The sequence below is a fragment of the Brucella thiophenivorans genome, from assembly GCF_002252445.1.
Classification (GTDB): Bacteria; Pseudomonadota; Alphaproteobacteria; order Rhizobiales; family Rhizobiaceae; genus Brucella; species Brucella thiophenivorans.
The window spans coordinates 459,143-574,485 of sequence record NZ_NNRJ01000015.1; the positions used below are offsets into that span (position 1 = coordinate 459,143).

Here is a 115,343-nt window from a genome sequence, read left to right on the forward strand (position 1 = left end):
CCGTACTGGTCTGAATGTAACAGCGCTTGGTCTTGGCACAGCCCCTTTGGGCGGGCTTTATGCCCCTGTTTCCCGCGCCGATGCAGACGCGTTGCTGGAAGCCGGATGGGACAACGGTATTCGTTATTTCGACAGTGCGCCAATGTATGGCTATGGCCGTTGCGAACATCTGCTCGGAGATCTGCTGCGCGAAAAGCCCGAGCGCGCCGTTGTCTCCACCAAGGTCGGACGCCTGATGACAAATGAGCGTGCTGGTCGCACGCTGCCGCCAGCGCCGCCAAAAAACCCGCTCGATTCAGGCTGGCGTAATGGCCTCAGCTTCCGTGAGGTCTTTGATTACAGCTATGACGGCGTCATGCGTAGCTTCGATGATAGCCAGCAACGTCTGGGCTTTCCCGAAATCGATTTGCTCTATGTGCATGACATTGGCCGCGTGACCCATGTTGACCGGCATGAGCTTCACTGGAGCGCGCTGACCAAAGGCGGCGGCTTCCGGGCGCTGACCGAATTGCGCGACGCAGGCAATATTAAAGGTTTTGGCCTTGGTGTGAACGAGTGGCAGATCATTCGCGATGCGCTGGAAGAGGCTGATCTTGACTGCTCGCTTTTGGCTGGGCGCTATTCGCTACTTGATCAGGTGTCGGAAAAGGAATTCCTGCCATTGGCGCAAAAGCGTGGCATGGCACTGGTGATTGCCGGTGTGTTCAATTCTGGCATTCTGGCCGCGCCACGCGGCGGCGAACAGAAGTTCGATTATGCCGATGCGCCTGCCGACATCATTGCTCGCACCAATCGCCTGCATGATATTTGCGATGAGTATCATGTGCCGTTGGCTGCTGCTGCCATGCAGTTTCCGTTGCGGCATGAGGCTGTCAGCTCCATTCTGATCGGCGTGCGTTCGCCAGAGCAGATCAGACAGAATGTCGTCTGGTTCGAGCAGTCGGTTCCGGATGAGTTCTGGGCGACGCTTCGTTCCGAAGGCCTTATTTCGTAATCATGACTTCCAAAATTCTCTGCGTCGGTGCCCTCACCATGGACACCATTCTTCGCCTTGATGCGCTCCCTCAAGCGGCAGGCAAATATCTGCCGCGTGAGGCCGTTGAGATAGCAGCCGGCATGGCTTCGAGTGCCGCCGCAGCCATTGCGCGGCTTGGCGGCGATGTGGCGCTGTGGGCTTCTGCCGGGATTGATCCGGTGGGTGATCGCGCTGTCGCAGAGCTTGAAGCCGAAGGCATTGATTGTTCGCATATAAGGCGACTGGAAGGCACACGCACGGCCTTTTCTTCGATCCTCGTTGATGCAAATGGCGAACGTATTATCGTACCGTTTTATGATCGCACGCTTGCAAGACCGGCTCAATCGGTGCCGCCAATTGCAGCAGGTGCTTATGCTGCCGTCATGACCGATGTGCGCTGGCCATGGGCTGCTGAAACAGCACTTCGTGCCGCGCGTGATGCCGGTATTCCGGCAATACTGGATGCTGATACCGCTCCCGTCGAATTGCTGGAAATCTTGCTGCCACTCGCAACCCATATTGTTGCGTCAGAACCAGCTGCAATCAGCGTGACAGGCACGACGGATTTGCGCGAATGCGTGCGTCTTCTTGCCGACCGCTATGATGTTTTCACGGCTGTGACCGGTGGTGCAGATGGCTGCTATTGGGCCGAAGGCGCTGGCAAACAGGTTTTCCATGTGCCCGGATTTAAGGTCGATGCGGTCGATACGCTGGCTGCAGGTGATGTGTTTCACGGCGCTTTCGCGCATGGTCTGGTGGAAGGCAAAGACATGACGCACATCATCCGCTTTGCCAATGCCGCCGCCGCCATCAAATGCGCACGCTTTGGCGGACGCGCCGGTTCGCCAAGCCAAAAGGAAGTTCTTTCCTTCATCGAAACGGGTATGGTTCCCGCACAATAATTAAAAGCCTCCCTCAAAATTGAACACCCAGGCTTCAACATCAAATTGACTATTTACTAACATGTTAGTATGTGCAAGCTTACAGTTCAATCTTGGGAGGAGCCAGTTTTGGCACATAATCATTCTGGACAGGAGCGCTTCGGCCTCTCTGCAGCACTCACGACCCCATTCGATGCTGATGGCAATATCGACGTCAGCCGTGCGCTGAAGCATGCACGCGCGCGCCTCGACAATGGCTGCTCAAGCGTCACTTTGTTTGGCACGACGGGCGAAGGCTCTTCCATTGGTGATGCTGAGCGCGCAGCCCTTCTTGATGCATTTATCGCGCAGGGCTTTGCTGCCTCCAACATCGTCGTTGGCGTGATGGAAAACTCGATTGCCGATGCCGTTGCACAGTCTGCTGATGCGCTGCGTCGCAGCTGCAAGGCCATTCTTCTCGCGCCACCGTCCTATTTCAAGAACCTCTCCGATGATGGTCTGTTCAACTGGTTCTCGGCGGTGTTGAAGGGTCTTGGCAGCGATGCGCGCAGCATCATCCTTTACAATATTCCGTCGGTGACGGCTGTTGAACTATCGGTCGATCTCATCACCCGTCTGCGTGCAGCTTTTGGTGACATCATCATCGGCGTGAAGGATTCTTCCGGCACCTGGGCCTATACGGAAAAGCTGCTTGCAGCCCACAAAGATATTGCGATTCTGATCGGCGACGAGCGTGATCTTGCTGCCGGTGTGCGTCTTGGCGGACAGGGTGCAATTTCCGGCATGGCAAACCTCTTCCCGGATCGTCTTCTGCGCATGATCAATGAGGGTCTGGATGACAATGAGCTGGTAGGTGCAGTGCGCCAGTTGCTCAACTATCCGGTCACTCCTGCGGTTAAGGCGATGGTTGCGCGTCATACGGGTGACAAGGAATGGCGTCGCGTGCGTGCACCGCTGATTTCGCTGAATGATGCGGATTTTGATGCAATTGGTAGTGTATTCGACCGTTTGCATATGGCAAAAGCAGCCTGACCACGGCATAAGCTCTAGTAGCAAAAAGGGAATGGCTTTGGCGGACGATCACAACGAACCAGTAAAATTGCGGGATAAAGCTTATCAGAGCTTCACCGAGCATTTGCTGGCGCGTGATTTTCATCCGGGCCAGTTCGTTTCCCAGCGCCAGCTTGTTACCATGACGGGCCTGCCGTTGGGTGCGATCCGCGAACTGATTCCGCGTCTCGAAACGGAAGGTCTGATTAAGACTGTGCCACAGCGCGGACTTCAGATCGCTCATATCGATCTCAACCTGATCCGCGAGGCATTTCAATTCCGCCTTTTCATCGAAAAGGAATCGGTTGCGATTTTCTGTCAGTCGGCTTCCGATACATTGCTGCGTTCGCTGCGTGCCGCGCACGAAGAAACGCTCAATCGCGCCATGAGCGAAGGCGAAACGCCGGAGCTTGAAGAGCAGGCGCAGAATATCGACTGGAGCCTGCATGATACGATTGTTGGCTCGCTCGATAATGAAATCATCTGGCGCAATTATCAGACCAATACGATCAAGATGCGCCTGATCAATCAGGAGCGTTTCCGTATCACGGGGCGCGTGATCCCGGTCATGCAGGAACATTTGTCGGTGCTCTCAGCAATCGAAACCCGCGATCCACAGACTGCCATGGATGCTATCGCCGTTCACATCAACAACGCACGGAAGCTGGCATTGCATATATGAGACTGAAGGTTTGGCGAGAGGAGTCGCCGAGCCAAACACACAACAGGGGAGGAGTAAGCAGTGAATATATTACGTCCAACACGTCGCCAGTTTTTGGCGGGAACAGCGGCCATTGCCGCCTCAGGTGTAACGGGCATCAGCCCATCTTTCGCCCAGTCGGGTGTCGACTGGAAGAAATATGCTGGCACCACGCTTGAAGTTAATCTCATCAAAAGCCCGCGCGGCGAACTCCTTCAGAAGCATCAGAAGGAATTCGAAGATCTGACCGGCATCAAGGTCAATTCTGAGCAGACGCCGGAACAGCAGCAGCGCCAGAAGGCGGTGATTGAGCTGACCTCGGGCCGTCCGAGCTTCGACGTCATTCACATCAGCTATCACGTTCAGAAGCGTCAGTTTGAAAAGGGCGGCTGGCTTGCCGATCTCAACCCGTTCCTTAAAGACCCGACGCTCACCGATGCGTCGCTCACAGAAGATGATTTCGCGAGCGCTGGTCTGACTTTCGCCAAGGATGCCAATGGTCGCTTCGGCGCGCTGCCATTCTCGGTTGATTACTGGATCATCTATTATAACAAGGACCTCTTTGCGGAGAAGGGCCTTGAATTCCCGAAGACCTTTGAAGAGCTGGTCACAACCGCCGAAGCTCTGACTGATCCATCAACCCGGACCTATGGTTTTGTTGCGCGTGGCATGAAGAATGCCAATGCGCCGGTCTATACCAGCCTTCTGCTCGGCTATGGCAAGCAATCGGTGGATGCCGATGGCAATGTTCAAACGGATTCACCTGAAGGCATTGAAGCAGCCAAGCTTTATCAGCGTCTGATGACCAAAGCCGCACCTCCCGGTGTTGCGGGCTTCAACTGGGCCGAATGCCAGTCGAATTTCTTGCAGGGCCGCGTTGGTATGTGGCTCGACGGTATCGGCTTTGCGCCGCCGCTTGAAGACCCGAACAAATCGCGTGTTGTTGGCAAGGTTGGCTATGGTGTCATGCCAGCAGGCCCGAATGCACAGGCCGCACCGACCACAGGTGACGGCATCGGCGTGACCGAAGCCTCGAAGAACAAGGAAGCTGCATATCTTTATTGCCAGTGGGCTATTTCCAAGGAAATGGGCGCTCGCTTGTTGCAGTCTGGATCGGGCGTTCCGTTCCGCAAGTCGATCATCGACGATGCAGAAGTCCGCAAGGGCGTCACCATGCCGGAAGGCTGGGTGGAAGCTCTCTCGAAATCTGCACCAATCAGCGAGCTCTGCCTGCCGGTCATCGTGCCTGTCACGGAATTCCGCGACATTATCGGTGTTGGCCTCACCAATCTCTTGAATGGTGCTGATGCAGAAACTGAAATGAAACGCGCGACGGAAGAATTCCGTCCGGTCCTCGCACGGAGCGAAGGAAAATGACATCTGCCGCCCCGATAGGTGCAAAAACAGGAGCAGCCTCTAAGGCTGTTCCTGCCACCAAGCCCGTCACAGGTCGCCTGCGGCCAAGTTACTGGCCGTTTGTTCTTCCAGCCTTGATTACCGTCGGGGCGGTGATCGTTTTTCCATGGGTTTTTACACTCTGGATGAGTGCCAACCAGTGGCAGCTCGGCGGTGAGCAGAGCTTTGTCGGCTTCGACAATTATCTGCGCCTTGCAACCGATATGCGCTTCTGGGAATCCATGTGGCACACGCTTGTCTATACGGTTCTCTCTGTCGTTGCCCCGATGATATTGGGCACGATTGCGGCACTTGTCTTTGACAGCAAACTGCCAATGCGCGGGCTGTTGCGCGGCATCTTCGTCATGCCGATGATGGCGACCCCGGTTGCGGTCGCCCTTGTCTGGACAATGATGTATCACCCGCAGCTTGGCGTTCTGAACTATCTTCTCTCGCTGATCGGCATTGCGCCACAGGAATGGATATTCAATCAGAGCACGGTTATCCCGTCGCTGGTGCTGGTTGAAACCTGGCAGTGGACGCCGCTGGTCATGCTGATCGTGCTGGGCGGCCTTGCTTCAATGCCACGCGATCCGTTTGAAAGTGCGGAAATCGATGGCGCCAATGGCTGGCAGAAGTTCCGCTATATCACGCTGCCGATGATCCTGCCGTTTATCATGGTTGCCGTCATCATCCGCTCGATTGATGCGCTCAAAAGCTTCGATATCATTTTTGCGATGACGCAGGGCGGTCCGGGTACAGCATCGGAAACCATCAATATCTATCTCTATAATGTGGCGTTTTCTTACTATGACATTGGCTATGGATCGGCGATTGCCGTCGTGTTCTTCGTTGTCATTATCGCCATGTCGATGGTTCTTCTGGCTCTGCGCCAGCGGACCAAATGGAACGCTTGAGGACCGATCATGGCACGCAAGTCAATTCTTTCAAAGCTTGGCACGGCACTCATGGTTTTCGTCATCGTGTCGCCCGCAATCTTCTTCTTCATCTGGATGCTGTCGCTTTCGTTGAAATATGAAATTGACAATGGTGCTTACCCGCCCATCCTGATCCCCGACCGCATAGCATGGTCGAACTATACCGGGATATTCGAGACCAACGACTTCCTGCTCTATTTCTGGAACAGTATTCTCGTAACCGGAACTGCGACCTTGCTGGCATTGATTGTCGGTGTTCCGGCAGGCTATGGCATCGCACGTCTGCGTGCCAACAAGTCGGCAATCGTCATCATGATTGCGCGTATGACACCGGGCCTGTCTTATTTGATCCCGCTATTTCTGCTGTTCCAGACGCTCGGTCTTCTCGGTACGCTTTGGCCGCAGATCATCATCCATCTGGTCGTCACCGTTCCAATCGTGATCTGGATCATGATCGGCTATTTCGAGACGACACCGATGGAGCTTGAAGAAGCAGCCATTATCGATGGTGCTTCCTCGTGGCAGGTGTTCATGAAGGTGGCACTCCCGATAGCCAAGCCCGGCGTAGTAGTGTCGCTCATCCTTGCGGTGATATTCTCATGGAATAATTTCGTTTTCGGCATCGTGCTCGCAAGCCGCGAGACACGTACCCTGCCGGTCGCTGTTTACAACATGCTGTCCTTTGAACAGGTCAGTTGGGGTCCGCTTGCCGCCGCAGCACTGGTGGTGACATTGCCGGTCTTGTTGCTAACCGTTTTCGCACAGCGCCAGATCGTTGCAGGTCTGACAGCAGGCGCGGTCAAATAAGAGTTGAGGTTTAAGATGGCATCTGTATCCATCCGAAATGCAATTAAGAAATATGGCAATGTCGGCGTTCTGCACGGCGTTTCCGTGGATATTCAGGACGGCGAATTTGTTGTGCTGGTCGGCCCATCGGGTTGTGGCAAGTCCACATTGCTCCGCATGATCGCAGGGCTTGAAGAAATCAGCGACGGCGAAATCGCCATCGGCCCGCGTGTGGTCAATGATCTGCGCGCCAAGGAACGCGATATCGCCATGGTGTTCCAGAATTATGCGCTTTATCCGCATATGACGGTTGCCGACAATATGGGCTTTGCGCTCATGCTGAAAAATGCGCCCAAGGCAGAACGTGACAGCCGTGTTAATCGTGCGGCGGAAATTCTCGGCCTTAACAAGCTGCTCGACCGCTTTCCGCGCCAGCTTTCCGGTGGTCAGCGCCAGCGTGTGGCGATGGGCCGTGCCATTGTGCGTGATCCGCAGGTGTTTTTGTTTGACGAACCGCTCTCCAATCTCGACGCCAAGCTGCGTGTGCAGATGCGCGGTGAGATCAAGGGGCTCCATCAGCGCTTGAAGACCACAACGATTTACGTGACCCACGATCAGATCGAAGCCATGACGATGGCAGACAAGATTGTCGTCATGCGTGATGGTCTGGTGGAGCAGATTGGTGCGCCGCTCGATCTTTATGATCGTCCGGCCAATATGTTTGTCGCGGGCTTCATCGGTTCGCCATCAATGAACTTCGTCAATGGCAAGATCGAAGAAGGCTCGTTTGTCGCTGATGGCGGCTTCCGCATGCAGCTTCCACAAGGTGATTATTCAAGCCTTTCGGGCAAAGCCGTTTACGGTATGCGGCCTGAGCATATGAAGATTGCCGAGCAGGGCGTACCGATCACGGTTGATATTGTTGAACCGACAGGCTCGGAAATCATGGTCATGGGCAAGCTAGGTGATCAGCCGATTACCTGCCTGTTTCGCGAACGCCTGACTGTGCGTCCGGGCGATGTGCTGACCATCGCGGTTGATCCGGCAAACAGCCATGTGTTCGAGCCAGAAAAAGGTATGCGCGTCAGCCGCTAAAAACTAAATATTACAAAGAAAACGCCGGGCAAAAACCCGGCGTTTTTGTTTTACTCAGCCGCTTCTTTGACAGCCATTGGATTGTTTGGATGGGTCGTCCAGTTGGCATATTTTTCCGGGATCGGCGCATTGGTGCGAGGATCAAAGTCGCTAATCTGTTCCATGGTGATGCAGTCTTCGACCGGGCAAACACTGACGCAGAGATTACACCCAACGCATTCCTCGTCGATCACCTCAAAGTGCCTTGCACCGTCGACTATCGCTGTAATCGCCTGATGAGACGTGTCTTCGCAGGCAATATGGCAACGACCGCACTTGATGCAGGAATCCTGATCAATCCGTGCCTTGGTGACATAATTGAGGTTGAGATACTGCCAGTCGCTCACATGTCCCACAGCCATGCCGCGGAAATCATCAATCGTCTGATAGCCTTTGCTGTCCATCCAGTCGGACAGGCCGTCAATCATTTCTTCAACGACCTTGAAACCATAAGTCATGGCTGCCGTACAGACCTGAACCGTGCCGCAACCAAGTGCGATGAACTCTGCCGCATCGCGCCATGTGGTAATGCCGCCAATGCCTGAAATTGGCAAACCATAGGTTTCAGGATCACGCGCAATTTCCGCCACCATGTTGAGCGCGATTGGCTTGACCGCTGGTCCGCAATAACCGCCATGGCTCCCGCGTCCGTCGATGGATGGCACCGGCGACATGCTGTCTAAATCAACCGAAACAATCGAGTTGATCGTGTTGATCAGCGATACGGCATCGGTGCCATTGGCCTTTGCGCCACGCGCAGGCTTGCGAATATCGGTGATGTTTGGCGTCAGCTTTGTGATCACCGGCATGCGGCTATATTGCTTGCACCATTTGACGACCATACCGACATATTCTGGCACCTGACCAACTGCCGCACCCATGCCGCGTTCGCTCATGCCGTGCGGACAACCGAAGTTCAGCTCAATACCGTCAGCGCCGGTTTCTTCTACCAGCGGCAGGATGGCTTTCCATGCTTCTTCTTCGCACGGCACCATGATCGAAGCGATCAATGCGCGGTCGGGCCAACGCATTTTTACTTCTTTCATTTCGCGCAGGTTCACTTCCAGCGGACGGTCGGTGATCAACTCGATATTGTTAAGACCCAGCAACCGCCGGTCAGCACCATGGATCGCGCCATAGCGTGGACCATTAACATTGACCACCGGCGGGCCTTCGGAACCCAGCGTTTTCCAGACCACACCACCCCAGCCAGCCTTGAAAGCGCGCTCGACATTGTAAGCTTTGTCAGTCGGCGGAGCCGAAGCCAGCCAGAACGGGTTTGGCGACTTGATGCCGAGGAAGTTCGTTGAAAGATCAGCCATGTTTACTCTCCTCAGCCTTGTTCCTGGCCCAAAGGCACACTGCGGTCGCGGTAAGTAGACGGGGCAGGCGCATGCAGTGCGCCGCCCGACAGAACCGCATCGGCAAAGCCATCAATTGCTTCGGGTCGTTTTGTCAGCGTCGCATGAATGGATTCGGCGGCAACCTTGCCGTCTTCCACCGATGCAACGGTCAAGTCCTGACCACCGGCAACACAGTCGCCCCCCGCCCATATTCCCTCAACGGATGTGCGACGTTCGTCGTCGACGCTGATGCGTCCTTTGGAAAGCCCGATGCCTGCGCCCGCAACGGGTTCCGGTTCAAACTTCTGGCCAATAGCCTTGAAGACCTGATCGGCTTCAAGAATGAGATATTCGCCGGTGCCGGAAAGCTTGCCGCTATCGGCATTGGTATATTCAAACACAATGGCGTTGACCGTGCCGTCTTCGCTCCGCTCAAGCGCGTGCGGCTGCAACCAGTGGCGGATCACCACGCCATGAATCTGCGCCAGTTCCTGCTCATAGGCGCTGGCATTCATGCTTTCCTGACCGCGACGATAAACGATGGTCACGTTTTCAGCGCCGAGCTTTTTCGTCTGAATGGCAACGTCTACTGCGGTCATGCCGCCACCGATAACCACAACATTGCGGCCAACGGGCAGGGACGAGAGGTCTTTTGCCTGACGTAGATTGGCGATGTAATCAACGGCATCGATCACATTGGGCGCGTCTTCGCCAACAAGTCCCAGATCATTCACGCCGGGCATACCCATGCCGAGGAACACCGCATCATAGCCCGCCTTCAGCGCTTCAATTGTGATGTCCTGACCGAGTGTCTGGTTATATTCGATGTTGATTGCGCCGATTTTCAGCACAAATTCCAGTTCGCGCTGGGCGAAATTATTGACCGTCTTATAGGCGGCAATACCATATTCATTAAGACCGCCGCCCTTTGGGCGCGCTTCAAAAATCGTCACCTGATGGCCATGCATCGCAAGGCGGTGCGCCGCAGAAAGACCCGCTGGACCCGCGCCTACAATGGCGATGTGCTTGCCGGTATCAGGTGCGCGCTTGAATGGGTGATTGCCGGTTTCCATCAGAACATCGGTGGCATAACGCTGCAATTCACCAATCTTGACTGGCTTACCTTCCGACGTTTCGCGAACACACACTTCTTCGCAAAGCGTTTCGGTCGGACAGACGCGGGCACACATGCCACCCAGAATGTTTTCTGAAAGAATGGTCTTTGCCGCACCAATGGCATTGCCGGTATTGATCTGGCGAATGAAACGCGGAATGTCGATGCTGGTAGGACATGCATTCATGCAAGGCGCATCATAGCAATAATAGCAGCGGTCGGATTCAACGAGGGCTTCATGCTTGTTGAGCGGCGGATGCAGATCATCGAAAACATGCGCATAGTCGGCCTTTTCCAGCCGCGAGCCATGGATATCAGGCCCGTTCGCGTGTCCCGGATTATCAATTGCATCAATAGGTGAATTCTCTGCTGATCTCATCGATCGCATCTCCCATTTTTGCTTGTTCAGGCGCGGGTTCCCTTTGCGCACCTTGAACTCTGTTCCGGGCTGCGATCTTTACCGTCGCGTGATGCCCGTTACTGACAGGATGACAGATTTTTACGGAAGGTCAAATTTTTTATCATCTGGTCAATTTATGACAAATCAGCGCATCCCGAAAAGTGGGAACCGGTTTTCGGAAAAAGATGCGCGTCAAAAAAAGCACACCAGAAATAGGCAAAGGCCCGGTTTTGAAAGCGCGGGCCTTTGAAACAGAACTGGAATGCGAAATCAGATTGTCTCTGATTTGATAATATTGCTATCAGATGTTTCTTCTGTCTTAGGAGCTGGGAAAGCTTCGGCTTCTTTTGGCAGCGATGGGCGTGAGCTTAGCACCAGTGCGCAGCCAGCGATGATGACGGCAGCGCCGACAAACTGGATGAGCGATAGCTGTTCTTTTAGGAACAATGCACCGACCAGAACTGCAATCACCGTGACTGCAAATTCGACGCTGATGGCTTTTGTTGGTCCGACATTTCCGACCAGTTTGAAATAAAGCACATAGGTAAGCGCACTCATCACACAGGCAGAAATCAGCAAATAGACAAAATCAACCAGTCCCGGAGTGGTTGGCACGGGAATGGCAAAGATCAGCGGCAAGGTCAGAATGCCGCCAAAGACGAATGCGCCGATGGTTGTTTCCCATGAGCCGGTGGTGGAAAGACGGCGGCTGGCATAATTGCTGCCAAAGGCTGCCGAAAAACATGAGAACATCACGGCTATACAGCCCATGATAAATTCAGGTGTTACGGCCACAGCAGGGAAACCAACGAGCAACACAATACCGGTTACACCGAGCAGCAGCCCTACAAGGCGGCGTGAAGTAATGCGCTCCAGCCCCCAGAGCTGGCTGATGACCATCGAGAAAAGCGGAATCGATGCAACGCAGATCGCGGCCATCGCCGTTCCGATCAGCGGCGTGCCATAGGAAAGGCCGATCAGCTGGCCCGCAACGGTGGTTGCACCAACAACGGCAAAGGGTTTCCAGCCAGCGTGAAAATCAAGCTTACGCCCGGAAAGTTTCGCAATCGCAAACAGTGTTCCTGCGGCAATGAAGGAGCGGAAGGCAACCGCACCAACCCAGCCAAAGGCTTCGACCACGCGCAGCACCACGAGGAACGATAGTCCCCATGCTATGGCCAGGAAAATATAGGTCGCGGTGTCTCTGGGTTTCATGCCGATAGGCCTTATTACGGTTATGCTTTACCGACTATCTCATAGGAGTGAAAAGCGAAACCTCTTTCGCGTCTCCTCCCATACCATCTTCGAATGAAATTATGCCGTTTTTGCAGCGGCATTATCGAGCGCTTTTTGTGCTGCTGCAGCACCGATATTCGCAAAGAAGCGATCTGCAATTTTGCGTGCCACCGAACCGAGAAGTTTCGACCCAAGTTGTGCGATCTTGCCACCGGCATCGCCACGGATCACATAGCTCAGGATCGTGTCATTACCATCTTCAGTCAGTGTTACGTCGGTGTCGCCATGGGCAAAGCCTGCAATCGAGCCTTCACCGCGCCCCGAAATCGTATAGGAGGATGGCGGGTTCATATTGGAAAGCTTGAGAATTCCGTGGAAGCGTACCTTGATAATACCGAGGCTAACTTTAAGCGCTGCACGAATTTCCGTGTCTGAAACTCTTTCCAGATCCTCGCATCCGGGAATGCAGTTTCTCAGTGTTTCAATGCTATTGAGTGCATCCCACACGGCCTGTCGGGGTGCACTAATTTTTTCTTCTCCGACGATGTCCATGTTTTGACTAAACTCCTGATCAACCTAAATTGATGCATATCTCTATATGGAACCACATCAAATGGAAAATTTTGTAATTTAACGGATGCAATTCTCTAATAAACTGCTTAATTATCGGCAATTAAATCGATTTGATTGACTGGGAGTACCATCATGGCAAGAGACACGGCGAAGCTTGAAGCAACGGTCGCAAAGCTGAAGAAACATTGGGCGGAAGCTGCACCAAAAGACATGCGTGCGGCATTCAAAGCCGATCCGGGCCGTTTTGAACGTTATTCGCTGTCGCTTGACGATCTGCTGTTTGACTGGTCGAAGGCCCGCGTCAATGATGAGACCGTTGCACTTCTGACCGAACTTGCAAAGGCTGCTGATGTTGAAGGTCGCCGCGCTGCCATGTTTGCAGGCGAGCACATCAACAACACCGAAGATCGCGCTGTGCTTCATGTGGCCCTTCGCGACACCACGTCGAAGGAAGTTCTGGTCGATGGCCACAACGTCCTGCCGGATGTGAAAGACGTGCTTGATCGTATGGCTGCTTTCTCCGATGGCATCCGTACTGGCGCAATTAAGGGCGCGACAGGCAAGAAGATCGCCGATATTGTCAATATCGGCATTGGCGGTTCCGATCTCGGTCCTGTTATGGCGACGATTGCGCTTTCGCCTTATCATGATGGCCCACGCGCCCATTATGTTTCGAACATCGATGGCGCGCATATTGCCGATACGTTGAATGTACTTGATCCGGCAACGACACTGATCATCGTCGCGTCCAAGACTTTCACCACGATTGAGACCATGACCAATGCGCAGACCGCGCGCAAATGGATCGCGGATGCGCTGGGCGAAGACGCTGTTGGCGCACATTTTGCGGCTGTTTCCACTGCACTCGACAAGGTTGCAGCATTCGGCATTGGCGAAGACCGCGTCTTTGGCTTCTGGGATTGGGTCGGCGGTCGCTATTCGGTCTGGTCGGCGATTGGTCTGCCTGTGATGATCGCGATCGGTGCCGACAATTTCCGCAAATTCCTCGCTGGCGCGCACTCGATGGACGTGCACTTCCGCGATGCACCGCTTGAAAACAACCTGCCAATCTGGCTTGGTTTGATTGGCTACTGGCATCGTGCGATCTGCGATTATTCCAGCCGTGCCGTGATCCCTTACGATCAGCGTCTCGCGCGTGTTCCGGCTTACCTCCAGCAGCTTGATATGGAATCGAACGGCAAGAGCGTGACTGTTGATGGCAAGCCTGTTTCCGGCCCAACTGGTCCGGTTGTGTGGGGCGAACCCGGCACCAACGGTCAGCACGCGTTCTTCCAGCTTCTGCATCAGGGCACTGACACCATTCCGCTCGAATTTATCGTTGCGGCAAAGGGCCATGAAAAGCACCTCGATCATCAGCATGAAATGCTGCTTGCCAACTGCCTTGCGCAGTCGGAAGCGCTGATGAAGGGCCGCACGCTGGATGAAGCCCGCGCACAGCTCCAGTCTAAGAAGCTGCCTGAGGCGGAAGTCGAACGCATTGCACCGCATCGCGTGTTCTCGGGCAACCGCCCATCGCTCACCCTTGTTCACGACAAGTTGGATCCATTTGCGTTCGGTCGCCTGATCGCTCTTTACGAACATCGCGTCTTCGTGGAAGCGCAGATTTTCGGCATCAATGCGTTTGACCAGTGGGGCGTGGAACTTGGCAAGGAACTCGCCACCGAGCTTCTTCCGGTTGTTTCGTGTGCCGAATCTGCTGAAGGCAAAGACGCTTCGACAGTGGGTCTCGTTGCCCATTTGCATGCACGCCGCAAAGCCTGATATTAAGGCAAATCAATAGGGCAAGCCGGGCGCTCTGCCCGGCTTTTTTTGTGCGCATTAATTGGGATGAGAAATGAAGACCGAGATTATCGAGTTTGCCGGCGATGTACCGGGTAACGCCATTGAACTGCGTGTGCTGCGCTTTGCAGGCAAAAACGGCGATGCGCCCACCGCCTATCTGCAATCCTCGCTGCATGGCGGAGAATTGCCGGGGCAGGCTGCTCTTCATTTCTTAGTTCCGATGTTAAAGAAAGCAGCCGAAGAAGGCCGCATTCTGGGTAATATTACGGTTGTCCCACAAGCCAATCCGATTGGCTCGAACCAGTGGCAGGCGCATCAGCACTTGGGCCGTTTCGAGTTTTTCTCGGCGGTTAATTTCAACCGTGCTTTCCCACTGTTGCCGGATTTCAACACGTCTGAATTGCCCGGCCCGGCTGCGCCGGTAGCGCTTGCACAGCGTTTGAAAGCAACGCTTTTGAAGATGGCTCTGGCAAACGACATCGTACTCGATCTTCATTGTGATGATGAAAGCGAAAACTATGTCTATATCGCCAAAGAATTTGTCGAAGACATGAAAGATCTGGCGGTCGCACTCGGCTCGACTGCTATTCTTGCATGGGACACGACGGCAGATGCAGCCTTTGAAGAAGCCTGCGCGCATCCGGTTCTGCAATTGCCAGCCGATAAGCGCAATATGAAGCGTCGCGCCGTTACGACAGTCGAATTCCGGGGCTTAAGCGATGTCTATGCCGATATGGGCAAAGGCGATGCCGAAGGTCTTTACAAGTTCCTCGTCCATCGTGGTGTGATTGTCGACGAAAGTGTGAAGCTCGATCTCGACTACAAGGGCCTCATCACGCCGCTTGAAAATGTGGAAATGCTGCGCGCGCCTGAAGGTGGCATGGTGCTTTATCATGTCGCTCCTGGTGATGTTGTTGAGGCCGGGGCAAAGCTTGTTACTGTTGTCACCAAGCCGGGCGAACCGGAAGGCGACATCACACTGACTGCACCACAGGCAGGGCGTATTCTCACGCGCCGCACGTTGCGCTATGTCCGCCGAGGTGATGATTTGCTGAAACTGCTTGCCGCTAAGCCATCGGCAGTCAAAAAGCGTTCTGGTGCTTTAGAGGCATGAGTTCATTGACTGCTCCTGAGAAATTAAAAACGATTCGTGCCATCCTGTTTGACAAGGATGGAACGCTGATCGATTTCGATAGCACATGGTTTACAGTGTCATGGAATCTGGCACAGCGCACCGCCAATGGCGACGAAAATCGCGCCCGCTCCTTGCTTGATGCTGGCGGCTATGATTGGCAAACCTCGCGCTTCCGCGCCAATTCGGTGATTGCAGCCGGTACGGTCGAAGACATTGTCGAACTCTGGCACCCCGATATTGATGAAGCGGGTTTTAAAGCCAAGGTTAGCGAATTCGATAGTTTTACTGTTGAAGAGGGCGCACGTTCCGCCGTTGCAATTGAAGGGCTACGTGAGACACTACAAACCCTTCGCGAGATGGGTTTTATCCTTGGCATTGCGACTAACGATTCAGAAGCAGGTGCCCATGCGACCGCCAAAGCATTGGGGATCGACCATCTGTTTGATGTCGTGATCGGCTATGACACGGCAGAGCGTCCAAAACCGTTTGCTGACCCACTGCTTTATTTTGCGGAAAAAGTGGGCCTTGAGCCGGGCGCAATCGCCATGGTGGGCGATAATCTGCACGATCTTGAAACGGCACATGCCGCCAAAGCTGGTCTTGCGGTAGGTGTTCTTTCCGGCAACAGTCCGCGCGAAGCGCTTGAGCCTCATGCCGATGTGGTGCTCGATTCCATTGCAGGCTTGCCTGATTTGTTCAGATAAAGCGAAGCGGCCCTCTCATGAAGAGGGCCGTCTTTATCTTAGTCTCTCAACTCACGCCGCAAAATCTTGCCGACATTGGTTTTCGGCAGGGCCTCTCGAAATTCCACTTCGCGCGGACGCTTATAATTGGTTAAGCGCTGTGCGCAGAAGGATTTGACATCCTCTTCCGTCAGGTTCGGATCACGACGCACCACATAAAGCTTCACAACTTCGCCTGAATGCTCATTTGCAACGCCCACGGCAGCAGATTCGACAATGCCGGGATGTTCGGCGGCGACTTCTTCGATTTCATTCGGATAGACATTGAAACCCGAGACGAGGATCATATCCTTCTTGCGGTCCACAATCTTGGTAAAACCGTTTTCATCCATGAAGCCCATATCGCCGGTGCGAAAGAAACCATCGGCCATGATGGCGCGTTCGGTTTCATCCGGCCTGTTCCAGTAGCCGAGCATGACCTGGGGGCCACGCACGCAGATTTCGCCGACATCGCCGAGTGCCAAATCCTTGCCGTCATCATCGCGAATGGCAATGTCGGTTGAAGGCATTGGCAAGCCTATCGTGCCGCTGAATTCAATCGCATCAAGAGGATTGGCCGAAGCGACAGGCGAAGTTTCCGAAAGGCCATAGCCTTCGGTAATGTGGCAACCCGTCATTTGCTGCCAACGTTCCGCGATAGGCCGCTGTACTGCCATGCCACCGCCGAGCGAAAGTACCAGTGGTTTGAAGTTCAGCGCCTTAAAGTCATCATTATTCATCAGCGCGTTAAACAGCGTGTTGAGGCCCGGGAAAATGTGGAATGGATATTTTTGCAGTTCTTTGACAAAGGCCGGAATATCACGCGGGTTCGGAATCAGAATATTGCGCGCACCAAGCTTGATGCCGATCATCGCATTCACGGTCAGCGCGAAAATATGATAAAGGGGCAGTGCGCAAACGAAGTTGAGTTCTTTCGGCTTGCCTTTGTTCTGGAAGGCAACGTCCATCCAAAACTGCATCTGCTCCACATTGGCCAGAATATTGGCATGGCTGAGCATCGCACCTTTGGAAACGCCCGTCGTGCCGCCAGTATATTGCAGAAAGGCGATGTCGGATTTATCGATAGGCACTGGATTAAAAGACTTGGAACGACCCTGCGCCAGCGCATCTTTAAAACGCACATGGTCGGGAATGCTCCATTCCGGCACCAGCTTTTTCACCTTGCGCACCACCAGATTGATGATGTGGCCTTTGAGACCGTGCATGTCTCCCATGGTGGCGACGATGATGTTCGGCACATGGATAGAAGCAAGGGATTTTTGTACGGTCGCTGCGAAGTTTTCCAACACGATCAGTGCCTGTGCACCTGAATCATTCAACTGATGCTGAAGTTCGCGCGGCGTGTAAAGCGGGTTGACGTTAACTACGACGAAACCTGCTTTTAAGATCGCGGCAATTGCCACAGGATATTGCAGGATATTGGGCATCATCACCGCAACGCGGTCGCCTTTGACCAATCCGCGCGATTGAAGCCAGGCTGCGAGCGCGCGCGAATTTTCATCCAATTCCTTGTAGGACATATCTTTGCCCATACAGGTGAATGCCGGTTTATCGGCAAACTGGCGGCATGCGGCCGAGATCATATCTCCAATGGATGTGGATTTGCTGAGATCGATCTCATGCGGAACGCTTTTGGGATAGGATTTGAGCCAGATCTTATCCGAGACAGATATAGCCGATGTCGCTTTACTCGACGTGGTTTTGGTTTCCGCTGCTTTTTTTACCATGCCTTCTCCCCGGATTGCTCCGTCCGTTGTTTGAGCGACAAGCCCGCCACCCTTCTCCCAATTTGCCTGTCCTCAAGAATTGGATAGGCACTTCCTCAAGAATGAATGTGGTCGAGTTTCGTGCTAATCGCAAGACTTACATTGACGTAAGCGTAAATTAAAAGGCGATGCGCCGTCTTTCCCAACTTTTTTGCCCGACCAGCAATCCCCATAAAAAAATCTTATTTTTTCATGTTTGCGCATCACGATGCAGTGAGTGAATGATCTGTATCCGCGTGGGCGCCCTGCTGAATGCTAGGTTTACTGATCTTCTATATGCATGGATTGTATCATTGTTTTGATGGTCTTACCGCCCGATTGAACCAGATCGAAGCTGCGATCACTTCTCATCCATTCATTGAGAAGACCACCCAATATCGCAAGCAGGATTTGTGCGGCTGATATAGATGACCATTCCTTGGAAAGCTCCCCACGGCGCTCCGAAATATCGAGCAAGCCTTTGAAGAGCGACAACACATTGGCGCGTGCTTCTTTTAAATGCTCAACCAGAGGTGCGACTTCTCCGACATATTCGCAACGCTGATGAATGATGGTGAACACGTTCTGCTGGCGCTCGTTGGTGGTAAAAAGCTCCAAGGCTGTCAGGATTGATTGTTCAAGTACATTCAATGGATTGGGGTGATCACAAGCAGCGGCCTGTCTCATAATCTCTTCATGTGGAAAGCACGTGCGGTTAATTATCGCTTGAAAAATGTCCAGCTTGTCTTGAAAATGAAAATAGATCGCGCCACGCGTTACACCTGCATGACAGGCAATTTGCATAAGAGTTGATTGCGTAAGTCCGCGGTCGAGAAAGACGTGTTCTGCAGCGGTCAAAATGGCATCACGTGTTTCTGCAGCTTCGGCTTTCGTTCTTCGCATTCAAGATTCTTTCAATAATTCGGACGTATGAGAGGCCCGTTTTTCCCTTCATAATCGGGGTAACTCATTCGTGATACATAACTTTTGACAATTGACTATAACACTCAATTTCGTATTTACAAACATTCGTGTATGTTTATCTGGCTGCACCATACGACATCAAGGGCAACTCCCACTATGACCATGAACCGTTCCATTCGGCTTTTCGCGGCAGGAGCCGCCTTTTTCATCTTTGCAGGTCAAACTGCATTCGCGCAGGCTCCAGGCGGAGCAATGCCGCCACCACCACCAGTCACTGTTACTGAAATTCAGGCGCAGAATGTTGCAGTTCCCTACGAATACGCCGCTCGCGTCAGCGCTTTTCGTGATGTTCAGGTCCGTGCGCGTGTTGGCGGCATACTCCTGCATCGTAATTTCGTAGAAGGTACGGAAGTCAAAGCTGGCGATCTGCTTTTTGAGATTGATCCGGCTCCTTATGAAGCTGAACTTGCCCGCGCTCAGGCGCAGGTTGCGCAGGCGGAAGCCACCTACCAGCAATCGATCCGTGATGCAGAACGCGCTGAACAACTTGTGCAGCAGAAGGTGCAGAGCACAGCGGTTCGTGATACAGCATTGGCGACGCGCGACCTCAACAAGGCAGTCGTGGCCGCGGCCAAGGCACAGTTGCGCACGGCGGAACTAAACCTCAGCTATACCAAGGTTACAGCGCCCATCAGCGGAATCACCAGCCTTGAGCAGGTTTCCGAAGGCAGTCTTATAGGCAGTGATGCAACGTCGAGCCTGCTTACTTCGATCACCCAGATCAATCCGGTCTATGTCAACTTCTCCTTCACTGACACGGAAGCTGCAGAAATCCGTAAGCTTCGTGCGGCGCGCGGGGCGACGGGGCAAGATGCCGATCGTCTTCGCATCAAGATTTTTTTCGGTGATGGTGAAGCGTATGATCAAGAAGGCATCATCGATTTTACCTCGTCATCGCTTGATACGGAGACCGGAACAATTGGTGCGCGCGCTGTCGTGGACAATCCTGATCAGCGACTGATCCCTGGCCAGTTCGTTCGCGCATCGATTTTGGGCGTGACTATTGATGATGCAATTCTGGTTCCAAAAGCGGCTCTGATGCAGGGCGCACAGGGCCAGTTCGTTTATGTTGTTAACAAGGAAAACATTGCGGAAGTCCGGCCGATCAAGATTGCGCGTGAACTCACCGATGCATGGCTTGTCAGTGATGGTTTGCAGGCCGGTGACCGCATCATCACAGAGGGTGTAATCAAGGCTGCTCCAGGCAAAGCCGTCCAGCCGGTTGAAGCGAAAGCTGCAAACGCAGCAGAAACAGAACAGGCGGCAGACAAGCAATGAATAAGTTCTTTGTCGACCGTCCGGTTTTTGCGGCGGTTATCTCCATCGTCATTGTGATGGCAGGCCTCATCGCGATGCGGATTTTGCCTATCGCGCAATATCCCGAGCTGACGCCGCCGCAGGTTGTCGTCAGTGCGACCTATCCGGGTGCAAGTGCCGAGACGGTAACGCAAACGGTTGCAGCTCCTCTTGAGCAGCAGATCAACGGCGTAGAGAACATGCTTTATATGCAGTCTTCGAGCCTTGGCAGCGGCACCATGCAGTTGACGGTCACCTTCGCTCTGGGCACAGACCCGGATCAGGCAGCGATCAACGTCAACAACCGTGTTCAGCGTGCAACATCCTCGCTTCCGCAGGAAGTGCAGCGTCTTGGCGTAACCGTCGATAAGCGTTCAAGCACAATTCTTGGCATGGTGGCGATGTTCTCGACCACCGATCGCTATGACCGTACTTACGTGGGTAACTATGCACTTCTGAACGTCATTGACGATCTGAAGCGTCTTTCCGGCGTGGGCGATGTCCAGTTGCTCGGCAATATTGAATATTCGATGCGCGTCTGGCTGCGTCCTGATAAGCTTGCGCAATACAATCTGACACCGTCAGATGTTCAGACGGCTATTCAGGAGCAGAATGCGCAGTTTGCAGCCGGTCGTTTTGGTGATCAGCCGGACCCGCAGGCGGGACCGTTCACCTATACAGCGACCACGCAGGGCCGCTTGCCCGATGCGGCAGCTTTCGAAAACATCATTCTTCGTTCTGACAAGAATGCTGCAACGCTTCTTCTCAAAGATGTGGCGCGTGTCGAACTGGGCACCGAAAGCTATCTGGTAGACAGTGCGCTTAATGGCACGCCTGCGGTTCCGATTGCGATCTATCTTCAGCCGGGTGCAAACGCGCTCAATACAATGGAACTCATACAGAATCGTATGGCTGAGCTGAAAACCAGCTTTCCCGCAGGCATAGATTACTCAGTTCCTTTCGATACCACCAAGTTCATTAAAGTCTCGGTTGAAGAGGTTATACACACCTTCATCGAGGCGATTATCCTTGTTGTTCTGGTGGTCTTTATCTTCCTTCAGAATTGGCGTGCAACGCTTATTCCGGTCATCGCGGTTCCGATCTCGATTATCGGAACATTCGCGGGGATGTATGTGCTTGGCTTCTCGATCAACCTCTTGACGTTGTTTGGTCTGGTGTTGGCGATTGGTATCGTGGTCGATGATGCGATCGTGGTGTTGGAAAACGTTGAACGCATCATGACAACCGAAAAACTGCCGCCCCGCGAAGCTGCCATCAAGGCAATGAGCGAAGTGACAGGCCCGGTTATCGCGATTGTTCTCGTGCTCTGCGCCGTGTTTATTCCGGTCGCCTTCATGGGTGGTCTGGTTGGCGAAATGTATAAGCAGTTCGCTGTTACGATTGCGATTTCGGTGACGATCTCGGGTATTGTAGCTTTGACGCTGACGCCCGCACTCTGCGCAATGATCTTGAAGCCCGGCCATCATGAACCGATGCTGCCATTCCGCATCTTCAACCGCTTCTTTGATCGGCTGACGAATGGATATACCGCTGGCGTTCGCTTCTTTCTGAAGCGTGCTTCCATCGGCCTGCTTATTTTTGCAGGCCTGCTGGGTGGCACTTATTATCTCTTTGAAAAGGTACCGAGTTCGCTTCTGCCGGATGAAGATCAGGGCTTCCTGTTCAGTGTGGCTATCCTGCCGCCGGCGGCATCGTTGGAACGCACGAGCGCGGTTCTTCATGAGGCCAGCGAAAATATCCGCAAGCATCCTGCCGTCGAAAGCGTGTTTGAAGTTGCTGGTTTTGATCTGCTCTCAGGCGGTCTGAAAACCAGTGCGGGCACGATGTTCATCATGCTCAAGGATTGGAAAGAGCGCACGACGCCTGATCTTGATGCACGCAATCTGCCTGGTGCAATCATGGGCATGAATGCAGGCATTCAGGATGGTCTGGTTCTGGCATTCAATCCGCCGCCGATTATGGGGCTTAGCACGACTGGCGGGTTTGAACTTTATGTACAGGATCGCACAGGCGGGGGTGTTCAGTCACTGACCAACGCTACTAATCTTTTGGTTGAGGCCGCAAGCAAACGTCCTGAACTCACTGGCGTCCGCACGACATTCGACCCGAATGTACCGCAATATGATATTCAGCTTGACCGTGACAAGGCCAAAGCCATGGGCGTACCGATCAATTCGGTGTTCACCGCCATGCAGGCGACCTTCGGTAGTGTTTACGTCAACGACTTCACGCTTTATGGCCGTAACTATCAGGTCAACCTTCAGTCGGAAGCTGAATTCCGCCGTGATCCAAGTGATCTCAAACATGTGTTCGTGCGTGCAAACTCTGGCAGTATGATCCCACTGAGCGCACTGGTGACGGTGAAGCGTATTGTCGGACCGGATCAGCTGGAGCGCTTCAATGCGTTTAACGCTGCCAAGGTCACAGGCAATCCGGCGCCGGGCTTTACGTCGGGTGATGCGATCAAGGCGATGCAGGAAGTTGCTGCTGAATCCTTGCCGCAAGGCTTCCAGATTGCGTGGACTGGCTCTGCCTATCAGGAAGTCTCGACAAGTGGCAGTGGCAGTCAGGCTATGATCTTCGGTCTGATCATGGTGTTCCTGATCCTTGCTGCGCAATATGAACGCTGGAGCCTCCCACTTGCGGTTATCACGGCGGTGCCCTTCGCTCTGTTTGGTGCGCTGCTGGCAACCGATCTTCGCGGACTAACGAATGACGTCTATTTCCAGATCGGTTTGGTGACGCTCATAGGTCTTGCGGCAAAGAACGCAATTCTGATCGTGGAATTTGCCGTGCTGCAACGTGAAGAGGGTAAGTCGGCGATTGAAGCTGCTGCTGAAGCCGCACGCTTGCGTTTCCGCCCGATTGTGATGACGTCTTTGGCGTTTATTCTCGGTGTGGTACCGTTGGCGATCAGCTCCGGTGCAGGTTCAGCAAGCCGCCACTCAATCGGTACGGGTGTCATCGGAGGCATGTTGGCTGCGACCTTCATCGCAACCTTCTTTATCCCGATGTTCTACAGCTTGATCGCTCGCAAGCCTCCGAAAAAGCGTCCTGATGATACGGCGGTTTCGCAACCCGCGGCAGAGCCTGTCCCGGGCGAGGGAAGTGGTTCGGCACATTGATACTCTTCCTACGCGTCTTCGCTGACTAGCGAAGGCTTGAGAGGAGAGAATGCAAAAAAGCCCCGCTTGATGCGGGGCTTTTTCAAATTATGCTTTGAGTATAATCGCATCTCAAGCATTTTCAGCAAAAGTGCGAAGCGGTTTTACGTGGAATAACCCTATAAAAACAATTAACTAAAGCGTTTCTACTGTGTCTATAAAACAGGGCGCACTGCAGCTGATCACCCTGAGCAGTTAGCTCGAATAGGTCTGATCCCTTATGCAACTACCCTGTTGCTCAGTGGCAGCCTGTCAATGTTCCAGATTCTAGAAATGCACCGCCATGCTCTGGACAATAGCCCAAACAATGATTGCCGCCGGAACCGTAAGGCATGTCAAAAATATGCCGAAGAATACGTAAGTCGCTTCATTCGGGGATTGCTTTGCTTGCGCAGGAGTCTTGTGCCAATGAGTGCTGATGCCTTGGTACATGTATAATTCCTCCTCTTCCTCGATTTTGATTATCGATTAAAAGAAAGATTCTTCAAGTCTAAATAAATATATGGATTTATTGGGGAAATATGATAAAAGCGACACGAAAATTACACGGTGATGGTATATTTTACGTGACTAATTTTCTGTATTCACCCCATAATATTTTGATTTAAAATAATTTTACTTATGTGCTGTAAGTATCGAATAATCGGAAGTTTCAAAAAACACTGAAAACTCAAGCGTCATTCAGCACCTGGGTGCGACAAAATGGCACGAAATTAACAGAGGTTTTAGCGGCAAAAATAGTTCTCTTTCAGCTTTTTAATAAAAGCTGGTGGGGAAATAGCGCAAATAGAGTTCTGTCAGTTTGCCCTGCTGTTGCAAAGACTGAAGAGCATTATTGAAAGCGTTCACCAACGACACATTTTTTTGTGCAACTGCTATGCTCAGGCCAGACCCGAGATACTGCGGCGCAAGATAAGGCCCATCCGTAAAGGCGCAGCAGTCATTTGCTTCTTCGCTCGGAAGCCAAAATGACAGCGCCATTCCATCGTCAAATACGGCAACCACTTCGCTTTTTTGCAACCCTGCCATAAGAGCATTGCGATCTGTATATGGTTTGGCAACGGCCTGTGGGAAATAGGCTTTCAGAAGTTGTTCATGCGCTGTACCTGAAATAATGCCAATATTTTTGCCGCGCACGGCGATGGCCGCAGGATCTGAAAAGCTATTTGTTTTGGTTGTGACAAAGCGGGCGGGCAAACGCATATAAGCGCGGGTGAAACTGAACTTTTCCCGGTTCTGCGAATTGGCACTCAAACCTGCAATAATGGCTTCGGCTTCGCCATTTTGAAGCTTCATTTCCAGCTCGTCCCATGGCACGGCTTCAATCTGGCATATGTCGCCCAATCCCATTTGGCTGCACAGCGCCTTCGCGAGATCGACATTATAACCACTGAGCTGCCCGGCATCATTAAGTGAATTGAAAGGCGGGAAATCGAGCGTTGTTATGAAGCGTAACCTGTTCAACCCCTGCAAAGATGGCAGAGCCAACCGTTCTTTCTGATTAAAGAAGTCGGGTGCCTTGGGTGCGGATTGCGCATTGGCAGGAAGGCTACCCAGAAGCCAACAGGCTGCGACCGCTATGCTGAAAAACTGCAGTTTCATCGATGTTTTATGTAAGCATTATCTTATAATTTCGCGTTAACGAGGGCTTATGAGGTGCGCGCAGGGTGTTGCTATATTGAAAATCTTTAAGCTTGGTCATGATAATGGAGACTCGGATTTTCTTGAAGAATCTTGTTTGTGTTTTAAATAAAATGAAATACATTTCTATATGTGGGTTTATTTAAACAAATCATACATTAGTAAAAATCAGACATCACATTTTAAAACTGATGTAAATCTTAGAGATAATTAATATAATGCAGTAGTAGTGCGGGGGTACTATGAGTAATGGATCGATCGCATTCGATCTGGAGGTATGCACAGCCATATCTGCCAGATTGGAGCGACGCGGCGTGCCGCGTTCTTGCCTGAAACGGGCTTATGAATCTGCTATAATAAATGGGACAAGTTTCTGCGAGGAGGTCCAGCACGAACGCGCTGTTACGGAAACGATGCTTTTCGAGGCCATTGCAGATTATCTGGAACTTCCGTTTACAGAAGAAATTCTGCCATCGCGCATTTTCGTTTCCGATGAGGCTGCATCATCTGTGGTGGAGGTGGGGCAGGCGATGGTTTTGGGCCCCGATGGCTCCAGCTATCTTTACGTTGCGCCCAATGAACGTCGGACGGACCGACTTCTTGAGCAACTGCGCCGGTTTCCAGAATTGCGCGCGCGCATACGGATCTGTACGCACTCACTGTTAAGAAAAATTCTGCGGCAACGCCATCAAAAGGAGTTGATTTCACGAGCGCATTCCATGACGCCGAAGCTTTTTTCCGCATCTCGCGTTCTTGAAACGCCGCAGGCCTTTCTTATTGCGATGGGGCTTTATGCTTTTATTGCCTGCCTTTTTAGCTGGCCAGTACACACCATCCTTGTGCTTCATGGTAGCCTGACGCTGTTCTTTTTGGGTTGTGTCCTCATTCGATTATTTGCTGCGGTTTCAAGCAGCCGGCTCCGTTTGGCGGAGCTGCACCCCATCAACAGACGCAACTTGCCTGTTTATTCAGTTTTGGTTCCGCTTTATCGGGAGCAGGCCGTGGTTGGGCAGTTGATTGCAGCGCTTGATCAGATCAACTGGCCCCGCAGTAAGCTCGATATTAAATTGGTTTGTGAGAAGGATGATTTCGATACGATCGCAGCCATTCGCAATTGTAGACTGCCTAGCAATTTCGACCTTATCCTCGTTCCGAATGGCGGTCCGCGAACGAAACCCAAGGCGCTTAATTATGCTTTGCAGTTTGCACGCGGTGAGATAGTCGCTGTTTTCGATGCCGAAGATCGTCCTCACCCGGACCAACTTCTGGAAGCCTGGCAGGCTTTTGAACGCGAAGGCCCGAAGCTTGCCTGTGTTCAGGCGCCGCTCATTATTGGAAATTTCCGGCAGAATTTGCTGACCCGTATGTTTGCATTTGAATATGCAGCACTGTTCCGGGGGCTGGTGCCGTGGCTTGCGTCACAAGGTCTGGTTATTCCTCTGGGTGGCACATCCAATCATTTTCGCCGCTCGTGTTTGGAGGAAGTGGGCGGATGGGATGCTTATAACGTGACCGAAGATGCCGATCTCGGATTGCGTCTGGCTCGTTTCGGCTATGGAATTGGTGTTATTAGTCGTGGCACAATTGAAGACGCACCAATCGATTTCAGCGTTTGGAATAAACAGCGTACGCGCTGGATCAAGGGTTGGATGCAAACATGGCTCGTACATGGTCGCAATCCTTATAATGCTTCGCGAGAGCTTGGCTGGTGGCGTTTTACAGTCAACCAGATTTACACTTTGGGTATTATAGGCTCGGCGCTTTTGCATCCATTCATGCTGATGACGGTCGCTTTGCTGTTTGCAAGCATGTTGCTTTCTCCACTAACGTCGGAAAATATCTGGCTTCTTCGCATCGATATGGTGAATATCTTGCTGGCCTATCTCAGTTTTTATGTTCTTGGCTCTAAAACCATGGAACCGACTGAATTGAGCGGCTATTTCTACATTCTCGCAATACCCGTCTATTGGGTTTTGATTTCACTCTCCGCTTGGCGTGCCGTTTGGCAGCTGGTGCGAAAGCCACATCTTTGGGAAAAAACCCCGCACCAGCCCAGCTTGTTCTATGTGTCGGATGAAGAGGATTTCGCGATTTTGGATGCAAGAAACTCGGCGCCGCGTCCAATAATGGACTGATCTTCCGGCCCGATGGCTTCAAGATCACGTCCTTCATAGGGCAATGTCAGCAACACGCGCCGGATTGCTGCCAGTCTGGCGCGACGCTTGTCGTTGGAGCGGATGATGGTCCACGGTGCATAGCCGGAGTCTGTTCGCGCCAGCATTGTTTGCAAAGCTTCTGAATAGTCGTCCCACCGCGATATGCCCGCGACATCCATGGGTGAGAATTTCCAGCTTTTGAGCGGGCTGTGGCGACGCTCGTGAAAGCGCTTAAGCTGCATCTCCTGACCAATATCAAGCCAGAACTTGAATAAATGAATACCTTCAGTGACCACCATCCTTTCGAAATCCGGTGTCTCCGCCAAAAATATCTCAAGCTGTTCGGGCGTGCAAAATTGCATGACGCGTTCAACGCCCGCTCGATTATACCAGGAACGGTCGAAGGTGACGAACTCGCCCGATGATGGAAAATGCTGGACATAGCGCTGGAAATACCACTGGCCGCGCTCGGTTTCGGTCGGTTTAGGAAGTGCCACATTGCGCGCGGTGCGGGGGTTCATGAATTGCCGGATCGTAAAGATCGTGCCCCCTTTACCCGCGGCATCTCTGCCTTCAAAGACACTGATTACCCGCCCGCCAGTGCTTTGCAGCCAATATTGCAGCTTGACCAGTTCGATCTGAAGCCGCTCAAGCGTTTCTTCATAATCTTTTGACTTCATTTTTTCGGGATATGGATACCCACCCGATTGCAGCGCTGTGTTCTCAATCCAGTCAGGAAGCTTTGGGTCGTTGATGTCGAATTTGTGCGTATCGCCATCAATTTTGATCTTTAGTGGCTTGTCCGAGAGTTTTGCGGCGTCTTTTTCCATGTTCTTTTTGTTAGCTGTCTTCGAACTGTCACCCACGGCAAGCTCCTTTAGTTTATGAATAAGCGCACTATTAAAAGTGGTTGCGGTTTTTAGAATTCGCATAAATACAAATTCTTAAGCCTTCACCATGATATGGGCTGATTGTAAGTCACGTAAAGGACGATGTTTTAAATTTTGGAACGATACTGAATGCGAACAATATCGCCTATGATTTAAGGCAGACCAGGGAGCTGCGATGAGTGAGAACAACGACGAGGCAAGTGTGGAAGTTGTGGAGGAAGAAAGCCTTTTCGCGCCGCTTCTTCGGGTTAAAGGAGTGCTCCTTGCAGGTGTGGTGCTTGTCACGTGCATTCTGGCTCTGGATTTGCCGATCTGGTTTCGTGCAGCACTTCTGGTTTTGGTGATGATCGGCGTGGTTTGGGTCTCAAGTGCTACGCGTGATGATGAGCCAGTCCGTAAGCAGGAGCAAAAACAGCAGGTTAATGAAATGTCGGAAGTGTCGGGTGCGCGCCTGGCTGATCTTCTGACTGATCCGATGATTGTATTCGATCATCGCGGCACCGTGCTCTTTGTCAACGCGATGGCAACGGAAGCATTTCAGTCGCTCGAGGCGGGAACTGCTCTATACTTACGTTTTCGAGCACCGGAGATGCATACGCTCATTCAAAGCGTCATTACAGACGGTGAGCCACGCAGCATCGATTATTTTGAGCGCGTGCCGACTGATCGCTGGTATAAGGCGATGGTTAAGGCGCTGCGCAATGCCGAAGGTCAACCAGAGCTCTTTGTGCTGCTGTTTCGTGACCAGAGTGAAACGCGTCGTATCGACCGAATGCGTTCAGATTTTATCGCGAACGCAAGTCATGAATTGCGCACGCCATTGGCCTCCTTGCTTGGCTTTATTGAAACCCTGCAAGGCCCGGCGCGTAACGACTCTGCGGCACGCGAACGTTTTCTCGGTATCATGCAGAAGCAGGCAGAACGTATGTCGCGCCTGATCGACGATCTTTTGTCGCTTTCCCGGCTCGAAATGCGTGCACATCTTGCAGTTACTGAATGTGTAGACTTGACGGCCGTGCTTAATCATGTCGCTGATACTTTAAGCCCGCTTGCCGCAGGCCTTGATGTGACCATCGAACGTGAACTTCCGGATCATCCGGTGAATGTGACAGGAACACGGGATGAACTCATTCAGGTGTTTCAGAACCTTGTCGAAAATGCTTGCAAATACGGGCAGGGCGGTAAGCGGGTAATTCTGCGTCTTGATGAAGAGCAGACTGAAAATGCGTTGGAAGTTGTGGCTTCGGTGCAGGATTTTGGTCCCGGCATTGCTACAGAGCATCTGCCGCGTCTGACTGAGCGCTTTTATCGTATTGATGTTGAGACAAGCCGTGCACAAAAGGGCACTGGTCTTGGGCTTGCCATCGTCAAGCATATTCTGGCCCGCCATCGTGGACGCCTTGTCGTGCGTTCTCAGCTTGGCGAAGGCTCTACCTTCCTTGTAAGGTTGCCAAAGCGCAGCTAGCGCATGTCTCCCAAAAGTGGGAACCTATTTTGGGATAAAGACATCTGTAAAAACAAAAGGATAGAGCGAACGCGGTGGATACGATTAAGCGCGAAACGCTCTAGGGTTTCCCAGCAAAAGTCTGAAGCGGCTTTGGCTGGATAGTGCATAAAAAATAGATTGAGCGGCTCTTAATATTCCGTCTGAACAGGCACCGCGATAATAAAACTTTGACCGCAAAGAAAAGCCCCGGCCGCATGTCTGCTCCGGGGCCTTTTGGCGCTTCTAACTTAATTCAGCGTGCGCGGCGACGTTCTGCCGTTGGCTGAAAAGCAAGCTTTGAATGATAACCGCAATATGGGCTGGATTCACCGGACTCACTTCCGCAGAAGTGAAAGTCGTCATTGAGGGGGTCGCCGATTGGCCATTTGCAGGTGCGCTCGCTAAGCTGCAAAAGCGTCAGCTTGCGGGAGATTGGAACCACAACATCAGATGTCGGTCGAACGGCCCGCTGGGTAACGGCATCTTCAACATATTCCATCTGCAACGCGGTTGCACCAACGGTCTGTGTAACCGTTGCGGTACGAATGGTCGTGGTCGCTTGCGGGCGGCCTGCGCCATTGGTCTGTGTTGTTGCTGCTGGACGTGGCGTTGCCGCAACAGTATTGACTTTCTTGCTGCGCGGGGCTGCGGTCGTTGTTTTGCCTCGACCTGACAGCTTTAGGCGGTGCACTTTACCAATCACGGCGTTACGGCTGACGCCGCCAAGCTGCGCTGCGATCTGGCTTGCACTCAAGCCTTCGTTCCATAATTTCTTTAGCAGTTCGACGCGCTCATCTGTCCAGTTCATCGCCCTGGGCTCCAATCAATTTTCGTTATCCGGAATCCACCGCTGTTCCCGGATTGCTCCAGGTACAATCACTATATCTATCCGGGTGACTTGGTCTGCCGCACGAAATGTAGCTTTTTTCTTTAAAAAGAAACTACATTAATGTGCGACTCCATGACAAGGGATAGCCCTGTCAGGTGGATTCCATTTTTATGGTTTTCCCCAACTTGGATGATAATGACGGTTTTTCTGAGTCAGCTTTTGATATTTCAAGCGAGCTTTTCAGAACCATTATCCGTTGAGGACAACATCTGGCGTCTATATATAGCCCCGATCTTCAAAACGCCACCCCTGGGAGCGCATAGGTGGTATCTTATACCCCGCATATACCTCGCCTTATATAATGTGTGCTTTCCTGCATGAACTCATGCATAAAGATGCATGATTATCCCGACGGGCTTTGATTGACATTTTTTTTGCGAGCGCCAATATACGGGCGGGATTAAATATTGCCGCCCTGAGGGCGGCTTTTTATTTCCATGGAGCGCCTGCGCCAGATCAGGCACACAAGGTCGCTCCAACACTTAATGGGAAACGCTGCCTGACCGGCTCTGCTGGAGGCGCTGCATTTACAAGGCTTATGGAGGCCTGCTGCAATGACCGACGTTACGACTGTGCAACCGCTTTACGACACCTATAATCGTGCGGCTCTGCGCTTCGAGCGAGGTGAGGGCGTCTGGCTGATTACCGAAAGCGGCGAGCGTTATCTCGATTTTGCGGCAGGCATCGCGGTTAATTCGCTCGGCCATTCGCATCCGCATCTGGTCAATACACTCAAAGATCAGGCCGACAAGCTATGGCACCTGTCGAACCTTTATGAAGTTCCGGGCCAGGAAAAGCTGGGTCAGCGTCTGGTTGATGCAACCTTTGCAGACAAAGTATTCTTCACCAATTCCGGCGCAGAAGCGATTGAATGCGCGATCAAGACTGCGCGCCGCTATCATTATGTGAACGGAAATCCTGAGCGTTTCCGCGTCATCACCTTTGAAGGTGCATTCCACGGCCGTACGCTGGCTACGATTGCTGCTGGCGGTCAGGCCAAATACCTTGAAGGTTTTGGCCCTAAGGTTGATGGTTTCGATCAGGTGCCGTTTGGCGATGAAGCAGCACTGCGCGCTGCAATTACTGATGAAACCGCAGCAATTCTGCTTGAGCCTGTGCAGGGCGAGGGCGGTCTGCGTGGTTTCCCTGAAGAATTCATGCGCCTTATTCGCCAGATTTGCGATGACAAGGGCCTTATGCTGATCCTCGACGAAGTGCAGACTGGCGTTGGCCGTACCGGTAAGCTCTTTGCCCATGAATGGTCGGGGATTAAGCCGGACATTATGGCCGTTGCGAAAGGCATTGGCGGTGGTTTTCCGATGGGCGCATGTCTTGCAACGGCAGAAGCTGCCAAAGGCATGACCGCTGGCGTGCATGGCACGACCTATGGCGGCAATCCACTTGCTATGGCGGTCGGCAATGCTGTGCTCGACGTTGTTCTGGCCGATGGCTTCCTTGAAAATGTTCAGGAAACTGCGCTGACGCTGAAACAGGGCCTTGCATCAATCATCGACTGTTACCCGAATGTCGTTTCGGAAATCCGTGGTCGCGGTCTTCTGATGGGCATCAAATGCGTTGTACCAAACGTGACGCTCATTCAGGCATTGCGCGACGAGAATTTCTTGAGCGTTGGCGCTGGTGATAATGTTATTCGTCTTCTGCCGCCGCTCGTTACGACCCCAGAAGAAGCGCGTGAAGCCTTAAATCGCATTGAAGCGGCTGTAGAGCGGCTTTCCGTTGTAAATCCGATCAGTAAGACGGCGTGAGATCATGGCGAATAACGGTATTAAGCACTTTACTGACTTGTCTGCTGTTTCGTCATCGGAACTGCGTTTCATCATGGAAGATGCCAAGGCTCGCAAGGCGCGTCTGAAAGCTGGTGAAATCGAAAAACCTTTTGCTGGCAAGGTGCTGGCAATGATTTTCGAAAAGCCGTCCACCCGTACCCGCGTGTCGTTTGATGTTGGTATGCGCCAGCTTGGCGGCGAAACGATCATGCTCACCGGGTCGGAAATGCAGCTTGGTCGCAGTGAGACAATTGCAGACACGGCAAAGGTGCTTTCGCGTTACGTCGATGCAATCATGATCCGTACAACATCGCATGATCGCATGCTGGAGTTGGCCGAACATGCGACCGTTCCGGTAATTAATGCACTGACCGACGACACGCACCCTTGTCAGATCATGGCCGACGTTCTTACATATGAGGAACATCGCGGCTCGATCAAAGGCAAGACCTTTGCCTGGATGGGGGACGGTAACAACGTTCTTCATTCGCTTGTGGAAGCCGCGGCGCGTTTTGATTTCAACGTCAATATCGCAACGCCGGAAGGCAGCGAGCCGAAGCATCAATACATCGATTGGGCAAAGGCAAACGGCGCGACCATCCTGTCCACAGCGGACCCTCTCAAGGCGGTCGACGGTGCAGATTGCATTGTCACCGACACTTGGGTTTCCATGGGACAGGAAGGTCATGCCCGTGGCCACAATGTTTTCATGCCCTATCAGGTCAATGAGCGACTGATGGCTAAAGCTGATCCCGAGGCGCTTTTCATGCACTGCCTTCCCGCGCATCGCGGCGAAGAAGTGACCAATGAGGTGATCGACGGCCCGCAATCGGTCGTCTTTGATGAAGCTGAAAACCGGCTCCATGCCCAGAAAGCCATTCTGGCCTGGTGTCTGCAAGGCAGCTTGGGAGCATAAATTGTCTGACAAGATCAGTCACGCACATAAGAAAGTCGAGGATATCCAGATTGCACTGGAAGACCTGGATCTTGCCGGTGACGATGCCGTTGTACCCTTTCAGGTGGAAGGGCTCGACGTGCGTGGTCGCGCAGTACAACTGGGCGGCAGCATCGACGCCATTCTGAAACGCCATAACTACCCGGAACATGTTGCCCAACTTCTCGCGGAAGCAACGGTTTTGACTGTGCTGTTAGGTACATCCTTGAAGTTTGAAGGCAAGTTCATCTTCCAGACCCAGTCTGATGGTCCGGTTGATATGCTGGTCGTGGATTTTCGTACCCCGCATTCCGTTCGTGCCTATGCACGTTTTGATGCGGACCGCGTCAATGAAGCCGTGTCTTCGGGCAAGATACGACCAGAAGAGCTGCTCGGTCGTGGCACGCTCGCCTTCACGGTCGATCAGGGATCTCATATGCAGCGCTATCAGGGCATTGTTGCGCTGGATGGTTCGACGCTGGAAGAGATTGCACGCACCTATTTCCGTCAGTCGGAACAGATTCCGACCGATATGAAATTAAGCGTTGCCAAGCTCATCGAGCGTGGCAGTGATGGCAAGCTGGTGGAGCGTTGGCGGGCTGGTGGGTTGATCATCCAGTTTCTGCCGGAATCTGACTGGCGTTCGCGTGTGCCTGACCTTCCCGGTGGCGATGGCGACGAGAACACCATTGTCCGCGATCTGGAAGATGATGGCTGGAATGAAGCGCGTTCGCTGGTTGGTACGATTGAGAGTTCGGAACTGACTGATCCGCAGGTTGGCTCAGAACGTCTGCTTTATCGTCTGTTTCATGAGCGCGGCGTTCGCATTTATGAATCTATACGGGTCGATGATGATTGCGCGTGTTCACGTGAGAAAATCGAAGGCGTATTTATGAATTTCTCAGCAGAGGAAATTCAGGATAGCGTCGAGGATGGTAAAATCTCTGTAACTTGCGAATTCTGCTCTAAAACTTATGAGTTTGATCCAGCGCAGTTTGCAAAATAGAATAAAAGAAAGGCGCTATTATCAATAGCGCCTTTTTCAGTTCAAGGTGCGGCGCGCTTCGGGAATATCGAGTGAGAAAGCCGGAATATCGACCTGAAATGCATTTCCATCGGAAGTTTGCATTTCATAATGTCCGAGCATAACGCCGGATGTGGTGCCGAGTGGACAACCTGAAGAATATTGATAGGAATCACCCGGGTTAAGCGTGGGCTGTTCTCCGATAACACCAGCGCCTCGCACCTCTTCAATGCGGCCATTGCCATCGGTGATCTGCCAGTAACGCGAGCGCAACTGCACCTTTTCAGACGAATTATTGGCTATTGTGATCCGATAGCCCCAGACATAGCGGCTTTCTTCTGGCTCGGACTGGTCTTCGAGATAAAACGGTTCCGCCGTTACTTCAATATCCCGCGTTACCGCTCTGTACATACGCACCCGCCTTTAAATCATACCGTGTCGCTGTCTTCTATCGCCAAAGTTGCGGGTAAGGTCAATGATTTGTGGCTGCAATTGCCGGAATGTTCCGGCAATTGCTCTACTAGAGCTATCAATCAGCGAGCAGCGGCAAGCGCTTCCAGCACGTCCTCAACAAGATCATCCTGATCTTCGAGGCCAACCGAGATACGCAGCATACCGTCAGAAATGCCGAGTTCTGCACGTGCTTCATCGGTGAGGCTCTGATGTGTGGTTGTTGCCGGATGGGTGATGATGCTCTTTGCGTCGCCCAAATTGTTGGAAATGCTGAAAACCTGCAATGCATTTTCAAACTTGAATGCAGCTTCCTTGCCGCCTTCGAGTTCCAGCGCAATCAGTGTAGAGCCACCGGTCATCTGCTTCGCGATGATATCAGCTTGCGGGTGATCGGCACGGCCCGGATAAATGACCTGCTTCACACCTGCCTGACCAGCAAGCGCATCGGCAACAGCTGCCGCCGACTGCGTCTGCTGACGCACGCGAACGCCCAGAGTTTCGAGGCCTTTGAGCATGATCCATGCATTAAAAGGGCTCATGCCCGGACCCGTATGACGGAAGTAAGGCTGTAGCACTTCTTCAGTCCATTCCTGATCGGAGAGGATGATCCCACCGAGGCAACGGCCCTGACCATCAATGTGTTTGGTGGTCGAATAGACGACGATATGCGCGCCGAGTTCCAGCGGCTTCTGGTAGAGCGGCGTTGCAAATACGTTATCGACGATCAGCTTTGCGCCGATTTCATTGGCAATCTCTGCGACAGCCGCAATGTCGATAATCTCAAGCGTCGGGTTCGACGGGCTTTCGAGCAGCATCACTTTGGTGTTCGGACGAACAGCTGCTTTCCAGTTTTCAATCTTCGAGCCGTCGATGATTGAGAACTCAACGCCGTAGCGTGGCAGCAGCGTTTCAATAATGTAGCGCGACGAGCCAAACACGGCGCGCGCACAGATGACGTGCTCGCCAGCCTGTATCTGACAAAGAATAGAGGCCGCGACTGCCGACATGCCGGAGGTGAAGGCGCGTGCATCTTCTGCACCTTCAAGCGCGCACATCCGCTTTTCAAACATGTCTGTGGTTGGGTTGGCGTAACGCGAATAGATGAAACCCGGGTCTTCGCCTGTGAATCGTGCTTCAGCGGCTTCTGCCGTCGGGTAAAGAAAGCCCTGCGTCAGATAGAGGGCTTCGGACAACTCTGCAAAGCCCGAACGCAGCGATCCTGCATGAACGAGCTGAGTTGCCGGGCGTAACTTACGGGTAGTCTTATTCGTCATTTTATCCAACCTGTCGAAAGCTGGTCGGCCGGGGCAATCATGCCTCGGCGGCCAATAAAAAACCGGCCTTGCGAATACACAAAAGGCCGGTTACGAACCGCGGCCTTATTTTAGCGAATTCTTTAACGTGGCTGCAAGCCGGCCGGCCAAATCACCACGGAACACTTTTTCCTTATGCCTCTTGAGCGGGGTCGTCAATGCCAGAAGATGCGCAGATGCTGGAAAATAAGCAATTTGACATCCCTTTCAGCGCGTGAAAGCTGGGGAAATAGACTCAAAATGCTGGTCTTGCGGCATTCAAGCGGTCAATGGTCTTAAACCTATTTTAAGTAATTCACGGAGTTGAGTGGCATGACGCAGAGGGAAGCAGGAATTCTGGCAGATGCGGATATTGCTGCACTGTTTGAAAGCGGTTTGCTCAAATCTCAGCGTCCGCTTGATGCCGATCAGATTCAGCCTGCAAGCCTTGATCTGCGGTTGGGTGCGAAAGCCTATCGTGTGCGCGCATCCTTCATGCCCGGTCCGGGAACCCCTGTCATCGACAAGCTGGAACGCCTGAAGCTGCACGAGATCGACCTGAGTGCCGGTGCGGTGCTTGAAACCGGCTGCGTTTATATCGTGCCGTTGCTTGAAAGCCTGTCGCTTTCACCGGAACTGTCTGCATCTGCCAATCCGAAAAGCTCGACCGGTCGCCTCGATATTTTTACGCGGGTCATCACCGACGGCGCGCAGGAGTTCGACAAGGTGCCAGCTGGCTATAATGGTCCGCTTTATCTTGAAGTCAGTCCGCGCACCTTCCCGATTGTTGCCCGCACCGGCTCGCGCCTGTCGCAAATCCGTTTCCGTCAGGGACGTGCGCATTTGAGCGAAGCGGAACTTGCCGACCTTCATAAGAACGAAACGCTGGTTGCGTCGGAAATGCCGAATATTTCCGGCGGCGGCATCGCGCTTTCGGTCGATCTTTCGGGAGATGCAAACAAGCTCATCGGTTATCGCGGCAAGCATCACACGGCGGTTGTTGATGTGGATAAGCGCGCAGCCCATGAAGTTTTGGATTTCTGGGAGCCGATCTATGATCGCGGCTCACGCGAACTGGTGCTCGACCCGGATGAATTCTACATCCTTGTTTCGCGCGAAGCGGTGCATGTGCCGCCGCTTTTTGCTGCCGAAATGACGCCTTTTGACCCGCTGGTTGGTGAGTTCCGCGTGCATTATGCTGGCTTCTTTGATCCGGGTTTTGGTCACACCGCTGCTGGTGGAACGGGGAGTCGTGCGGTCTTGGAAGTGCGCAGTCATGAAGTCCCGTTCATTCTTGAACATGGGCAGATTGTCGGTCGTCTTGTTTATGAGCATATGTTGAATCGCCCGAAGGCGCTTTATGGCCTTGATCTTGGATCAAACTATCAGGCGCAGCAGCTCAAGCTCTCCAAGCATTTCAGGTGATTGCGTTCTTCCCGGTTCGGTCTCTATAAAATAGGGAATAGGTGGAGGACTGCTTGGGTGAGAAATGGGAAGGAAGAGGTTCGGGAAAACACAGCAGATGCGCCAGTGCGTCGCTTGTCTGTTGGGATTGTCGCATTGCCGGGGTTTACGCTGACGGCACTCAGCCTGTTTCTCGATCCGTTCCGCCTTGCAGCAGATGATCGCGACAAAAGTCGTCAGATCAGATGCGGGTGGAAAATCTGCACATTGTCGGGCGATCCGGTCACGTCCAGTTCTGGCATGGTGATTGAGCCAACTGCGCCCATTGGTGAGCTGGATGAGTGCGATTATGTGGCGGTTGTCGGTGGTATTCTCGCGCAATATCGTCCGCGTCAACAGGCGCTGATTGATCTTATCAAACGGGCAGACAAGCGCGGCAAGACAGTTGTAGGGCTTTGCACGGCGGCGTTTTTGTTGGCGGAAGGCGGCTTGCTGGATGACCGCAACTGCTGCGTAAGCTGGTTCCACCGCGACGATTTTATCGATCTTTTTGATGGCTATTTTGCCGATACGACAAGCCTGTTTCATCGCAGTGGGCGGCATTATACCTGTGCGGGTGGCTTGGGCGCGGCATCACTTTCCCTTTCGATCATCCAGAATGAAATTTCCGAGGAGTTGGCACGTAAAAGCGCGTCCATTCTGATGATCCCTTATGAACTGGTGCGTTCAGAACAGCCGGCATTAAGCTTCAATGGTGTTCGCTCGCCAATGATCCGCAAGGCGATCCGCATTTTCGAGGAAACGCTGGAAGAGCCGGTGCCGATGATTGATGTCGCGCACAGGCTTGGTATTTCCGTGCGCCAGATGGAGCGCGGTTTTCGCATGGCGATAGGCCGCACGGCATTTGAGGTGCGCGAAGAGCTGCGGGTCAAGAAGGCGCGTGAACTCCTGTCTGAAACCGGGCTTTCGCTACTGGAAGTGGCCGTCGCGAGCGGCTTTACCGATACGCGCAGCATGAACCGCTCCTTTGTTCGTCAGAAGCAGAAACCGCCGCGCGATTATCGCAAACAGCGGTGATTTTCGGAGATTACTTGCGAAGCATCGTACGAGAGCATATTTCTTGCGCCATATTAATGTGAATCTGCCAGCTTGGCAGAAACCCCAATGCAGGAGATTTGCATGTCTGATGGTGTGAACCGTTTTCTTGGAGACTCGCCCGCACGCGTGTTGATAAAGCTTGTACTGATCTCGCTGGTGGTTGGCGTGGTGATGAGCGCATTCCACTGGACGCCTTATGATATTCTCTATGGCATCCGAGATTTTGTGCTGCGCCTCTGGAATATGGGCTTCTCAGCCATTGCAGGTTTTGCCGATTATCTCATTCTCGGTGCGGCAGTCGTTATTCCTGCCTTTATTTTGCTCCGAATTCTCAGCTACCGGAAATAGCTCGAGTATTTCCAGCAAAAGTGCGAAGCGGTTTTGCGTGGGATAATGCGCAACCCCAAGTATCTCAGAAGCCGGAAAAATGCAGCAGAACAACAGTTTTACTCTCTCCCGGCGCGGATTTTTGATCCTCGCCGGTGGGGCTCTCGCTTTCGCAGCTTTGCCGAAAGGCTTTGCAGAAGCCGCCACTGATGTTGATCCAACGGCGCTGTTTAATCAGATCCGCAAATCCAATGGTTTGTCTTCCATGGCGACCGACAGCAAGCTTGAGAAAGCAGCGCTTTATCAGGCGCGGCGCATGGCAGCGTATGGCAAGATCGGCCACTCTGTCGGCTGGGGGAATGGGTTCGTTTCGCGGCTTAAGCAAGCGGGCATTCGTGGTCCAGCCGCAGAAAACGTGGCTTCCGGCCAGCCCAACACGCAAGCCGTTTTCGATGCCTGGATGAAATCGCCCGGCCATCGCAAGAACATGCTTGACCCAACGTTTGGGCATTACGGCCTTGCCTGGGCGACGCCTGAAAACAATCCACGTCGCCTTTACTGGGCGATGATGCTGGGCCTCTGAATATTGTTGAACGCGCTCCTGACATAAGGCTGTCAGGGCTGCGACAATGCGGTGGCCGAATTCTCTGTCGTTTTGAATGATTCCAGCATAGAGCTTCTCCTGATCTTGTTTGAATTTTGGGAAAGCCGGGGATCGGATGCTGCACGACCAAAGCATTGTTTCCAAACCATTTGAAGTGACCAATCGCATGGTGATGATGATCGCCGTGCCAATGACACTTGCCGCCGTCACCACACCTTTGCTGGGGTTGGTGGATATGGGCGTGGTCGGTCAAATGGGGCAGGCAGAGCTGATTGGCGGCCTAGCCATAGGCGCGCTGGTTTTTGACTTTCTGCTGACCATGTTCAGCTTTCTGCGCTCCGGCACAACCGGGCTTGTCGCTCAGGCGATGGGCGCTGGCGATAAGGCGGAAGAACAGGCCATCTTCTGGCGGGCAATCGTCATTGCCATTGCAGCCGGTATCCTGATGATCATTACCCTGCCGCTGACGTTAAAAGTTGCATCTGATTTCATTCATCCAACCGCTGCCACGCAGGAGGCGATGGTCACTTATGTATCGATCCGTATGCTTTCAGCGCCTGTGGCACTGATTAATTATTCGGTGCTTGGCCTGCTGCTTGGACGCGGACAGGGCATTTTGGGGCTAAGCCTTCAGGTGCTGATCAATGGCATCAATATCGTGCTCTGCATTATTCTCGGGTTGGAACTCGGCTGGGGTGTGGCCGGTGTTGCATGGGCAACGGTGACGGGTGAAACAGTAGCGGCGATTGTCGGTCTCTTCCTCGTCATGCGGCATTTCCACAAGCAGACGGGGCGTCACCCTGATGTCAAGCAGATTTTGGATAAGACGGGCATCGTGCGGATGATCGCGCTTAATCGCGACATCATGATCCGCTCGATCCTGCTTTTGGCAGCCTTTGCTTATTTTACCCGTGCAGGTTCTGAACTTGGGCCGGTCACGCTTGCGGCTAATGCAGTTCTGATGAACTTCTTCCTGATTTGCGGCTTCTTTCTTGATGGAATGGCCGCAGCGGTCGAGCAAATCGTGGGCCGCTCGGTTGGCGCACGCTATAGCCCGGCTTTCGTGCGTGGTGCGAAGCTCACTTTTGTTTGGGGGCTGGTGATGGCCAGCTTGATTGCATTCATTTTGCTGGTGTTTGGTGATGCGATTATCGACCTTCTGTCGAAGGCTTCCGATGTGCGCGATGAGGCGATCAAATATCTGCCATGGGCGGCATTAACCGGACTGACCGGCTTACTCGCATTCCATATGGATGGGGTTTACATCGGCGCAACATGGTCGCGCGATATGCGCAACATGATGTTCTTCTCGCTGATATTCTTTTTGGCGGTGCTTTATGCAGTAAAGCCCGTGATGGGAAATCACGGGCTTTGGCTGGCGATCAATTTGTTCTTGTCGATCCGCGGCATCACGCTTTTGGCGTTGCTACCACGTAGGTACAGAACAGAGTTTTTTAAAACCTAAGCCGGCAGACGGCGCGCGGCCCATTCCTTCGTGTCGCGGTCGCGCAGATCAGCAATGCTGGCGACACCTGCGGTTTTGACGGCGTCTGAAAGTCCGCGCACGATGTCTGAGGCAAGGCCCGGACCGCGATAGATCATGCCGGTATAAAGCTGAATAAGATCAGCACCAGCTTTGATCTTGGTCAGAGCGGTTTCAGCACTATCTATACCGCCGACGCCGATCAACGGCATGTCGGCACCGACGCGCTCACGCATGCGCGCCAGAATAATCGTCGAACGCTCAAACAGCGGCACGCCGGAAAGACCACCGGCTTCTTCGCGGTTGTCAGCACTTTTCAAGCCATTGCGCGAAAGCGTTGTGTTGGAAACGATAATACCGTCGAGCTTCTGCTCAAGCGCTTCTGTTGCAATATCGTCGAGTTCGTCATCGGAAAGATCAGGTGCAATCTTGAGGAAGACCGGACGCTTGAGCGTGCACATCTTGCCTTCTTCATCGCGCGCAGCAAGCACACGCGAGAGCAGCTCACGCAGCGCATCGCGTGATTGCAGATTGCGCAGGCCCGGCGTGTTGGGCGAAGAAATATTGACGGTGAAATATCTGGCAAGCTGATAGAATTTGCGAATACCGGCCACATAATCGCCGATACGATCCTCGGCATCCTTATTGGCACCGATATTGACGCCGACGATGCCGCTTTTGCCAGCGCGCTGTGACAGGCGCTTGAACGCCGCATCATGGCCTTCATTGTTGAAGCCGAGGCGGTTGATGACGGCGCGATCATCAACCAGACGGAAAATGCGTGGGCGCGGATTGCCGCTCTGCGGACGAGGTGTGATAGTTCCGACTTCCGTAAAGCCAAAACCTACCTTCAAAAGCGCATCCGGCACTTCAGCATTCTTGTCATAGCCTGCGGCCATGCCAACTGGATTGGGAAACTGTAGCCCTGCGATCTTTACGCTAAGAGCTGGGTCATCCGGCCGATTGCAGGTGACGATACCTGTTTTCAGTCCGGCGATGGACAGACCATGCGCTTGCTCGGCGTCGAGCGTAAACAATGCACGTCGGCCGATAGTTTCAAAAATCCCGCTCATTTGTTTTCCAGCTCCGGGAAGATATGGAGACCATTTTTATCAAGCGGCAATGGCCCGACTTTTATCACTGCCGATAAAGGCAGCGCGGCATAAAGATGCGGAAACAACGCACCGCCACGCGAGACTTCATATGTGAGCGCATCACCCAAAACAGCGGCGTCTACGCTTATAAGCAGCAGATCCGTTTGCCCGGCAAAATGTTTGGCGGCTGTTTCACGCACCTGTTCATGGGTGGAGAAATGTATATAGCCATCGGCAATATCAACTGGTGCACCGGTAAAAGTGCCAGCCTTTTCTGCCTGCGCCCAGAGATCGCGCGGGGCGATCTTGTAAATGGTCGTTTTGGTCATGGCAGCTCTCTATCCCGAATTTATTTGAAAATCAAAGCATGGCTTGTTCGTTTTTCTTGCATAGCTCCCATATGATGTGGGACGCTTAAAAAATGCTCTGAAGGAGTTCGAACCATGTCTGGCAAAAATATGCCGTTAATTTGCACCTTGGCTGTCGCTTCATTGCTTGGGTTTAGCAGCGCTTATGCGCAGGACAATGGGCGCTATCGCCTTGAAGGCACGGAAACTGGCTATGTGCGGCTTGATACGCGCACAGGCGCGCTTTCGGTTTGCAACGAGCAGCAGGGTCAACTCATCTGCAAAATGGCGACCGAAGACCGCGAAGCTTATGAGAACGATATTTCTGATTTGCAGGGCAGGGTGAAAAAGCTTGAGGACAAGCTTGCAGCGGTTGAATCGGGCGCTGCATCGGCCACGCCTTCCAAGCTGCCCTCGGAAGCAGAGTTCGAGCAATCGCTTGGTTATATGGAGCGTTTTATGCGCCGCTTCATGGATGTTGCAAAAAGCTTTGATAGTGAGCCTGAGAAGCCTGCGGACGGCGCACAACAGTGACGATCTGATAATTTAGTAGGCCTTGCGCGTTGTCTATGAAAATGCTTGCCTTCCCTAGTGTGGTGAATTTGTAGTTCCTACCATGTGTGTTGCATGCACTTTTAGGAACTTCAAATTCATAAGCCATACTAGTCTGTTTTCCCAATAGAGGTAAACGGTAGGGGAGGATAGTCCGGCAATGCAGGGCTGGGGAATTTTAGGCGTCGCATTTCTGTATCTGTTGATGCTGTTCGCTGTGGCCAGCATTGGCGATAGACAAGCTGCGCGCTGGAGCAGCGCCCCGCGCCCCTATATCTATGCGCTGAGCCTTGCGGTCTATTGCACCTCGTGGACGTTTTTCGGCTCCGTTGGCTTGTCTGCTCAACGCGGGCTTGAGTTTTTAGGCATCTATATCGGCCCCATTCTGGTTTTCACGCTCGGCAACCGATTATTGCGTCATATCGTGCGGCTGGCCAAAGCCGAGCACATTACCTCTATCGCCGATTTTCTGGCTGCGCGTTATGGCAAAAGCTTTGGCGTGGCGTCGCTTGCCACCGCAATTGCTGCCGTTGGCTCCATTCCCTATATCGCGCTGCAACTCAAAGCCGTTTCGGGCAGTGTCGGTCTGGTGATGGAGCATTATGGCTCGGCCTTTGATCCATCATCCTTTGTGTTTGGCGATATTTCATTGCCGGTGGCTGCGGTTCTCGCGGTCTTTGCGATCCTGTTTGGTACCCGACATACCGATGCCACCGAACATCAGAACGGACTCATTTTGGCTGTCGCGCTAGAATCAGTCATCAAACTTTGCGCATTTCTGACGGTAGGATTGGCCTGTACATTTTTTCTGTTTGGCTCGCCGGGCGAGCTTATCGACAAGATTTCGCAATCGCCAGCAGCGCTTGATGCCTTCCACTACGAAACATCTATTGGCACATGGATCGTACATACGATGCTGAGTGCCGCAGCCATCATCATGCTGCCGCGCCAGTTTCATGTGACGGTTGTTGAAAGTCGCAGCGAAAAAGAGCTGCGAACGGCCTTCTGGCTGTTTCCGCTTTATCTGATCCTGATCAATATTTTTGTTTTCCCGATTGCGCTGATCGGCGTGATGACGCTCGGCAACACGGTGAGCGGCGATCTGTACGTTCTGGCACTTCCCTTGTCCGCCGGTGCGCACTGGCTGGCATTGATCGCCTTTCTCGGTGGATTGTCTGCGGCAACGGCCATGGTCATTGTTGCCTGCGTTGCGCTCTCGATCATGATCTCGAACCATCTTGTTCTGCCGCTGATCATTCGCAGGCTTGCAGTCCGCCATCCGACCGAACAGCGCGATCTGACAATGATTATTTTGAATACGCGGCGGCTGACGATTATTGGCATTCTGGCGCTGGCATTCGTCTATTACCGCATGGCGTCGAACAACATTCACCTTGCATCCATCGGTCTCATATCCTTTGCGGCCATTGCGCAGTTCGTCCCTTCTTTTATCGGTGGCCTGTTCTGGCGCAACGCCAATGGACGCGGCGCGATGCTGGGTCTTTCCGCAGGCTTTCTCATCTGGGCATATACGTTGCTTCTGCCAACGGTTGCACCAGAAGATGCGGCTATCCTGCGCGACGGCTTTCTTGGCTTTACGGCGTTGCGCCCCGAAGCACTTTTTGGCACAGACGCACTGCCACTGACCCATGGCGTGTTATGGAGTTTGGCTGCCAATACATTGTTTTATCTCCTGGGTTCGCTGTCGCGTGCATCAACGCCGCTTGAGCGTATTCAGGCCAGCATATTTTTGCCACGCTATTTCATCGGCACACCGACGCTCAAGCGTTTTCGGACGACTGTAACCGTCGCAGAACTCAAAGCCACCATGGCACGTTATCTGGGCGCAGAACGTGTCGAGCGCGCTTTCATTCGCTTTGAAGGGCGAGAACAGCGCAGGCTTGACCCAGGCATGACCGTCGACACGCCGCTCATCCGCTACGCTGAGCAATTGCTGGGAACGGCGGTCGGATCATCCTCGGCGAGGCTGGTTTTATCTTTGCTGCTTAAGCGTAATGATGCGTCCGCGCGTGATGCGCGGCAATTGCTGGACGATGCTTCTGTGGCACTGCAACAAAACCGCGATCTGTTGCAGATCGCCCTCGACCAGATGGATCAGGGCATTACCGTGCTAGACAAGGATTTGCGCCTAACCTGTTGGAATCGGCAGTTCCGCGCGTTGTTTGATCTGCCCGACGAAGTAATGCAGGTCGGCATTCCCGTCTCTGAAATTGTCGAGCATTTGGGCCGCAACGGTGATCTTGCACCGCACGCCCAAAATGCTGCCATTCGTTCGCTTGCGACCTTGCGCAAACCATGGCGATTGACGCTGAAATCGACGGGTAAGGTGCTGGAGATCAATTCCAATCCGATGCCGGATGGCGGGCTTGTTGCAACCTATACCGACATCACTGCTGAGGTTGAGGCGGACTTGACGCGCCAGAAGGCGGCGGAAATGCTTGAGCAGCGCGTTGCTGACCGTACTGCCGAACTAACTGACGTGAACCAGCGATTGGCCAAGGCGCAGAGCGTTGCCGAAGAAGCCAATCTCGGCAAGACACGGTTTCTGGCGGCGGCAGGACACGACATTCTGCAACCGCTCAATGCGGCGCGGCTTTACAGCACTGCACTGGCTGAAAAGCTTGGCCGAGCCGAAACGAGCCAGCTTGCCCGCAATATTGATTCGTCGCTGGAGTCAGTCGAGGCTATTCTCGGAATGGTGCTCGACATATCGCGGCTTGATACGGGGGCATTGAAGCCTGAAGTCTCGGTGTTTCGTCTTGATAAGTTGCTCAGTCAGATTGCAACAGATTTCACGCCCATGGCGCGTAAGAAGGGCCTTAAGCTTCGTGCGGTTCCTTCAAGCATCATTGTGAAAACCGACCGCAACATGCTGCGTCGTTTGATCCAGAATCTGGTGTCCAATGCGATTAAATATAGCCGCAAGGGCGGCATCCTCTTTGGGGTGCGCAGGCGCGGCAACTTCGTGGAACTGCAAGTGCTTGATACCGGCATAGGCATTCCAAAGCAGAAGCTCAAACTTGTATTTCGCGAATTCACGCGTCTTGATGAAGGCATGCGCGAAGCCGAAGGTCTGGGCCTTGGGCTTTCCATCGTTGATCGCATTGCGCGAGTGCTGGAATTACCGCTTGCTGTCATATCTTCAACGGGGAGAGGCAGCGTTTTCACGCTGCACATTCCGGTGAGTGACGAGTCCGTGCCTGTCGAGGAAGTGGTCAACCGCAAGGGCGTAAAACGTGCATCCAGTTTGACAGGGCTTGATGTACTTTGTGTGGATAATGACGCCAATATTCTCGCTGGTATGGAAACACTTTTGACTGGCTGGGGCTGCAATGTGACGACGCTGCGCAACGGCTCCGGTTTGAAAGTTTTCTGCGTTGAGCGCGAGGTGGCGCCTGATATTATCGTGGCGGATTATCACCTCGATCATGAGAACGGGCTGGATATGATCGGCTTTGCACGTGAAAATTTTAAGCGTGACATACCGGCAATCCTGCTGACCGCTGATCGCTCCAAAGAAGTGCGCAAACGGGCCGACGACGAAAACGTCATCGTGCTGCATAAGCCTTTGCGCCCGGCAGCCTTGCGCTCATTGTTATCAAGTGCACTGCATCAGCGCTCGGCTGCGGCTGAATAAACTTATCCGGCGTCCGGTGTGAAGGCATCATTTCCAATGCGCGACAAAACGATCACCGCTTGCGTGCGACTATCAACGCCCAGCTTCTGCAAAACGGCGGAGACATGCGCCTTGACGGTCGCCTCCGACACATTCAGCTCATAGGCGATCTGCTTGTTGAGCAGGCCTTCCGCCAGCATGGTCAGAACGCGGGTCTGTTGCGGCGTCAACGTTCTGATTTTGGTGATCAGCGCTTCGATTTCCGGGTCATGTGCCTGATCAAGATCAATATCTGATGGCGTCCAGATGTCGCCTGCTAGCACGCCATTTACCGCTTCGCCTATGGTTTCCATGCTAGCGGATTTGGAAATAAAGCCCGATGCTCCCAATTCGATTGCGTGTCTGATCGTTGCAGCATCATCGGTTGCCGAAACAATAATGATCGGTAATGCAGGCTGGAGTGCTTTGAGGGTGACAAGACCAGACAGGCCCGATCCGCCAGGCATGGTCAGATCCAGCAATAGCAAATCAACATCGTCGCGTTCAGCAATCAGCTTTTTCACTGCATCGAAATCGCCAACCTCCATGATCGTTGCTTCTTCCGGCATGCCGGACAAAACCTGCCGCAATGCGCCCCTGAAAAGCGGATGGTCATCAGCGATGATAAATTGCATAAGCCTCGCACGCCATGTTGAAAGTCCTCCCCGAGCGATGCATTTTTACATGCAACTGTTTCGTTTTATGCCGATTTTAAATCCGGGCAACTGAAAATAGCGTTGTTTAGCTGGATTCATATGTCGCATTGCCGCGTTGTGGCCGCATTATGTGCTAGTTTCAGGTTTGAATGGAAGTAAGATGCCATAGCGGGAATGAAAAGGCAGTTTATGACGCGCAATACGCTTTATCCGGAAATTCAGCCCTTCAAGGAAGAGATGTTGCAGGTTTCGCCCCTGCATCGCATTTATGTTGAGCAATGTGGCAATCCTGACGGCAAGCCTGTTATCATGATTCACGGTGGCCCCGGTGGCGGTATTACGCCTGCCATGCGCCGCCTGCATGATCCGGAAAAATATCGCATCATCCTTTTCGATCAACGCGGCTGTGGGCGTTCGACGCCGCATGCGGAACTGCGCGAGAATACCACCTGGGATCTCGTGGCGGATATGGAATATATTCGCGAACATCTCGGCATCGACAAATGGCAGGTGTTTGGCGGTTCATGGGGATCGACACTCGGTCTTGCTTATGCGCAAACCCATCCGGAGCAGGTGTCGGAAATGATCCTGCGCGGCATTTTCATGGTCCGGCGCTTCGAAATTGATTGGATGTATTCCAACGGTGCGAGCATCATTTTCCCTGATCACTTCGAGGCCTATCAGGAGCATATTCCCGAAGATGAACGCGGTGATATGATTGCAGCCTACTATAAGCGACTGACCGACCGCGATCCGCAGGTGCAGCTTGCGGCCGCTCGCCTGTGGGCGCGATGGGAAGGCTCGGTGCTCTCCGTGCAGCCCGATCCGGCGCGCGTGGAAGCCTTTGGTGAAGACCTTTATGCGGTCGCTTTCGCACGTATCGAATGCCATTATTTCCAGAATCGCGGTTTTCTGGACAGCGATGACCAGCTACTGCGCAATGTCGAACGCATCCGGCAAATTCCGGGTGTGATCGTCCATGGACGCTATGACATCTGCACACCATTCATCAATGCATGGCAGTTGAAGAAGATGTGGCCGGAAGCAGAGCTTAAAATTGTGGAAGATGGCGGTCATGCCGTGACAGAACCCGGTATCACTCATGAGCTGATCGAAGCAACAAAGCGCTTCGTAGCATGATTTATACCAAAGGGCGCTTTAAGCGCCCTTTGTTTATTGCTGAAAAATGCAGCTCTAAATAGCGTATTTTGAAAATTCACCTTTTCTTTGAATATTTTCGCCTACAATCTAGAGACTGAACATTGTGATCCTCCCGATCCCCAATGCTCATCGATAGTAATTTATTTAACGAACCAATCCGCAGCAATGACGGCCCGGTTTGCGTTCGTGTAGGAGAGGGATAAAATTTCGTGTTGAAAGAATTCAAAGAATTTGCCCTTAAGGGCAATATGGTCGATCTGGCCATCGGTGTTATCATCGGCGGGGTGTTTGGTGGCCTCGTCAATTCGATCGTCAATGACATCATCATGCCGATCATTGGTTTGATCACAGGCGGTATCGACTTCTCCAATATGTATTTCCAGCTTGCTGGCAACCCACAACCCACATTGGCTGCCGCACGTGAAGCGGGTGCAACGATTGCCTATGGCAATTTTATTACGCTGCTTATCAACTTCCTGATTATTGCTTGGGTTTTGTTCCTCGTCGTCAAAGGCATGAACAGGCTCAAGAAGAAGGAAGAAGCAAAGCCGGAAACAGTTGCCGAGCTGCCACGAGAGGAAGTTCTGCTGGCTGAAATCCGCGATCTTCTCGCAAACCAGAACAAAGCTTGATTGAGTTAGAACCTGAATGTCTGAAACGGGGCCCTTGCGGTCCCGTTTTGATTTCATCTATCAATTTGACTGATCTTTCCATCACAAAATGCCACGTGATTTCATGATTGCTCTTTGCTAGGCGTGAGTGATCGATATTGAAATCATGCGAGCCAAAATGACGCTTATTGCTAATCTTCGACGTGAAGCAGCTCAGTCCCCAGAAAGCGGTATCATCACCGTTGCCAATCATGGTCGCGGGAAAGAGGGGCTTATACCGCTATGGGTTGGCGAGGGTGATCTAGCTACGCCCGATTTCATTCGCGAAGCAGCCCAGAAGGGCATCGCCGATGGCGAAACCTTCTACACGTGGCAGGCTGGAATTCCGGATCTACGCGAGGCGCTTGCGCGTTATCATGCGCGCCATTTCTCGAAAAGTTTCAGACCTGAAAATTTTTATGTCACTGGTTCCGGTATGCACGCCATCGAAATGGCGCTCAAGGCAACCACAGGTGCGGGCGAAGAAGCGATTTATCTGTCGCCCGCCTGGCCGAATTTTGTTGGCGCATCCGGGCTTGCAGGTGTGGTTCCCGTGCCGGTTGAGCTTGAGTTTGGTGCAAATGGCTGGATGCTCGATCCTGAAAAGATAGCGAGCGCCATTACACCGCGTACCCGCGCCATGTTTATCAATACGCCTTCCAATCCGACCGGTTGGACCTCCGATATTGAAACGCTGCGCTTTATTCTCGATCTGGCACGCGAAAAGGGCATCTGGATCATTGCCGACGAGATTTACTCGCATTTCTGTTATGGTGGCACGCGTGCGCCTTCCTTTATGGATATTATGGAGCCGGATGATCACATCATTTTCGTCAATTCTTTTTCCAAAAACTGGGCAATGACCGGCTGGCGCGTGGGCTGGATGACAGTGCATCCGTCAATCGGTCCGGTTGTTGAAAACATGATCCAATATTCCAACTCCGGCGTGGCGCAGTTCATGCAGCGCGGCGCGGTTGCAGCACTTGATCATGGCGATGATTTTATTGCCATGCAGGTTGAACGGGCGCGTTTAACGCGTGACCGCCTTTGTGCAACGCTTCAGGGGACGGGCAAAGTTAAGCTGACGCCACCGCAAGGCGCGTTCTATCTGTTTTTCGGTGTCGATGGAGTGACGAATTCGGTGAAGGCTGCAATTGACATGGTCGATAATGCCAATGTGGGCCTTGCGCCGGGTAGTGCTTTTGGGCTTGGCGGTGAGGGCTTTTTCCGACTCTGCTTCTGCCGTAATCCACAGCAGGTGGATGAGGCGGCAGCACGGCTCGTTCGCTGGATCGATCAAAGGTAAATCCAGCTGTTAGCTGGTCCGCTGAAATCAACCCTGCTGCCACCATCGACCGGTGAGCTGCAAGGTTTTGGCTCAAGAAACCGGCGTCAGTATTCGCACCCTTTATCGCGATATTGTGAGCCTTCAGGCGCAGGGCGCCGAGATAGAGGGCGAGCCGGGCATCGGCTATGTTCTCAAGCACGGCTTCTTGCTATCACCCTTGATGTTTCGTCCCGAAGAGATCGGCGCGCTGGTATTGGGGGCGCGTTGGGTGGCAGAGCGAACCGACCACAGACTTCGCGATGCCGCAAAAAGTGCACTTGTGCGTATAGGTGCTGTTTTGCCTGATGAATTGCGTGCAATACTGGATGCATCAACGCTGCTTGTTGGCCCGGGTACGAAGTTGCTGCCCGACGGCGTCGATACTGCCATGCTTCGCGAAGCGATCAGGACTGAGCGCAAACTGTTGATCGATTATCGCAACGGCAATGACGAGTTTCCACAGCGCGTGATCTGGCGCTTCGCGCTGTCATTTTTTGATGAAGCGCGTGTGCTCGTTACCTGGTGTGAATTGCGTGGGAGCTTCCGGCACTTTCGCACGGACCGCATTGTGGCTGCTGAAATGCTGCAAGTTCGCTACCCGAAACGTCGCCAGACCTTGTTGCGCGAATGGCGTGAAGTGGAAAAAATCCCACCGCGTGAATTATGATGCTGCCATAAACTGGCAGTGTGTCGTTGTAGATTACCGATGTTCCCACTTTGACAGAGGATATTTACATGATCGACAAGAATAGCGTTCTACTCTTTATCACCGATCCCGACGGACATCGCCTGCGAGTCTATACGGTGGATGACTAGAGCGCGTTTCGATCTTATTTCATCAGATCGGCGCTCTAATTATTTGCTTTAACGCGCATATTTTCCGAAAACCGTTTCACACTTTTCTGGATGCGCTCTAATAAACAAAAGGCCGGTGAAAACCGGCCTTCTTCTATTCTTATAAAGCCAAGCTAATCAGCCGCCTGCTTTTGAAACCATCAGCGAAATGACGTGGTCGGAATTTGCAGCTTTCGGCGCATATGGCTCCGAAAAAGGAATCCCTAATGTGTTCCATACTTCCAGCAAGGCGTCTTTCAGACCATCGATCAGCAAATCGTCATGCAATGGCGATGGCGTGATCCGAAGACGCTCTGTGCCGCGCGGTACAGTCGGGTAGTTGATTGGCTGAATATAGATGCCATGCACGTCGAGAAGACGGTCGCTGGCTTTCTTGCAAAGCTCGGGATCACCAACCAGAATTGGCACGATATGGGTTTCCGATGGCATAACCGGGAAACCGGCGGCCGAGAGGACATCCTTGGCGCGTTGCGCCTGCCGCTGCTGGCCATCGCGCTCAACCTGCGAAACTTTGAGGTGACGGATTGCAGCGGTCGCGGAAGCCGCCACTGCCGGCGGCAGCGACGTGGTAAAGATGAAGCCCGGCGCATAAGAGCGCACGGCGTCAATGATGGCGCGCGAACCTGTGATGTAACCACCCAATGCGCCAAATGCCTTGGCAAGCGTGCCTTCGATAATGTCGATGCGATGTGCAAGTCCGTCGCGTTCGGTGATACCACCGCCGCGCGCACCATACATGCCAACCGCGTGGACTTCGTCGATATAGGTCATGGCGTTATATTTTTCGGCCAAATCGGCAATCTTCTCGATTGGCGCAATATCGCCATCCATCGAATAGACGGATTCAAATACGATCAGCTTGGCGCGGGAATGGTCCGCAGCCTTTAGAAGCTGTTCGAGATGCTCAACGTCGTTGTGACGGAAAATCTTCTTCTCTGCACCTGAACGGCGCACACCTTCGATCATCGAAGCGTGGTTCAGTTCGTCGGACAGGATCAGGCAGTTTGGAAGCAATCGTGCAATAGTTGAAATAGAGGCTTCATTGGAAACAAAACCCGAGGTGAAGACAAGGCCAGCTTCCTTGCCATGCAAGTCAGCAAGCTCTGTTTCAAGCTCAACAAGCGGATGGTTATTGCCCGAAATATTGCGCGTGCCACCTGCGCCGGAGCCGGTTGAGTTGGCTGTGTCGCACATCGCCTTGATGACGTCGGCATGATGGCCCATGCCAAGATAATCGTTCGAGCACCAGACGGTGATCTCACGAGCCGTGCCATTATTACGCCAGATAGCGCGGGGGAAACGTCCAACAATGCGTTCCAGATCAGCAAAAACGCGGTAACGTTTCTCGGCGTGCAGCTGGTCGATCGCTTCTTCAAAAAACCGGCGATAGTCCATTATACGCTCCTTGTTATTGCTCTAGTACCGCTTTTATTTTGTTGCGTCCATGCCGCAATGACGGGCAATTTGCCACGCTTTCGTGAAACTGCATTGATCAAAATCAAATAAATAATCGTTTTATCTTGTCTTTAGGCGAATAATGAACTTTGCCGCCATATCTCTGCGCCGCACATAAACCCGCGGCATTCCGAAAGGATCATCCGTGGCTCTGGCGCGCGCATGAACCGTGGTGGTGGCAGTTTGATATCCGGCTTCACGACACATATCGCGGTGGATCTCAAGATTGCCACCGTAAGGATAGGCAAAATTGGTTACAGCCGATCCAAGCATATCTTCGAGCATGGCTTTGGATTGCACGATCTGACGGCGGGCTTCGTCTTCCGGGGTCTCTTCCAGATTGACGTGATCAACCGTATGCGCGCCGACTTCGTGGCCAAGCGCCGCCCATTCGCGCATCTGCGTAACCGACATGCAGGGTGTCACTGGAACGCCCATGGCCTGATCCCAGACATTACTGCCGCCAAGCTGATTGGCGACAAAGTAATTGGTCGCGGTAAAGCCGAATTCCGAGAGAACCGGCAGCGCATTTTCATAATTGTTGAGAAAGCCGTCATCAAAGGTAATCACGGCGACTTTGCCGGTTTTCTCGCCCTTAATGTAGGGCATTGCATTGTTGAGAGAGAGGCCCTGATAACCAAGTCGTTTTAGCCACGCCATCTGGCTGCGAAACTTGTCCGGGTGCACCCAAAGCCCGCGAAACGGGATTTTCTTATGAGGCAGCGGTGCAATCTGGTGATAGAGAAGAACAGGAACAGCCATATGTCTCACTTCGATCTTGCAGAGAAACGACGCACGCGCATCCGATAGATCGGACGCAGGATTTCACGCGTGAGCTTGTCGGAAAAGGATTTCTTGTGCTGGATGGTCGTTCCGCCCAGTTCAGCTGAAATCTCCTTCACGCCACCGGGAATAACGGCTAGGGGCTGAAGGTCGGTGACCCAACGCATTTGAACCATGGTGTCGACAGGCCGATCAAATTGTTCGGTCAAGGCCAGTAGTTTTATTGCTGCGTCATAGCTTACAAGCTGCGCCACCATGCCAAGGCCAATCGGGTTTGGGATGATGATGCGTATATTTTCATCCCGAAATACTTCGCGACCCTGTTCGCGATCATCGCGAAAGGTAAAGCGAATGAAGCTGCCCGGCTCGAAATGATTGCTGACCGCACGGAAGGCAGTGCTGAAAACGGGTGTGAGCTCAATATCATCTTCTATGACGAAACCTGCGTCGAGCTGTTTATCGACAATAGCCTGCCATGCTTTGCGATGGGAAAGAAAACAGGCAATCTCGTTTTTACTCAGTACAAACGGATAGCGCGGCGTATGAAGCTTTCGCTTGTAAACACGACTGATTTCGGAATCGGCAAGCGTGCGGCTGTCAATAGCTTTGATCACTTCTGCTTTGAGGGGAAGCTCGTGAATTAGCCTTTCCACTTGCGGCTTGCGATCTTTTGCACGCTCCAGATGGATGATGAAAGCCTTGATATTCATGTCAAACCTGAGCGTAAAGTCGGCCGAATTTGCATTCTATATCTGCTATGCGCTCAATTTCTGCAAGTCACACTTATTAGCCTATCTTATGCAGAAGTCCTGCCGAAATCTTTTCTTCGATCCATTTCCGCTCGGCTGCCCAATCGTGGCGTTTCCAGCCTTCCCAGCTAAATCCGCATATTTTGATGTCCCAGTCGGGCAGAGAATATTTTCGTAATGCAAGCCATATGCCGAAGAAGCCGGTACTCGGGAAGACTTCTTTCATCCGTTCAGGACCTATTCCCAATTCATCGCAGACTGTAAAATAATCCTGCGACGGCATGATGCGGATTTTTTTGCCAGCCCGCCCGAAATAATCGATGGCCTCATTCGTCCAGTCGGCGCGACGCCCCTTCAATCGCGACAAGAAGTTTGGATGGTGATGAAATCTTTTGATGATGCTTGGATGGAAAGCAAACAGAATTTCTGGCGTGTTCTGAACAATCTCCGAATTGATGAAGGCTGGGTCTTTGATCCATTGCTCCATCTGCTTGCTTGATGTCGCGAGCATCAGCATGTCGGTTTTTGTGCCACTCATTCCTAGTGAAACGCGCGGTTCGTTGAAACGCACGACAATTTCGGCCGCATCAATTTCGGACGAGAGATTATGGTCAAGCGGACCGTTTCCTACGATAACGAGGGTATTGTTCATATGTGTGGGAATCTTATTCTGTTAAGCCAGATAAATAGTTTTAATTAAAATATGACGATTCCAAGTTTCATGGTCACCTCCCATATAATTGCGGGCAGTTTTGTGATCACTTTTGTCGCACCTTCTGACTTACAGCGTTACCGCGCGGCATGTCAGAAGGCATCAATATCGGCATTGCTGCTATGCAGTTTCTGCACTTCTCAAAACGATTAAAAAGACGGAAGCTTCATATCGGGAGGAAGGTAAAAAAGCACAGCGCATTGTTTGCGCGGCACATAAGGGGATACCATTATGAACCACCTTCGCACTCGTTTTTCCCGTTGGATGCAGTATCGTGAAAACCTTCGCGAACTGAGCTGCTGCACTGATCGCGATCTTTCAGACCTTGGTATTTCACGCGACGACATTCGCCGCGTGGCTCAAGAAGCAGCCTTTGTTTAATTCGACCTAAACATCACCTGGTCGCTTGAAGCGAATATGGATGTTGTCATCCGCAAGATCAAAACCGGCATAATTACGTTGGAACGCGATAAGGGCATCGTTGACGCCCTTTGAGTAATCATCATCGTGCACTTCAACGTGATGCCGGTAAATGATCCGGTCGCCTTTGTAGAATATAACCTGACCTTCCATGATAGCCTCCTCTTTTAGCGCATCCCGAAAAGTGTGAAGCGGTTTTCGGATAAGATGCGCGATAAATGGGTCTAAAAGCCTTATGGGTGATGGGTGCGCAAATGCGCCCTACCATGATCCCTGAACGTCGGTATATTAAAAAGAAGTAGGCGGACGGGCGTGGGTTTCAAGCCTGCTCCGTTGTATTTTCGCCCTTGCAAAGTGCTAGCCACGCGCGGGCTGCATGAGACAGAAATGCGCCTTTTCGCCAGATGAGTGCCAGGTCCCAATCGAGTTTGGCATTTTTGATTTGATGAATGCGCACGCCTGGATGCTTGCGCTGCTCGGCGATCATTTGCGGCAAGAAAGCAATACCCATATTTGCCGCGACAAGTTCGACGATGAAATCGATCTGACTTGATTGGACTGCGATATGGGGAAACAGGCCGCGCTGATGGCATGCATCGAGAATGATGTGATTGAGCGCGAAGCCGCTTTCGAAAAGAATGAAGGGCAGGCTGGCAATATCGTGAAGCGGAATACCGCCATCGTCCTTGAAGCTATGATTGGCTGGGAGAAGAGCAACGACTGGCTCATAGCGAACTGCCTGCCATTCGAAGCTTTCTTCAACGGGCAGCAGGGACGCGGCCAGTTCCACGTCACCGGACAAAAGCAATTCTTCCAGCCGCTTGCTGCCGTGTTCAATGAGTTGAATGTCGATGTCGGGATAAAGTTTGGTGAAAGCCGCAAAGACCGGGGCAAACAGAACGCTGGAGCCGATGGGAGGAAGACCGAGGCGTAGAAGGCCGCGCTTTAACCCGCGCAATTCGCCAAGCTCGGTCAGCATGTCGTCTTTTTCGGTGAGCATTGCGAGCGCGCGTCGATAAACGATTTCTCCGGCGCTCGTTAGGCGCGGAGGGCTGACATCGCGGTCGAGAAGAATAAGGCCGAGTTCATCTTCCAGCTGTCGCACAGTCTTGCTGACGGTGGATTGGGTCGCATGGATCGTGCGGGCGGCAGCGGAAAAGCCGCCCTGTCGCACCACTTCCACGAATGTCTGAAAGCCACGTAAATTCATAAGCTATTCTATTATCGAATAGCTGCAATGAAATCAATTCATTTCTGGAATAGCGATCGAACGCCTATAGTGTCTTCACAACTGCCCGCATTGGAACAACACCATGAATGTTCATAACCTGATGATCCGCTTTCGCTACGCGCTGCACAACAGCCGCATCATGCAGATCGCGACCCTATTCGGCTTCTGGTTGGTAGGTGAAGGGTTCGTTCGTTTGAGTGGCCTGCCGCTGCCGGGTGGTGTTGTCGGTATGGCGCTGGTTTTGGCTCTGCTGTTAAGTGGTCGCGTCAGTTTGTTCAGCATGAAGCGCGGCGCAGAATGGTTTCTTGCTGAAATGTTGCTGTTCTTTGTGCCTGCGGTTCTCGCAATTCTCGAACATCAGGAATTGCTTGGCATGATGGGCGTGAAAATCATGGCCGTTATACTTGTGGGCACGCTGACGGTCATGACTGTAACTGCACTGACCGTCGATTTTTGCTACCGCTTAAGCCTGCGCTATGTCGCTAAATAATCCCTATGTGGCGATGCTGTTTTGGTCTGCCGCAACCATTCTTCTCTATCTGGCTGCAAAGCGCTTTTATCGACGCTTTCCAATGTGGTGGCTGACGCCACTTTTGATAACGCCTTTGCTGCTGATGGCGTTGCTGATGGGCCTGAATGAAAACTACCATGGCTATTTCAGCGCAACGCATTGGCTTGTCGCGCTGCTTGGCCCTGCGACCGTTGCATTCGCCATTCCCATCTATCAGCAGCGCGCGACCATCCGCCGTTACTGGCCGGTCCTGCTGGTCGGCGTTGTGGTGGGTAGTTCATCCGCAATGTTGTCGGCCTGGGGCTTGGCGCATCTTCTCGGTCTTCACGATGCCATTAGCCTCAGTCTGATGCCGCGTTCCATGAGTACGCCTTTTGCGATGGCTGTTTCCGGCGATATTGGCGGTACACCTGATTTGACGGCTATATTCGTTGTGATTACCGGCATATTTGGTGCAGCACTAGGCGAAGTGATGCTTAATTGGTTGCCAATCCGCTCGGCACTTGCTCGTGGCGCACTTTTTGGCATGGGGGCGCATGGCGCAGGGGTTGCCAAGGCGCATCAGATTGGCAATGAAGAAGGTTCAATCGCCGGTCTCGTCATGGTGCTGGTCGGTCTGGTCAATGTTCTGGCAGCGCCGTTGATCGCTCACCTTCTTTGAAACACTGTTTTTGCAGCATATTTTTCTTTATTTGATTATTATCTGAGCATATTCGGTATGTTTGCATTTTTGCATCAATCTTAAGCATCGGCGTATTTGCATAACTGATATGCGTTATTGGGCGTTGTTGAATAAAGAGGCGCTTGGTAAACATTGGTCATCGGGTTCACTCCTCCTCCCAGAACCCGATGACGGATACGGCACTCCTCCTCCCAGCCGTATTCAAGATCAGGCCGCGCATCCTCCTCCCGCGCGGCCTTTTTCTTTTTCTAAACCTCCCCAAAAAAACCAAATCTATTGCCAGTAATCCATATTTGTTGACAGTGCGTTGCCGGCTTACCCCATGGGCAATCCTATTCAAGTGAACTATCTCTCGGTCAACATCAGACTTGCGATGAGTGTCACTCCCTGAGAGAGCCATCGCGATAACGCGGGAGATCAAAACCATGACCAGCGGCATTCATCACCTGACTATGATTACGCGCAAGGTTCAGGCCAATGTCGATTTCTATGCGGGCTTTCTGGGCTTGCGCATCGTCAAAAAGACTGGAGGTTTTGAGGACGCCGAACAGTTGCACCTGTTCTATGGTGACAGGTCCGGCACACCCGGTTCGCTCATCACTTTTCTGGTCTGGGAAGATGGTGCCAAGGGACGGGTCGGCCATGGTCAGGTCAGCGAGATAGCACTTGCAATTGATCGCGCCTCGATAGGCTTCTGGCTGGAACGCGCTTTGCGCTATCATGTGCAGTCGGAAGGTCCGGTGCAGGAATTTGGCGAGCCGGTGCTGCGCCTGCGCGATCCCGACGGGATAATCCTCAAGCTTGTGGGCTGTGATCTTGCAGCCAGTGACGCATGGGTTTCAGGTGACATCCCGGCAGAACACGCTGTGCGACGCATTCGCTCGGCAACCATTTTGTCCGAAACGCCGGAACAGACGGTTGGCTTTATCGAACGTTATTTCGGCTTCCGTGCGGATGCAAAGGAAGGCACGATTGACCGGCTGGTGTCCAGTTCAGGCGATGTGATCGACGTGCACGACGCAAGCGGCTTCTGGCCGGGCATTCCCGGTACAGGCATTGCCGATCATGTCGCGTTCCGGGCGGTTGACTGCGATGAAATTGAACGGGTGGAAAAGGAACTGGCAAAGCTCAATTCCAGCGAAACGAATGTGCATGATCGCAAGTATTTTGCGTCACTCTATGTTCGTGAGCCGGGTGGTACTTTGTTTGAACTTGCAACCGATGGTCCCGGCTTTACCGTGGATGAACCGGTCGAAAGTCTTGGCAAAGTGCTGTTCGTTCCACCCGGCAATGACGATCGCGAAGCTGCCATTCGCATGCGGATGCCGCAATTCTCAGCGCCCGGCGAGGAGAGGGTGATCTATCGCGATCTGCCTTTTGTGCATCGCGTTCACGTGCCTGAAGATCCCGATGGTACGACGCTGGTGCTTCTGCATGGAACTGGGGGCAATGAATATGATCTCATGCCACTTGCTCATAAGGTAGCGCCACGCGCCACACTTTTGGGTGTGCGTGGTCGCAGTACGGAAGAAGGCACGCAGCGCTGGTTTCGCCGGATAACGATGGATCGTTTCGATCAGGATGACATTCGCTCTGAATCAGAAGCCTTTGAGGCTTTTGTCGATGGCGCAACCAAATCCTATGAGCTCGACCCGGATCGGACGGTCTATCTTGGCTATTCCAATGGTGCGAACCTGATTGCAGCCTTCATGCGACTTCATCCACATATCGTGCACAAGGCAGTTTTGTTGCGCGGCATCGAGGTGTTGGAAAACAATCCTGTCGATGATCTCAAAGATGCATCGGTGCTGCTTTTGACCGGCGTTGACGATCTTTATGCAGCCTTGTCTGGTCCATTGGCCAAGGCTTTGAGCGACAGTGGTGCAGATCTCGATAATCGGCGTTTGCCGGGCGTTGGCCATATGCTGGTCGAGGATGATGCAACGATCATCCGTGAATGGCTTTCGGATAAGCTGTAAAAAACACAAAAGGCGGCTATGAAAATAGCCGCCTTTTGCATACCCTTTGACGGCTCTGTGTGTAACTTAGATGTCGCAGCCACCTGATCTTTCCACAGGTCTTTATAATTAGGACTTGGCATATCCGTTTTGGTAAAGAATATATTACCCGCGCGCCTTAAATCAGATATTGCCAAATTCGGATGCTGATGGGCAATTGTGTTACTGGGTTTTGTCGGGGAGTTGGGTTTTGCAGAGCATTCTTCGTCGCATGACCCCGGCATTGTTGGTTGTCCTGATCTTGATTTCAGGCTGCGCCAGCCGCCCCGATGGGGTGCTGATCCCTGTTGGTCAAAGTGTTCCGGGTGCATCAAAGGTGGACTTGCTTGTTGCGACTACCCGTGCGCCGTCAGCTAATCCCGGTCTTTTGTTCTCCGGCGAGCGTGATAGCGAAATCAGTCTTACAGAGATTGTCGTTTCTATTCCGCCTGACAAGAACCGCAAAATTGGTGAAGTGCAGTGGCCTAAGAAATTGCCGGCCGATCCGCTTAAAGAATTCACGACCGTTGAAGTGAAAGCCATAAACAACGAAACCGGCGCGCAGAAATGGCTCAATCAAAGCCTGCCTAAATCGCGCCGCGTGATGGTTTTCGTGCACGGCTTCAACAATACGTTTGAAGATTCTGTCTACCGTTTTGCGCAAATTGTGCATGATTCAGGTGCGGAGGTTGCACCCGTCATCTTCACATGGCCGTCACGCGGCAGCGTGTTCGATTACAATTACGATAAGGAAAGCACCAACTATTCGCGCGATGCGCTGGAAACGGTGTTGCGCAAGCTCGCTGACGATCCGCGTGTCAAGGATGTAATCATCATGGCGCATTCCATGGGCAGCTGGCTGACGGTCGAAGCCTTGCGTCAAATGGCAATCCGTGACAAGCGCGTGGACCCGAAGATTACAGATGTCATTCTGGCATCGCCCGATCTCGATGTGGATGTTTTCAACAAGCAGTTCCGCGCTATGGGCAAGGACCATCCGCGGTTCACATTGTTCACATCGCGCGATGATCGTGCGCTGCGAGCATCACGCTTTATATCCGGCAATGTGGATCGTCTTGGCCAGATCGACCCGTCGGTAGAGCCTTATCGTTCACAGCTTGAGCAGGCAGGCATTACGGTGATTGATCTCACGCAGCTTAAAGCAGGCGACAGGCTCAATCATGGCAAGTTCGCTTCCAGTCCCGAAGTGGTTCAGTTGATCGGTCAGCGTTTGGTAACAGGCCAGACGATCACGGATTCGGATATTGGCCTTGGTGAGCGCCTCGGCGCGGTAGCCCTTGGCACAGCGCAGGGTGTGGGAACGGCTGCATCGCTGGTTGTCAGTGCACCGATTGCGATCTTTGATCCGAACACGCGGCGTACCTATAATGAACAGATCGACCGCTTCGGCAGAACTGTGGGCGGCACTGTAAGCGGTGCAGTTGGCAACTGATCCGCTTCACATTCCATGCATTAGCAAATGTTCTGTTGTCATATTTAAGGGCGCGCTGTAGGACTGGCGACCAAATCTGGTTGTTGGCAGGGAGGCCGCCATGCGGATCATCCATACGATAGAAGAATTGCGTCAGGCGCTGGCGATTGAACGCAAGAGCGGAAAATGCATCGGTCTTGTGCCGACAATGGGCTATCTCCACAAAGGGCATCTCGAACTTGTTCGCCGTTCTCGCGCGGAAAACGATGTCACCGTCGTTTCTATCTTCGTCAACCCGTTGCAGTTTGGCGCCAATGAAGACCTCGACAAATATCCGCGTAATCTGGAGCGTGATGCCAATCTGCTGCGCAATGCTGATGTGGATTACCTTTTCGCGCCTGCCGTCCCGGATATGTATCCACGTCCGATGCAAACCGTTGTCGATGTGCCAGCACTCGGCAATCAGATGGAAGGCGAGGCGCGGCCCGGCCATTTTGCAGGCGTTGCGACTGTTGTGAGCAAGCTTTTCAATGTCGTCGGCTCAGACGCTGCTTACTTCGGCGAGAAGGATTTCCAGCAGCTTGTCATCATCCGCCGCATGGTCGAGGATATGGCGATCCCTGTGCGTGTGGTGGGTGTTGTAACTGTGCGCGACGATGACAATCTCGCCTGTTCATCCCGCAATGTTTATTTGACGCCTGAACAGCGTGCTGCTGCCATCATCGTGCCCAAGGCACTTGATGAGGCAGAGCGGCTTTATCGGTCTGGCATAGACGACCCGGAAGCGCTTGAAGCCGCCATCCGTGCCTTCATCGAAGCAGAGCCGCTTGCCAGCCCGGAAGTGGTTGTACTCCGCGATCCTGAAACATTGGAGCGCTTGACGTCGGTGCAGGGCAGGCCGGTTCTGGTTGCACTTTTCGTGCGATTTGGCTCAACGCGTCTTCTCGATAATCGCGTCATTACCCATGTTTCGCAGGAAAAGGCAGCCTGAAATGAGCGCCACTGTAAACAAAAAACGCCTTTCTCCAAAAGCAATTCAGGCGATGAAAGGCGAACGCCCGGTGGTCAGCCTCACGGCTTACACCACGCCGATTGCCCGATTGCTTGATCCGCATTGCGATCTGCTTTTGGTGGGCGATTCCGTTGGCATGGTGCTTTACGGCATGGATTCAACGCTTGGTGTAACGCTCGACATGATGATCGCCCATGGGCGGGCGGTCATGCGTGGCGTGGATCACGCTTGTGTGACGGTTGATCTACCATTTGGAACCTATCAGGAATCTAAAGAGCAGGCCTTTCGCAGCGCCGCCCGCATCATGCAGGAAACCGGCTGCGATGGTATCAAGCTTGAGGGCGGAGAGGAAATGGCCGAGACGGTTGAATTCCTCGTCAAGCGCGGCATTCCGGTGTTCGGCCATGTCGGGCTGATGCCGCAGCAGGTTAACACGGTTGGTGGTTTCCGCTCGCTCGGACGCGGCGATGAAGAAGCCAATCGTATCCGCCGCGACGCACAGGCGATTGCCAATGCTGGTGCTTTTGCGCTTGTCATTGAAGGCACGGTTGAGCCATTGGCGCGCGAGATCACAGCATCGCTCACTATCCCAACAATCGGCATCGGTGCGTCACCGGCTTGTGATGGGCAAATTCTGGTTTCAGACGATATGCTAGGGCTGTTTCAGGATTTCACACCACGCTTCGTCAAGCGCTTTGCAGAGCTTGCGCCGCAAGTGTCGGATGCTGCCAAAGCTTATGCGGAAGAAGTGCGCGCACGTTCATTTCCGGGGGCGGAACATGTCTTTGGCATGAAGCCAAAAGTGTGAAAATGCCTGCCCGCTTCGTAAGCAGGCATTTCATAATTCACATTACCTGTTAAGTGTTGCACGCTGCCAATAGCGATAAAGCGCTTCCACATCGCCGCTTGTCAGTGTCTGCATCGCACCTTTTAATTGATCGTCGGGCCAGTCCCACCATTGCAATTCCAGGAGCATACTGACGCTGTTCTCATCGAAACGCGAACGAATGGTGCGGGCAGGGTTTCCCCCAACAATCGAATACGGTTCAACATCACGTGTCACCAGTGCGCGTGTGCCGATGATGGCACCATGGCCGATCTTGACGCCCGGCATGATAATGGCTTCAGAACCAATCCACACATCATTGCCGATGACCGTATCGCCTGATGGGCTGTAGCCGTTCTCAGCGCCCTCAAATATGCCCACTTCCGACATGAAGAAGAACGGGAAGGTGCTGATCCAGTCGTGTCGATGGCCCTGATTGCCGGCCATGATGAAGGCTGCACCTGATCCGATGGAGCAGAAGCTGCCAATGATCAGCTTGTCAGCACCTTCATCAGGCAGGAGAAAGCGGACACAGTCGTCGAAGCTATGGCCATGATAATAGCCGGAATAATAGCTGTAGCGCCCGACGATGATGTTTGGGTTTGTGACCTGTTTGTCGAGGGTGATGCCCTTGAACGGGCTTTCAAAGTAATTTTTCATGAGAATACTCACTGCATGAGTGCCAGTCAGTAGCGCATTCCTGAAAAGCGGGAACCGGTTTTCAGAATAGGATGCGCGTGAAACGAAAGGCTTGGCATTTATCCGCTTGCTTAAATGCAAACGAAAACCTCTCAAGAAACCGCAAGGTTACTTGAGTTCGTGCTCCTTGTGTAAAATCACAGGAGCGCGATGCAGGCGGTACTCGAACAGTTTATCATGGCCTGAACATAAGGCGGACTATGGAGAAAATAAAGGGAGGCTGATGCCTCCCTTTATAATTCTTACTTCTCGACAAAAGCCTTTTCGATCACGAAGTGACCGGCTTCGCTCTGGCTACCTTCTTCAAGGCCGAGGCCTTCAAGAATGACACGCATGTCGGCCAGCATTTCCGGGCTTCCGCATAACATCATGCGGTCGTCCTGCTCAGAGAATTTGGGCAGGCCGAGATCTTCAAAAATCTTGCCGGAGCTGATGAGGTCAGTGAGGCGACCCTTGTTGCGGAAGTCTTCACGCGTCACGGTCGGATAATAGATGAGCTTCTCGCGCACCATTTCGCCGAGGAATTCGTCTTCTGGCAGTTCTTTGGTGATCAGATCAGCATAGGCCAGTTCGTTCACTTCGCGAACGCCATGCACCAGGATGATTTTCTTGTAGCGCTCATAGGCTTCAAGATCGCGGATGATCGACAGGAATGGCGCAAGGCCGGTGCCGGTCGAAAGCAGCCACAGATTGTCGCCCGGAATGAGATTGTCATAAAGCAGCGTGCCAACCGGCTTTTTGCCAACGATCAGCTTGTCACCTTCTTTCAGGTGCTGCAAGCGCGAGGTCAGCGGACCGTCCTGCACTTTAATGGAGAAAAATTCGAGCTGTTCATCATAGACACTGGAAGCAATGGAATAAGCGCGCAGCAGCGGTTTGCCGTTCACTTCAAGGCCGATCATGATGAACTGGCCGCTCTGGAAGCGTAGGCCCTGGTCGCGTGTCGTGCGGAAGGAAAACAACCTGTCGGTCCAGTGGTGAACGTCAAGAACGGTTTCCTGATAAAAATTGCTGCTCATGTCGGAACTGTCTCTATTTCGCTTTTCACGGTGTCCGCTCAAAACAAGCGAACTTCATTTATCGCAATCATGGGGGATCGCGTCTGGCTGCCTTCAGGGTGGCTTCCGCGGAGGTCGTGATTTGCCGGTATGCTGCACCATGCCCGGCCGACGATTACGGAAGTTGGAATAATGCTTCTGTGTCCCGACATCAAGAGTTAATCAGGTATATGCGTCGCGCAATTAAATCGAATCCGAACGCAGCCTCAAGAAAACACGTTCTAATCAAGCGAGCTTCCGAAGCATGTTATGCTCAGGAAGCTCGACTTGTCTTTCAACGCGAACTGCGCACCAGTGCGATAGCCGCAAAGAGTGCGACGCCAGACATTACGGCAAAGCCGATAAACAACCAGAGTGCCGCATTCGCAGTGCCTGCAACACCGCCGGGATTGCTAAGACCCGCCAAATTCGCAATCATCCCCGCCAGCGCTGCACCCATAGCTGTGGTGAAAAGCTGGACTGTGGTGAGCGACGCTGAAGCCAGATTCTGGTCCGCAGCTTCGGCACGTTTGAACACACGGGTAAGCAGGTGCGGCCATGTCATGCCGACGCCGAAGCCGACGATGACCATCGCAAGGCAGATTGGCACCAGCGTGGTCCAGTGACCAGCGCTGCCCGGAGGCACGAGGATAGCAAGTGTCGCCATGCCGACAACGCCCATAATGGGTGCGGCAAGGATAACCTTGTTCACGCTCTTGCCTGTCACGCCGGATGAACCGATGGAGCCAAGCGTCCAGCTTCCGCCCATCAGTGCCGCAAGATAACCGGCAATCAGTGGAGACTGGTTATGCAAAACCTGAAAGAACAGGGGAACGAACACCTCAGAACTGGTGACCGATCCGCCCAGAAAACCCATGGTGAGATAAAGCGCACCAAGACGGCTCAGGCTGAACGTACCTTTCGGCAAGATGCGCTTTGTCGACTTATGTTCGACCCACACAAGCAGCATTAGCACGGCAAGTGCGATCAAAACGCCAGCGATATTCCAAAACGCACTTGGCGAAATACTGGCGGCGGAAATGATTAGCACGGCCATTGTGAGCAGGATCAACTGCGGCCATGCCAGACGGTCTTTATTTTCAGCATTGCTGATCTGCTTTGGCAAAATGACCATCGCCATCACAGCAAAAATGCCAATGACCGGTACCAACGACCAGAAGGCAGCACGCCATTCGCCAAGTTCGGCAAAAATGCCGCCAACAGCAGGGCCAACCAGCGTTGCCACACCCCACATGCCAGAAACAAGCGCAATGGCACGCGGCCAAAGCCGTTCGCTAAAGACGATACGGATCATCGCATAGGAGAGTGCCAGCAACATACCGCCGCCTAACCCCTGCACAATACGCCCGCCAAGCATGGTTGGCATGGAAGGGGCGAAGCCGCAGATGAGCGTGCCAATGGCGAAGATTATGGCCGCGACCACATAGGCATAGCGCGGCGCTGCCTGTGACAAGAGTTTCGGTACAAGAGCTGAGCCAAGAATCGATGCCGTCACGAACAATGCCGTGTTCCAGGCATAATAATCCATGCCGCCAATATCGGCGACTACGGTTGGCAATATGGTTGTGGCGATAAAAACATTGATGGCGTGGAGTGCTACGCCGCCCACGAGCGTCAGCGAACGGATCGCATTTTTGCCCGCAAACAATTCTCCCCAGCCTGCGGTAGCCCCTGCTGTTACAGTGGCGGCTGGATTTTCGGTCTGCATTTCTTTCCCTGGTCCTATCCCGCATTTCAGAGACGGGTTAATGCCCGTTGTCCGCACGCGTTGATCGCGCTTATAAAATGCTTTTTCAAACTTCGAAATGGGTCGCGAAGTAAAACAGTTGTCATAAAAGCCAAAAGGGGTTCAATTTTAAATGAAAAGCCCTATATCAGGCGAAGAAATATCGAATACGGCGTTTCACAAAAGAAATTTTTCTTGAAATGTCAGTGGCGGATTTGTGTTTCTGTCACAAGGTTCCTATAAGCCTGTCAATTAGTGGCTTTCTATAGCTGCATAACGTGCCCGCCAGACAACTGGACAGGCCATTTCCCCTAACTGACGACCCGGAAGACCATGATCCAGACGCCCTATTATCTGATCGATAAGACCAAGTTGAAGCGCAACATGGAAAAAGTTGCCTATGTGCGCGAGAAGTCGGGCGCAAAAGCGCTGCTGGCGCTCAAGTGCTTTGCCACATGGTCGGTGTTTGATCTGATGAGCGAATATATGGACGGCACAACGTCGTCTTCGCTCAATGAGGTGCGTCTCGGCCATGAGCGGTTTGACGGTGAAACCCATGCCTATAGCGTGGCCTATGCCGATCACGAGATCGACGACGTTGTCAGCCATGCCGACAAGATCATCTTCAATTCGATCAGCCAGCTTGAGCGTTTTGCGGATAAGGCTTCGCATATCAAGCGTGGTCTGCGTCTTAATCCCGGCATTTCGTCATCAACGTTTGACCTCGCCGATCCGGCGCGTCCCTTCAGCCGTCTTGGCGAATGGGATGTCGCGAAGGTCGAGAAGGTCATGGACAGCGTTACCGGCTTCATGATCCATAACAATTGCGAAAACTCCGATTTCGGTCTTTTCGACAAGATGCTGACCGATATTGAAGAAAAGTTCGGCTCGCTTCTCCATCGCGTTGAATGGGTCAGCCTTGGCGGCGGTATCCATTTCACGGGCGATGATTATCCGGTCGATGATTTCTGTACGCGCCTGAAGGCGCTGTCGGAAAAATTCGGTGTGCAGGTCTATCTGGAGCCGGGCGAAGCCTCGATCACCAAGACCACGACGCTGGAAGTGACTGTTCTTGATACGCTTTATAACGGCAAGAACCTTGCCGTCGTCGATAGTTCGATTGAAGCGCATATGCTTGATCTGCTGATCTATCGCGAAAAGGCGAAGATGGCGCCAAACAACGGCGAGCATAGCTATATGATCTGCGGCAAGTCCTGCCTAGCGGGTGATATTTTTGGCGAATTCAATTTCGATAAGCCTTTGGCCATTGGCGACCGTCTCTCATTTGAAGATGCGGCTGGTTACACGATGGTCAAAAAGAACTGGTTTAATGGCGTGAAAATGCCAGCCATTGCCGTGCGTGAATTGGACGGCACGGTCAAGCTTGTCCGCGAATTTGATTACGCGGATTTCGAAGGGTCGCTTTCATAAAGATCCTGTTGCAGCGTTCAAACTGCAATGAATTCATGTGTTTCGACGGGAAAGTGATCGGGACGAGAAACAGATGGCGGGAAACCGCTGGAAGAGGAAGCATCGACAGAAAATGAAGAAGAACGTTCTCATTATCGGCGCCGGGGGCGTGGCACAGGTTGTTGCACATAAATGTGCGCAAAACTCTGACATATTGGGCGATATCCATATTGCGTCCCGCACGGTTGAGAAATGCCGCAAGATTATCGATAGCGTGCATGAAAAGAAGAGCCTCAAGACTGAGGTGAAGCTGGAAGCGCATGCGCTGGACGCGCTGGATATTGAAGCCACCAAGGCTCTGATCCAGAAGACGGGCGTTCAGATCGTCATCAATGTCGGCTCGGCCTTCCTCAATATGTCGGTCCTTCGCGCCTGTATAGATACGGGCGTGGCTTACATGGACACCGCGATCCATGAAGATCCGAAGAAGATCTGCGAAACCCCACCGTGGTATGGCAACTACGAATGGAAGAACTTGCAGGAATGCGAAGAGAAAGGCATCACCGCCATTCTCGGCATCGGCTTTGATCCAGGCGTGGTCAATGCCTATGCACGTCTGGCTGCTGACGACTATCTCGATGAAGTCAAATCCATCGACATCGTTGACATCAATGCCGGTTCGCATGGCCGCTGGTTCTCGACCAACTTTGATCCTGAAATCAATTTCCGCGAATTCACCGGCACGGTTTATTCGTGGCAGGGTGGTCAGTGGCAGTCGAACAAGATGTTCGAAGTCGGCCACACTTTCGATCTGCCTGTCGTCGGCCCAAGCAAGGCCTATATGACTGGACATGATGAGGTGCATTCGCTGTCGAAAAACTATCCGAACGCAGATGTGCGTTTCTGGATGGGCTTTGGCGATCACTATATCAACGTTTTCACGGTACTCAACAATCTCGGCCTCCTCTCCGAACAGCCGGTCAAGACCGCTGAAGGCCTGGAAGTTATTCCGCTTAAAGTGGTCAAGGCTGTTCTGCCTGATCCATCATCGCTGGCACCGGATTATACCGGCAAGACCTGCATTGGCGATTTTGTCAAAGGCACCAAGGACGGCAAAGAGAAGGAAGTCTTCATCTATAACGTTGCCGACCACAAGGATGCCTATAATGAAGTGGGTAGCCAAGGTATTTCCTACACCGCAGGTGTTCCGCCGGTCGCAGCCGCAATCCTGATCGCTTCGGGCGAATGGGATGTGAAGAAGATGGTCAATGTGGAGGAGCTGAACCCCAAGCCTTTCCTTCACATTCTCAACCAGATCGGCCTGCCATCCCGCATCAAGGATGAAGATGGCGACCGCGCGCTCGACTTTGCGTAAGTCAGGTCTGAATGATTAAAGAAACCCCCGCTTTTTGCGGGGGTTTTTTGTAAGGTATTGTTGGCACTCGTGAAAACTGATTTCTCACCATGTCAGCAGCAGAGAATTTACTTCCCAAGATGTGTTGCTTCTTTAGGCAGGTCTGGTATCCATAGCGCATTGATTTTGTGCAACCCGCCTGGCTCCGGATCAATTTCTGGAACATACACAACGTTCCCAATAGAAATTGAAAAGCCCGAAAAGTGGGAATGCGCGTCACTTACAAAGTGACGCGCATTCTTAGCCGGCATGGGGCGATCGATATTCGTATCACGATGCTAAATTCCTCAGATTGACATGGTCTCTGACGTCATGGCGCGTGTTTCAGCTATGGATTGTCTGGCGGATTGACGGCCCCGGACCGTTCGGGGAGTGACTTGTGACCAATACAGTTGATACCGGCTTTCACGAGCCACAGTTAAACGGCGTACAGCGCTGGACCCGGGAAATGTGGATAGCCCTCAAGCTGGGCTGGCCGCTGATCCTGACAAATGTCTCACAGGCGGCACTAACCGCGACCGATGTGATCTTCATCGGGCGTCTTGGCAAGGATACGCTTGCCTCGGCGCTGCTGGCGACCAGCTTTTATCATACACTGATGATCTTCTCGATGGGGCTGGTCTCGGCCGTCATGCCGATGATCGCCATTGCGCTCGGTAAAAATCGGCATTCGGTACGCGATGTACGCCGCACCGTGCGTCAGGGCATGTGGTCGGCAATCATCATCTCAATCCCAATCTGGATTGTCTTATGGCATTGCGAAGAAATCTTCATCTTCCTCGGCCAGCAGCCGGATATTGCCGCGCGCTCAACGGATTTCATGCACACGTTGCAATGGGCGCTGCTGCCATATCTCTTCTATATCGTGCTGCGCTCGTTCTTTGCGGCGATGGAAAAGCCGATGTGGACGCTGCTGATTGCCGCTGGTGCGATCGGTTTCAATGCGCTCGCTGGCTGGACCCTGATTTTCGGTCACTTTGGCTTCCCGCGTATGGAACTGCACGGCGCGGGTATTGCCACCACGCTATCGAGCATCATGATGTTTCTCGGCATGGCGATTATCACCGTTCGCCATCATCGGTTCCGTCGCTATCGTTTGTTCGGTCGATTCTGGCGTCCGGACTGGCCGCGCTTTGTTGAACTCTGGCGCATCGGTTTCCCGATGGCGCTCACCTTTGTTTTCGAGACCTCGATTTTCTACGCGGCAGTGATCATGATGGGCTATATCGGGCCAACCGCCATGGCAGCACATGCGGTTGCTATTCAGGTAGCTTCTTTGAGCTTTATGGTGCCGCTCGGCTTCGGTCAGGTGGCAACCGTGCGTGTGGGACGCGCTTACGGGCGCGGTGATGCGCAGGCTGTCGCTTATGCGGGATGGAGTGCCTATGCGCTTGGCGTCGGCTTCATGGCCATCATGGGCTTGTTGATGATATTAATTCCTCGGCTATTTATCGGCGTATTTCTCGACCTTAAAGATCCCGAAAATTTTGCGGTTATTGAGCTTGCTGTCACGTTCCTTGCACTTGCGGCACTTTTCCAGATCGTTGACGGCGCTCAGGCCGTTGCGGCAGGTATGCTGCGTGGCCTCCGCGATACGCGTATTCCGATGTATCTGGCTCTGATTGGCTATTGGGGCGTCGGCTTGCCGCTTGGCGCGCTGCTGGCATTCCAGTTCAAACTCGGTGGTGCAGGTGTCTGGCTCGGTCTGGCAGCAGGGCTTGCAATCGTTTCAGTGCTGATGACCATGCGCTGGAAGCGGTCTCTAAAGCGCATCAGCAATATTTCTGCGGCGATATGAACAAAAGCCGCCCTACTTTTGGCAGGGTGGCTTTGAATTAGCGCGCATCCCGAGAAGTGTGAAGCGGTTTTCTGAAAAAGATGCGCGTAAAAATAAAGAATTGGAGTGCCGGTCTGATCCAATCAGATCGGCGCCCTCAATTGCTGTAAAGCTTATTTTGTCAGCGCAACAATGCGATCAAGGGCTGCGCCAAAACCTTTCAGCGAAACCTTGAAGGCTACCGGCTGGCTGGGGCTGAGAGCAGTTGTTGTTACGTTAAGATTGCTGCCCGCCTTCAAAGCGGCTGACTGTTTGGCGTCAAAGCTTACTGGAGCAAGGCAGCCCTGTGGCAGGCAGGTGGAGAAAGCAAGGTTTGGCCCGGTGGCCTCATCGATCTTGAGTGCTGCGCCTTTAGCAAGGTCGAGGCCAAATGGCATCAGCAGCACACCTTCAATTTTGCCGCCTGCAATATTGCGAAGTTCCGCAGTTAACACGCGCTGTCCGGTTTGGGAGCTGTTCTGGTCCTGACGGATCGCACAGATAGTTGCCTCCTTCTGGGACTGGCAAGATACGGTCCAGTCGTCGTAGGTTTCCTGCAGCGTGCTTGCGCCGCCAGGAAGAGGTGCCGCAAAAGCGGAAAGACTCGAAATGGTCGTGAATGCAACCGCGAGGCCGAGGGAACGATAGCTTTTCATAAATATATTCTCTGTTGAATTGCTGATTAGTATTTCGGATTAAACATTTTATAGCTATATTTCTATTATTGAGCACAAAATATGGCAATATTCAACAGGTAACATATTTCATTATTAATTAATATTAAAATATTCTAAAATGATACTGGGATTTATTATTCGTTATTTCTATCAGATTTGAGAAAAATCAATATTTTACCGAATTGTATGACTCCAGTGTTATTAAGCGCAATTTGGTATGGATTTTTAAATAATTATGTATTTATATGGTAAAAAGTTGCTAGCAATAATTTTTTAGATATAAATATTATTATAATTATACAAAATTGCTATTAATTAAAGCATATTGTAAATAGTTGTTATAATGCCACATTCAATTGTTAGATTATTGTATTTGTCAAAATTACGATTGCGATAATTTTAAATTATATTCTATCAATAAACAGTCTGAAAAATTTTAGAAATACTGGAGCATAATAAAATGACTATTAAAAGTCTTCTTCTTGGTTCTGCGGCCGTTATGGCTGTGGCGACAACCAGCGCTTACGCTGCCGATTCCATCGTATCACCAGAGCCAGAGCATGTTGAGTATGTTCGCGTATGCGATGCTTATGGCGCGGGCTATTTTTATATTCCAGGCACCGAAACTTGCCTCCGCGTCTCCGGTTACGTGCGTTACGACGTTTCTGGTGGCAACAACGTCTATGGCCGTGGTTTTGTGGGTCAGGATGGTTCTGTGGATACACGCCGCAACAGCTGGGACAACACCGCTCGTTTCACATTGCGCTTTAGCACTGCTTCGGAAACCGAACTTGGCACTCTGAAGACATTTGCTGAAACCCGTTATGATTGGGGCGATGGCGTAGAGGGTGCTTCCGGTTCGCTTCGCTTTGCTTACATTCAGCTCGGTGGTCTCCGCGTCGGTCTTGATGAATCGGCCTTCGTAACTTTCCCCGGCTATCTCGGCGACGTCATCAACGACGACGTAATCCTTGCAGGCGGCTATCGCACTGGCGCCATTAGCTACACCTTCAATGCAGATAACGGCTTTTCGGCAATTTTGTCGCTTGAACAGGGCAACAATGTCGATACCGATGGTGATTATGGCTATGATGGAGTCATCAAGGATTACACGCCGCACGTTGTCGGTGGCGTAAAGTACCAGCAGGGCTGGGGCACGATCGCTGCTGTTGCTGCTTACGACGCACGCAACGAAGAATGGGCTGGCAAACTGCGTGGTGATTTGAACCTGACTGATCGCTTCTCGGTATGGGCGATGGGTGGCTATAAGTCCAACAAGGACGTGTATGAAAACGGCGTTCGCATGATCAGCAGCTTCTACGGCACATGGGGTGGCGATTGGGCTGTTTGGGGTGGTGCTGCTTTCAAGGCAACCGACAAGGCAACGCTTAATGCACAGGTCGCATTTGACGGCACCAACACACTCGCAGCAACCGCAAATGTTGCTTACCAGCTGGTTCCTGGTTTTACCGTTACGCCAGAAGTGTCTTACACCAAGTGGAAAGATAGTCGTTCTGATCTGAATGGCAAAGATGTGTGGGCTGGTATGGTGCGCTTCCAGCGCTCATTCTAATAATAAAATTGCCGTCACAATATGTGGCGGCAATTTTTGATGTATTTTATTTATATAAAGAATAATAGCAATAACTTATAGTTTGGTTTCGATATTGATATTTTAATGTTTAAGTAAACGATATGTGATTATTTTTTATAAAGCGTATAGGTTATAAGAATTCGCCATTCATTAGCGTAGAAGGACTGCGCTATGTTTTATCTGATCTCCAGTCGGAAAATGGCTGCGGCGGGCTTTTGGCCCGCCGTTCTTTTATTTATCGCGACAGCTTCATGTGACGATTGACGTCTTTGTAAAGCAGATAGCGGAATTTGCCTGGCCCGCCAGCATAACAAGCCTGCGGGCAGAAGGCGCGCAGCCACATGAAGTCACCCGCTTCCACTTCCACCCAATCCTGATTGAGTCGGTAAACTGCCTTGCCTTCCAGCACATAAAGTCCGTGTTCCATCACATGGGTTTCGGCAAAGGGAATGACGCCGCCCGGCTCGAATGTCACCACGGTCACATGCATGTCGTGGCGCAGATCATTCGGATCAACGAAGCGCGTTGTCGCCCATGCACCATTGGTGTCGGGCATCGGGGTGGGTGCGATATTCTTTTCGTTGAGGAAAAGCGGCTCCGGCACGTCAAGACCGTCAACTTTTTCATAAGCCTTGCGCACCCAATGGAAGCGCGCGACAGCGCCTGAATTGTTGCGCAGCGTCCAGCCGCTTTTTGGCGGCAGATAGGCATAGCCGCCTTCAGTCAGCACATGATCTTTGCCGTCAAGCGTGACGGTGATTTCGCCTTCGACAACGAACAACACACCCTGTGCGTCGTCGTCAAGCTCTGCGCGGTCGCTGCCGCCGCCGGGCTGCACTTCCATAATATATTGCGAGAAAGTCTCGGCAAAACCCGATAGCGGGCGGGCGATAATCCATAGCCGGGTCTTGTCCCAGAATGGCAGGAAGCTCGTGACGATGTCGCTGAATGTGCCTTTTGGAATAACCGCATAGGCTTCGGTGAACATCGCGCGATCGGTCAGAATTTGCGTCTGTGGCGGCAGGCCACCGGTCGGTGCGTAATAATTACGGCTCATTGTTGCCTCTGATCAATAAAGTGTTTCGGGAAGAATATCTTTCAGCCGTAGTAGCGCGATGCGCTCGACTTGCTCGGACGCGGTTTCCAGCTCCGCTTGCTTGCTGTTTTCAACGCGCCGTTTGAATGCATCGAGAATTTCCTTTTTATTACGTCCCTTGACCGCAATGATGAAAGGAAAGCCGAACTCTCGCGTATAGGCGTCGTTGAGTTCGGTGAATGTCTTGCGCTCATCATCTGTCAAAGCATCAAGACCAGCACCTGCCTGCTCAGATGTGGATTCCGGGGTCAGACGCTTCGCCGCTGCAAGTTTGCCTGCAAGATCAGGATGGGCACGCAGCACACCGAGCTTTTCGTCGTCCGATGCCGCGCGGAAAGCACGCACCAGAACCGTGTGAAGACCGGATGCAGAATCCGCCAGTTCTGTCAGGCCCGTGTCGTAGGCGCGCTCGGCAATCCACGGCGAATGCTCGAAAATGCCGCCATAGCGTGCAACGAAATCCGCCTTGCTAGCCTTCGATGGCACAACATCGACTTGTTTCGGCTTGTGATGCTCATGCCAGTGACGCGCAATATCCACGCGCTTGGCAACCCAGACCTTGTCATGGCTCTGCACGTAATCGAGGAACCGCTCAAGCGCTGCCACGCGACCCGGACGACCGACGAGGCGGCAATGAAGGCCAATCGACATCATTTTCGGCGCACCTTCCGCACCTTCGCGGTAAAGCACATCAAATGTGTCTTTGAGATAGCTGTAGAACTGATCGCCGGAGTTAAAACCCTGTGGCGTTGCAAAGCGCATATCATTGGTGTCGAGCGTATAAGGCACGATCAGATGCGGGCCGTTTGGACCCTTCACCCAATAAGGCAGTTCATCGGCATAGGAATCGGCTGAATAGAGAAAGCCGCCTTCCTCCATCACCAGTTTCAGCGTGTTATCCGACGGCTTGCCCTGATAGATGCCCAGCGGACGCGAGCCGATGATTTCCGTGTGCAGTCGTACCGCTTCGCGAATATGTTCGCGTTCCACCTCTTCGGAAACGTCCTTATATTCCCACCAGCGCAGCCCGTGGCTGGCGATTTCCCAGTCGGCTTCCTTCATGGCGCTGACCGCTTCAGGATTGCGCTCCATGGCAAGGGTCACGCCATAGACGGTCACCGGCATGTTGCGTCGCGTAAACGCGCGCCACAAACGCCAGAAGCCCGAGCGGGCGCCATATTCGTAGATAGATTCCATATTGAGGTTGCGCTGACCGTTCCATGCCTGTGCGCCGACGATTTCGGAAAGCAGGTTTTCGGATGCGGGATCGCCATCGAGAATGCAGCTTTCGCCGCCTTCTTCGTAGTTGACGACGAACTGCACAGCGATATTGGCTCCACCCGGCCAGCGTGGGTCTGGTGTGTTGCGGCCATAGCCAACCAGATTGCGCGGATAACTCATATGGTCTTCCCTCGATTATTCATGGTTTTTTCTTATGATAATAAAGATTTAAGCAGATTATTCCCCCTCAAAATTTTGAAAGACATCCAACGATTAGCATCTTTCCCAAGACATAAGTTCGGTGAATACTCAAAATCGGGAACAAGTGTGGTTCGCAAATCGTTTAGATTCGCATGCAATAAATCGCACAAAAACAATGGCTTGTAATAGTTCTGACGGTAGGCAGATCGAATCGTGCAAGCGGCAGGAGTATAAATGGGAAGCCAAGCGAGCGGTCAGGGCCGGTTAACGACGCATGTTCTCGATACGGTGAGTGGCAAGCCAGCGTCAAATCTGCGTATCGAATTGCGTCGTATTGAGAATCAGCAGACCGAAACTTTGCGCGAAATCCGCACCAATGCTGATGGTCGCTGCAGTGAACCGCTGCTTGCAGGGGATGCTTTACATCCGGGTTCATACGAGCTGCTTTTCCATGTCGGCGAATATTTCGGCAAAAGCGATGACGCCATTCCGTTTCTGGATGTGGTGCCATTGCGCTTTGGCATTTCTGACGAAAAGGCGCATTATCATGTGCCGCTGCTGGTTTCGCCGTTTTCCTATTCAACCTATCGCGGGAGCTGAGCGATATGGGTCAAGCAGTCAGACATAATATCCGCTTTCTGCTGAACGGCGAGACAGTTGAGCTCGACCGCGTTTCGCCGACAGAAACCTTGCTCGATTATCTGCGTCTTTCCTGCAAACTGCGTGGCAGCAAGGAAGGCTGCGGCGAGGGCGATTGTGGCGCTTGCACGGTTCTGGTCGGCAAGATTGTTGGTGACGAACTCGTGTATGAAAGCGTGAATGCCTGCATCCGCTTTGTCGGCTCGCTGGATGGCTTGCATGTGGTGACCATTGAGCATCTGCGCGGGTCAGACGGCGGTCTGCATCCGGTGCAAAAGGCGATGATCGATTTTCACGGTTCGCAATGTGGCTTCTGCACACCGGGCTTCGTCATGTCGCTTTATGGTCTGTGGATGCGCAATCCCAAGCCAGCGGACGCGCAGATTGAAAAGGCGCTGCAAGGCAATCTTTGCCGCTGCACCGGCTACGAAGCGATCATGCGTGCAGCGCGTGTGATTTCTGACTACGGCACTTTGATGGACGATCCGCTTGATGTTGAGCGTGCACATGTCATCAGCCAGCTGACGGCCTTGCGTGATGGCGCACGGGTTGAAATTGGCAGCGGCAAGGATCGTCTGGTTGTGCCTGCCAGTCTCGATGATTTTGCCACTGTTTATGCAGCCGAAGCCAAGGCAACAATCGTTGCCGGTTCAACCGATGTCGGCCTTTGGGTCACCAAGATGATGCGCGATATTTCGCCGGTGATCTTTATTGGACATCTCAATGAACTGCGCACAATGAGCGAAGAAGACGGTGTCATCACCATTGGTGCAGGCGTCACCTATACGGAAGCCTTTTCGTTTTTGGCAAAGCGCATTCCGGAGTTGGGAAGCCTCATTAATCGCATCGGTGGTGAACAGGTACGCAATATGGGCACCATCGGCGGCAACATCGCCAATGGTTCGCCGATTGGCGACACGCCACCGCCATTGATCGCACTTGATGCAAAGCTGACGCTCCGCAAGGGAACAGAGCGCCGCACCATTCCTCTGCAAGAGTTCTTTATCGCCTATGGCAAGCAGGATCGTCAGCACGGTGAGTTTGTGGAAGCCGTCCATGTACCGGTGCCGCTTGAAGGCAGTCAGTTTGCGATTCACAAGATTTCCAAACGGTTTGAAGAGGATATCACGGCAACGCTCGGTGCCTTCCATCTGACGCTCGATACGCAAGGCAAAGTCGCATCCATCCGTATTGCCTATGGCGGTATGGCGGCAACGCCAAAGCGGGCGTTGAATGTCGAGGCCGCACTCATCGGCAAGTCATGGAATGAGGCAACGGTTGAAGCGGCGCTCGAAGCTTATGCGAGCGACTATCAGCCTTTAAGCGATATGCGGGCGAGTGCTGATTATCGTTTGCTGGTTGCGAAAAATCTGCTTCGCCGTTTCTATGCTGAAACGCAAGGCGAGGCAGAACCTTTGCGTCGCCCAAGCGTTGAAGCTGCATAGGGAGGATGACATGAATAAGCATCCTGCAATCGAAATTAAAGCGGCCCGCATTAAAGGCGGCGTTGCAACCGATCAGCGCCATGATTCAGCGCATAAGCATGTGACAGGCGAAGCAGTCTATATCGATGATATTCCAGAACCCGAAGGCACGCTGCATATCGGTATCGGTTGTTCGACTGTCGCCCATGCCACGATCACCGGGATTGATTTGTCCGCAGTGCGCGCTGCCCCCGGCGTGGTCGATGTTCTGACTTATAAGGATATTCCGGGCGAAAACGATGTGTCGCCATCGGGCATGCATGACGATCCGATTTTCGCGGTCGATACAGTTCAGTTCCACGGCCAGCCGATCTTTGCGGTTGTCGCCCGCACACGAGATCAGGCGCGTCGTGCCGCCCGTCTTGCCAAGATCGACTATCAAGAAATGCCGGGTCTGTTCTCTATTTCCGACCTCGATGGCTACAAAGACAAGCTGGTCTTTACGCCGCTGACGCTCAATCGCGGCGACGCGCGTAAGGCCATTGATGATGCACCGCGCAAGGTCAAAGCCCGCATGAAAATCGGGGGCCAGGATCACTTCTATCTCGAAGGGCAGATATCGCTGGCGATCCCCGGTGAAGATGAAGACGTGACCATTTATTGTTCGACACAGGGTCCAAGCGAAACGCAGCATCTGGTCGCCCACGCGCTCGGCATACCGAGCCATTCGGTGACGGTGGAAGTGCGCCGTATGGGTGGCGGTTTTGGTGGTAAGGAAACCCAGTCAAACCAGTGGGCGGCAATTGCAGCCATTGCCGCAAAGAAACACAAGCGCACTGTGAAAATCCGGCTCGACCGTGATGAGGATATGACCTCGACCGGCAAGCGCCATGATTTCGTGGTCGACTACGAAGTCGGTTTCGACGATGAGGGCAATATTCTTGGCGTTGATTATATGTTTGCGCTCAATGCCGGTTTCTCCGCCGATCTGTCTGGTCCGGTTGGTGATCGCGCATTGTTTCACTGCGACAATGCTTATTTCTTTCCCGCCGTTCACGCGAAGTCAGCGCCGCTTTATACCAACACCGTGTCCAACACCGCTTTTCGCGGCTTCGGCGGTCCGCAGGGCATGGTCGGTGCCGAACGTGTGATCGAGGAAGTGGCTTTTGCTGTTGGCAAAGACCCGCTCGAAATCCGCAAGCTCAATTTCTATGATGCCATGGGAACGGATGGTACGCGCAATGTGACGCCCTATCACCAGAAGGTGGAAGACTGCATCATCCAGCGTATTGTTGCTGAGCTTGAAGAAAGCGCTGATTACGCGAAGCGCCGCGAGGCAATCCGCCAATTCAACGCCAAAAGCAGCTACGTCAAACGGGGCATGTCACTGACGCCGGTGAAATTCGGCATTTCCTTCACCAAGACGGAATCCAATCAGGCTGGTGCGCTGGTACATGTCTACAATGACGGCTCGGTGCATATGAACCATGGCGGCACGGAGATGGGGCAGGGGCTTCATCTGAAAGTCGCGCAGGTGGTGGCTGAAGAATTTCAGATCGACATGGACCGCGTGAAGATTACTGCCACGACCACCGCGAAAGTGCCGAACACTGCACCGACGGCTGCGTCATCCGGTGCGGATCTGAACGGTATGGCGGCGCAGGATGCGGCGCGTCAGATCAAGAAGCGGCTTATTCATTTTGCAGCCCAGCAATATCAGGTGCCGGAAGATCAGATTGTCTTTTTGCCAAACCGTATCCGCGTCGGCAATCAGGAAATCAGCTTTAACGATCTGGTAAAGCAGGCCTATATCGGGCGAGTGCAGCTTTCGGCATCTGGGCATTATAAAACGCCGAAAATTCACTGGGATCGCGCCAAGGGTAAAGGTCACGCCTTCTATTATTACGCTTATGGCGCAGCTTGTTCTGAAGTTTCCGTTGATACATTGACCGGTGAATATGTGGTGGAGCGCACTGATATTCTGCATGATACGGGGCGCTCGCTGAATCGTGCCATTGATATTGGTCAGGTGGAAGGCGGCTTTGTGCAGGGCATGGGCTGGCTGACGACGGAAGAGCTTGTCTGGGACGATAAAGGCCGGCTGCGTACACATGCACCGTCAACCTACAAGATCCCGCTGGCATCAGATCGTCCGAAGATTTTCAATGTGGCGCTGACCGACTGGTCTGAAGCTTACGAGCCAACGATCCACCGCTCAAAAGCCGTTGGCGAGCCGCCTCTGCCGCATGGGATGTCCGTGCTTTTTGCGCTCTCGGATGCGATTGCCAGCGTTGCCGATCACAAGATCAGTCCGCGCCTTGATGCGCCTGCGACGCCTGAGCGCGTACTGATGGCTATCGAGCGGCTGCGAAGTCAGAAAGGCTGATCTCATGTCGGGCAGGCGGGACGACATAAGGGCGTTTCTCAACAAACGGCCCGATAGTGTTCTGATCGAAGTCACTGATGTTAAAGGTTCTGCACCGCGTGATGCAGGTGCCTGGATGCTTGTCGCGCGCGATATGATCTTTCGCACCATCGGCGGTGGCCAGCTCGAATATATGGCGATCGACCACGCTCGTAAAATTCTGCTTGGCGGCAAGGATTCGTCAATGGATGTCCCACTTGGCCCCGAAATCGGCCAGTGCTGCGGCGGTCGCGTGGCTTTGAGTTTTAAGCGCGTCAATCGTGGAGTGGCAGAAGAGTTGATTGCCAAGGTCGATGCGGAAATCTCCACCCGTCCACATGTCTATGTTTTTGGCGCAGGTCATGTCGGCGATGCGCTTGCCTATGCATTATCGCTGACGCCTGTGCGGGTTATTCTGGTGGATACGCGTGAGGCGGAACTGATGGCTGTGGATGCGCCGGGCGTTGAGACCTGCCTTGCAGCGATGCCCGAACAGGTGGTGCGCTCTGCTCCACCGGCAAGCGCATTTATCGTGCTGACCCATGATCATGCGCTCGATTTTCTGATCGTGGCCGAGGCCTTGCAACGCGGCGATGCCGTCTATGTCGGCATGATTGGTTCCAAGACCAAAAAAGCCACTTTCAAAAATTGGCTGAAACGCGAAATCGGCAGCGACGATCTGATTGACGATCTTGTCTGTCCGGTTGGCGGGTCGCTTGTAAAAGACAAACGACCCGAAGTTATTGCTGCACTGGCTGTGGCAGAAGTTCTGACCGCCGTGCTGGTTTCCAGCAGAGTTTTCCAGACTGTTTAGGCTAACAGTTCACGGATCTGTCGCTGGCAGCGCTCCGTCATAAAATCAATAATCAGACGCACTTTCGGGTCCTGAAAACGCTTATGTGGATAGATCGCGGCAAGCTGGATTGATGCTGGCGGTGTGCTTTCAAGAATCGGGACCAGCCGCCCGTCGCGGATATATTCCTTCACCTCAAACAGCGGTTTGTTGATGATTCCGCGCCCGCCTAGCGCCCATTGCGTCAATACGTCGCCATCGTCGGAGTCATAAGGACCGGTGACTTCAAACTTGCGCAGACCCTCTGCCGTTTGCAGCGACCAGTAATACTCTTTCGAGCCGGGAAAGCGCAAAAGCAGGCAATCATGCTTGTCGCCCAACAACTCATCCGGCGACTGCGGTGTGCCATGTTTTTCCAGATATTCTGGGGCAGCGCAGATCACGCGCTCGCAGTTTAAAATGCCGCGCATGCGCAGATTGGAATTTTCCAGAACGCCTAATTTGAAAGCAACATCAACGCTTTCGCTCATGATGTCGATCTCGTGGTCAGATAGTCGCAGGCGCACTTCAATGTCGGGATATTTGTCGTGAAACTCTGGAATTCCGGATGCAATGAGCCTACGACCAAGCCCCAAAGGCGCAGTAATTCGAATCGATCCCTTCGGATTCTTGGCCAATTCTGCGACTGCAGCTTCCGCTTCTTCTACCGCCTCAAGTATCTTGACAGCACCGTCATAGAAGACCCGTCCATGCTCGGTTGGGGTCAGTTTGCGTGTCGTTCTGTTAAAGAGCCGCACGCCGAGGTGCTTCTCTAACTCCTTGATTCGATTGCTAGCAACGGCAGGCGAAGCGCGCTGGTCGCGCCCCGCAGCAGATAGATTTCCCAATTCGACAACGCGCACAAAAACGCGCAGATTATCAAGGTATGACATGCGTTCGTTCCACCATTGTATAGTTTTTTTTGAAAGTGATGGTCTTGATGCGACGTTCCCATAGCGTCAAAGCTTTGGCAAATACTAAACTAACAAACAAGGGAACGAAGAATGGGAGTGCCGCATGTATGATCTTGCCGTGGCCTGGGACTGGCTGGGCTTCGCTGCGCGGTGGCTACACGTCGTCACCGCAATCGCGTGGATCGGCTCATCTTTCTATTTTATTGCGCTGGACCTTGGTCTGCGTCAGCGTCCCGGCTTGCCCGTCGGTGCGCATGGCGAAGAATGGCAAGTCCATGGCGGTGGTTTTTATCACATCCAGAAATATCTGGTGGCACCCGCCGAGATGCCTGAGCATCTGACATGGTTCAAATGGGAATCCTACGCCACATGGTTGTCAGGCTTTGCGCTGCTCTGCATCGTTTATTATGCGGGCGCCGATCTTTACCTGGTCGATCCCAATGTGCTCGATGTATCCGCACCCACAGCCATCGCCATCTCGATTGCTTCGCTGGCTTTGGGCTGGATCGCTTATAACACCATCTGCAAACTGATGCTGGGCAAGAGCGATACGCTTTTGATGATCATCCTCTATTGCATTCTGGTGTTTATGGCCTGGGGCTATACGCATCTGTTTACCGGACGTGCAGCGTTCCTGCATCTGGGTGCATTCACCGCGACGATCATGTCCGCCAACGTGTTCATGGTGATCATTCCGAACCAGAAAATCGTGGTGGCTGATCTGATTGCCGGTCGCAAACCTGATCCGAAATACGGCAAGATCGCCAAGCAACGTTCAACGCATAACAACTATTTGACGCTGCCGGTTCTATTCTTGATGCTGTCGAACCATTATCCGCTGGCTTTTGGCACTGAGTTCAACTGGATCATCGCTTCGCTGGTGTTCCTGATGGGCGTCACAATCCGCCACTGGTTCAACACCCGCCATGCCCGCAAAGGCAACCCGACATGGACTTGGCTTGTGACGGTGCTGCTGTTTATCGTGATCATGTGGCTATCCACTGTGCCAAAAATCCTGACCGGGGAACCGGAAGAGCAGAAGATTTCATCGCTGCAACAGAGTTTCATTTCAGACCCGCACTTTGACAAAGTGCGGGATACTGTTCTGGGACGCTGTGCGATGTGTCACGCCAAGGAGCCGGGCTGGGAAGGCATAATTGCGCCACCCAAGGGCGTAGTGCTTGAAAATGATAGGGAAATCGCGGCCCATGCCCGCGAAATCTATTTGCAGGCTGGTCGTTCCCATGCCATGCCGCCTGCCAATGTCACCGGGGTAAGCAATGAGGAGCGCAAGCTGCTCGCTTCCTGGTATGAATCCGCGACTTCTGGAGCAAAATAACAATGACCAAACTTCTCATCCGTGGCCGCGTGCTGAGTTTTCGTGAAGAACCGCAAGCTTTGGATGATGCGCATTCCTATCGCTATATCGAAGATGGAGCCGTGCTTGTCGAAAATGGCCGCATCGCGCGTCTCGGAGATTATGCCGAGATAAGCGCTGAAGCAGGCAGCGACGTAAAGATTGCCGACCATCGCTCGCATCTGATTATGCCCGGTTTTATCGATACGCATATCCACTATCCGCAGACACAGGTTATCGCGTCCTATGCGGCCAATCTTCTCGAATGGCTGAACACTTACACCTTCGTGGCAGAGCAGAAATTCGCCGACGAGCAGCACGCGGAATTTATCGCTGAGCGCTTTTTGGACGAACTGATCCGACACGGAACGACGACCGCCGTTGCCTATTGTTCAGTGCATCCGCAAAGCGTCGATGCCTATTTCCGCGCTTCGCAACATCGCAATATGCGCATGTTGGGCGGCAAGGTGATGATGGACCGTAATGCGCCACCAGCACTCTGCGATACGGCACAATCGGGCTATGATGACAGCAAGCAATTGATTGCCCGCTGGCATGGCAAGGATCGCCTTGATTATGTGATCACGCCGCGTTTTGCGATTACGTCCACGCCAGAGCAGCTTGAGGCCAGTCAGGTTCTGGCACGCGAGCATCCTGAATGCTTCATCCAGACACATCTTTCGGAAAATCACGAAGAGATTGAGTTCACGAAATCGCTTTACCCCGATGCGCCGGATTATCTCGGCATCTATGAGCATTATGGGCTTCTTGGCGATAAGACATTGCTTGGTCATTCCATCCATCTTGAAGAGCGCGAAGTGAAGGTGATGGCAGAGACCGGCTCGGTTGCCGTTTTCTGCCCGACCTCGAACCTGTTTCTTGGTTCCGGGCTGTTTGACCGTGATCGCCTGAAAGCATCGGGCGTGCGTATGTCAGTTGCTACTGATGTCGGCGGCGGCACCAGCTTCTCGATGCTGCGCACGATGGACGAGGGCTACAAGGTGCTGCAATTGCGTGGAAGCCGCCTCAACCCGTTCCAGTCATTCTACATGATGACACTCGGCAACGCTCGTGCGCTGTCGATGGAAGACAAAATCGGAACACTTGATGAAGGCACGGAAGCCGACATTGTGGTGCTCGATTCATCTGCTACATCGCCGATGCGTCTGCGCATGGCAGCCGCCGCGACGCTTGAGCAGGAATTGTTCCTGCTGCAAACGCTGGGCGATGACCGCGCCATTGTTGAAACCTATGTGGCAGGTAAGCCGCTAAAGGCCGAATTGACTTAAAAAATCTCTGGAGGAGGGAGAGGGAGGGCCCGCGGCGGAGAAATCTGCTGCGGGTCTTTCTTTATTTAGTTCTTAGAGCGCATGTCTCCCAAAACCGGTTCCCACTTTTGGGAGACATGCTTTACAGCTCTTCCGGTCGCTTCCCACCCATCTCATGGGTCAGATCATCAGCAGTTGAACGAATGAGCGGCCCAAGCTGTTCAAGCTTCTGCCGGGGCAGGCGCACGGCAGGTCCGGAGATAGAAATGCCTGCAATTGCTTCGCCATGCTCGTTGAAAATTGGCGCGGCGATACAACACATGCCGAGCGTATGTTCTTCATCGTCAATCGACCAGCCGCGTGTGCGCGTTGCCTGAATGTCTTTGAGCAACGCAGGCAATGTGTCGAGCGTGTGTTGCGTGAAATTTTCAAGTGTTCTGCCAGAGAGTGTGTGCGCTATTTCCGTATCTGACCATGTGGAGAGAACAGCTTTGCCAATGCCTGACGCATGGATCGGTCCACGCCGTCCGGGGCGGAAGAAAGCGCGCATCGGCGCGTGGCTTTCGATCTGCGAAATAAACACAACATCGCCGCCATCTTCGATGCCGATATTGGCGGTCTCGCCGCTCGTTTCCATCAGTTTCTTGAGATAAGGCCGCGCCAGAGTGCCGAGCTTGCGGAAGCGGCGAAAGGCATTGCCGATTTCAAAAGCCTTGACGCCAATAGTCCAATCGCCGCTTTCCACATCATGTGAAACCATGCTGTGATTAGCGAGTGATGTGAGAAGCCGATGCACCGTCGAAGGCGCCATACCACTGCTATCAGCCAGATCGGTCAGTGTTGATCCGTCATTTTCGGCAATGAGTGCCAGAAGCTTAAGGCTGCGATCCAAAACCTGAACGGATGAGGGGGCTGCGTTTTCTGCTGCCTTGCGGCCCCGCTTTGCTTTTAACTGATCCATTCATACGTCTCCGATTCCCTGTTCTTTCATAACTACCGCATCCTGAAAGACGCGGAAAGTGTGTGTCGATTATCTCCATTTCATTGAAAATCTTTATTTCCATATAATGGTATGAATTTCCATTTTTTGATTATAGTGTCTGTAAATGGATTTATTTCCCGTTTAGGAGGATGTCGTTATGGCCAGAATGCGCGCAGTCGATGCAGCCGTACTTGTGTTGGAGAGGGAAGGAATCAATTGCGCTTTCGGCGTACCGGGCGCTGCGATCAATCCGTTTTACTCGGCGATGAAAGCACGCGGTTCGATCCGTCACATTTTGGCGCGTCACGTTGAAGCTGCTTCGCACATGGCTGAAGGCTATACCCGCGCAAAGCAGGGCAATATTGGCTTGTGCATCGGAACGTCCGGCCCGGCTGGTACAGACATGATTACCGGCCTCTATTCGGCCTCTGCCGATTCTATTCCAATCCTCTGCGTTACAGGCCAAGCCCCCCGCGCGCGCCTCGACAAAGAGGACTTTCAGGCAGTCGATATTGCCAAGATTGCGGCCCCCGTTACCAAATGGGCGGTCACGGTTATGGAGCCAGCACTGGTGCCTTTTGTTTTCCAGAAGGCATTTCATATCATGAAGTCGGGTCGCCCCGGCCCGGTGCTGATCGATCTGCCGATCGATGTCCAGCTCGCTGAAATCGAGTTTGACATCGATACTTATCAGCCGTTGGAGGCTTACAAGCCATCAGCCACCCGCGCGCAGGCCGAGAAGGCCATTGCCATGCTCAACGCAGCGGAGCGTCCGCTGATCGTTGCAGGCGGCGGCATTATCAACGCTGATGCATCTGATCTTCTGGTCGAATTTGCTGAAATCACCGGCATTCCGGTCATCCCAACCCTGATGGGCTGGGGCGTTATCCCGGATGATCACCGCCTGATGGCGGGCATGTGTGGTCTTCAGACCTCGCATCGCTACGGCAATGCAACGCTGCTGGCCTCTGACATGGTGATCGGCATCGGTAATCGCTGGGCGAACCGTCATACCGGCAATGTCGATACCTATAAAAAGGATCGAAAATTTATCCATGTCGACATCGAACCAACCCAGATCGGCCGTGTTTTTGCTCCCGATTTCGGGATTGTTTCAGATGCTGGCAAAGCCCTGAAACTGCTGCTTGATGTGGCGACTGAATGGAAAACCGCAGGCAAGCTGCGCGATTGGTCCGGCTGGGCGCAGGAATGCGCTGAGCGCAAGAAAACCATGCTGCGCAAAACGCATTTTGATCAAACACCGCTGAAGCCACAGCGCGTTTATGAAGAGATGAACAAGGCCTTTGGCCGCGATACTTGCTATGTCACGACCATTGGTCTGAGCCAGATTGCCGGTGCGCAGTTCCTACATGTCTATCGCCCGCGCAACTGGATCAATTGTGGTCAGGCTGGCCCTTTGGGCTGGACTTTGCCAGCGGCACTTGGGGTTCGTGCAGCCGACCCTGATCGTCCGATCGTTGCCCTGTCCGGCGATTATGATTTCCAGTTCATGATTGAGGAACTGGCGGTCGGCGCACAGCACAAGCTGCCTTACATTCATGTTGTCGTGAACAATTCATATCTCGGCCTGATCCGTCAGGCGCAGCGCGGCTTCAATATGGATTTCGAGGTCAGTCTTGCGTTCGATAACATCAACGCATCGGGTGATGCCGAAAAGGGCTATGGAGTTGATCATGTGGCGGTTGCCGAAGGTCTGGGCTGCAAGGCGATCCGGGTACGAAGCCCCAACCAGTTTGCCGAGAGCTTTGAACAGGCAAAGGCGTTGATGGAAGAACATCAGGTGCCGGTTGTGCTTGAATTCATTCTCGAACGTGTCACCAATATCTCCATGGGAGCCGACATTGATCAGGTTGTCGAATTTGAGGAACTGGCAGAACGTGGCGAAGATGCGCCGACTGCGATTGCGGCTTTATTAGATTAATTTCGGAGGAATGGGCTATGCCAAGATTTGCAGCCAATCTGACTATGCTTTTCAATGAAGTGCCATTCATGGATCGCTTCGCACTGGCAGCGAAAGCCGGTTTCACAGGGGTGGAGTATCTCTTCCCCTATGACTTTAATAGGCATGAGTTGAAAGGAGAACTGAATAAGCACAATCTGGCGCAAGTGCTGCACAATCTGCCAGCGGGCAACTGGGCTGGTGGTGAGCGCGGGATTGCAGTTCTTCCTGACCGAGTAGATGAATTCCGGCGCGGTGTGGCGGATGCTATCGACTATGCCGCGACGCTCAATTGCTCGCAGGTCAATTGCCTAGCCGGTATTGCGCCGCAGGGTGTGGACCGCGATGCATTGCGTGCAATATTTGTCAGCAATCTGCGACTTGCATCGCGCGAACTTGGCAAGCACGGCATACGCTTATTAATAGAGCCGATCAACCACTATGATATTCCGGGCTTTTACCTCAACACGGTCGAGCAAGCCGTTTCGATCATTGATGAAGTCGGTAGCAACAACCTGTTTATCCAATATGATCTTTATCATCAGCAGCGCACACGTGGCGAACTGATCGCCACTTATGAGCGCTACAAGCCGCTGATTGCACATATCCAGCTTGCTGATAATCCGGGTCGTAATGAGCCAGGAACCGGCGAAATCAACTATCCACATGTGTTCGAAGCGCTGAAAAATGCTGGCTACAAGGGCTGGATCGGCTGCGAATACAAGCCAAAGACCACGACCGAGGAAGGGCTTGGCTGGTTCAAACATAATGAAGCCGAACGGCTTACTGCATAGGGAGATTTGATATGGCTAAAATTGGCTTCATCGGGCTTGGGATCATGGGCAAGCCAATGGCGCAGCATTTGCAAAATGCGGGCCACCAGCTTTTCACTTCAAAGCACAAACAACCAACGCACAAGGACTTGTTGGATGCAGGGTTGAGCGTTCTTGAAACGCCGAAGGCAGTCGCAGCCGAATGCGAAACTATCATTCTCATGTTGCCGGATACGCCACAGGTAGCAGAGGTTCTTTTTAGCGAAGGCGGCGTTGCAGAGGGGCTTGGCAAAGGCAAGATGCTCATTGACATGAGCTCGATTTCGCCGATTGAAACCAAAGAATTTGCCAAAAAGGTTCGCGCAACGGGTGCGGAATATATCGACGCGCCGGTATCGGGCGGCGAGGTCGGTGCAAAGAACGCCAGCCTGTCCATCATGGCAGGCGGAGCACAGGACGCCTTTGACAAGGCATTGCCGCTGTTAAAGCTGATGGGTAAAAACATCACGCTGGTGGGTGATTGCGGTGATGGACAGACGACCAAAGTCGCCAATCAGATTATCGTCGCGCTCAACATCGAAGCCGTGGCGGAAGCGCTGGTTTTTGCTTCGAAAGCAGGGGCCGATCCGTCTAAGGTGCGTGAGGCGCTGATGGGCGGCTTTGCGTCATCGCGCATTCTAGAAGTGCATGGCGAACGCATGATCAAGCGCACCTTCGATCCGGGTTTCCGCATTTCGCTGCACCAGAAGGATTTGAATCTGGCCTTGCAGGGCGCAAAAGCGCTGGGCGTCTCGTTGCCGAATACTTCCATGGCACAGGAATTGTTCAACTCCTGCGCAGCGCATGGCGATGATGGTCTCGATCATTCCGGTCTGGTGCGCGCGCTGGAGCGCATGGCCAATCACGACGTGGCTTAATTCAAGAGATTAATTCTCTGGAGGGGAGAACATAGAGCTGGCGATCTGGAGGGAGATGGCTGGCTCCATTGCTTTTATATGCGCAGCACGAAATAGTGTTGTGAAATAACAATAATATCGGGAATCTCATGACTGCCATCAACGATCCGAAGAAGTTTCTGACCAGCCTGTTTGATGCAGCGGTTGCGGCTGCTGATCCTGAACTGGTGATCCGCGCCAATCTGCCTGCAAAGCCCAAGGGCCGGACGATTGTGATTGGTGCTGGCAAAGGCTCGGCACAGATGGCAGCCGCTTTCGAACGCGCATGGGCCGAGCGGCATGAGGGCGAGGACGCACCAATCGAAGGCATTGTCGTCACGCGCTATGGCTATGGTGCGCCTTGCAACACTATTGAAATCATTGAAGCATCGCACCCGGTGCCTGATGATGCCGGCCTTGCGGCCTCAAAGCGGCTGTTTGATGCCGTATCAAACCTCACAGAAGATGATCTTGTAGTAGCGCTTATTTCCGGTGGTGGGTCCGCTTTGCTGCCGTCGCCGCCAGAAGGCCTGACACTTGAGGACGAGATCGCAGTCAACAAGGCATTGCTGGCTTCCGGTGCGCCGATTTCGGCCATGAATGCGGTGCGAAAACACCTTTCGACTATCAAGGGTGGAAGACTGGCAGCTTGCGCCCATCCGGCAAAAGTCTTCTCGCTGGTGGTTTCGGATATTCCCGGCGACAATCCGGCCTTTGTCGCGTCTGGCCCGACCGTGCCTGATGCAACGAGCCGCGACGAAGCGTTAAAGATCATTGAACGTTACAAGCTTGAACTTCCAGATGCCGTTGTCGCGCATATCAAAAGCGAGAAGGCTCATGCGCCGAAGCCCGATGATAAAATCTTTGCCGAAAACGAAGTGCGGGTGATTGCGTCCGCTGCTGTTTCGCTGGAAGCAGCCGTAAAGGAAGCCGAGCGTCATGGGGTCGAGGCGGTGATCCTGTCCGATTCCATCGAGGGTGAAGCACGCGAAGTGGCGCATGTTCATGCAGCAATCGCGCGCGAAGTGGCGGATCGTGATCGCCCGTTTAAAAAGCCGATTGTGCTGCTTTCTGGTGGCGAAACCACCGTCACCATCCGCGCCAAAAGCGGCAAGGGTGGCCGCAACAGCGAGTTTCTGCTGTCCTTTGCGCTTGATATTGATGGCTATGGGAATATTCACGCACTGGCTGCGGATACGGATGGCATCGATGGTTCGGAAGACAATGCAGGTGCCTTTGCGGATGGGACAACGGTTTCGCGGCTGCAAAAGGCTGGCGAAGATGGCGCTGCACGGCTTAACGCCAATGATGCATGGAGCGCTTTTGATGCAATCGGTGATCTGTTTATGCCGGGGCCAACCGGCACCAATGTCAATGATCTCCGCGCTATTCTGATAAAGGGCTAGCGCTCAAAGCGCGGGGGAGGGGGTGTTAAGTTATAACGACTCAGAATCCATAATCGGGATTCTGTTATAACGATTCATCCTTCTTTGCGGGAAAGCGGTCATCATCGATCAAAATGCGGTTGGCGGCGCCGTCGAGGTCGTCATACTGGCCATTTTTCAGCGACCATAGAAAGCCTGCGAGGCCCAGAACACCCAGGCCAAGCGCAATAGGAATAAGGAAAAGCAGTCCGCTCATTTGTGCGCTTCCTTAAGAATAGCAGCAGGTGCGACAGTGGTTTGGACCCGCTGTTTTTGTTTTCCGGCCCTCAGCCGCATCGCGTTGCTGACAACCACAATAGAGGACAGCGACATCGAAAGTGCGGCCACCAATGGCGTCACATAGCCGAAAATCGCAATCGGCACGGCAATGATATTATAGCCGATGGAAAGTGCGAAGTTCTGGCTGATTAACCGGCCTGCCTCTTTGGACACCGCAAAAGCCAGCGGCACGGCGGCGAGGCTTTCGCGCAGGAATACGAAATCGGCAGCGTTACGACCAATATCGGCAGCGGTTGCCGGTGCCATTGAAACATGCGCTGCAACAAGGGCAGGGGCGTCGTTCAAGCCGTCGCCAACCATCAGCACTTTACGACCATCAGCCGCAAGACCATGCACAAGTTCCGATTTATCGGCAGGCAGAACTTCCCCGCGATAAGTATCGACACCAAGATAACCGGCAAGCTTTTTCACCGCTGGCAATTTATCGCCGGAAATGATTTCCAGCTTCAAGCCATTGCGTTTCAGCGCGCCAATGGCGCTTGCTGCGTCTTCGCGCGGCTGATCTTCAAAGCGGAAATTTTGAACCAGCTTGCCATTGATGGAGAGGCCGGTTTCAGGACCATCGGAAGCAGCCGCATTCGCATCGCTGTCTGCCCATTCGCGCTTGCCAAGCCGATAGATCGTGCCGTTCAGTTCGGCTTCAATGCCCGCGCCCGGAACTTCCTCAATTCGGGTGAAGGCAGTCATTGGCTTTGCACCTGAAAACAGCGCAAGCGCCCGCGAAAGCGGGTGACGCGAGTAAAGCGAAAGTTCGGACGCGATCTCGAGATTGTTCGGGTTGATCGCATCAAGATCGATCAGGCGAGGCTGACCAAGTGTCAGCGTGCCTGTCTTGTCGAATACGGCCGTGTCTACTTCCGCCATGCGTTCCATGGCGGAGCCGTCCTTGATCATGATGCCGTTTTCAAACAAGCGACGGGCTGCCACCACCTGAACGATTGGCACCGCAAGCGCCAACGCACAGGGGCAGGTGATGATGAGCGTGCAGATCGCGATATAGATCGAGCGATACCAGTCGCCGCCGGTATAGATCATCCAACCGACAAAGGCCGCAAAGGCAATTGTATGCACCATAGGCACATATAGTTCCGATGCCCGGTCAGCGAGACGACGATAAAAAGCGCGACCACCTTCGGCAACGTCCATCAGACGCACCATTTCGGCGAGGAAGGAATCTTTTGCTTCAGCCGTTGCGCGAATGACGAGCGGCGCTGAGAGGTTCATCGTTCCTGCACGAATATCTGAGCCGGGACCGACTGGAACCGCATCGCTTTCGCCTGATGCAATCGCGCAATCAAGCTCTGAACGACCGTCTTCGACTTTTGCGTCAACAGGCACACGTTCGCCTGCGGCAAGGATGATCCGCATTCCGGGGCGGATTTCATTGACCGGCAGATAGTTGCGCTCGTCATTGTCGCTGATCACCACAGCACCACGCGGGCTTAACTGGGCAAGACCTCGCACGGCGGAGCGTGCGCGTGCGCGCATCAGATAATCGAGCGTGCGGCCAATCAGCAGGAAGAACAACAGCGAGACAGAAGCGTCGAAATAAGCGTGCTGGCCATGGTTCATCGTCTCATAAACGCTCATGCCGAACGCAAGCGAAATGGCGAGCGCAATCGGCACATCCATATTCACGCGACGCATGCGGAGCGCATTCCATGCCGAGACATAGAAGATGCGGCCCGAATAAATTAGGGTCGGAAGCGCAATAAGCGCCGAAATCCAGTGAAACAGATCGCGTGTTGCGGCATCTGCACCCGACCAGACGGCAACCGAAAGCAGCATCACGTTGCTCGACGCAAAGGCTGCAACACCAAGCGCGATCAGAAGGCGATTAAATGTCGGATCCTTGTCCTGCGTCATATCAAAAATATGCGCTTCATAGCCAAGCCTGCGCAATTGATCGACAACATCAGGAGGCGTTTCACCGTCTTGCCAGCGCAGCGAGACGCGGCGCGCTGTGAGGTTCACCCGGACATAGTGAATGCCCTGCAGTTTTCCGAGGGTGTCCTCAATGGTCTTGATACAAAGTCCGCAATGAACACCTGGAACCGACAAATCGAGCTGGCGCAATCCATCGCCAAGGCTGCGGCTGGCAAGCTGCATTTCTTCTGGCGATAGCACTTGGGCTACAGTTGCAAGCTGGGCATTTTCAACGCAGCAGCTCATTGCATTTTCCCATCCTTAATGAGGATACGGACGATATGGCGATACGGATCATCAAGTCCGGCATCGCTGTTCACTTCCATGATCCAAGCGCCTTCGTCGAGTTCAAGCGGGGAACTGAGAAGGCCTGATCCATTGGCGCTCAACTTCACTTTTGTATCATTTACGTCGCCAACAGGGCGTTTGAACTCAGCTGTGCCGCCGGTGATCTGCACAGGGGTGCCGTTGCGGTCAGTCAGCTTATAGGTGAAAATACCGTCGGCAAAAGTCGCAGTCTGTTGCCATTCAAGCGCTGCCTGCTCTTTGCCGGTTTCGGCCTTGTCATTGAATTCCTGGCTGGCGACATAAGTGTTTTTCACCACCAGTCCACTCCAGCTACTGATCGCATTATAAGCCATGGTGATATTGACAGCGATGATGACGCCGAAAAAAGCCACCATGATTGACAGCATGTGCCGTCCGGTGAATGTTCCTGAAGTTTTCGATTTCGCTGACATTATCTCTTCCCTGCTGCCGTTTCTGGGGCCATGAAGATTGCTTTGTAACGTGCATGTTCCGCGCCGTCCGCGTCACGCACTTCGATTGCATAGTCGGCACGCGTATCGGTAATCGCATCATGTGGTATGGTGACAAAAACACGTAGTGTAGTTAGTCGGTCCGGTTCGACGGGAATGTCGTAATCGCCGCTGGCATTTTCCGTTTCATCCTGCACGGTTAATGATGCGCCGGGCAAGCCTTCAATGGAAAGGCGGAAGGTGCGTGGCACAGGGATCATATTGAGCAGCTTGACCGTATAGCCATTGCGGATCGAACCATCTGACAAAAGCACATATTGCGGCGTGCGATCATGGAGCACATTGATGCCTATGCGCTGACGCATCGACAGTGAAATAACCAGTGTGAGGCCAATCAGCGCCCAGACGATGAAATAAAACAGCGTGCGCGGGCGAAGAACCTTCTTCCATGAAAGATGTTCAACCGCTGGAGACAGCTTGTTCGGCGCGTCATAGACCCGTGCCGGATTGATCGGTGCTGTGCCATTGTTGGTGGCAAGGTCCATATTAGCATTATAATCGGCCAATGTGGCATAGGAAATCAGCCCACGCTCTTTGCCAACCTTGTCCATGACACTGTCGCAGGCATCGATGCAGAGCGCGCAGGTGATGCATTCAAGCTGCTGACCGTCGCGAATATCGATACCCATCGGGCAGGCAGCTACACAGGCATTGCAATCGACGCAATCGCCCACTGCTTCCCCTGTTGCGATGGCCTTTTTCGTATGTCGTGAACGCGGTTCGCCACGCCAATCATTATAGGTGACGGTCAGCGAATTTTCATCAAGCATCGCTGCCTGAATACGTGGCCATGGGCACATATAGGTGCAGACCTGCTCACGCATCAGTCCGCCAAATATATAGGTGGTGGCGGTAAGAATCGCGACGGTGATGTAGGCAACGGGTGCTGCACGTCCTGTTACGAAATCCACGAGCAGCGTCGGTGCATCGGCAAAGTAGAAAATCCATGCGCCGCCAGTCAGAATACCAATCACTATCCAGATCGCGTGCTTGGTGACCCGCTTTAAGACCTTGTCGAAACTCCAAGGCGCTTTGTCGAGCTTCATCCGGGCATTGCGGTCGCCTTCTATGGCACGCTCGACAACCAAAAAAAGATCGACCCAGACGGTTTGCGGGCAGGTGTAACCGCACCATGCGCGGCCCGCTGCTGATGTGATCAGAAACAGTCCGAGGCCCGACATGATGAGCAAGCCTGCTACATAGTAGAATTCTTGCGGCCAGATTTCCACGAAGAAGAAATAGAAACGGCGATTGGCAAGATCCAGTAACACTGCCTGATCGGGTGCATAGGGGCCACGATCCCAGCGTAAAAAAGGTGTCAGATAATAGATCGCCAATGTGATGAACATGATGATCCATTTGAAGCGGCGGAAAGTGCCCTGTACGCGCTTCGGGAATATCTTCACCCGCGCCGCATAAAGCGACTTCCCACTTTTAGGGAGACGGGTCTTGGGGGAATTGACTGCCTGAACGTCTATCCGTTCGACATCATCTGACATTTGCCTTGCTCCTCAAGTGCGATGCCGGACAGACAGAAGCTGGCTTACCGGGTGGATCGCACTTGCAATGTTTGAGAGCGGGGTGGTTATTCGCCGTCCGTTCCAATGCAGTGACCTGAAATCTGAAGTCCGATTGCCGTTTAACCGAAGCCAGATTTTAATTCGCTGGCCCCGTTGCCGGGGCCAGTTTTGTCATTCGCCGCCACCCAGTGAGTGCACGAAAATGGCAAGCTGCTTGACGGTTGCATCGCCCAGACGTGCTTCCCAGGCGGGCATGACGCCATGCTTAGGACGAGCTACTTGCTTGGCAATCGCATCTTCGCCCGAACCATAGAACCAGATCGCGTCGGTCAGGTCAGGTGCTCCGAATTCGCGCAGACCCTTGGCGTTCTCGCCATGACAGACGGCACAGTTTTCAGCAAAAACCTGCTTACCCGCCGGGATCATGTCAGGGTTATGTGGCGTACCGGAAAGGCTTACCACATAGGCGCTCACGTCACGAACCTGTTCTGGTTCAAGAACATCGACAAAGGCAGGCATTTCCGAAATACGTGTATCCGCATCGTCGGTCGAGCGCACGCCATGGCGGATGGTCGTCAAGATGTCGTCGACAGAGCCGCCCCACAACCAATCGTCATCGTTGAGGTTCGGATAGCCCGGCGCGCCCTGCGCACCTGTGCCGTGGCACTGCACGCAATTAACGCGGAAGGCGGCGGCGCCACCGGCAATCGCATATTGGCGCAGATTTTCATCGGCCAGAATCTCATGCACATCCTTGCCCTTGATCTGATCGATAATGCCTTGACGGCTTGCCGCGATCTCTGCGTTTTCCTTCCAGAAATCGCCACGGCTGGACCACTCGGTGAGGCCAGCGGTTGAGCTGGAAATAAGAGGCCATGCGGGATAAGCAATCACATAGGCTGCTGCCCAGACAATCGTTGCATAGAACGTCCACAGCCACCAGCGTGGCATAGGATTGTCGAGTTCCTGAATGCCATCCCATTCATGCCCGGTGGTTTCTACGCCACTGACTTCATCAATCTTTTTGTCAGTCATTTTTGTCGTCCTTGAATGGGATTTCCTTCGCTTCATCCGCCTTCTTCTTGCTTCCGGGGCGGAAAGCAAAAAGAATGACAAAGACAAAGAAGAGCGCCATGCCGAGCAGGCCCCAGCTATCGGCGAAAGTGCGCAGGGTATTGTAATCCATGGCTATATCTCCGCTTTATCGAGCTTTGGGGGACTGATCGTAGGTCGAAAAATCAACAAGCGTTCCGAGCATCTGGAGATAGGCGATAAGCGCATCCATTTCGGAAATCACCTGCGGGTTGCCGTCAAAATCACCGACTTTCGCTTTTGGATAGCGTGCCAGAAGATCGGTTGTATCGGCATCGGGTTCGGCCTGAGCTTTCAGATCGGCAAGTGCGTTGTCGACCATTTCCTGGCTGTAAGGCACGCCAACGGCAATGTTGGCCTTAAGGTTGTCGGCGATCGTGCCGGTAACAAGCGGCTTCTTCAGCAGGAAGCTATAGCTTGGCATGACCGATTCCGGCACCACGTCACGCGGACGCACCAGATGCTGTACGTGCCATTCATTGGAATAGCGGCCACCAACGCGGGCAAGGTCAGGCCCTGTGCGCTTGGAGCCCCACTGGAACGAGTGGTCATACATGGACTCTGCCGCCAGACTGTAATGACCATAACGCTCCACTTCATCGCGGAACGGGCGGATCATCTGGCTGTGGCAGAGATAGCAGCCTTCGCGGACATAAATATCGCGTCCCGCAAGCTCCAGCGGTGAGTAGGGGCGAACCCCTTCCACCTTCTCGATCGTGTTTTCGAGATAGAAAAGGGGTGCGATTTCAACGATACCACCGACAGTCACCACGGCGAGCGAGGCGATCAGCAGCAATGTTGCGTTTTTCTCCAGCGTGGAGTGTTTTTTCAGAAAAGACATAAATCACACTCCTTATTCTGCGGGCTGCAGAGTTGGATTGGCTACAAGGCGGCTACCATCCATCGGTGCTTCCACACGCAGGTCTCCGCGAATGGTTTTGTAGACGTTCCATGCCATCACCAGACCGCCGGTCAGGTAGAGCACGCCGCCAAGCGTACGGATGACGTAGTAAGGGAACATGGCCGCAACCGTTTCGACGAACGAATAGACGAGGAAGCCCTGGCTGTCGTATTCGCGCCACATCAGACCCTGCTGGATACCGGCAACCCACATCGCTGCGGCATAGAGAACTATGCCGAGTGTGGCGAGCCAGAAGTGCCAGTTGACCATGCGGACCGAATAAAGCCGCTCACGGTTCCAAAGCTTTGGTGTCAGGTAATAGACAGCCGCAAATGTGATCATGCCGTTCCAGCCAAGCGCACCGGCGTGAACGTGACCAATGGTCCAGTCGGTATAGTGCGAGAGCGAGTTCACAGCCTTGATCGACAGCAGCGGACCCTCAAATGTTGCCATGCCGTAGAAGGCGATAGCTGCAACCATCAGACGGATGATCGGATCGGTACGCACCTTGTCCCATGCGCCTGAAAGCGTCATCAGGCCATTGATCATGCCACCCCATGAAGGCATCCACAGCATGATGGAGAACACCATACCGAGCGTCTGCGCCCAGTCAGGAATAGCAGTATAGTGCAGATGGTGTGGACCAGCCCAGATATACAGGAAGATGATGGACCAGAAGTGCACGATGGATAGACGATAGGAGTAAATCGGACGGTTCGCTTGCTTTGGTACGAAATAATACATCATCGCAAGGAACGGTACGGTCAGGAAGAATGCCACCGCATTATGGCCGTACCACCATTGCGTCACGGCATCCTGAACGCCTGCAAAGGCCGAATAGCTTTTCACGCCAAGGAAGGAAACCGGGATCGCCAGATTGTTGATGATGTGCAACATGGCGATAGTGACGATAAACGACAGGTAGAACCAGTTTGCCACGTAGATATGCGGCTCTTTGCGCCTCAGCACCGTTCCCATGAATACGAACAGATAGGCGACCCAGACGATGGTGAGCCAGATGTCGACATACCATTCGGGTTCTGCATATTCACGCGACTGCGTGATACCGAGCAGGTAGCCGGTGCCAGCCATCACGATGAACAGATTATAGCCCCAGAACACGAACCATGCGAGATCGCCGCCGACCAGACGTGCGCGACAGGTGCGCTGCACGACGTAGAACGATGATGCGATCAGGATGTTGCCGCCAAATGCGAAAACTACCGCCGATGTATGCAGCGGACGCAGACGGCCAAAGTTGAAATAGGGTTCCAGATTGAGATCCGGGAAGGCAAGCTGTGCTGCAATGAGGACGCCCACGAGAAAGCCGACCACGCCCCAGAACACGGTTGCGATGACGCCGTAGCGGATCGGCCCATCCATATAGGTGGACTGATCGACTTTTTTGGGCGTCAGGCCGTAATCGGCGTTGCGCATCAAAAGGATGGTGAAGATGGCAAGTGTTGCGAACAGAATCCACATATGGATTCTAAACAGCTCATCATGAGAAAATCCGGCCAGAAGCACAGCAAAAAGTGCTCCCAGACCAGATAGGACTGTTCCAGCGGCGTAGTTCATGTAATCCCCTCGCAGCGCAAGTCAGAAGCTGTCCAAGTGATGACAGCTATATCGATAGCCCCTCTATCGGCATTCCACGGTTGCGTGTCATTGATCTAAATCAAACAGCGCTTGATTGGGATGCAACGAATTGGGAGTTTTGGGGGATTTGCTTTTTAAGTTGAGATTCCGATTTTTAGCTCTTGCTAGGTCGTGGTGACGATTTAACTTACCGAGCGGTATGTGGGAAAATCGTTCAGCTTTAGGAGCGAAACCGAAGGTGGAGTGAACTCCATTGAGGTTTTGCGACGACAAGATGGGCGATTTTCACCATATCCTTTCAGGACGCAGCGGATTTCACCTCTGACTTTGTCGAAATGCCCTCGTGGAGGAATACTCCACCTCGCTCACTTCTCCTCGTCAGATGCAAAATCCGACATGCGCCGCTCGAAAGTTAAATCGTCACCACGACCTAAACCTTTGATTGTAGTCATTGCGCGGGAATAATCAGTGAAGCGCGCAATCCGCCCTCGGACCGATTGTGCAACTCAATCGTACCATTCATGCGAGATGCTGCCATCTGAACGATAGCAAGACCCAAACCGCTGCCATTTTCGCTTCTGTTTGAACCGCGATAGAAACGCTCGGTCACATGTGCCAATTCTTGTTGCGGAATGCCGGGGCCATCATCTTCGACAGTGAAAATGAGGCGATCATCATCCTTATTGAGATTGCACCGCACCGTTCCGCCTTCTGGCGAATGATTGACGGCGTTCTCAATCAGATTGCGCATAGCCAGCGTGAAAAGATGCGGATATTGCATCGAAACAAGCGGCAGATTGTTGGGCAGTTCGATTTTTACACCGCGATGGGCTGCCAACATACGCATGTCGGTGGAGATCGAAACCAGAAGCTGGCAGGCAGGCTCCGGCGCAGGCGGCTCCAGTTCATCGCCGGTTTCAAGCGCTGCAAGATCAAGCAACTGATTGACCAGTCGGCTGGTGCGATCAACGCCCGCCGCAATCTGTCGAACGGCATTGGCACGCATTGCGTCGTCTTTCGCACCTTCTGCAATTTGCGCTTGAGTCTTGAGACCGGCAAGCGGGGTCTTCAATTCATGCGCGGCAAAGATCGCAAAATTGCGTTCGCGTTCACGTGCTTCCTCCACGCGATGAAAAAGATCGTTTAACGCTGAGACTGCAGGCGCAATTTCTGAGCGAAGGTTTTCTTCCGGCAGGGGACGCAGATCACGTGCATCACGCTTGGACAAGGTTCGGGCAAGGCTGCTCAGCGGATTAAGCCCGCGCCGCACACAAAGCCAGATCAGAACAGCAAGGATCGGGAGCAAAAGCAGCGCCGGCAAAACCACACCTGTCACCACATTTTGCACGAGATGTTTACGAACGGAAACGCTGTCACCAACCATCACACGCACGCCAAGCTGCGTATTTTCAATGGCAAAGACCCGCCAGCGCTCGCCTGCAACGACTGTATCGGAAAAGCCGTTTGCTACATTGGTCAAGCGCTCACCCGGTGCACTTTCGGATCGTCCGACGAGCTTTCCATTCAGCGCCCATATTTGGCAGAAAAGCTGGCTTTCATAGATGGGAAAATCTTCTAGCGGCTTGAGCGAAAGCTGTCCGCCATCGCCATCAGGGCTAACTTCCACGCGGCGTTCGGTGAGCAATGAATTGACCATACGTGCGGCTTCCATGAGCCGCGCATCCAATACTTTTTCAAGACGTGATTGCGTGCTGACATGAATCCAGATCACGGCAAAAAGCCAGACAAGACAGGTCATGCCGATCAATATGACGGTCAAACGGCCGCGGATGGAGTTCATAGTACGCGCTCCGCTAGCTTGTAGCCCACACCGCGCACCGTCTCGATAAAGGCAGAGCCAAGCTTGGAGCGGAGGTGATGGATATGCACTTCCACCGCATTGCTTTCCACCTCCTCCTGCCAACCATAGAGCGCCTCTTCAAGCGAAGATTTTGAAACTGTTGCTGTTGGCCGCTCCATCAATTTGCGCAAAATTGAAAATTCGCGCCGCGTCAGACGCAACGGCTCGCCTTTGAGATGCACAGACATTTCCGCAGGATCAAGCTCGACGCCGCGCCATTCAAACGTTGCACTTGCGCGTCCCGTACCGCGTCGGGCAATGGCACGAACACGCGCTGCAAGTTCATGCAGATCGAAGGGCTTGCCGACATAATCGTCGGCACCCGCATCAAGTCCGGCAATGCGTTCGGGAACCTGATCGCGTGCGGTCAAAAGCAGAACCGGCGTTTCATCACGCGCCTGCCGCATGGATTTGAGCACATCAAGACCGGAGCCGTCGGGCAGCATCAGATCAAGCACAACGGCGTTGTAATTCTGGGCGGCAAGGGCTGCATCGGCATCGCCGCAGTTGGATACCGCATCCACCGTGAATCCGGCCAATCCAAGCCCCACGGTAAGCCCGTCGAGCAGAATTGTATCGTCTTCAACAACCAGAATGCGCATATCTATTCCTGTATCAGTCCTGTTTCATTTTGAGGCAGCTTTCGCTTCGCCAGCTTAAGGCTGTCTTAAGGTGGCGCTCTCATTGGATTTTTACAATCTAGTTCTTCATTTGCATTAATTATCAGATTATGAAGGCCGGGCATGTCTTGGGGACATGCGACATTGAGGTGCGGGAAATTGACTTTATTGAACCAGAAGAGCGCAGTGCGCCTGATCCTGATCGGCTTTTTGCCATTGGCGTTTGGAGCCTGCACAAGCGTTCCGACAGAGAGGCCGGTTACTGTCATTATGCCGGAACCAGTGGCGATTGCACCTGAGACCGTGGCTGTCGCACCCGTTTTCGAGCCTATGCAAGAGCCGGAAGTGCAGACCGCGAAAAGCGAATACGAAGTCATGTATGGCGCGGTCAATGATCGCGGAAATCAGATTGCAGCACTTGACCTGAGCAAAATTGCCGAAAGAAATCTTCGTAAGCAGGTCGACTATCAGACCACGCATCCGGTCGGCACGATTATCGTTGACCCCTACACCCGCTATCTTTATCTGGTGCAGCCGGGTGGCAAGGCTATGCGCTATTCGGTGGGCGTTGGTCGCGCTGGAATGACATTTAGCGGCGATGCAGAAGTTGCCTATAAGGCACAATGGCCGCGCTGGACGCCGACGCAGAACATGATCAAGCGCAACCCTGACCATTATGCAAAACATGCGCAGGGCCTTGCGGGTGGCATCAGCAATCCTCTCGGCGCACGCGCACTTTACCTTTATCGCGACGGCAAGGACACGCTTTACCGCATCCACGGCACCAATGAGCCATGGTCAATTGGCAAGGCTGCATCGTCGGGTTGCATCCGTCTTTTCAATCAGGACATTATCGATCTTCACAAGCGGGTTTCCAGCGGAAGCCACGTTGTTGTTCTGAACAAGGCTCAATCGTCTCAAGGAGAAAGCTGATGATGAACCGCCGCCAGATGATTGCCGCAACCGCCGCCGGTGCTGCAACGCTCGCCATGTCTGGTGGCGAGGGTTTTGCGCAGAGCATGCCAAAGATTGCAGATGTGCTTTATGATAAAGACATTCCGGTTCTTGGTAATCCCCACGGCGACGTTACGATTGTCGAATATTTCGATTACCAATGCCCTTACTGCAAGAGAGGTCATGCCGAACTGATGCGCGTTGTTGAAAACGACGGCAAAGTGCGGCTGGTGCTTAAAGACTGGATTATTTTTGGCGACAATTCCGCCTATCCGGCGCGGCTGGTTCTGGCGGCTGAAAAATCGGGCAATTACGTCAAGGCGATGGAAGCCATGATGCAAACGACGGGTCGGTTGAGCAAAGATCAAACGGATGAAGCTCTTGTAAAGGCTGGCCTTGATCCCAAAAAACTTGAAGCCGATTATCAGGCTGACATAACCAGAATTGAAGATATTCTTGAGCGCAATTCGAAGCAGGGCGAAGCTTTCAATTTTGGCGGCACACCATCTTTCGTGATCGGCACCCGCCTTTATGGCGGCGTGATGAAAGAACAGAATTTGATTGATGCGATCGCGCAGGCACGAAGGGCATAATTCCTATTCAGAATTTGAAAGCAAGCACCGGAGTGTTGTCAGTCTTGTAACGCGTTAGAACTTCTTCAATAGTAAGAAGGATCAACGGATATGGATCTGATGACACGCATATATGACACGGATGAAAGCCGCTGGAGACAAGTGCTCACACGCGACAAGGCATCAGATGGCGAATTTTTCTATGCCGTGCGCACGACAGGCGTTTATTGTCGTCCGTCTTGCCCCTCGCGGCGTGGCAAGCGTGAAAATGTCCAGTTTTTTGATACTGTAGAAGCCGCGGAACGCGCAGGATTTCGCCCCTGTATGCGGTGTAAACCCAATATGGCAGCTACGCTCGATGCGCAGAACAATGCTCGTCACGCCGATATGGTTGCAGCCGCTTGCCGTTATATCGAGGCTGAGGAAGAAATGCCGGAGCTTGAAGACATAGCGCGTGCGGTTGGTGCCAGTGCATCGCATTTCCACCGTCTTTTCAAAGCTTTCACTGGAATGACACCAAAAGAATATTCGGACGCGCATCGTGGACGAAAAGTTCGCTCGGCACTGGAAGCGCAACAATCAAGCGTGACGAATGCCATTTATGAAGCGGGTTATAATTCATCGAGCCGTTTCTATGAGGCATCGGACAAGGTGTTGGGAATGAAGCCATCAAGCTATAAATCCGGCGGCCAGAATGAGATCATCCGCTTTGCGATCGGTCAGTCTTCGCTGGGGGCGGTTCTTGCAGCAGAAAGTGCGAAGGGCGTCTGTGCCATTCTGATGGGGGATGACCCGCAAGAACTGATTATCGATCTCGAAAAGCGTTTCCCGAAAGCAGAGCTTATCGGTGCTGACCGGGACTTTGAGGATCATATTGCGCAGATCATTGGCTTAGTTGAAAATCCGCGTATCGGGCTTGATCTGCCGCTGGACCTGCGCGGCACGGTTTTTCAGGAACGGGTCTGGCAGGCATTGCGTGAAATCCCGTTTGGCAAAACCGTGAGCTATAGCGAACTTGCACAAATGATAGGCTTGCAAAAATCGACGCGCGCCGTGGCGCAGGCTTGCGGTGCCAACAAGATTGCCGTGGCTGTTCCATGCCATCGTGTGGTGCGCAATGATGGTGGTCTTTCCGGCTATCGCTGGGGCGTGGAACGCAAGCGTGAGTTGCTGGAAAAGGAGAACCAAGCCTAGAATATTAAGGTTGCAACGCTGCTGCCGATAGCTTTTGATCGGATAAAAGATCAAAGGATTCGGACATGAGCGTTACTATCTACGGCATCAAAAACTGCGACACAATGAAGAAGGCACGCACATGGCTTGAAGATCATGGCGTCGACTATGCTTTCCATGATTACAAGAAGGATGGCCTTGATGCTCCAACGCTCGACCGCTTTCTGAAAAACATCGAATGGGAAAAATTGCTCAATCGTGCAGGCACCACTTTTCGCAAACTGCCTGAAGACGAGCGCCAGACTGTCGATGCGCAAAAGGCGCGTGAACTCATGCTGGCGCAGCCTTCCATGGTTAAGCGTCCGGTGCTTGAAAAGGATGGCAAGCTGAGCGTCGGTTTCAAACCCGATCAATATGAGGCATTCTTCAAGGCTTGAGCATCACTGCGCCTGTCATAGATAATATGATTGAGCGCGACGGATAGCGGGGCAGGCCAATTCATGCAGCAGCGAATTGAAAAGATTTTCCAGCAATGGTCGGTGAGTTGGCGCGATGCGCTCATCGCTTCCATTGGTGGCGCTGTGGCATGGATGATCTGTCAGTGGATGCTGGGTCAGCCGCGACCGATTTTTGCAATGGTGACAGCGGTTATCTGCCTTGCACCGAACCTTCCCAATCACGGCAAACAGGCCATTGGCGTCGTGACAGGCGTGACAACGGGCGTGCTGGTAGGGGAGTTTTCACTGCTTTTGCCCGATACAATTCCAGTCCTGCATATGAGCGTGGTTACCTGCATTGCTATGGTGATCGCAACGACTTTTGGCCTCGCACCTGCGATTGCTATTCAGTCGGGCGTATCGGCCATTCTGGTTCTTGCCATGGGGCCGCAGGTTGCTGGCATGACAAGGCTTATCGATGTGCTCGTCGGCGCTGGCACAGGCCTTGTGTTCAGTCAGATATTGCTGACACCTGATCCGGTGCGTCTGATCGACCGAGCCGTCCGCGGACTTGTGGATAATATTCTTAAAGGCCTCAAACAGTCGGCCATTGCGCTGGATAAACAGGATCTGGCGCATGTCCAGACTGCTATCAATCAGTTCACACAGGCGCAGCGTGCAGTCACCGCACTTGGTGATGGCATAGCACTCGCGCGATCCAATGCCCGCTGGTCGCTGCGCGGGCGACTGGTGGCGCGTGAAGTCAGCGAAATGGCAGGGCGTTATGATCGCCGTGGCATTCGCCTCTACGCTACGGCTTTGCTATTTGGTGAGGCAATAGGCAACGCGCTTCGTAAGAAGGAAGCACCGCCGCCTGAATGGGTTTCACGATCTCTGCAATCGGCCATTCATAATTGCAATCTTGACGAGGGGGAAACACCTGAACGTCTGACGCCGGTGCCGCAGGATATTGACTTTAGCTGGCGGGATGCAGCTTTTCGGCTGCAATCTGTGAATGAGACATTGCTTCATTTTCTACATTCAGACCAGCCTGACAGCGTGCCGGTGCGCGCACCAAAAACGAAACCGGATATGCCGGCCAGTTAGGTCGTTTATGCTTGATACCGAAAAATTGAACTCAATTCGAGTGATTGATCCAATCAGAAAAATTCATTTGTACGCCATGGCGCGAAGCGTATTTTCCCTGCTATGAATAAGTCACTTCCCAAGACAGACCCACATCGTGAAGCGCTGCGTTACGCCTTTGGCGGCTTTATTGCCATGATTGCCGTGATGGGCATCGGCCGTTTCATCTACACACCGATCTTGCCGGGCATGATGCTTGATGTCGGGTTTAACGCAGCCGATGCAGGCCTCATCGCTTCGGCCAATTATGTCGGCTATCTGGTTGGGGCTGTGGTTGCAGGCTATGGCTGGTCAGAGGGTGTTGAACGCGCAAGCGTGATCGCAGGCTTGATAATCAGTGCCGTTCTCTGTGCTGCGATGGCACTATTTGATGGCGTCTGGCTGTTCTCGGCCATTCGTTTCGCAGCAGGCTTTATCAGTGCTGTGACTATGATTCTTGCCACCGCGATCGTGCTTAGTCATATCGCTGCTGCCGAAAAAGCAGAGCTGAGTGCGCTGCATTTCGGCGGTGTTGGCGCCGGTATTGCGCTGTCTGCTATCATGGTCGCGGGCGTCCGCTTTTCAGGACTTGATTGGAGAGCTGACTGGATCGGTGCTGCAATTTTAAGCCTGATAATGGCAATACTTGTGGTTTTTCTGGTTAAAGACGGGCCGATTGGCGGCGCAAATGGTAAGCGTGAACCGGCACTGCCGCGAAGCGTTGCGTTCAATGCGCTTGCGCTGGCTTATGGTATTTTTGGCTTCGGTTATGTGATCACCGCAACCTTTATTATCACAATCGTGCGGACGAATGAGGGCGGTCCGCTGATGGAAGCAGCCGTATGGGTTGTGACCGGATTATGCGCTGCACCTTCGATCTGGCTCTGGTCGCCTACCATCAGACAATTTGGCCTTTTTAATGCATTTGCGCTGACAGCGGCTCTTGAAGCCATAGGCGTGGCCGCAAGCGTTTTGCTGCCGCCGCCTTTGGGTCCACTTGTTGGCGGCGTGTTGCTTGGCATAACCTTTATGGCTCTGACGGCATTCGGGCTTCAGGCTGCGCGCGTGTTGGCACCGCAGTCCCCTAAAAAGGCGCTCGCAACAATGACGGTATGTTTCAGTATTGGGCAGATTTTAGGACCAATTATTGCGGGTTACTTGGCTCAATATTCTGGGAACTTCACAATTCCAAGTTTAATAGCGGCGTTTGCCTTGTTGTTGACTTCATTTTTGGGCATTATTGCAGGGTTGTCTGAAAAATAGAATTAAAAATTACAATTATTTAAAATTTGATTGATTAATGAATATTAAATCATAAAATAATGTATTAAATTCTATTTTTAATATACGTTTTATATTGTGGGTTGTTGCGCATGTTTACCTCATTTTTTCCTCGCCCTAAACTATTATTTTCTTCGGCACTTCTCTGGACAATTCTCGCGATTCTTGGCTGGTATGACGGCGGAAGTGCTCTTGGAAGCTATATAGGTCTGCCACCCGCATCTACGAATGTTGTGCCTATGGCTGGAGCAAGTGAGTTGTGGTCGCTCCCGTTCTTGTGGTTCTATCTTTATTTTGCCATAGCAGTGTTGGCGTTTTATTTCTTTTGGGCTTCTTTTTCTCCGCATCCGTGGCAGCGCTGGTCGATCCTTGGTTCGGGTCTCATTCTGTTTGCAACAAATTTTGATGTTCAGCTGAGTGTCACCCTTAATGCCTGGTTCGGTCCATTCTACGATATGTTGCAGAAAGCATTGACTACTCCGGGGTCAGTTTCGGTTGGTGATTTGTACTGGAGTGCTTTGGATTTCACTGAAATTGCTTTTTTGGGCATTGCAGCTGGTGTAATCAGTTTGTTTTTTGTCAGCCATTATATCTTTCGCTGGCGAATGGCCATGAACGAATATTACATGTTGCATTGGCAAAAGCTTCGTCAAATCGAAGGTGCCGCCCAACGCGTGCAGGAAGATACAATGCGCTTTTCCGCGACATTGGAACAACTGGGCGTCAATCTTGTGAAGTCGGTAATGACGCTGATAGCCTTTTTGCCGGTGTTGTTTACCTTCTCCGAAAAGGTGAATGAACTTCCTATATTAGGAGCCGTTCCACATGCACTGGTCTGGGCGGCCGTTGTTTGGGCAATTCTGGGGACCGGGTTTCTGGCAATTGTCGGTATCAAACTACCAGGTTTGGAATTCCGGAATCAGCGAGTAGAGGCAGCCTATCGTAAAGAGCTGGTCTATGGTGAAGATCATGCCGATCGTGCTGATCCACCCATCATACGTGAGCTTTTCTCTAACGTCCGGCGCAATTATTTTCGGCTTTATTTCCACTACGTCTATTTTAACATCGCACGCATTTTTTATTTACAGGCTGACGGAATCTTTCCGCTGTTGATCCTTATTCCTTCGATCGCAGCGGGAAAATTGACGTTGGGTCTGATGAACCAGATCCACAATGTCTTTGATCAAGTCCGCACTTCCTTTCTATATCTCGTTAATTCATGGACGACGATTATCGAACTTTTGTCGATTTATAAGCGCTTGCGTGGCTTTGAAGCCGTTATCCATGGGGAACCGTTGCCCACGCTGGATCAGCAGAATTTGACCTGACCCACTAAAACCTATGACCTGCTCTGAGCGGTGTGACTGCTCGGAGCATCCGGGCCATTAAGATAATCATTATAGGTTGTGCATTTGACGTCTGGCTTGGTGCATACTTGTGAAACGAGACGTTCCATCGCGCGCCAATAAGCTCCGTCATTCATGAGCACAAAGTGAAAGCCGAGCTGTAGCGGGATGCGCTCGCCATTATATTGCTTGTCGAATGCCGTGCGGAAAGCCCTATAAGCGCGCTCTTCAAAAGTGGCTGACTTGGCGGGCACTTCCTTGCCTTTGGAATGGCGCACATAAAGATTGTAATCCATGCCCACGATCAGCCGTTGCGACGGTCCTTCAGGAATAAGCGGCAAGCCAAAGGATGCGAAAGAGCCATTGATCTGCGGTAGTTCTGGTCCGCGCGTGATGGATGATGCCTGATAGCGAAAGCCATCGGCTTTCAGTGCATCCTGAACGGGCTTGGAGGCGGCAAGATAGGGTGCACGAAAGCCGTTAATGCCGTTGCGTACCAGTTCCTGCCAGCCTTCCGGCTCGCCAGCAATGCCGTTATTCTTGTAAGCACCGGCGGTAATACGGCGAAACTCTTTGATTTCCTTGTCCCAGTCCGCGGTCGTCCAATCGGTGCCGTCGAAATGGCCACAGCCATGGCTTGCAATCTCATTGCCTTCCAGATGTGCCTGCCAGATATTACCAAGCCGCGTCACAACCTCATCATGGCTTAAGGCAAATCCCACATTGGATGCACCCGCACGTTTATGCGGCGGCTGATAATCGCTGCGATTTTTCTTTTCCATCAGGAAAACGCAGGACAGAAAATAGGTGAAATGCGCGTCGTATTTTTTGGCCAGCTCGCGTGAGCGTTTCCAAAGCTTATTGTCATGTGCGCCATCAAACGAGATCAGCACATATTGCGGCTTTAGCGTGTTCGCCTGAACCGGATTTGTGATGAAAGCAAAAGAGGCTGCAACGGCAAGAATGGAAGATAAAATACGCATAGGAGAGTGAACGCCACTTTGGGGGGAAAGGTTGCGTAAACGCATGTCGCGGGAAAGTGGGGGCCGCCTCGCGGGGAAATCAATCCACTGGATTGATTTCTGATCCCGCTGCGATCCGATAACGACATGCGCAAAACAAAAGAGCTAAAGCGAGTGGGTGGATAGGAGTAACCGCGACACGCTTTAGCTGTTGAATAAGGCGAAGCTCGGACACAAATACAGATTGTTCGGCTTACGTGCAGCTTATTTCGCTCACGGGTCTTACATATGGCGCGAATTCCGACTAAAAGCGCCTGAACATAGAAATTAAGATCAACGATTTTCAGAGCGTGGCTTTGTAAGCATTGCGCTCAAGTAAAAAATGGCAGGTCCATGGCAGACGATAGTTTCATCCGCGAGGTAAACGAAGAGCTCCGTTCCGAGAGGGCAAAGCAGGTTTGGAAAAACTTCGGCCCCATCGTGATCGGTGCAGCCATTGCGGTTGTCATCGGCACAGCCGGCTGGGTCGGCTATAATCATTGGACGGACAGCAAGGCTTCTGCTTCCGGCGACAAGTTCTTGGCCGCACTTGATCTAGCCGCAGCCGGTAACAATGATGAAGCGATCGCTGCTCTTAATGATCTGGAAAACACCGGTTACGGTTCTTATCCGGTGCTGGCACGTCTTCGTGCTGCCTCGCTTGAAGCGGAAAAGGGCGATGCCGCGGCCGCTGTTGCAGCCTTTGATGCTGTTGCGGCTGATAATTCCGTACCGCCTGCAATGCGCGATATAGCGCGTCTTCGCGCAGCTTATCTGCTGGTTGATACAGGTTCTTATGATGATGTTGCAAAGCGTGTCGAAACGCTTTCGGCAGATGGCAATCCGATGCGTTCAAGTGCGCGTGAGACCCTTGGTCTGGCGGCATGGAAGGCGGAGCGTTTTGACGATGCTGCCAAACTTTATCAGCAGATTGCAAATGATACTCTGGCTCCAGCCAATATCCGCCAGCGAGCCAATACAATGTTAGATCTCATGCGCGGCGCTGGCATCACGATGCCGGAAGCTCAGGGCTAATGCTTGTCGCGGAAAAGTGGTAACCGGTTTTCCGATAACGACAAGCATGAAATAAATGCTTAAAGCGTTTAGTAACACTAATGTAGCGCGAAACGCTTTAAGCGCGCTTATTTCGGAGTAATACGAACCTATGGGTTTCACTCTCGCCATCGTCGGGCGTCCCAATGTCGGCAAGTCCACACTGTTTAATCGCCTCGTCGGTCGCAAGCTGGCGCTGGTCGATGACTTGCCGGGCGTTACGCGCGACCGGCGCATTCATGATGCCAAGCTTTACGATCTGAAGTTTCAGGTGATCGACACGGCTGGTCTTGAAGAAGCCGCCCACGATAGTCTGGAAGCGCGTATGCGCGCGCAGACGGAAGCCGCTATTCAGGAAGCCGATGCGATCCTGTTTGTAATTGATGCCAAAGCCGGTGTTACGCCGACCGATGCCACCTTTGCAGAACTTGTGCGTCGTTCAAACCGTCCGGTTGTCCTGGTTGCCAATAAAGCCGAAGCGCGTGGTGCGCAGTCGGGTCTTTACGACGCGTTTCAGCTTGGTCTTGGCGAACCATGTCCGGTTTCCGCTGAACATGGTCAGGGCATGCCCGATCTTCGTGATGCGATTGTCGCCCTGTTAGGTGAAGAACGTGCATTTGCTGATCAGCGCGCAGAAGAAGAAGCGGAAGAGGCTTTCACGCCGAAAGCCGTCGGTGAGCTCATTGGTGATGATATTGAAGACCCGGATGCAGAAATCATCCCGGATTATGATGCCACCAAGCCGCTTCGTATTGCCATTGTCGGACGCCCGAATGCCGGCAAATCCACGATGATCAACACGATGCTGGGCGAAGACCGTCTGCTGACAGGTCCCGAAGCTGGCATCACCCGCGATTCTATTTCGGTTGATTGGGAGTGGCGTGGCCGCAAGATCAAGCTGTATGACACGGCGGGTTTGCGTCGCAAATCGCGCGTACAGGAAAAGCTTGAAAAGCTTTCGGTTGCCGATGGCCTGCGCGCTATTCGCTTTGCAGAAGTGGTCATTATTGTTCTTGATGCGACGATCCCCTTTGAAAAGCAGGATTTGCAGATCGCCGATCTGATTATCCGCGAGGGTCGCGCGCCGATCATTGCTTTCAACAAATGGGATTTGATTGAAGACCGCCAGATGGTTCTGGCCGACCTTCATGAAAAGACGGCACGCCTGCTCCCGCAAGTGCGTGGACTTCGCGCTGTGCCGATTTCCGGTGAGCGCGGACAGGGCCTCGACAAGCTCATGGAAAACCTCGTCGCGACCCATGAAATCTGGAACCGTCGTATTTCGACAGGACGCCTCAACCGTTGGCTTGAAGGCGTGATCGCGCATCAACCGCCGCCGGCAGTTTCTGGTCGCCGCCTGAAGATCAAGTACATGACGCAGGTCAAGACGCGTCCTCCGGGTTTCGTTGTTTCCTGCTCGCGTCCTGATGCAATGCCTCAGTCCTATGTGCGTTATCTGATCAATGGCCTGCGTGAGACATTCCAAATGCCTGGCGTTCCGATTCGCCTGTCGCTAAAGACATCGGAAAACCCATTTGCGGGTCGCGCAAAAAAGAAGAGATAAATAAGAGCCCGGCCGTAAAGCCGGGCTTTTATCTTTTCGATCTACGGCTTACCTTAACCGAATACGCCGCCCTCATCGGCGTCGACCATGATCGAGAGAGATACATGACGCGGGCGGGTGAGGGCGAAGATCACAGATTCAACAATATCCCGACTAGTGGCTGCGTCGCCTTTTTTGCGTCGTGATGAAGCCTGCCAATTGTCTTCCAGTGGGGTTGCGTCTTCGAGATAAGGTGGATGAACGATAAGAGAGCGAACCGGCGTTCCGGCAAGCTTTTGTCGCAGGCCATCCGCTAATGCCGCCTGCGCGCGTTTCGCTGCATAAAAGGGCACGGAAACCGTCTGGAGTGGAGCATTCGACAATCCGCTCACAGAACCGATCGTGACAATATCGGGACGCGATGAATTGTTGAGAAGCGGCAGCAGTCCCTGTGTGAACAGAAAAGTTCCTGTGACGGCAGCATTAATGACGCCTGCCACCTCCGCTATTGAAAAGTCCTCCTGCCGATCTTCAAGCCACATTGCGCCATTGTTGATGAGAATGTCGATGACAGGGTGATTTTCTTCGATGGTCGCAATGGCTTCTGTGACACTCGCCATATCCGAAAGGTCGACTTGCACCGTTTCTGCCCTACGGCCTGTATGTTCGATAATGCCGCGTGCCGTATCTTCAAGAGACGTCAGACTCCGACCGCAAAGCACGACATCACAACCTTCCTGAGCGAGGGAAAAGGCGAGCGCCGCTCCCAGACCGCGACCGGCTCCAGTTATAATGGCAGTTGTACCTTCAAAGCGGGACATGTGTTTTCCTTAACTTCATCTGTTACGAACATCTCATATTCGTTATTCGTGACTTGAGAAACTATCATCAGTCTGCTAATTCGCCGCCTCCCGAAAATCCCCACGATCCGAGGCAAATCATGACGACAACTAGCCAGAGCCGTTTCGACGGTGTCACAATGGGGATCGATTTCGGCACGACAAATACGGTGCTTTCGCTTGCTTCGCCCGATGGCTCAACTGCCGTTTTGAGCGTGCCGAAGGATGGCGTTGATGTTACCGGCTATCGTTCGATTCTCTGTTTCTGGCAGGATCGCGAAACTGGCGAGAGAATTTCTGAAAGCGGCCCGTGGGCGATGGATGCATTTGTGAATGCACCGCATTCAACACGCATGCTGCAATCCTTCAAGACTTTTGCAGCAGCCAAATCTTTCACCGATACGCCGGTTTTTGGCAAGCGCTTCAAATTCGAAGATATTCTTGAAACTTTTCTAGAATCTGTAGCAGCACGACTTGGTGACCGCCTGCCGCCAAAGGGCAACCGTGTTGTCATTGGCCGTCCGGTTATTTTTGCAGGCGCGTCGCCGGACGAGGAACTGGCTATGCAGCGCTATGAAAAGGCGTTTCGCGCCTTCGGCTTCACAGACATTCATTATGTCTACGAGCCGGTAGCAGCCGCCTATTTTTATGCGCAGGAACTGAAAGCTGAATCGACCGTTCTGGTTGCCGACTTTGGCGGCGGTACGAGCGACTTTTCGATTGTGCGTTTTGAAGTGGGTGGATCGGGGCTGAGCTTCACGCCGCTAAGCCAGACTGGTCTCGGCATTGCAGGTGATACCTTCGATTATCGCATCATCGATAACGCAGTCTCACCGCTGCTCGGTAAGAATGGCGAATATAAATCCTTCGGTAAGAGGCTTCCGATCCCTCGCCATTATTATGCAAACTTCGCACGCTGGAACACGCTGTTTCTGATGAATTCACCAGCGACCATCCGCTCACTGACTGACCTTGCTAAAAATGCTGTCGACCCTGAGCCGCTTGAGCATTTCATCAATCTGATCGAAAATGATTATGGCTATGAGATTTATCGTGCCGTGTCGGACCTCAAGGTGCGCCTGTCGTCGGAGCGACTATCCGAATTGCATTTCAAAGCGGATGATTTCGAAATTCGCTCGGCAATTACCCGCAATGATTTTGACAATTGGATTTCCGACGATGTGGCCAATATTGAGCAATCGGTAAAGCAGGCAGTTGAACAGGCCGAGCTGACTTTCGACGGTATCGATCGTGTGTTTTTGACAGGCGGCACATCCTTTGTTCCAGCCATTCGAACAGCTTTCGAAAAGCGATTCCCTGATGCGATGGTTACAAGCTCGAACCAGTTTGATTCGATTGCCAATGGTCTGGCACTGATCGGTCAAAGTGCAGATATTGAACGCTGGACGGTGAAGCTGGGTTAAAAACCGGCTTCTTGTTTTTGAATATTTTACATTCATTTGGGAATTCGCATAAATCGCGAAGGTTGAAGTTCGCTCTATCATGCTATTGAGGGAACTAAAAAAGCAAATGAAAACAAACCTCGCCAGATAATATTAATTCAAAATTAATCAATATTTTCAAAGGGTAAACACAGTATCGTTAACACTCCATCAAGGTTAATGCGCGATTATCAGACATAGTTAAGTAATCGTTGCGAGTGGAGTTTGCGGTGCGTCTTGGTTCCATACGAGCGCTGTTTGGCCGGTCAAAGGCCGTAGCCGAACCGGTATGGCACTATCCGGTAACGGGCTATTGCCCTGAGGATGGTCGCTATTATGCCGTGCGTGCAAAGCCGCGCCAGCTTGTAAATAAGCCACAGCGCCTTTTGCCGCTTCTGCTTGCCGCAATGGCTTATTTGTTTAACTCCAATGCGATCGCTTTTCAGGATATGGCAAGCCTTGTGCCGAGTGCTGATATTGCAGGTCATCGCTGGACGGCGTTTGTGGCCAAGGCACCGGTTGGTTCGCTACATCAGGCTGAGATGCCGTTTGTGGATGCAACAACAGTTACCGGCAGCATTTCAACAACAGGTATCGAAGTTCCCGGCATCGGACGCGTTGCGCTTTCTGGTGGCCAGAAAACTGCAAAGCTTGGCATTGATGATCCCAACCCGGATGAGAACCGTATCAATCGTTCCGATAAGACAGATCGTATTGTTTCGGTGAAGCCAAAAGCGCCAGCGCGCGCGTTCAATGCGGGCAGCATGTTTGAAAAAATCAGCATGATTACAACCCCGCGTGAAAAGATTGACGCGCGTATGTCCTTTTCTAAATCCAGCATCGAGGGGAAGGAGGTTGACATTGCGATGGCGTTCCACGCGATCAAACCGCCCAAGCCCAGATCGGAATTTCCAGTCCAACTGGCAAAGCTGATGAATAATAATGAGCCCGACGTTCTCGCGTTGGGCTATGCGCCATCTAAGCCAGACTATGGCAAAACCTCTCCATTTGAGAGCATTCTGACGCCGGAAGCAGATGCGGGCCGCTTTGTGCCACCAATTGGC

General features: G+C 52.8%; 101 protein-coding genes and 1 riboswitch (2 of these 102 running past the window's edge). Of the genes, 61 read left to right on the forward strand and 40 right to left on the reverse strand.

Annotation, left to right across the window (positions count from 1 at the left end):
• From CEV31_RS07155 to CEV31_RS07190, 8 genes are all read left to right on the forward strand, one after another.
• Positions 1–994, forward strand: partial view of an aldo/keto reductase gene (locus CEV31_RS07155; RefSeq protein ID WP_094506323.1) — the 3' portion only. 35 nt of this gene lie to the left of the window's left edge; only the last 994 of its 1,029 coding nucleotides appear in the window; the start codon falls outside the window, past its left edge; the stop codon is at positions 992–994.
• Positions 995–996: 2 nt separating this feature from the next.
• Positions 997–1,917, forward strand: a complete 921-nt coding sequence (locus tag CEV31_RS07160) for a PfkB family carbohydrate kinase (protein WP_094506324.1) — start codon at positions 997–999, stop codon at positions 1,915–1,917.
• A gap of 108 nt (positions 1,918–2,025) precedes the next feature.
• Entirely contained in the window at positions 2,026–2,928 is a 903-nt protein-coding gene (locus tag CEV31_RS07165) for a dihydrodipicolinate synthase family protein (protein ID WP_094506567.1), read from the forward strand.
• A 37-nt stretch (positions 2,929–2,965) separates the two neighbouring features.
• Positions 2,966–3,628 (forward strand): GntR family transcriptional regulator, encoded by a 663-nt coding sequence (locus CEV31_RS07170; RefSeq protein ID WP_094506568.1) that lies wholly within the window; start codon positions 2,966–2,968, stop codon positions 3,626–3,628.
• Between the two features lie 60 nt (positions 3,629–3,688).
• On the forward strand, positions 3,689–5,023 hold the full coding sequence (locus CEV31_RS07175; RefSeq protein ID WP_094506325.1) for an ABC transporter substrate-binding protein: 1,335 nt from the start codon (positions 3,689–3,691) through the stop codon (positions 5,021–5,023).
• Positions 5,020–5,958, forward strand: coding sequence for a carbohydrate ABC transporter permease (locus CEV31_RS07180; protein WP_094506326.1), 939 nt, complete (start codon positions 5,020–5,022; stop codon positions 5,956–5,958). Before CEV31_RS07175 ends, CEV31_RS07180 begins: the two co-directional genes overlap by 4 nt.
• 9 nt (positions 5,959–5,967) lie before the next feature.
• Positions 5,968–6,786, forward strand: coding sequence for a carbohydrate ABC transporter permease (locus CEV31_RS07185; protein WP_094506327.1), 819 nt, complete (start codon positions 5,968–5,970; stop codon positions 6,784–6,786).
• A 15-nt stretch (positions 6,787–6,801) separates the two neighbouring features.
• Entirely contained in the window at positions 6,802–7,860 is a 1,059-nt protein-coding gene (locus CEV31_RS07190) for an ABC transporter ATP-binding protein (protein WP_094506328.1), read from the forward strand.
• 50 nt (positions 7,861–7,910) lie between these two features.
• Here CEV31_RS07190 and preA read toward each other — a convergent pair whose 3' ends face one another.
• The 4 genes from preA to CEV31_RS07210 form a co-directional block, all read right to left on the reverse strand.
• Positions 7,911–9,221 (reverse strand): NAD-dependent dihydropyrimidine dehydrogenase subunit PreA, encoded by a 1,311-nt coding sequence (gene preA, locus CEV31_RS07195; protein WP_094506329.1) that lies wholly within the window; start codon positions 9,219–9,221, stop codon positions 7,911–7,913.
• An 11-nt stretch (positions 9,222–9,232) separates the two neighbouring features.
• Positions 9,233–10,744 (reverse strand): NAD(P)-dependent oxidoreductase, encoded by a 1,512-nt coding sequence (locus tag CEV31_RS07200; protein WP_210190895.1) that lies wholly within the window; start codon positions 10,742–10,744, stop codon positions 9,233–9,235.
• Positions 10,745–11,026: 282 nt separating this feature from the next.
• A complete protein-coding gene (locus CEV31_RS07205) occupies positions 11,027–11,971 on the reverse strand; it encodes a DMT family transporter (protein WP_094506331.1) in 945 nt (314 codons plus the stop codon).
• A gap of 99 nt (positions 11,972–12,070) precedes the next feature.
• A complete protein-coding gene (locus CEV31_RS07210) occupies positions 12,071–12,544 on the reverse strand; it encodes a CoxG family protein (protein WP_094506332.1) in 474 nt (157 codons plus the stop codon).
• Positions 12,545–12,697: 153 nt separating this feature from the next.
• Between CEV31_RS07210 and pgi the strand changes: the two genes are divergently transcribed.
• From pgi to CEV31_RS07225, 3 genes are all read left to right on the forward strand, one after another.
• On the forward strand, positions 12,698–14,347 hold the full coding sequence (gene pgi / locus CEV31_RS07215; protein ID WP_094506333.1) for a glucose-6-phosphate isomerase: 1,650 nt from the start codon (positions 12,698–12,700) through the stop codon (positions 14,345–14,347).
• A gap of 73 nt (positions 14,348–14,420) precedes the next feature.
• Positions 14,421–15,482, forward strand: coding sequence for a M14 family metallopeptidase (locus CEV31_RS07220; RefSeq protein WP_094506334.1), 1,062 nt, complete (start codon positions 14,421–14,423; stop codon positions 15,480–15,482).
• Positions 15,479–16,207 carry an HAD family hydrolase gene (locus CEV31_RS07225; RefSeq protein ID WP_094506335.1) on the forward strand — a complete coding sequence of 243 codons (729 nt, stop codon included), beginning with the start codon at positions 15,479–15,481 and terminating at the stop codon, positions 16,205–16,207. Before CEV31_RS07220 ends, CEV31_RS07225 begins: the two co-directional genes overlap by 4 nt.
• Before the next feature lie 38 nt (positions 16,208–16,245).
• On the opposite strand, the gene CEV31_RS07230 is transcribed toward CEV31_RS07225, so the two are convergent.
• Positions 16,246–17,973: a long-chain fatty acid--CoA ligase gene (locus tag CEV31_RS07230; RefSeq protein WP_235818047.1), complete on the reverse strand. Its 1,728-nt coding sequence runs from the start codon at positions 17,971–17,973 to the stop codon at positions 16,246–16,248.
• Positions 17,974–18,273: 300 nt separating this feature from the next.
• Positions 18,274–18,894 carry a TetR family transcriptional regulator gene (locus CEV31_RS07235; RefSeq protein WP_094506336.1) on the reverse strand — a complete coding sequence of 207 codons (621 nt, stop codon included), beginning with the start codon at positions 18,892–18,894 and terminating at the stop codon, positions 18,274–18,276.
• A gap of 177 nt (positions 18,895–19,071) precedes the next feature.
• Between CEV31_RS07235 and CEV31_RS07240 the strand changes: the two genes are divergently transcribed.
• A complete protein-coding gene (locus CEV31_RS07240) occupies positions 19,072–20,253 on the forward strand; it encodes an efflux RND transporter periplasmic adaptor subunit (RefSeq protein ID WP_094506337.1) in 1,182 nt (393 codons plus the stop codon).
• Positions 20,250–23,417 carry an efflux RND transporter permease subunit gene (locus CEV31_RS07245; RefSeq protein WP_094506338.1) on the forward strand — a complete coding sequence of 1,056 codons (3,168 nt, stop codon included), beginning with the start codon at positions 20,250–20,252 and terminating at the stop codon, positions 23,415–23,417. The genes CEV31_RS07240 and CEV31_RS07245 overlap by 4 nt, the downstream gene beginning before the upstream one ends.
• A 795-nt stretch (positions 23,418–24,212) precedes the next feature.
• Here CEV31_RS07245 and CEV31_RS07250 read toward each other — a convergent pair.
• Positions 24,213–25,058: a transporter substrate-binding domain-containing protein gene (locus CEV31_RS07250; RefSeq protein ID WP_094506339.1), complete on the reverse strand. Its 846-nt coding sequence runs from the start codon at positions 25,056–25,058 to the stop codon at positions 24,213–24,215.
• A gap of 281 nt (positions 25,059–25,339) precedes the next feature.
• On the opposite strand from CEV31_RS07250, the gene CEV31_RS07255 reads away from it, so the two are divergent.
• The gene (locus CEV31_RS07255) at positions 25,340–27,232 is read left to right on the forward strand and encodes a glycosyltransferase family 2 protein (protein ID WP_094506340.1); all 1,893 of its coding nucleotides are present in this window, start codon (positions 25,340–25,342) and stop codon (positions 27,230–27,232) included.
• Here CEV31_RS07255 and ppk2 read toward each other — a convergent pair.
• Positions 27,160–28,119, reverse strand: a complete 960-nt coding sequence (gene ppk2 / locus CEV31_RS07260; protein WP_094506570.1) for a polyphosphate kinase 2 — start codon at positions 28,117–28,119, stop codon at positions 27,160–27,162. The genes CEV31_RS07255 and ppk2 overlap by 73 nt on opposite strands.
• Positions 28,120–28,318: 199 nt before the next feature.
• On the opposite strand from ppk2, the gene CEV31_RS07265 reads away from it, so the two are divergent.
• Entirely contained in the window at positions 28,319–29,608 is a 1,290-nt protein-coding gene (locus tag CEV31_RS07265; RefSeq protein WP_094506341.1) for an ATP-binding protein, read from the forward strand.
• A 274-nt stretch (positions 29,609–29,882) separates the two neighbouring features.
• Here CEV31_RS07265 and CEV31_RS07270 read toward each other — a convergent pair whose 3' ends face one another.
• Complete coding sequence (locus CEV31_RS07270; protein ID WP_094506342.1) at positions 29,883–30,437, reverse strand: GcrA family cell cycle regulator; 555 nt, start codon at positions 30,435–30,437, stop codon at positions 29,883–29,885.
• Positions 30,438–31,072: 635 nt separating this feature from the next.
• Here CEV31_RS07270 and CEV31_RS07275 point away from each other — a divergent pair.
• From CEV31_RS07275 to CEV31_RS07285, 3 genes are read left to right on the forward strand one after another with little or no spacing between them, the layout of a single operon-like run.
• On the forward strand, positions 31,073–32,284 hold the full coding sequence (locus CEV31_RS07275) for an aspartate aminotransferase family protein (RefSeq protein WP_094506343.1): 1,212 nt from the start codon (positions 31,073–31,075) through the stop codon (positions 32,282–32,284).
• Between the two features lie 4 nt (positions 32,285–32,288).
• Complete coding sequence (gene argF / locus CEV31_RS07280; protein ID WP_094506344.1) at positions 32,289–33,221, forward strand: ornithine carbamoyltransferase; 933 nt, start codon at positions 32,289–32,291, stop codon at positions 33,219–33,221.
• 1 nt (position 33,222) lies between these two features.
• Positions 33,223–34,245 (forward strand): Hsp33 family molecular chaperone, encoded by a 1,023-nt coding sequence (locus CEV31_RS07285; RefSeq protein WP_094506345.1) that lies wholly within the window; start codon positions 33,223–33,225, stop codon positions 34,243–34,245.
• A gap of 36 nt (positions 34,246–34,281) precedes the next feature.
• Here the strand turns inward: CEV31_RS07285 and apaG are convergent, their stop codons facing one another.
• Both apaG and CEV31_RS07295 read right to left on the reverse strand, forming a co-directional pair.
• Positions 34,282–34,674: a Co2+/Mg2+ efflux protein ApaG gene (apaG, locus tag CEV31_RS07290; protein ID WP_094506346.1), complete on the reverse strand. Its 393-nt coding sequence runs from the start codon at positions 34,672–34,674 to the stop codon at positions 34,282–34,284.
• Between the two features lie 122 nt (positions 34,675–34,796).
• Entirely contained in the window at positions 34,797–35,990 is a 1,194-nt protein-coding gene (locus CEV31_RS07295; RefSeq protein ID WP_094506347.1) for an O-succinylhomoserine sulfhydrylase, read from the reverse strand.
• Between the two features lie 87 nt (positions 35,991–36,077).
• Positions 36,078–36,158, reverse strand: a riboswitch (SAM riboswitch).
• 183 nt (positions 36,159–36,341) lie between these two features.
• Here CEV31_RS07295 and CEV31_RS07300 point away from each other — a divergent pair.
• The 5 genes from CEV31_RS07300 (at position 36,342) to CEV31_RS07320 (ending at position 40,906) form a co-directional block, all read left to right on the forward strand.
• Positions 36,342–37,433, forward strand: coding sequence for a 2'-deoxycytidine 5'-triphosphate deaminase (locus CEV31_RS07300; RefSeq protein WP_094506348.1), 1,092 nt, complete (start codon positions 36,342–36,344; stop codon positions 37,431–37,433).
• 57 nt (positions 37,434–37,490) lie between these two features.
• A complete protein-coding gene (locus CEV31_RS07305; protein ID WP_094506349.1) occupies positions 37,491–38,489 on the forward strand; it encodes a GlxA family transcriptional regulator in 999 nt (332 codons plus the stop codon).
• 102 nt (positions 38,490–38,591) lie between these two features.
• Positions 38,592–38,858, forward strand: coding sequence for a DUF6460 domain-containing protein (locus CEV31_RS07310; protein ID WP_094506571.1), 267 nt, complete (start codon positions 38,592–38,594; stop codon positions 38,856–38,858).
• A 79-nt stretch (positions 38,859–38,937) separates the two neighbouring features.
• Positions 38,938–39,420 carry a CAP domain-containing protein gene (locus CEV31_RS07315; RefSeq protein ID WP_094506350.1) on the forward strand — a complete coding sequence of 161 codons (483 nt, stop codon included), beginning with the start codon at positions 38,938–38,940 and terminating at the stop codon, positions 39,418–39,420.
• A gap of 136 nt (positions 39,421–39,556) precedes the next feature.
• Positions 39,557–40,906, forward strand: a complete 1,350-nt coding sequence (locus CEV31_RS07320; protein WP_094506351.1) for an MATE family efflux transporter — start codon at positions 39,557–39,559, stop codon at positions 40,904–40,906.
• Here CEV31_RS07320 and CEV31_RS07325 read toward each other — a convergent pair.
• Positions 40,903–41,997, reverse strand: a complete 1,095-nt coding sequence (locus tag CEV31_RS07325; protein WP_094506352.1) for a quinone-dependent dihydroorotate dehydrogenase — start codon at positions 41,995–41,997, stop codon at positions 40,903–40,905. The two genes, CEV31_RS07320 and CEV31_RS07325, sit on opposite strands and share 4 nt — an antisense overlap.
• On the reverse strand, positions 41,994–42,347 hold the full coding sequence (locus CEV31_RS07330; protein ID WP_094506353.1) for a DUF952 domain-containing protein: 354 nt from the start codon (positions 42,345–42,347) through the stop codon (positions 41,994–41,996). Before CEV31_RS07330 ends, CEV31_RS07325 begins: the two co-directional genes overlap by 4 nt.
• A gap of 114 nt (positions 42,348–42,461) precedes the next feature.
• On the opposite strand from CEV31_RS07330, the gene CEV31_RS07335 reads away from it, so the two are divergent.
• Both CEV31_RS07335 and CEV31_RS07340 read left to right on the forward strand, forming a co-directional pair.
• Positions 42,462–42,899 (forward strand): hypothetical protein, encoded by a 438-nt coding sequence (locus CEV31_RS07335; protein WP_210190896.1) that lies wholly within the window; start codon positions 42,462–42,464, stop codon positions 42,897–42,899.
• A gap of 178 nt (positions 42,900–43,077) precedes the next feature.
• Positions 43,078–46,575 (forward strand): PAS domain-containing hybrid sensor histidine kinase/response regulator, encoded by a 3,498-nt coding sequence (locus tag CEV31_RS07340; RefSeq protein ID WP_094506354.1) that lies wholly within the window; start codon positions 43,078–43,080, stop codon positions 46,573–46,575.
• 2 nt (positions 46,576–46,577) lie between these two features.
• Here the strand turns inward: CEV31_RS07340 and CEV31_RS07345 are convergent, their stop codons facing one another.
• The gene (locus CEV31_RS07345; RefSeq protein ID WP_094506355.1) at positions 46,578–47,228 is read right to left on the reverse strand and encodes a response regulator transcription factor; all 651 of its coding nucleotides are present in this window, start codon (positions 47,226–47,228) and stop codon (positions 46,578–46,580) included.
• Between the two features lie 210 nt (positions 47,229–47,438).
• Between CEV31_RS07345 and pip the strand changes: the two genes are divergently transcribed.
• From pip to CEV31_RS07365, 4 genes are all read left to right on the forward strand, one after another.
• On the forward strand, positions 47,439–48,389 hold the full coding sequence (gene pip, locus CEV31_RS07350; protein WP_094506573.1) for a prolyl aminopeptidase: 951 nt from the start codon (positions 47,439–47,441) through the stop codon (positions 48,387–48,389).
• Between the two features lie 230 nt (positions 48,390–48,619).
• On the forward strand, positions 48,620–49,042 hold the full coding sequence (gene mscL, locus CEV31_RS07355; RefSeq protein ID WP_094506356.1) for a large conductance mechanosensitive channel protein MscL: 423 nt from the start codon (positions 48,620–48,622) through the stop codon (positions 49,040–49,042).
• A 157-nt stretch (positions 49,043–49,199) separates the two neighbouring features.
• Positions 49,200–50,366 carry a pyridoxal phosphate-dependent aminotransferase gene (locus tag CEV31_RS07360; protein ID WP_094506574.1) on the forward strand — a complete coding sequence of 389 codons (1,167 nt, stop codon included), beginning with the start codon at positions 49,200–49,202 and terminating at the stop codon, positions 50,364–50,366.
• A gap of 52 nt (positions 50,367–50,418) precedes the next feature.
• Positions 50,419–51,054 (forward strand): helix-turn-helix transcriptional regulator, encoded by a 636-nt coding sequence (locus CEV31_RS07365; RefSeq protein WP_094506357.1) that lies wholly within the window; start codon positions 50,419–50,421, stop codon positions 51,052–51,054.
• A gap of 305 nt (positions 51,055–51,359) precedes the next feature.
• On the opposite strand, the gene hemA is transcribed toward CEV31_RS07365, so the two are convergent.
• From hemA to CEV31_RS07385, 4 genes are all read right to left on the reverse strand, one after another.
• Positions 51,360–52,637 (reverse strand): 5-aminolevulinate synthase, encoded by a 1,278-nt coding sequence (gene hemA, locus CEV31_RS07370; protein ID WP_094506358.1) that lies wholly within the window; start codon positions 52,635–52,637, stop codon positions 51,360–51,362.
• Positions 52,638–52,757: 120 nt separating this feature from the next.
• Entirely contained in the window at positions 52,758–53,459 is a 702-nt protein-coding gene (locus CEV31_RS07375; RefSeq protein WP_094506359.1) for a polysaccharide deacetylase family protein, read from the reverse strand.
• 5 nt (positions 53,460–53,464) lie between these two features.
• Positions 53,465–54,190, reverse strand: a complete 726-nt coding sequence (locus tag CEV31_RS07380; RefSeq protein ID WP_094506360.1) for a glycosyltransferase family 25 protein — start codon at positions 54,188–54,190, stop codon at positions 53,465–53,467.
• A 76-nt stretch (positions 54,191–54,266) separates the two neighbouring features.
• On the reverse strand, positions 54,267–54,881 hold the full coding sequence (locus tag CEV31_RS07385) for a glycosyltransferase family 29 protein (protein ID WP_094506361.1): 615 nt from the start codon (positions 54,879–54,881) through the stop codon (positions 54,267–54,269).
• 291 nt (positions 54,882–55,172) lie between these two features.
• Here CEV31_RS07385 and CEV31_RS21060 point away from each other — a divergent pair, with 291 nt between their 5' ends.
• Positions 55,173–55,322, forward strand: a complete 150-nt coding sequence (locus tag CEV31_RS21060) for a DUF1127 domain-containing protein (protein WP_169717313.1) — start codon at positions 55,173–55,175, stop codon at positions 55,320–55,322.
• Positions 55,323–55,328: 6 nt separating this feature from the next.
• Here CEV31_RS21060 and CEV31_RS07395 read toward each other — a convergent pair whose 3' ends face one another.
• Positions 55,329–55,514 (reverse strand): hypothetical protein, encoded by a 186-nt coding sequence (locus tag CEV31_RS07395; RefSeq protein WP_094506362.1) that lies wholly within the window; start codon positions 55,512–55,514, stop codon positions 55,329–55,331.
• Positions 55,515–55,680: 166 nt separating this feature from the next.
• Positions 55,681–56,571: a LysR family transcriptional regulator gene (locus CEV31_RS07400; protein ID WP_094506363.1), complete on the reverse strand. Its 891-nt coding sequence runs from the start codon at positions 56,569–56,571 to the stop codon at positions 55,681–55,683.
• A gap of 103 nt (positions 56,572–56,674) precedes the next feature.
• On the opposite strand from CEV31_RS07400, the gene CEV31_RS07405 reads away from it, so the two are divergent.
• The 6 genes from CEV31_RS07405 to panB all read left to right on the forward strand — a co-directional run bounded on the left by CEV31_RS07405 (position 56,675) and on the right by panB (position 63,034).
• Positions 56,675–57,082, forward strand: coding sequence for a CidA/LrgA family protein (locus CEV31_RS07405; RefSeq protein ID WP_094506364.1), 408 nt, complete (start codon positions 56,675–56,677; stop codon positions 57,080–57,082).
• Positions 57,069–57,764: an LrgB family protein gene (locus CEV31_RS07410; protein WP_094506365.1), complete on the forward strand. Its 696-nt coding sequence runs from the start codon at positions 57,069–57,071 to the stop codon at positions 57,762–57,764. The genes CEV31_RS07405 and CEV31_RS07410 overlap by 14 nt, the downstream gene beginning before the upstream one ends.
• A 446-nt stretch (positions 57,765–58,210) precedes the next feature.
• Positions 58,211–59,764, forward strand: a complete 1,554-nt coding sequence (locus CEV31_RS07420; RefSeq protein ID WP_094506367.1) for a VOC family protein — start codon at positions 58,211–58,213, stop codon at positions 59,762–59,764.
• 250 nt (positions 59,765–60,014) lie between these two features.
• Positions 60,015–61,235 carry an alpha/beta hydrolase gene (locus tag CEV31_RS07425; RefSeq protein WP_094506368.1) on the forward strand — a complete coding sequence of 407 codons (1,221 nt, stop codon included), beginning with the start codon at positions 60,015–60,017 and terminating at the stop codon, positions 61,233–61,235.
• A 100-nt stretch (positions 61,236–61,335) separates the two neighbouring features.
• Positions 61,336–62,205, forward strand: a complete 870-nt coding sequence (panC, locus tag CEV31_RS07430; RefSeq protein WP_094506369.1) for a pantoate--beta-alanine ligase — start codon at positions 61,336–61,338, stop codon at positions 62,203–62,205.
• Between the two features lies 1 nt (position 62,206).
• On the forward strand, positions 62,207–63,034 hold the full coding sequence (panB, locus tag CEV31_RS07435) for a 3-methyl-2-oxobutanoate hydroxymethyltransferase (protein ID WP_094506370.1): 828 nt from the start codon (positions 62,207–62,209) through the stop codon (positions 63,032–63,034).
• A 42-nt stretch (positions 63,035–63,076) separates the two neighbouring features.
• Here panB and catB read toward each other — a convergent pair whose 3' ends face one another.
• The 3 genes from catB to CEV31_RS07450 form a co-directional block, all read right to left on the reverse strand.
• A complete protein-coding gene (gene catB / locus CEV31_RS07440) occupies positions 63,077–63,712 on the reverse strand; it encodes a type B chloramphenicol O-acetyltransferase (RefSeq protein WP_094506371.1) in 636 nt (211 codons plus the stop codon).
• Positions 63,713–63,993: 281 nt separating this feature from the next.
• The gene (locus CEV31_RS07445) at positions 63,994–64,770 is read right to left on the reverse strand and encodes a ferredoxin--NADP reductase (protein WP_094506372.1); all 777 of its coding nucleotides are present in this window, start codon (positions 64,768–64,770) and stop codon (positions 63,994–63,996) included.
• 313 nt (positions 64,771–65,083) lie between these two features.
• Positions 65,084–66,517 carry an MFS transporter gene (locus CEV31_RS07450; protein WP_094506373.1) on the reverse strand — a complete coding sequence of 478 codons (1,434 nt, stop codon included), beginning with the start codon at positions 66,515–66,517 and terminating at the stop codon, positions 65,084–65,086.
• Positions 66,518–66,868: 351 nt separating this feature from the next.
• On the opposite strand from CEV31_RS07450, the gene nspC reads away from it, so the two are divergent.
• From nspC to CEV31_RS07470, 3 genes are all read left to right on the forward strand, one after another.
• The gene (gene nspC / locus CEV31_RS07455; protein WP_094506374.1) at positions 66,869–67,966 is read left to right on the forward strand and encodes a carboxynorspermidine decarboxylase; all 1,098 of its coding nucleotides are present in this window, start codon (positions 66,869–66,871) and stop codon (positions 67,964–67,966) included.
• A 112-nt stretch (positions 67,967–68,078) separates the two neighbouring features.
• A complete protein-coding gene (locus CEV31_RS07460; protein ID WP_094506575.1) occupies positions 68,079–69,320 on the forward strand; it encodes a saccharopine dehydrogenase family protein in 1,242 nt (413 codons plus the stop codon).
• Positions 69,321–69,807: 487 nt separating this feature from the next.
• Positions 69,808–71,157 carry an MATE family efflux transporter gene (locus tag CEV31_RS07470; protein WP_374846873.1) on the forward strand — a complete coding sequence of 450 codons (1,350 nt, stop codon included), beginning with the start codon at positions 69,808–69,810 and terminating at the stop codon, positions 71,155–71,157.
• Between the two features lie 152 nt (positions 71,158–71,309).
• Here the strand turns inward: CEV31_RS07470 and CEV31_RS07475 are convergent, their stop codons facing one another.
• Positions 71,310–71,831, reverse strand: coding sequence for an invasion associated locus B family protein (locus CEV31_RS07475; protein ID WP_094506377.1), 522 nt, complete (start codon positions 71,829–71,831; stop codon positions 71,310–71,312).
• A 481-nt stretch (positions 71,832–72,312) separates the two neighbouring features.
• Between CEV31_RS07475 and CEV31_RS07480 the strand changes: the two genes are divergently transcribed.
• Positions 72,313–73,425: a porin gene (locus CEV31_RS07480; protein ID WP_094506378.1), complete on the forward strand. Its 1,113-nt coding sequence runs from the start codon at positions 72,313–72,315 to the stop codon at positions 73,423–73,425.
• 256 nt (positions 73,426–73,681) lie between these two features.
• Here the strand turns inward: CEV31_RS07480 and CEV31_RS07485 are convergent, their stop codons facing one another.
• Positions 73,682–74,503 carry a bifunctional allantoicase/(S)-ureidoglycine aminohydrolase gene (locus tag CEV31_RS07485; RefSeq protein ID WP_094506379.1) on the reverse strand — a complete coding sequence of 274 codons (822 nt, stop codon included), beginning with the start codon at positions 74,501–74,503 and terminating at the stop codon, positions 73,682–73,684.
• Between the two features lie 12 nt (positions 74,504–74,515).
• Positions 74,516–75,943, reverse strand: a complete 1,428-nt coding sequence (gene puuE, locus CEV31_RS07490) for an allantoinase PuuE (protein WP_094506380.1) — start codon at positions 75,941–75,943, stop codon at positions 74,516–74,518.
• Positions 75,944–76,198: 255 nt separating this feature from the next.
• Here puuE and uraH point away from each other — a divergent pair, with 255 nt between their 5' ends.
• Genes uraH through xdhC form a run of 4 tightly spaced genes read left to right on the forward strand, consistent with a single transcriptional unit; the run spans position 76,199 to position 81,245 of the window.
• Positions 76,199–76,564: a hydroxyisourate hydrolase gene (gene uraH / locus CEV31_RS07495; RefSeq protein WP_094506381.1), complete on the forward strand. Its 366-nt coding sequence runs from the start codon at positions 76,199–76,201 to the stop codon at positions 76,562–76,564.
• A gap of 5 nt (positions 76,565–76,569) precedes the next feature.
• Positions 76,570–78,048: a xanthine dehydrogenase small subunit gene (gene xdhA / locus CEV31_RS07500; RefSeq protein WP_094506382.1), complete on the forward strand. Its 1,479-nt coding sequence runs from the start codon at positions 76,570–76,572 to the stop codon at positions 78,046–78,048.
• A gap of 10 nt (positions 78,049–78,058) precedes the next feature.
• Positions 78,059–80,413: a xanthine dehydrogenase molybdopterin binding subunit gene (xdhB, locus tag CEV31_RS07505; protein WP_094506383.1), complete on the forward strand. Its 2,355-nt coding sequence runs from the start codon at positions 78,059–78,061 to the stop codon at positions 80,411–80,413.
• A 4-nt stretch (positions 80,414–80,417) separates the two neighbouring features.
• Positions 80,418–81,245: a xanthine dehydrogenase accessory protein XdhC gene (gene xdhC, locus CEV31_RS07510; RefSeq protein ID WP_094506384.1), complete on the forward strand. Its 828-nt coding sequence runs from the start codon at positions 80,418–80,420 to the stop codon at positions 81,243–81,245.
• On the opposite strand, the gene CEV31_RS07515 is transcribed toward xdhC, so the two are convergent.
• A complete protein-coding gene (locus CEV31_RS07515) occupies positions 81,242–82,156 on the reverse strand; it encodes a LysR family transcriptional regulator (RefSeq protein ID WP_094506385.1) in 915 nt (304 codons plus the stop codon). The genes xdhC and CEV31_RS07515 overlap by 4 nt on opposite strands.
• 124 nt (positions 82,157–82,280) lie before the next feature.
• Between CEV31_RS07515 and CEV31_RS07520 the strand changes: the two genes are divergently transcribed.
• Together CEV31_RS07520 and guaD are read left to right on the forward strand one after the other, a co-directional pair.
• Positions 82,281–83,516 carry a urate hydroxylase PuuD gene (locus CEV31_RS07520; RefSeq protein WP_094506386.1) on the forward strand — a complete coding sequence of 412 codons (1,236 nt, stop codon included), beginning with the start codon at positions 82,281–82,283 and terminating at the stop codon, positions 83,514–83,516.
• Between the two features lie 2 nt (positions 83,517–83,518).
• A complete protein-coding gene (gene guaD, locus CEV31_RS07525; RefSeq protein ID WP_094506387.1) occupies positions 83,519–84,823 on the forward strand; it encodes a guanine deaminase in 1,305 nt (434 codons plus the stop codon).
• Positions 84,824–84,944: 121 nt separating this feature from the next.
• On the opposite strand, the gene CEV31_RS07530 is transcribed toward guaD, so the two are convergent.
• Positions 84,945–85,763 (reverse strand): IclR family transcriptional regulator, encoded by an 819-nt coding sequence (locus CEV31_RS07530; protein ID WP_094506388.1) that lies wholly within the window; start codon positions 85,761–85,763, stop codon positions 84,945–84,947.
• 178 nt (positions 85,764–85,941) lie between these two features.
• Here CEV31_RS07530 and gcl point away from each other — a divergent pair, with 178 nt between their 5' ends.
• From gcl to CEV31_RS07550, 4 genes are all read left to right on the forward strand, one after another.
• Positions 85,942–87,726 carry a glyoxylate carboligase gene (gene gcl, locus CEV31_RS07535; RefSeq protein WP_094506389.1) on the forward strand — a complete coding sequence of 595 codons (1,785 nt, stop codon included), beginning with the start codon at positions 85,942–85,944 and terminating at the stop codon, positions 87,724–87,726.
• Between the two features lie 17 nt (positions 87,727–87,743).
• Positions 87,744–88,538: a hydroxypyruvate isomerase gene (hyi, locus tag CEV31_RS07540; protein ID WP_094506390.1), complete on the forward strand. Its 795-nt coding sequence runs from the start codon at positions 87,744–87,746 to the stop codon at positions 88,536–88,538.
• 11 nt (positions 88,539–88,549) lie between these two features.
• Entirely contained in the window at positions 88,550–89,434 is an 885-nt protein-coding gene (locus tag CEV31_RS07545) for a 2-hydroxy-3-oxopropionate reductase (protein WP_094506391.1), read from the forward strand.
• A gap of 128 nt (positions 89,435–89,562) precedes the next feature.
• Complete coding sequence (locus CEV31_RS07550) at positions 89,563–90,858, forward strand: glycerate kinase type-2 family protein (protein ID WP_094506392.1); 1,296 nt, start codon at positions 89,563–89,565, stop codon at positions 90,856–90,858.
• A 64-nt stretch (positions 90,859–90,922) separates the two neighbouring features.
• Here the strand turns inward: CEV31_RS07550 and ccoS are convergent, their stop codons facing one another.
• From ccoS to CEV31_RS07600, 10 genes are all read right to left on the reverse strand, one after another.
• Complete coding sequence (gene ccoS / locus CEV31_RS07555) at positions 90,923–91,093, reverse strand: cbb3-type cytochrome oxidase assembly protein CcoS (RefSeq protein WP_064320199.1); 171 nt, start codon at positions 91,091–91,093, stop codon at positions 90,923–90,925.
• The gene (locus tag CEV31_RS07560; protein ID WP_094506393.1) at positions 91,090–93,348 is read right to left on the reverse strand and encodes a cation-translocating P-type ATPase; all 2,259 of its coding nucleotides are present in this window, start codon (positions 93,346–93,348) and stop codon (positions 91,090–91,092) included. Before CEV31_RS07560 ends, ccoS begins: the two co-directional genes overlap by 4 nt.
• A complete protein-coding gene (locus CEV31_RS07565) occupies positions 93,345–93,842 on the reverse strand; it encodes a FixH family protein (RefSeq protein WP_094506394.1) in 498 nt (165 codons plus the stop codon). Before CEV31_RS07565 ends, CEV31_RS07560 begins: the two co-directional genes overlap by 4 nt.
• Entirely contained in the window at positions 93,842–95,419 is a 1,578-nt protein-coding gene (gene ccoG / locus CEV31_RS07570; protein WP_094506395.1) for a cytochrome c oxidase accessory protein CcoG, read from the reverse strand. Before ccoG ends, CEV31_RS07565 begins: the two co-directional genes overlap by 1 nt.
• A gap of 192 nt (positions 95,420–95,611) precedes the next feature.
• Entirely contained in the window at positions 95,612–96,475 is an 864-nt protein-coding gene (gene ccoP / locus CEV31_RS07575; RefSeq protein ID WP_094506396.1) for a cytochrome-c oxidase, cbb3-type subunit III, read from the reverse strand.
• A complete protein-coding gene (locus CEV31_RS07580) occupies positions 96,468–96,626 on the reverse strand; it encodes a cbb3-type cytochrome c oxidase subunit 3 (RefSeq protein WP_094506397.1) in 159 nt (52 codons plus the stop codon). Before CEV31_RS07580 ends, ccoP begins: the two co-directional genes overlap by 8 nt.
• 15 nt (positions 96,627–96,641) lie before the next feature.
• Positions 96,642–97,373 (reverse strand): cytochrome-c oxidase, cbb3-type subunit II, encoded by a 732-nt coding sequence (gene ccoO, locus CEV31_RS07585; protein WP_094506398.1) that lies wholly within the window; start codon positions 97,371–97,373, stop codon positions 96,642–96,644.
• Between the two features lie 12 nt (positions 97,374–97,385).
• Positions 97,386–99,011, reverse strand: coding sequence for a cytochrome-c oxidase, cbb3-type subunit I (ccoN, locus tag CEV31_RS07590; RefSeq protein WP_094506399.1), 1,626 nt, complete (start codon positions 99,009–99,011; stop codon positions 97,386–97,388).
• Positions 99,012–99,480: 469 nt separating this feature from the next.
• Entirely contained in the window at positions 99,481–100,833 is a 1,353-nt protein-coding gene (locus tag CEV31_RS07595; protein ID WP_094506400.1) for an ATP-binding protein, read from the reverse strand.
• Positions 100,830–101,495 carry a response regulator gene (locus CEV31_RS07600; RefSeq protein WP_094506401.1) on the reverse strand — a complete coding sequence of 222 codons (666 nt, stop codon included), beginning with the start codon at positions 101,493–101,495 and terminating at the stop codon, positions 100,830–100,832. Before CEV31_RS07600 ends, CEV31_RS07595 begins: the two co-directional genes overlap by 4 nt.
• Before the next feature lie 288 nt (positions 101,496–101,783).
• Here CEV31_RS07600 and CEV31_RS07605 point away from each other — a divergent pair, with 288 nt between their 5' ends.
• The 7 genes from CEV31_RS07605 to sbmA all read left to right on the forward strand — a co-directional run bounded on the left by CEV31_RS07605 (position 101,784) and on the right by sbmA (position 108,383).
• Positions 101,784–102,446: a L,D-transpeptidase gene (locus CEV31_RS07605; protein ID WP_374846872.1), complete on the forward strand. Its 663-nt coding sequence runs from the start codon at positions 101,784–101,786 to the stop codon at positions 102,444–102,446.
• Positions 102,446–103,060: a DsbA family protein gene (locus CEV31_RS07610; protein WP_094506403.1), complete on the forward strand. Its 615-nt coding sequence runs from the start codon at positions 102,446–102,448 to the stop codon at positions 103,058–103,060. Before CEV31_RS07605 ends, CEV31_RS07610 begins: the two co-directional genes overlap by 1 nt.
• A gap of 90 nt (positions 103,061–103,150) precedes the next feature.
• A complete protein-coding gene (ada, locus tag CEV31_RS07615; protein WP_094506404.1) occupies positions 103,151–104,233 on the forward strand; it encodes a bifunctional DNA-binding transcriptional regulator/O6-methylguanine-DNA methyltransferase Ada in 1,083 nt (360 codons plus the stop codon).
• Between the two features lie 65 nt (positions 104,234–104,298).
• On the forward strand, positions 104,299–104,649 hold the full coding sequence (locus tag CEV31_RS07620) for an ArsC family reductase (protein WP_094506405.1): 351 nt from the start codon (positions 104,299–104,301) through the stop codon (positions 104,647–104,649).
• A gap of 63 nt (positions 104,650–104,712) precedes the next feature.
• On the forward strand, positions 104,713–105,756 hold the full coding sequence (locus CEV31_RS07625; RefSeq protein WP_094506406.1) for an FUSC family protein: 1,044 nt from the start codon (positions 104,713–104,715) through the stop codon (positions 105,754–105,756).
• A gap of 102 nt (positions 105,757–105,858) precedes the next feature.
• Positions 105,859–107,037, forward strand: coding sequence for a YbfB/YjiJ family MFS transporter (locus tag CEV31_RS07630; protein ID WP_094506407.1), 1,179 nt, complete (start codon positions 105,859–105,861; stop codon positions 107,035–107,037).
• Positions 107,038–107,147: 110 nt separating this feature from the next.
• Positions 107,148–108,383 carry a peptide antibiotic transporter SbmA gene (sbmA, locus tag CEV31_RS07635; protein WP_094506408.1) on the forward strand — a complete coding sequence of 412 codons (1,236 nt, stop codon included), beginning with the start codon at positions 107,148–107,150 and terminating at the stop codon, positions 108,381–108,383.
• Positions 108,384–108,394: 11 nt separating this feature from the next.
• Here the strand turns inward: sbmA and CEV31_RS07640 are convergent, their stop codons facing one another.
• A complete protein-coding gene (locus CEV31_RS07640; protein WP_094506409.1) occupies positions 108,395–109,384 on the reverse strand; it encodes a polysaccharide deacetylase family protein in 990 nt (329 codons plus the stop codon).
• A gap of 372 nt (positions 109,385–109,756) precedes the next feature.
• On the opposite strand from CEV31_RS07640, the gene CEV31_RS07645 reads away from it, so the two are divergent.
• Both CEV31_RS07645 and der read left to right on the forward strand, forming a co-directional pair.
• On the forward strand, positions 109,757–110,437 hold the full coding sequence (locus CEV31_RS07645) for a tetratricopeptide repeat protein (RefSeq protein WP_094506410.1): 681 nt from the start codon (positions 109,757–109,759) through the stop codon (positions 110,435–110,437).
• Positions 110,438–110,567: 130 nt separating this feature from the next.
• Positions 110,568–112,019, forward strand: a complete 1,452-nt coding sequence (der, locus tag CEV31_RS07650) for a ribosome biogenesis GTPase Der (protein WP_094506411.1) — start codon at positions 110,568–110,570, stop codon at positions 112,017–112,019.
• 53 nt (positions 112,020–112,072) lie between these two features.
• Here the strand turns inward: der and CEV31_RS07655 are convergent, their stop codons facing one another.
• Complete coding sequence (locus CEV31_RS07655) at positions 112,073–112,819, reverse strand: SDR family oxidoreductase (RefSeq protein WP_094506412.1); 747 nt, start codon at positions 112,817–112,819, stop codon at positions 112,073–112,075.
• A gap of 119 nt (positions 112,820–112,938) precedes the next feature.
• On the opposite strand from CEV31_RS07655, the gene CEV31_RS07660 reads away from it, so the two are divergent.
• Positions 112,939–114,261, forward strand: coding sequence for an Hsp70 family protein (locus CEV31_RS07660; protein ID WP_094506413.1), 1,323 nt, complete (start codon positions 112,939–112,941; stop codon positions 114,259–114,261).
• A 248-nt stretch (positions 114,262–114,509) separates the two neighbouring features.
• Positions 114,510–115,343 carry the 5' portion of a cell wall hydrolase gene (locus tag CEV31_RS07665; protein ID WP_094506576.1) on the forward strand. The gene runs 459 nt beyond the window's last position, so the window shows 834 of its 1,293 coding nt (coding positions 1–834); its start codon is at positions 114,510–114,512; the stop codon falls past the right edge of the window.

Excerpts from the sequence above, each read along its gene's own strand:
- CEV31_RS07160 (WP_094506324.1), top strand. The coding sequence starts at position 997 with ATGACTTCCAAAATTCTCTGCGTCGGTGCCCTCACCATGGACACCATT.
- CEV31_RS07180 (WP_094506326.1), top strand. The coding sequence starts at position 5,020 with ATGACATCTGCCGCCCCGATAGGTGCAAAAACAGGAGCAGCCTCTAAG.
- CEV31_RS07185 (WP_094506327.1), top strand. The coding sequence starts at position 5,968 with ATGGCACGCAAGTCAATTCTTTCAAAGCTTGGCACGGCACTCATGGTT.
- CEV31_RS07190 (WP_094506328.1), top strand. The coding sequence starts at position 6,802 with ATGGCATCTGTATCCATCCGAAATGCAATTAAGAAATATGGCAATGTC.
- preA (WP_094506329.1), bottom strand. The coding sequence starts at position 9,221 with ATGGCTGATCTTTCAACGAACTTCCTCGGCATCAAGTCGCCAAACCCG.
- CEV31_RS07200 (WP_210190895.1), bottom strand. The coding sequence starts at position 10,744 with ATGCGATCGATGAGATCAGCAGAGAATTCACCTATTGATGCAATTGAT.
- CEV31_RS07205 (WP_094506331.1), bottom strand. The coding sequence starts at position 11,971 with ATGAAACCCAGAGACACCGCGACCTATATTTTCCTGGCCATAGCATGG.
- CEV31_RS07210 (WP_094506332.1), bottom strand. The coding sequence starts at position 12,544 with ATGGACATCGTCGGAGAAGAAAAAATTAGTGCACCCCGACAGGCCGTG.
- pgi (WP_094506333.1), top strand. The coding sequence starts at position 12,698 with ATGGCAAGAGACACGGCGAAGCTTGAAGCAACGGTCGCAAAGCTGAAG.
- CEV31_RS07220 (WP_094506334.1), top strand. The coding sequence starts at position 14,421 with ATGAAGACCGAGATTATCGAGTTTGCCGGCGATGTACCGGGTAACGCC.
- CEV31_RS07225 (WP_094506335.1), top strand. The coding sequence starts at position 15,479 with ATGAGTTCATTGACTGCTCCTGAGAAATTAAAAACGATTCGTGCCATC.
- CEV31_RS07230 (WP_235818047.1), bottom strand. The coding sequence starts at position 17,973 with ATGGTAAAAAAAGCAGCGGAAACCAAAACCACGTCGAGTAAAGCGACA.
- CEV31_RS07235 (WP_094506336.1), bottom strand. The coding sequence starts at position 18,894 with ATGCGAAGAACGAAAGCCGAAGCTGCAGAAACACGTGATGCCATTTTG.
- CEV31_RS07240 (WP_094506337.1), top strand. The coding sequence starts at position 19,072 with ATGACCATGAACCGTTCCATTCGGCTTTTCGCGGCAGGAGCCGCCTTT.
- CEV31_RS07245 (WP_094506338.1), top strand. The coding sequence starts at position 20,250 with ATGAATAAGTTCTTTGTCGACCGTCCGGTTTTTGCGGCGGTTATCTCC.
- CEV31_RS07250 (WP_094506339.1), bottom strand. The coding sequence starts at position 25,058 with ATGAAACTGCAGTTTTTCAGCATAGCGGTCGCAGCCTGTTGGCTTCTG.
- CEV31_RS07255 (WP_094506340.1), top strand. The coding sequence starts at position 25,340 with ATGAGTAATGGATCGATCGCATTCGATCTGGAGGTATGCACAGCCATA.
- CEV31_RS07265 (WP_094506341.1), top strand. The coding sequence starts at position 28,319 with ATGAGTGAGAACAACGACGAGGCAAGTGTGGAAGTTGTGGAGGAAGAA.
- CEV31_RS07270 (WP_094506342.1), bottom strand. The coding sequence starts at position 30,437 with ATGAACTGGACAGATGAGCGCGTCGAACTGCTAAAGAAATTATGGAAC.
- CEV31_RS07275 (WP_094506343.1), top strand. The coding sequence starts at position 31,073 with ATGACCGACGTTACGACTGTGCAACCGCTTTACGACACCTATAATCGT.
- argF (WP_094506344.1), top strand. The coding sequence starts at position 32,289 with ATGGCGAATAACGGTATTAAGCACTTTACTGACTTGTCTGCTGTTTCG.
- apaG (WP_094506346.1), bottom strand. The coding sequence starts at position 34,674 with ATGTACAGAGCGGTAACGCGGGATATTGAAGTAACGGCGGAACCGTTT.
- CEV31_RS07295 (WP_094506347.1), bottom strand. The coding sequence starts at position 35,990 with ATGACGAATAAGACTACCCGTAAGTTACGCCCGGCAACTCAGCTCGTT.
- CEV31_RS07300 (WP_094506348.1), top strand. The coding sequence starts at position 36,342 with ATGACGCAGAGGGAAGCAGGAATTCTGGCAGATGCGGATATTGCTGCA.
- CEV31_RS07310 (WP_094506571.1), top strand. The coding sequence starts at position 38,592 with ATGTCTGATGGTGTGAACCGTTTTCTTGGAGACTCGCCCGCACGCGTG.
- CEV31_RS07315 (WP_094506350.1), top strand. The coding sequence starts at position 38,938 with ATGCAGCAGAACAACAGTTTTACTCTCTCCCGGCGCGGATTTTTGATC.
- CEV31_RS07320 (WP_094506351.1), top strand. The coding sequence starts at position 39,557 with ATGCTGCACGACCAAAGCATTGTTTCCAAACCATTTGAAGTGACCAAT.
- CEV31_RS07325 (WP_094506352.1), bottom strand. The coding sequence starts at position 41,997 with ATGAGCGGGATTTTTGAAACTATCGGCCGACGTGCATTGTTTACGCTC.
- CEV31_RS07330 (WP_094506353.1), bottom strand. The coding sequence starts at position 42,347 with ATGACCAAAACGACCATTTACAAGATCGCCCCGCGCGATCTCTGGGCG.
- CEV31_RS07335 (WP_210190896.1), top strand. The coding sequence starts at position 42,462 with ATGTCTGGCAAAAATATGCCGTTAATTTGCACCTTGGCTGTCGCTTCA.
- CEV31_RS07340 (WP_094506354.1), top strand. The coding sequence starts at position 43,078 with ATGCAGGGCTGGGGAATTTTAGGCGTCGCATTTCTGTATCTGTTGATG.
- CEV31_RS07345 (WP_094506355.1), bottom strand. The coding sequence starts at position 47,228 with ATGCAATTTATCATCGCTGATGACCATCCGCTTTTCAGGGGCGCATTG.
- pip (WP_094506573.1), top strand. The coding sequence starts at position 47,439 with ATGACGCGCAATACGCTTTATCCGGAAATTCAGCCCTTCAAGGAAGAG.
- CEV31_RS07360 (WP_094506574.1), top strand. The coding sequence starts at position 49,200 with ATGACGCTTATTGCTAATCTTCGACGTGAAGCAGCTCAGTCCCCAGAA.
- hemA (WP_094506358.1), bottom strand. The coding sequence starts at position 52,637 with ATGGACTATCGCCGGTTTTTTGAAGAAGCGATCGACCAGCTGCACGCC.
- CEV31_RS07375 (WP_094506359.1), bottom strand. The coding sequence starts at position 53,459 with ATGGCTGTTCCTGTTCTTCTCTATCACCAGATTGCACCGCTGCCTCAT.
- CEV31_RS07380 (WP_094506360.1), bottom strand. The coding sequence starts at position 54,190 with ATGAATATCAAGGCTTTCATCATCCATCTGGAGCGTGCAAAAGATCGC.
- CEV31_RS07385 (WP_094506361.1), bottom strand. The coding sequence starts at position 54,881 with ATGAACAATACCCTCGTTATCGTAGGAAACGGTCCGCTTGACCATAAT.
- CEV31_RS21060 (WP_169717313.1), top strand. The coding sequence starts at position 55,173 with ATGAACCACCTTCGCACTCGTTTTTCCCGTTGGATGCAGTATCGTGAA.
- CEV31_RS07395 (WP_094506362.1), bottom strand. The coding sequence starts at position 55,514 with ATGGAAGGTCAGGTTATATTCTACAAAGGCGACCGGATCATTTACCGG.
- CEV31_RS07400 (WP_094506363.1), bottom strand. The coding sequence starts at position 56,571 with ATGAATTTACGTGGCTTTCAGACATTCGTGGAAGTGGTGCGACAGGGC.
- CEV31_RS07405 (WP_094506364.1), top strand. The coding sequence starts at position 56,675 with ATGAATGTTCATAACCTGATGATCCGCTTTCGCTACGCGCTGCACAAC.
- CEV31_RS07410 (WP_094506365.1), top strand. The coding sequence starts at position 57,069 with ATGTCGCTAAATAATCCCTATGTGGCGATGCTGTTTTGGTCTGCCGCA.
- CEV31_RS07420 (WP_094506367.1), top strand. The coding sequence starts at position 58,211 with ATGACCAGCGGCATTCATCACCTGACTATGATTACGCGCAAGGTTCAG.
- CEV31_RS07425 (WP_094506368.1), top strand. The coding sequence starts at position 60,015 with ATGACCCCGGCATTGTTGGTTGTCCTGATCTTGATTTCAGGCTGCGCC.
- panC (WP_094506369.1), top strand. The coding sequence starts at position 61,336 with ATGCGGATCATCCATACGATAGAAGAATTGCGTCAGGCGCTGGCGATT.
- panB (WP_094506370.1), top strand. The coding sequence starts at position 62,207 with ATGAGCGCCACTGTAAACAAAAAACGCCTTTCTCCAAAAGCAATTCAG.
- catB (WP_094506371.1), bottom strand. The coding sequence starts at position 63,712 with ATGAAAAATTACTTTGAAAGCCCGTTCAAGGGCATCACCCTCGACAAA.
- CEV31_RS07445 (WP_094506372.1), bottom strand. The coding sequence starts at position 64,770 with ATGAGCAGCAATTTTTATCAGGAAACCGTTCTTGACGTTCACCACTGG.
- CEV31_RS07450 (WP_094506373.1), bottom strand. The coding sequence starts at position 66,517 with ATGCAGACCGAAAATCCAGCCGCCACTGTAACAGCAGGGGCTACCGCA.
- nspC (WP_094506374.1), top strand. The coding sequence starts at position 66,869 with ATGATCCAGACGCCCTATTATCTGATCGATAAGACCAAGTTGAAGCGC.
- CEV31_RS07460 (WP_094506575.1), top strand. The coding sequence starts at position 68,079 with ATGAAGAAGAACGTTCTCATTATCGGCGCCGGGGGCGTGGCACAGGTT.
- CEV31_RS07470 (WP_374846873.1), top strand. The coding sequence starts at position 69,808 with ATGTGGATAGCCCTCAAGCTGGGCTGGCCGCTGATCCTGACAAATGTC.
- CEV31_RS07475 (WP_094506377.1), bottom strand. The coding sequence starts at position 71,831 with ATGAAAAGCTATCGTTCCCTCGGCCTCGCGGTTGCATTCACGACCATT.
- CEV31_RS07480 (WP_094506378.1), top strand. The coding sequence starts at position 72,313 with ATGACTATTAAAAGTCTTCTTCTTGGTTCTGCGGCCGTTATGGCTGTG.
- CEV31_RS07485 (WP_094506379.1), bottom strand. The coding sequence starts at position 74,503 with ATGAGCCGTAATTATTACGCACCGACCGGTGGCCTGCCGCCACAGACG.
- puuE (WP_094506380.1), bottom strand. The coding sequence starts at position 75,943 with ATGAGTTATCCGCGCAATCTGGTTGGCTATGGCCGCAACACACCAGAC.
- uraH (WP_094506381.1), top strand. The coding sequence starts at position 76,199 with ATGGGAAGCCAAGCGAGCGGTCAGGGCCGGTTAACGACGCATGTTCTC.
- xdhA (WP_094506382.1), top strand. The coding sequence starts at position 76,570 with ATGGGTCAAGCAGTCAGACATAATATCCGCTTTCTGCTGAACGGCGAG.
- xdhB (WP_094506383.1), top strand. The coding sequence starts at position 78,059 with ATGAATAAGCATCCTGCAATCGAAATTAAAGCGGCCCGCATTAAAGGC.
- xdhC (WP_094506384.1), top strand. The coding sequence starts at position 80,418 with ATGTCGGGCAGGCGGGACGACATAAGGGCGTTTCTCAACAAACGGCCC.
- CEV31_RS07515 (WP_094506385.1), bottom strand. The coding sequence starts at position 82,156 with ATGTCATACCTTGATAATCTGCGCGTTTTTGTGCGCGTTGTCGAATTG.
- CEV31_RS07520 (WP_094506386.1), top strand. The coding sequence starts at position 82,281 with ATGTATGATCTTGCCGTGGCCTGGGACTGGCTGGGCTTCGCTGCGCGG.
- guaD (WP_094506387.1), top strand. The coding sequence starts at position 83,519 with ATGACCAAACTTCTCATCCGTGGCCGCGTGCTGAGTTTTCGTGAAGAA.
- CEV31_RS07530 (WP_094506388.1), bottom strand. The coding sequence starts at position 85,763 with ATGGATCAGTTAAAAGCAAAGCGGGGCCGCAAGGCAGCAGAAAACGCA.
- gcl (WP_094506389.1), top strand. The coding sequence starts at position 85,942 with ATGGCCAGAATGCGCGCAGTCGATGCAGCCGTACTTGTGTTGGAGAGG.
- hyi (WP_094506390.1), top strand. The coding sequence starts at position 87,744 with ATGCCAAGATTTGCAGCCAATCTGACTATGCTTTTCAATGAAGTGCCA.
- CEV31_RS07545 (WP_094506391.1), top strand. The coding sequence starts at position 88,550 with ATGGCTAAAATTGGCTTCATCGGGCTTGGGATCATGGGCAAGCCAATG.
- CEV31_RS07550 (WP_094506392.1), top strand. The coding sequence starts at position 89,563 with ATGACTGCCATCAACGATCCGAAGAAGTTTCTGACCAGCCTGTTTGAT.
- ccoS (WP_064320199.1), bottom strand. The coding sequence starts at position 91,093 with ATGAGCGGACTGCTTTTCCTTATTCCTATTGCGCTTGGCCTGGGTGTT.
- CEV31_RS07560 (WP_094506393.1), bottom strand. The coding sequence starts at position 93,348 with ATGAGCTGCTGCGTTGAAAATGCCCAGCTTGCAACTGTAGCCCAAGTG.
- CEV31_RS07565 (WP_094506394.1), bottom strand. The coding sequence starts at position 93,842 with ATGTCAGCGAAATCGAAAACTTCAGGAACATTCACCGGACGGCACATG.
- ccoG (WP_094506395.1), bottom strand. The coding sequence starts at position 95,419 with ATGTCAGATGATGTCGAACGGATAGACGTTCAGGCAGTCAATTCCCCC.
- ccoP (WP_094506396.1), bottom strand. The coding sequence starts at position 96,475 with ATGACTGACAAAAAGATTGATGAAGTCAGTGGCGTAGAAACCACCGGG.
- CEV31_RS07580 (WP_094506397.1), bottom strand. The coding sequence starts at position 96,626 with ATGGATTACAATACCCTGCGCACTTTCGCCGATAGCTGGGGCCTGCTC.
- ccoO (WP_094506398.1), bottom strand. The coding sequence starts at position 97,373 with ATGTCTTTTCTGAAAAAACACTCCACGCTGGAGAAAAACGCAACATTG.
- ccoN (WP_094506399.1), bottom strand. The coding sequence starts at position 99,011 with ATGAACTACGCCGCTGGAACAGTCCTATCTGGTCTGGGAGCACTTTTT.
- CEV31_RS07595 (WP_094506400.1), bottom strand. The coding sequence starts at position 100,833 with ATGAACTCCATCCGCGGCCGTTTGACCGTCATATTGATCGGCATGACC.
- CEV31_RS07600 (WP_094506401.1), bottom strand. The coding sequence starts at position 101,495 with ATGCGCATTCTGGTTGTTGAAGACGATACAATTCTGCTCGACGGGCTT.
- CEV31_RS07605 (WP_374846872.1), top strand. The coding sequence starts at position 101,784 with ATGCCGGAACCAGTGGCGATTGCACCTGAGACCGTGGCTGTCGCACCC.
- CEV31_RS07610 (WP_094506403.1), top strand. The coding sequence starts at position 102,446 with ATGATGAACCGCCGCCAGATGATTGCCGCAACCGCCGCCGGTGCTGCA.
- ada (WP_094506404.1), top strand. The coding sequence starts at position 103,151 with ATGGATCTGATGACACGCATATATGACACGGATGAAAGCCGCTGGAGA.
- CEV31_RS07620 (WP_094506405.1), top strand. The coding sequence starts at position 104,299 with ATGAGCGTTACTATCTACGGCATCAAAAACTGCGACACAATGAAGAAG.
- CEV31_RS07625 (WP_094506406.1), top strand. The coding sequence starts at position 104,713 with ATGCAGCAGCGAATTGAAAAGATTTTCCAGCAATGGTCGGTGAGTTGG.
- CEV31_RS07630 (WP_094506407.1), top strand. The coding sequence starts at position 105,859 with ATGAATAAGTCACTTCCCAAGACAGACCCACATCGTGAAGCGCTGCGT.
- sbmA (WP_094506408.1), top strand. The coding sequence starts at position 107,148 with ATGTTTACCTCATTTTTTCCTCGCCCTAAACTATTATTTTCTTCGGCA.
- CEV31_RS07640 (WP_094506409.1), bottom strand. The coding sequence starts at position 109,384 with ATGCGTATTTTATCTTCCATTCTTGCCGTTGCAGCCTCTTTTGCTTTC.
- CEV31_RS07645 (WP_094506410.1), top strand. The coding sequence starts at position 109,757 with ATGGCAGACGATAGTTTCATCCGCGAGGTAAACGAAGAGCTCCGTTCC.
- der (WP_094506411.1), top strand. The coding sequence starts at position 110,568 with ATGGGTTTCACTCTCGCCATCGTCGGGCGTCCCAATGTCGGCAAGTCC.
- CEV31_RS07655 (WP_094506412.1), bottom strand. The coding sequence starts at position 112,819 with ATGTCCCGCTTTGAAGGTACAACTGCCATTATAACTGGAGCCGGTCGC.
- CEV31_RS07660 (WP_094506413.1), top strand. The coding sequence starts at position 112,939 with ATGACGACAACTAGCCAGAGCCGTTTCGACGGTGTCACAATGGGGATC.